97 protein-coding genes and 2 tRNA genes (2 of these 99 only partly in view) are annotated in these 113,268 nt (G+C 68.7%); 56 read left to right on the top strand and 43 right to left on the bottom strand.

The window, feature by feature from the left end; genetic code table 11:
* From putA to MLG_RS13655, 3 genes are all read left to right on the top strand, one after another.
* A protein-coding gene (gene putA / locus MLG_RS13665) for a bifunctional proline dehydrogenase/L-glutamate gamma-semialdehyde dehydrogenase PutA (protein WP_011630435.1) crosses the window boundary here: on the top strand, positions 1 to 3,103 show its 3' portion. Its footprint begins 50 nt before the window's first position; 3,103 of the gene's 3,153 nt are visible here — the last part of the coding sequence; its start codon lies beyond the left edge, outside the window; it ends in the stop codon at positions 3,101 to 3,103.
* Positions 3,104 to 3,239: 136 nt separating this feature from the next.
* Entirely contained in the window at positions 3,240 to 5,075 is a 1,836-nt protein-coding gene (locus MLG_RS13660; RefSeq protein WP_011630434.1) for a Na/Pi cotransporter family protein, read from the top strand.
* A 49-nt stretch (positions 5,076 to 5,124) separates the two neighbouring features.
* Positions 5,125 to 5,391, top strand: coding sequence for a hypothetical protein (locus MLG_RS13655; RefSeq protein ID WP_011630433.1), 267 nt, complete (start codon positions 5,125 to 5,127; stop codon positions 5,389 to 5,391).
* Between the two features lie 51 nt (positions 5,392 to 5,442).
* Here MLG_RS13655 and MLG_RS13650 read toward each other — a convergent pair whose 3' ends face one another.
* From MLG_RS13650 to MLG_RS13620, 7 genes are all read right to left on the bottom strand, one after another.
* Entirely contained in the window at positions 5,443 to 6,363 is a 921-nt protein-coding gene (locus MLG_RS13650) for a branched-chain amino acid transaminase (protein WP_011630432.1), read from the bottom strand.
* An 88-nt stretch (positions 6,364 to 6,451) separates the two neighbouring features.
* Positions 6,452 to 9,343: a bifunctional [glutamate--ammonia ligase]-adenylyl-L-tyrosine phosphorylase/[glutamate--ammonia-ligase] adenylyltransferase gene (glnE, locus tag MLG_RS13645; RefSeq protein ID WP_011630431.1), complete on the bottom strand. Its 2,892-nt coding sequence runs from the start codon at positions 9,341 to 9,343 to the stop codon at positions 6,452 to 6,454.
* A 57-nt stretch (positions 9,344 to 9,400) separates the two neighbouring features.
* A complete protein-coding gene (gene queC, locus MLG_RS13640; RefSeq protein WP_011630430.1) occupies positions 9,401 to 10,117 on the bottom strand; it encodes a 7-cyano-7-deazaguanine synthase QueC in 717 nt (238 codons plus the stop codon).
* A gap of 92 nt (positions 10,118 to 10,209) precedes the next feature.
* Positions 10,210 to 10,285 (bottom strand) — tRNA-Phe (locus tag MLG_RS13635).
* 51 nt (positions 10,286 to 10,336) lie between these two features.
* Complete coding sequence (locus MLG_RS13630; protein ID WP_011630429.1) at positions 10,337 to 10,603, bottom strand: oxidative damage protection protein; 267 nt, start codon at positions 10,601 to 10,603, stop codon at positions 10,337 to 10,339.
* A complete protein-coding gene (gene mutY / locus MLG_RS13625) occupies positions 10,600 to 11,685 on the bottom strand; it encodes an A/G-specific adenine glycosylase (RefSeq protein ID WP_011630428.1) in 1,086 nt (361 codons plus the stop codon). The genes MLG_RS13630 and mutY overlap by 4 nt, the downstream gene beginning before the upstream one ends.
* Positions 11,685 to 13,784 carry an AsmA family protein gene (locus tag MLG_RS13620; RefSeq protein WP_011630427.1) on the bottom strand — a complete coding sequence of 700 codons (2,100 nt, stop codon included), beginning with the start codon at positions 13,782 to 13,784 and terminating at the stop codon, positions 11,685 to 11,687. The genes mutY and MLG_RS13620 overlap by 1 nt, the downstream gene beginning before the upstream one ends.
* Before the next feature lie 197 nt (positions 13,785 to 13,981).
* Between MLG_RS13620 and MLG_RS13615 the strand changes: the two genes are divergently transcribed.
* Both MLG_RS13615 and MLG_RS13610 read left to right on the top strand, forming a co-directional pair.
* Positions 13,982 to 14,476 (top strand): host attachment protein, encoded by a 495-nt coding sequence (locus MLG_RS13615; protein WP_011630426.1) that lies wholly within the window; start codon positions 13,982 to 13,984, stop codon positions 14,474 to 14,476.
* 169 nt (positions 14,477 to 14,645) lie between these two features.
* Positions 14,646 to 15,200, top strand: a complete 555-nt coding sequence (locus tag MLG_RS13610; protein WP_198003232.1) for a class I SAM-dependent methyltransferase — start codon at positions 14,646 to 14,648, stop codon at positions 15,198 to 15,200.
* Here MLG_RS13610 and MLG_RS13605 read toward each other — a convergent pair whose 3' ends face one another.
* From MLG_RS13605 to MLG_RS13580, 6 genes are all read right to left on the bottom strand, one after another.
* On the bottom strand, positions 15,201 to 16,082 hold the full coding sequence (locus MLG_RS13605) for a fructosamine kinase family protein (RefSeq protein WP_011630424.1): 882 nt from the start codon (positions 16,080 to 16,082) through the stop codon (positions 15,201 to 15,203).
* Positions 16,083 to 16,085: 3 nt separating this feature from the next.
* A complete protein-coding gene (locus MLG_RS13600; RefSeq protein WP_011630423.1) occupies positions 16,086 to 17,207 on the bottom strand; it encodes a phytoene/squalene synthase family protein in 1,122 nt (373 codons plus the stop codon).
* 80 nt (positions 17,208 to 17,287) lie between these two features.
* Entirely contained in the window at positions 17,288 to 17,803 is a 516-nt protein-coding gene (moaB, locus tag MLG_RS13595; RefSeq protein ID WP_011630422.1) for a molybdenum cofactor biosynthesis protein B, read from the bottom strand.
* A 99-nt stretch (positions 17,804 to 17,902) separates the two neighbouring features.
* The gene (locus MLG_RS13590; RefSeq protein WP_011630421.1) at positions 17,903 to 20,359 is read right to left on the bottom strand and encodes an RCC1 domain-containing protein; all 2,457 of its coding nucleotides are present in this window, start codon (positions 20,357 to 20,359) and stop codon (positions 17,903 to 17,905) included.
* Positions 20,360 to 20,508: 149 nt separating this feature from the next.
* Positions 20,509 to 22,974, bottom strand: coding sequence for an RCC1 domain-containing protein (locus MLG_RS13585; protein WP_011630420.1), 2,466 nt, complete (start codon positions 22,972 to 22,974; stop codon positions 20,509 to 20,511).
* Between the two features lie 137 nt (positions 22,975 to 23,111).
* Positions 23,112 to 24,275, bottom strand: a complete 1,164-nt coding sequence (locus tag MLG_RS13580) for a helix-turn-helix transcriptional regulator (RefSeq protein WP_011630419.1) — start codon at positions 24,273 to 24,275, stop codon at positions 23,112 to 23,114.
* 98 nt (positions 24,276 to 24,373) lie between these two features.
* On the opposite strand from MLG_RS13580, the gene MLG_RS13575 reads away from it, so the two are divergent.
* The 4 genes from MLG_RS13575 to MLG_RS13560 all read left to right on the top strand — a co-directional run bounded on the left by MLG_RS13575 (position 24,374) and on the right by MLG_RS13560 (position 29,212).
* Positions 24,374 to 24,450: transfer RNA gene (locus MLG_RS13575), tRNA-Arg, on the top strand.
* A 110-nt stretch (positions 24,451 to 24,560) separates the two neighbouring features.
* Entirely contained in the window at positions 24,561 to 25,097 is a 537-nt protein-coding gene (locus MLG_RS13570; protein WP_041718084.1) for a DUF2937 family protein, read from the top strand.
* A gap of 124 nt (positions 25,098 to 25,221) precedes the next feature.
* A complete protein-coding gene (locus MLG_RS13565; RefSeq protein WP_408626106.1) occupies positions 25,222 to 26,112 on the top strand; it encodes a PhnD/SsuA/transferrin family substrate-binding protein in 891 nt (296 codons plus the stop codon).
* Positions 26,102 to 29,212, top strand: coding sequence for a bifunctional diguanylate cyclase/phosphodiesterase (locus tag MLG_RS13560; RefSeq protein ID WP_041718083.1), 3,111 nt, complete (start codon positions 26,102 to 26,104; stop codon positions 29,210 to 29,212). The genes MLG_RS13565 and MLG_RS13560 overlap by 11 nt, the downstream gene beginning before the upstream one ends.
* A 108-nt stretch (positions 29,213 to 29,320) precedes the next feature.
* On the opposite strand, the gene MLG_RS13555 is transcribed toward MLG_RS13560, so the two are convergent.
* Positions 29,321 to 30,916, bottom strand: a complete 1,596-nt coding sequence (locus MLG_RS13555) for an isocitrate lyase (RefSeq protein WP_011630415.1) — start codon at positions 30,914 to 30,916, stop codon at positions 29,321 to 29,323.
* Positions 30,917 to 31,457: 541 nt separating this feature from the next.
* Between MLG_RS13555 and MLG_RS13550 the strand changes: the two genes are divergently transcribed.
* Positions 31,458 to 32,705, top strand: a complete 1,248-nt coding sequence (locus tag MLG_RS13550) for a M28 family peptidase (protein ID WP_011630414.1) — start codon at positions 31,458 to 31,460, stop codon at positions 32,703 to 32,705.
* A 9-nt stretch (positions 32,706 to 32,714) separates the two neighbouring features.
* Here the strand turns inward: MLG_RS13550 and MLG_RS13545 are convergent, their stop codons facing one another.
* The 4 genes from MLG_RS13545 to MLG_RS13530 all read right to left on the bottom strand — a co-directional run bounded on the left by MLG_RS13545 (position 32,715) and on the right by MLG_RS13530 (position 37,575).
* Positions 32,715 to 33,335, bottom strand: coding sequence for an MBL fold metallo-hydrolase (locus tag MLG_RS13545; protein ID WP_011630413.1), 621 nt, complete (start codon positions 33,333 to 33,335; stop codon positions 32,715 to 32,717).
* Between the two features lie 240 nt (positions 33,336 to 33,575).
* Positions 33,576 to 34,973 carry an AmpG family muropeptide MFS transporter gene (locus MLG_RS13540; protein ID WP_011630412.1) on the bottom strand — a complete coding sequence of 466 codons (1,398 nt, stop codon included), beginning with the start codon at positions 34,971 to 34,973 and terminating at the stop codon, positions 33,576 to 33,578.
* Positions 34,974 to 35,371: 398 nt separating this feature from the next.
* The gene (locus MLG_RS13535) at positions 35,372 to 36,379 is read right to left on the bottom strand and encodes an NAD-dependent epimerase (RefSeq protein ID WP_011630411.1); all 1,008 of its coding nucleotides are present in this window, start codon (positions 36,377 to 36,379) and stop codon (positions 35,372 to 35,374) included.
* 212 nt (positions 36,380 to 36,591) lie between these two features.
* Positions 36,592 to 37,575 carry a hypothetical protein gene (locus tag MLG_RS13530; protein ID WP_011630410.1) on the bottom strand — a complete coding sequence of 328 codons (984 nt, stop codon included), beginning with the start codon at positions 37,573 to 37,575 and terminating at the stop codon, positions 36,592 to 36,594.
* A 287-nt stretch (positions 37,576 to 37,862) separates the two neighbouring features.
* Here MLG_RS13530 and MLG_RS13525 point away from each other — a divergent pair, with 287 nt between their 5' ends.
* Positions 37,863 to 38,066 carry a cold-shock protein gene (locus tag MLG_RS13525; protein WP_011630409.1) on the top strand — a complete coding sequence of 68 codons (204 nt, stop codon included), beginning with the start codon at positions 37,863 to 37,865 and terminating at the stop codon, positions 38,064 to 38,066.
* Positions 38,067 to 38,152: 86 nt separating this feature from the next.
* Here MLG_RS13525 and MLG_RS13520 read toward each other — a convergent pair whose 3' ends face one another.
* Positions 38,153 to 40,675, bottom strand: a complete 2,523-nt coding sequence (locus MLG_RS13520; RefSeq protein WP_011630408.1) for an EAL domain-containing protein — start codon at positions 40,673 to 40,675, stop codon at positions 38,153 to 38,155.
* Positions 40,676 to 40,855: 180 nt separating this feature from the next.
* On the opposite strand from MLG_RS13520, the gene MLG_RS13515 reads away from it, so the two are divergent.
* Entirely contained in the window at positions 40,856 to 41,293 is a 438-nt protein-coding gene (locus tag MLG_RS13515; RefSeq protein WP_198003231.1) for a CBS domain-containing protein, read from the top strand.
* A gap of 300 nt (positions 41,294 to 41,593) precedes the next feature.
* On the opposite strand, the gene argH is transcribed toward MLG_RS13515, so the two are convergent.
* Positions 41,594 to 43,000 (bottom strand): argininosuccinate lyase, encoded by a 1,407-nt coding sequence (argH, locus tag MLG_RS13510; RefSeq protein WP_011630406.1) that lies wholly within the window; start codon positions 42,998 to 43,000, stop codon positions 41,594 to 41,596.
* Between the two features lie 139 nt (positions 43,001 to 43,139).
* Here argH and MLG_RS13505 point away from each other — a divergent pair, with 139 nt between their 5' ends.
* The 6 genes from MLG_RS13505 to MLG_RS13480 all read left to right on the top strand — a co-directional run bounded on the left by MLG_RS13505 (position 43,140) and on the right by MLG_RS13480 (position 49,276).
* Positions 43,140 to 44,174, top strand: coding sequence for a sensor histidine kinase (locus MLG_RS13505; RefSeq protein WP_156774686.1), 1,035 nt, complete (start codon positions 43,140 to 43,142; stop codon positions 44,172 to 44,174).
* Between the two features lie 3 nt (positions 44,175 to 44,177).
* Positions 44,178 to 44,909 (top strand): LytR/AlgR family response regulator transcription factor, encoded by a 732-nt coding sequence (locus tag MLG_RS13500; RefSeq protein WP_011630404.1) that lies wholly within the window; start codon positions 44,178 to 44,180, stop codon positions 44,907 to 44,909.
* Between the two features lie 108 nt (positions 44,910 to 45,017).
* Entirely contained in the window at positions 45,018 to 45,944 is a 927-nt protein-coding gene (gene hemC / locus MLG_RS13495; RefSeq protein WP_011630403.1) for a hydroxymethylbilane synthase, read from the top strand.
* 2 nt (positions 45,945 to 45,946) lie between these two features.
* A complete protein-coding gene (locus MLG_RS13490; RefSeq protein ID WP_011630402.1) occupies positions 45,947 to 46,732 on the top strand; it encodes a uroporphyrinogen-III synthase in 786 nt (261 codons plus the stop codon).
* 6 nt (positions 46,733 to 46,738) lie between these two features.
* On the top strand, positions 46,739 to 47,950 hold the full coding sequence (locus MLG_RS13485; protein ID WP_011630401.1) for a uroporphyrinogen-III C-methyltransferase: 1,212 nt from the start codon (positions 46,739 to 46,741) through the stop codon (positions 47,948 to 47,950).
* 18 nt (positions 47,951 to 47,968) lie between these two features.
* Complete coding sequence (locus MLG_RS13480; RefSeq protein ID WP_011630400.1) at positions 47,969 to 49,276, top strand: heme biosynthesis HemY N-terminal domain-containing protein; 1,308 nt, start codon at positions 47,969 to 47,971, stop codon at positions 49,274 to 49,276.
* A 65-nt stretch (positions 49,277 to 49,341) separates the two neighbouring features.
* On the opposite strand, the gene MLG_RS13475 is transcribed toward MLG_RS13480, so the two are convergent.
* A complete protein-coding gene (locus MLG_RS13475) occupies positions 49,342 to 49,953 on the bottom strand; it encodes an ankyrin repeat domain-containing protein (RefSeq protein ID WP_198003230.1) in 612 nt (203 codons plus the stop codon).
* A gap of 162 nt (positions 49,954 to 50,115) precedes the next feature.
* Positions 50,116 to 51,894 (bottom strand): aspartate--tRNA ligase, encoded by a 1,779-nt coding sequence (gene aspS / locus MLG_RS13470; protein WP_011630398.1) that lies wholly within the window; start codon positions 51,892 to 51,894, stop codon positions 50,116 to 50,118.
* Between the two features lie 397 nt (positions 51,895 to 52,291).
* On the opposite strand from aspS, the gene radC reads away from it, so the two are divergent.
* Both radC and MLG_RS13460 read left to right on the top strand, forming a co-directional pair.
* A complete protein-coding gene (radC, locus tag MLG_RS13465) occupies positions 52,292 to 52,966 on the top strand; it encodes a RadC family protein (RefSeq protein WP_011630397.1) in 675 nt (224 codons plus the stop codon).
* Between the two features lie 43 nt (positions 52,967 to 53,009).
* The gene (locus MLG_RS13460; protein ID WP_011630396.1) at positions 53,010 to 53,231 is read left to right on the top strand and encodes a hypothetical protein; all 222 of its coding nucleotides are present in this window, start codon (positions 53,010 to 53,012) and stop codon (positions 53,229 to 53,231) included.
* A 103-nt stretch (positions 53,232 to 53,334) separates the two neighbouring features.
* On the opposite strand, the gene rpoH is transcribed toward MLG_RS13460, so the two are convergent.
* The 4 genes from rpoH to ftsY all read right to left on the bottom strand — a co-directional run bounded on the left by rpoH (position 53,335) and on the right by ftsY (position 57,184).
* A complete protein-coding gene (rpoH, locus tag MLG_RS13455; protein ID WP_011630395.1) occupies positions 53,335 to 54,192 on the bottom strand; it encodes an RNA polymerase sigma factor RpoH in 858 nt (285 codons plus the stop codon).
* Positions 54,193 to 54,396: 204 nt separating this feature from the next.
* Entirely contained in the window at positions 54,397 to 55,344 is a 948-nt protein-coding gene (gene ftsX / locus MLG_RS13450; RefSeq protein WP_011630394.1) for a permease-like cell division protein FtsX, read from the bottom strand.
* Positions 55,344 to 56,018, bottom strand: a complete 675-nt coding sequence (ftsE, locus tag MLG_RS13445; protein WP_011630393.1) for a cell division ATP-binding protein FtsE — start codon at positions 56,016 to 56,018, stop codon at positions 55,344 to 55,346. The genes ftsX and ftsE overlap by 1 nt, the downstream gene beginning before the upstream one ends.
* Positions 56,015 to 57,184 carry a signal recognition particle-docking protein FtsY gene (gene ftsY, locus MLG_RS13440; RefSeq protein WP_011630392.1) on the bottom strand — a complete coding sequence of 390 codons (1,170 nt, stop codon included), beginning with the start codon at positions 57,182 to 57,184 and terminating at the stop codon, positions 56,015 to 56,017. Before ftsY ends, ftsE begins: the two co-directional genes overlap by 4 nt.
* Before the next feature lie 189 nt (positions 57,185 to 57,373).
* Here ftsY and MLG_RS13435 point away from each other — a divergent pair, with 189 nt between their 5' ends.
* From MLG_RS13435 to ggt, 5 genes are read left to right on the top strand one after another with little or no spacing between them, the layout of a single operon-like run.
* Positions 57,374 to 58,756: a M16 family metallopeptidase gene (locus tag MLG_RS13435; RefSeq protein WP_011630391.1), complete on the top strand. Its 1,383-nt coding sequence runs from the start codon at positions 57,374 to 57,376 to the stop codon at positions 58,754 to 58,756.
* Positions 58,753 to 60,198: a M16 family metallopeptidase gene (locus tag MLG_RS13430; protein ID WP_011630390.1), complete on the top strand. Its 1,446-nt coding sequence runs from the start codon at positions 58,753 to 58,755 to the stop codon at positions 60,196 to 60,198. Before MLG_RS13435 ends, MLG_RS13430 begins: the two co-directional genes overlap by 4 nt.
* Positions 60,195 to 60,773 (top strand): 16S rRNA (guanine(966)-N(2))-methyltransferase RsmD, encoded by a 579-nt coding sequence (rsmD, locus tag MLG_RS13425; protein WP_011630389.1) that lies wholly within the window; start codon positions 60,195 to 60,197, stop codon positions 60,771 to 60,773. The genes MLG_RS13430 and rsmD overlap by 4 nt, the downstream gene beginning before the upstream one ends.
* Before the next feature lie 39 nt (positions 60,774 to 60,812).
* Entirely contained in the window at positions 60,813 to 61,337 is a 525-nt protein-coding gene (gene coaD / locus MLG_RS13420; protein WP_011630388.1) for a pantetheine-phosphate adenylyltransferase, read from the top strand.
* Positions 61,338 to 61,339: 2 nt separating this feature from the next.
* The gene (ggt, locus tag MLG_RS13415; protein ID WP_011630387.1) at positions 61,340 to 63,001 is read left to right on the top strand and encodes a gamma-glutamyltransferase; all 1,662 of its coding nucleotides are present in this window, start codon (positions 61,340 to 61,342) and stop codon (positions 62,999 to 63,001) included.
* A gap of 9 nt (positions 63,002 to 63,010) precedes the next feature.
* On the opposite strand, the gene MLG_RS13410 is transcribed toward ggt, so the two are convergent.
* Positions 63,011 to 64,204 (bottom strand): GGDEF domain-containing protein, encoded by a 1,194-nt coding sequence (locus tag MLG_RS13410; RefSeq protein ID WP_011630386.1) that lies wholly within the window; start codon positions 64,202 to 64,204, stop codon positions 63,011 to 63,013.
* 165 nt (positions 64,205 to 64,369) lie between these two features.
* Between MLG_RS13410 and MLG_RS14965 the strand changes: the two genes are divergently transcribed.
* Entirely contained in the window at positions 64,370 to 66,049 is a 1,680-nt protein-coding gene (locus MLG_RS14965) for a GGDEF domain-containing protein (RefSeq protein WP_011630385.1), read from the top strand.
* Here the strand turns inward: MLG_RS14965 and MLG_RS13400 are convergent.
* A complete protein-coding gene (locus tag MLG_RS13400; protein ID WP_011630384.1) occupies positions 65,990 to 67,057 on the bottom strand; it encodes an SO_0444 family Cu/Zn efflux transporter in 1,068 nt (355 codons plus the stop codon). The genes MLG_RS14965 and MLG_RS13400 overlap by 60 nt on opposite strands.
* 170 nt (positions 67,058 to 67,227) lie before the next feature.
* Here MLG_RS13400 and MLG_RS13395 point away from each other — a divergent pair, with 170 nt between their 5' ends.
* Positions 67,228 to 68,889, top strand: coding sequence for an AMP-binding protein (locus tag MLG_RS13395; protein WP_011630383.1), 1,662 nt, complete (start codon positions 67,228 to 67,230; stop codon positions 68,887 to 68,889).
* A gap of 10 nt (positions 68,890 to 68,899) precedes the next feature.
* On the opposite strand, the gene mutM is transcribed toward MLG_RS13395, so the two are convergent.
* Genes mutM through MLG_RS15495 form a run of 5 tightly spaced genes read right to left on the bottom strand, consistent with a single transcriptional unit; the run spans position 68,900 to position 73,318 of the window.
* Complete coding sequence (mutM, locus tag MLG_RS13390; RefSeq protein ID WP_011630382.1) at positions 68,900 to 69,733, bottom strand: bifunctional DNA-formamidopyrimidine glycosylase/DNA-(apurinic or apyrimidinic site) lyase; 834 nt, start codon at positions 69,731 to 69,733, stop codon at positions 68,900 to 68,902.
* A gap of 33 nt (positions 69,734 to 69,766) precedes the next feature.
* Complete coding sequence (locus MLG_RS13385) at positions 69,767 to 70,267, bottom strand: hypothetical protein (RefSeq protein ID WP_011630381.1); 501 nt, start codon at positions 70,265 to 70,267, stop codon at positions 69,767 to 69,769.
* On the bottom strand, positions 70,267 to 71,574 hold the full coding sequence (locus MLG_RS13380; RefSeq protein ID WP_232209262.1) for a Gldg family protein: 1,308 nt from the start codon (positions 71,572 to 71,574) through the stop codon (positions 70,267 to 70,269). Before MLG_RS13380 ends, MLG_RS13385 begins: the two co-directional genes overlap by 1 nt.
* A gap of 17 nt (positions 71,575 to 71,591) precedes the next feature.
* Positions 71,592 to 72,344, bottom strand: a complete 753-nt coding sequence (locus MLG_RS13375) for an ABC transporter permease (protein ID WP_011630379.1) — start codon at positions 72,342 to 72,344, stop codon at positions 71,592 to 71,594.
* Positions 72,341 to 73,318, bottom strand: a complete 978-nt coding sequence (locus tag MLG_RS15495) for an ABC transporter ATP-binding protein (protein ID WP_011630378.1) — start codon at positions 73,316 to 73,318, stop codon at positions 72,341 to 72,343. The genes MLG_RS13375 and MLG_RS15495 overlap by 4 nt, the downstream gene beginning before the upstream one ends.
* A 35-nt stretch (positions 73,319 to 73,353) precedes the next feature.
* Here MLG_RS15495 and MLG_RS13365 point away from each other — a divergent pair, with 35 nt between their 5' ends.
* Complete coding sequence (locus MLG_RS13365) at positions 73,354 to 75,330, top strand: hydantoinase/oxoprolinase family protein (protein ID WP_232209261.1); 1,977 nt, start codon at positions 73,354 to 73,356, stop codon at positions 75,328 to 75,330.
* 94 nt (positions 75,331 to 75,424) lie between these two features.
* Positions 75,425 to 75,880, top strand: a complete 456-nt coding sequence (locus tag MLG_RS13360) for a DUF411 domain-containing protein (RefSeq protein WP_011630376.1) — start codon at positions 75,425 to 75,427, stop codon at positions 75,878 to 75,880.
* Between the two features lie 76 nt (positions 75,881 to 75,956).
* On the opposite strand, the gene rpmG is transcribed toward MLG_RS13360, so the two are convergent.
* Positions 75,957 to 76,112 carry a 50S ribosomal protein L33 gene (rpmG, locus tag MLG_RS13355; protein WP_011630375.1) on the bottom strand — a complete coding sequence of 52 codons (156 nt, stop codon included), beginning with the start codon at positions 76,110 to 76,112 and terminating at the stop codon, positions 75,957 to 75,959.
* 15 nt (positions 76,113 to 76,127) lie between these two features.
* Positions 76,128 to 76,364, bottom strand: coding sequence for a 50S ribosomal protein L28 (gene rpmB / locus MLG_RS13350; protein WP_011630374.1), 237 nt, complete (start codon positions 76,362 to 76,364; stop codon positions 76,128 to 76,130).
* Between the two features lie 302 nt (positions 76,365 to 76,666).
* Here rpmB and MLG_RS13345 point away from each other — a divergent pair, with 302 nt between their 5' ends.
* From MLG_RS13345 to MLG_RS13325, 5 genes are all read left to right on the top strand, one after another.
* Positions 76,667 to 77,329, top strand: coding sequence for a protein-L-isoaspartate O-methyltransferase family protein (locus MLG_RS13345; RefSeq protein ID WP_011630373.1), 663 nt, complete (start codon positions 76,667 to 76,669; stop codon positions 77,327 to 77,329).
* 22 nt (positions 77,330 to 77,351) lie between these two features.
* Positions 77,352 to 78,737, top strand: a complete 1,386-nt coding sequence (locus MLG_RS13340) for a TolC family outer membrane protein (protein WP_011630372.1) — start codon at positions 77,352 to 77,354, stop codon at positions 78,735 to 78,737.
* A 44-nt stretch (positions 78,738 to 78,781) separates the two neighbouring features.
* A complete protein-coding gene (lpxL, locus tag MLG_RS13335) occupies positions 78,782 to 79,705 on the top strand; it encodes an LpxL/LpxP family Kdo(2)-lipid IV(A) lauroyl/palmitoleoyl acyltransferase (RefSeq protein WP_011630371.1) in 924 nt (307 codons plus the stop codon).
* A 282-nt stretch (positions 79,706 to 79,987) separates the two neighbouring features.
* A complete protein-coding gene (locus MLG_RS13330; RefSeq protein ID WP_011630370.1) occupies positions 79,988 to 81,235 on the top strand; it encodes a 3-deoxy-D-manno-octulosonic acid transferase in 1,248 nt (415 codons plus the stop codon).
* 103 nt (positions 81,236 to 81,338) lie between these two features.
* Complete coding sequence (locus MLG_RS13325; protein WP_011630369.1) at positions 81,339 to 82,340, top strand: class 1 fructose-bisphosphatase; 1,002 nt, start codon at positions 81,339 to 81,341, stop codon at positions 82,338 to 82,340.
* A gap of 6 nt (positions 82,341 to 82,346) precedes the next feature.
* On the opposite strand, the gene MLG_RS13320 is transcribed toward MLG_RS13325, so the two are convergent.
* From MLG_RS13320 to MLG_RS13290, 7 genes are all read right to left on the bottom strand, one after another.
* On the bottom strand, positions 82,347 to 82,802 hold the full coding sequence (locus MLG_RS13320; RefSeq protein WP_011630368.1) for a group III truncated hemoglobin: 456 nt from the start codon (positions 82,800 to 82,802) through the stop codon (positions 82,347 to 82,349).
* Positions 82,803 to 82,820: 18 nt separating this feature from the next.
* Entirely contained in the window at positions 82,821 to 83,735 is a 915-nt protein-coding gene (hemF, locus tag MLG_RS13315) for an oxygen-dependent coproporphyrinogen oxidase (protein ID WP_011630367.1), read from the bottom strand.
* 660 nt (positions 83,736 to 84,395) lie between these two features.
* Positions 84,396 to 84,968 carry an L-threonylcarbamoyladenylate synthase gene (locus tag MLG_RS13310; RefSeq protein ID WP_011630366.1) on the bottom strand — a complete coding sequence of 191 codons (573 nt, stop codon included), beginning with the start codon at positions 84,966 to 84,968 and terminating at the stop codon, positions 84,396 to 84,398.
* A 76-nt stretch (positions 84,969 to 85,044) separates the two neighbouring features.
* Entirely contained in the window at positions 85,045 to 87,438 is a 2,394-nt protein-coding gene (locus MLG_RS13305; RefSeq protein ID WP_011630365.1) for a DNA topoisomerase I, read from the bottom strand.
* A 62-nt stretch (positions 87,439 to 87,500) separates the two neighbouring features.
* Entirely contained in the window at positions 87,501 to 87,974 is a 474-nt protein-coding gene (locus tag MLG_RS13300) for a DUF494 domain-containing protein (protein WP_011630364.1), read from the bottom strand.
* Entirely contained in the window at positions 87,974 to 89,113 is a 1,140-nt protein-coding gene (dprA, locus tag MLG_RS13295; protein ID WP_011630363.1) for a DNA-processing protein DprA, read from the bottom strand. The genes MLG_RS13300 and dprA overlap by 1 nt, the downstream gene beginning before the upstream one ends.
* 23 nt (positions 89,114 to 89,136) lie before the next feature.
* Positions 89,137 to 90,153 (bottom strand): LysM peptidoglycan-binding domain-containing protein, encoded by a 1,017-nt coding sequence (locus tag MLG_RS13290; protein WP_011630362.1) that lies wholly within the window; start codon positions 90,151 to 90,153, stop codon positions 89,137 to 89,139.
* Positions 90,154 to 90,320: 167 nt separating this feature from the next.
* On the opposite strand from MLG_RS13290, the gene def reads away from it, so the two are divergent.
* From def to MLG_RS13250, 8 genes are read left to right on the top strand one after another with little or no spacing between them, the layout of a single operon-like run.
* Positions 90,321 to 90,857 (top strand): peptide deformylase, encoded by a 537-nt coding sequence (gene def / locus MLG_RS13285; RefSeq protein WP_011630361.1) that lies wholly within the window; start codon positions 90,321 to 90,323, stop codon positions 90,855 to 90,857.
* Positions 90,854 to 91,798 (top strand): methionyl-tRNA formyltransferase, encoded by a 945-nt coding sequence (gene fmt, locus MLG_RS13280; RefSeq protein ID WP_011630360.1) that lies wholly within the window; start codon positions 90,854 to 90,856, stop codon positions 91,796 to 91,798. Before def ends, fmt begins: the two co-directional genes overlap by 4 nt.
* A gap of 33 nt (positions 91,799 to 91,831) precedes the next feature.
* Positions 91,832 to 93,115, top strand: coding sequence for a 16S rRNA (cytosine(967)-C(5))-methyltransferase RsmB (rsmB, locus tag MLG_RS13275; protein ID WP_049753600.1), 1,284 nt, complete (start codon positions 91,832 to 91,834; stop codon positions 93,113 to 93,115).
* On the top strand, positions 93,112 to 93,702 hold the full coding sequence (locus MLG_RS13270) for a DUF4390 domain-containing protein (protein WP_011630358.1): 591 nt from the start codon (positions 93,112 to 93,114) through the stop codon (positions 93,700 to 93,702). The genes rsmB and MLG_RS13270 overlap by 4 nt, the downstream gene beginning before the upstream one ends.
* Positions 93,684 to 95,873 (top strand): sensor histidine kinase, encoded by a 2,190-nt coding sequence (locus tag MLG_RS13265; protein WP_011630357.1) that lies wholly within the window; start codon positions 93,684 to 93,686, stop codon positions 95,871 to 95,873. Before MLG_RS13270 ends, MLG_RS13265 begins: the two co-directional genes overlap by 19 nt.
* A gap of 6 nt (positions 95,874 to 95,879) precedes the next feature.
* Entirely contained in the window at positions 95,880 to 97,250 is a 1,371-nt protein-coding gene (locus MLG_RS13260; protein ID WP_011630356.1) for a sigma-54-dependent transcriptional regulator, read from the top strand.
* 13 nt (positions 97,251 to 97,263) lie between these two features.
* Entirely contained in the window at positions 97,264 to 98,640 is a 1,377-nt protein-coding gene (gene trkA / locus MLG_RS13255; RefSeq protein WP_011630355.1) for a Trk system potassium transporter TrkA, read from the top strand.
* A gap of 34 nt (positions 98,641 to 98,674) precedes the next feature.
* Positions 98,675 to 98,998: a tetratricopeptide repeat protein gene (locus MLG_RS13250; RefSeq protein WP_011630354.1), complete on the top strand. Its 324-nt coding sequence runs from the start codon at positions 98,675 to 98,677 to the stop codon at positions 98,996 to 98,998.
* A gap of 16 nt (positions 98,999 to 99,014) precedes the next feature.
* On the opposite strand, the gene MLG_RS13245 is transcribed toward MLG_RS13250, so the two are convergent.
* A complete protein-coding gene (locus MLG_RS13245; RefSeq protein ID WP_041718077.1) occupies positions 99,015 to 99,911 on the bottom strand; it encodes a lysophospholipid acyltransferase family protein in 897 nt (298 codons plus the stop codon).
* A 165-nt stretch (positions 99,912 to 100,076) separates the two neighbouring features.
* Here MLG_RS13245 and MLG_RS13240 point away from each other — a divergent pair, with 165 nt between their 5' ends.
* The 14 genes from MLG_RS13240 to MLG_RS13175 form a co-directional block, all read left to right on the top strand.
* Entirely contained in the window at positions 100,077 to 100,634 is a 558-nt protein-coding gene (locus MLG_RS13240; RefSeq protein WP_011630352.1) for a hypothetical protein, read from the top strand.
* Between the two features lie 132 nt (positions 100,635 to 100,766).
* Positions 100,767 to 101,219: a D-aminoacyl-tRNA deacylase gene (gene dtd / locus MLG_RS13235; protein WP_011630351.1), complete on the top strand. Its 453-nt coding sequence runs from the start codon at positions 100,767 to 100,769 to the stop codon at positions 101,217 to 101,219.
* A 126-nt stretch (positions 101,220 to 101,345) separates the two neighbouring features.
* Positions 101,346 to 101,939, top strand: a complete 594-nt coding sequence (gene hisB, locus MLG_RS13230) for an imidazoleglycerol-phosphate dehydratase HisB (RefSeq protein WP_011630350.1) — start codon at positions 101,346 to 101,348, stop codon at positions 101,937 to 101,939.
* Positions 101,939 to 102,583, top strand: a complete 645-nt coding sequence (hisH, locus tag MLG_RS13225; protein ID WP_011630349.1) for an imidazole glycerol phosphate synthase subunit HisH — start codon at positions 101,939 to 101,941, stop codon at positions 102,581 to 102,583. The genes hisB and hisH overlap by 1 nt, the downstream gene beginning before the upstream one ends.
* A gap of 16 nt (positions 102,584 to 102,599) precedes the next feature.
* The gene (hisA, locus tag MLG_RS13220; protein ID WP_041718685.1) at positions 102,600 to 103,346 is read left to right on the top strand and encodes a 1-(5-phosphoribosyl)-5-[(5-phosphoribosylamino)methylideneamino]imidazole-4-carboxamide isomerase; all 747 of its coding nucleotides are present in this window, start codon (positions 102,600 to 102,602) and stop codon (positions 103,344 to 103,346) included.
* Positions 103,343 to 104,140, top strand: a complete 798-nt coding sequence (gene hisF / locus MLG_RS13215) for an imidazole glycerol phosphate synthase subunit HisF (protein ID WP_011630347.1) — start codon at positions 103,343 to 103,345, stop codon at positions 104,138 to 104,140. The genes hisA and hisF overlap by 4 nt, the downstream gene beginning before the upstream one ends.
* Positions 104,137 to 104,466: a phosphoribosyl-ATP diphosphatase gene (locus tag MLG_RS13210; RefSeq protein ID WP_011630346.1), complete on the top strand. Its 330-nt coding sequence runs from the start codon at positions 104,137 to 104,139 to the stop codon at positions 104,464 to 104,466. The genes hisF and MLG_RS13210 overlap by 4 nt, the downstream gene beginning before the upstream one ends.
* Before the next feature lie 33 nt (positions 104,467 to 104,499).
* Positions 104,500 to 104,772, top strand: coding sequence for a Sec-independent protein translocase subunit TatA (gene tatA, locus MLG_RS13205; protein WP_011630345.1), 273 nt, complete (start codon positions 104,500 to 104,502; stop codon positions 104,770 to 104,772).
* Positions 104,773 to 104,801: 29 nt separating this feature from the next.
* Positions 104,802 to 105,341: a Sec-independent protein translocase protein TatB gene (tatB, locus tag MLG_RS14960; protein WP_011630344.1), complete on the top strand. Its 540-nt coding sequence runs from the start codon at positions 104,802 to 104,804 to the stop codon at positions 105,339 to 105,341.
* The gene (gene tatC, locus MLG_RS13195) at positions 105,338 to 106,126 is read left to right on the top strand and encodes a twin-arginine translocase subunit TatC (protein ID WP_011630343.1); all 789 of its coding nucleotides are present in this window, start codon (positions 105,338 to 105,340) and stop codon (positions 106,124 to 106,126) included. The genes tatB and tatC overlap by 4 nt, the downstream gene beginning before the upstream one ends.
* Before the next feature lie 607 nt (positions 106,127 to 106,733).
* Positions 106,734 to 109,559: a 2-oxoglutarate dehydrogenase E1 component gene (locus MLG_RS13190; protein WP_011630342.1), complete on the top strand. Its 2,826-nt coding sequence runs from the start codon at positions 106,734 to 106,736 to the stop codon at positions 109,557 to 109,559.
* Between the two features lie 89 nt (positions 109,560 to 109,648).
* Entirely contained in the window at positions 109,649 to 110,917 is a 1,269-nt protein-coding gene (odhB, locus tag MLG_RS13185) for a 2-oxoglutarate dehydrogenase complex dihydrolipoyllysine-residue succinyltransferase (RefSeq protein ID WP_011630341.1), read from the top strand.
* Positions 110,918 to 110,961: 44 nt separating this feature from the next.
* A complete protein-coding gene (gene lpdA / locus MLG_RS13180; protein WP_011630340.1) occupies positions 110,962 to 112,386 on the top strand; it encodes a dihydrolipoyl dehydrogenase in 1,425 nt (474 codons plus the stop codon).
* Positions 112,387 to 112,683: 297 nt separating this feature from the next.
* Positions 112,684 to 113,268, top strand: the 5' portion of a protein-coding gene (locus MLG_RS13175) for a YhdH/YhfP family quinone oxidoreductase (RefSeq protein WP_011630339.1). Its footprint extends 402 nt past the window's final position; the window shows 585 of its 987 coding nt (coding positions 1-585); it begins with the start codon at positions 112,684 to 112,686; its stop codon lies beyond the right edge, outside the window.

Here is a 113,268-nt window from a genome sequence, read left to right as displayed (position 1 = left end):
GGCCGTCCTCGCCGAGGCCTACCGCGCCGACGAGGCCAAGGTCACATCGGTCATGCTGGAGCGGGCCGCGTTGGGCGAAACCGCCAACCGGCGCATCCAGGCGCACGCCCGATCGCTGGTCATGGGCATGATCAGCGCGCAAAAGGGGGAGTTCGGGGTGGACGCGCTGTTGCACGAGTACGACCTCTCCAGCGAGGAGGGCATCGTGCTCATGTGTCTGGCCGAGGCCCTGCTGCGAGTGCCCGACCGCTACACCGCGGACAAGCTCATCCACGACAAGCTGACCGCCTCGCATTGGGAGACCCACCTGGGGCGGGACCGGCCGCTGTTCGTCAATGCCGCCACCTGGGGCCTGCTGCTCACCGAGCGGATCATCGATACCGATGACCGCGACCGCTGGCTGGGCGGGGTCCTGCACCACATGGTGGCGCGCGCGGGCGAACCGGTCATCCGCACCGCGGTGCGCCGGGCCATGGGCCTGCTGGCCGACACCTTCGTCCTGGGGCGGGATATCGATGAGGCGCTGAAACGGGCCCACCCCAACGAGCGCAAGGGCTACCGCTACTCCTACGACATGTTGGGCGAGGCCGCCCGCACCGACGCCGACGCCCAGGCCTACTTCGAGGCCTACCGCAACGCCATCCACCGGGTCGGCAAGGCAGTGGACCCGCAGGCCCGCATCCGCGACCGGGCCGGGGTCTCGGTGAAGCTCTCCGCCCTGGATCCGCGCTACGAGCCGGGTCAGGAGGCACGGGTGATGGGCACGGTCCTGCCCCGGCTGTTGCAGCTCTGCGAACTGGCCCGCGACTACAACATCGCCCTCTGTGTGGATGCCGAGGAGTCCTGGCGCCTGGACCTGTCGCTGGATGTGATTGAGGCGGTGCTTGCCGAGCCGGGGCTGGCGGACTGGGAGGGCTTCGGCCTGGCGATCCAGGCCTACCAGAAGCGCTGCTATGCCCTGGTAGGCTGGCTCGAGGCGCAGGCGGCCAGGCAAAACCGCGCGCTGATGGTGCGCCTGGTCAAGGGCGCCTATTGGGACACAGAGATCAAGGAGACCCAGGTCCAGGGCCTGAGGGACTACCCGGTCTTCACCCGCAAGGCGGCCACCGACGTCGCCTATCTGGCCTGCGCCCGGCGCCTGCTCAGCGAGTGCCCGCACCTCTACCCGCAATTCGCCACCCACAACGCCCATACCGTCGCGGCAGTCATGGAACTGGCCGGCCGCCAGCCCTACGAGTTTCAGCGGCTGCACGGGATGGGCGAGGCGCTCTACGAGCAGTTGCTGGGACGCGCTGGCGGGCCGGATATCCCCTGCCGCATCTACGCCCCGGTGGGCAGTCACGAGGAACTGCTCGCCTACCTGGTCCGGCGCCTGCTGGAGAACGGCGCCAACTCCTCCTTCGTCAACCGTATCCACGAGGGCGACGTGGAGGCCCTGGTCGCTGACCCGGCGTCCAGCCTGCGCGCCCGCGAGAGTCTGCGCCACCCGCGCATCCCGCTGCCCCGGGACCTCTACGGCGAACAGCGTCTGAACAGCATCGGGTTGGATTTCTCCGACCGCCACGAGATGGTCTGGCTGGCCGAGGCCATGGAGGCCGCCAGCGAACATGCCTGGCGGGCCGCGCCGCTGATCGACGGCCAGGTCAAGGCGGGCGCGGGTGAGGCGGTGCACTGCCCCGCGGACCGTGAGCGCCAGGTGGGCCGAGTGGTCTGGTCCGAGCATGCCGACGTGGAACACGCCCTGGAGGCGGCCGTGGCCGGTCGGGAGACCTGGGCCAATACCCGGGCCGAGACCCGCGCCCGGGCCCTGGAGCAGATCGCCGAACTCTACGAGGCGCATGGCGCCGAACTGATGGCCCTGTGCACCCGGGAGGCGGGCAAGGGGCTGAAGGACGGCATTGCCGAGGTGCGTGAGGCGGCCGACTTCTGCCGTTACTACGCGCACCAGGCCCGTCGCCTGTTCGGGCAGGCCACCGTGCTGCCCGGCCCCACCGGCGAGCGTAACGAACTGCGCCTCCACCCGCGCGGGACCTTCCTCTGCATCAGTCCCTGGAACTTCCCGTTGGCGATCTTCACCGGCCAGGTCACCGCCGCCCTGGCCGCGGGCAACACGGTGGTCGCCAAGCCGGCGGAACAGGCCAGCCTGATCGCCCATCAGGCGGTGGCGTTGATGCATCGGGCCGGTATCCCCGAGACTGCCCTGCACCTGCTGCCCGGCGACGGCGGCGAGATCGGCCCGCACCTGGTCGCGGACCCCCGCATCTCCGGCGTGGCCTTCACCGGGGGCACCGACACCGCACGGCGTATCCAGCAGGGGCTGGCGCAGCGTGAGGGCCCCATTGTGCCGTTGATCGCCGAGACCGGCGGGCTCAACGCCATGGTGGTGGACTCCAGTGCGCTGCCCGAGCAGGTGGTGGTGGACATCATTCGCTCGGCCTTCCACAGCGCCGGCCAGCGGTGTTCGGCCCTGCGCCTGCTCTGCGTGCAGGAGGATATTGCCGATGACCTGCTGGCGATGCTCAAGGGGGCCATGGACGCCCTCACCGTCGGCGATCCCCACTGGCTGGCCACCGACGTGGGACCGGTTATCGACCCGGCCGCCCGGGATGGCCTGCTGGCCCACCATGAGCGGATGGTCAGTGCGGGGCGCCTGCTGCACCAGGCCCCGCTGCGACCGGAGTGTGAGCGGGGCAGCTTCGTTGCCCCTGCCCTCTACCGTCTCGACCGTATCGACCAGTTGGGCCGGGAGCATTTCGGGCCGCTGTTGCATTGGGTGACCTGGCGGGCCGGCGAGCTGGATGCGCTGGTGGACCGGATCAACGGCCTGGGCTACGGCCTGACTCTGGGAGTGCACAGCAGGGTGGACGAGACCGCCGCCGCGGTGGTGAACCGCGCCCGGGTGGGCAATGCCTACGTCAACCGCGACATGGTGGGGGCGGTAGTGGGTAGCCAGCCCTTTGGTGGCGAGGGCCTGTCGGGCACCGGTTTCAAGGCTGGTGGGCCGCACTACCTGCTGCGTTTCGCCGCCGAGCGGGTCGTGACCGTCAACACTGCTGCCGCCGGTGGCAACGCCAGTCTGTTCGCCATGGGCGAGGACGATTGACCCCCCGGGCACTTGACCCTACCTGTGTGACCGGGCGCATGATAGGGGTAACGAATACCTAATCGGGGAGTGGAATGCTGCCGATGCAGGCCCAGTTGGGCAGAGTCGGGCTTCAGCCGGGGGGCATGGCGCGGTTATGAGTCTCCGCGCGGTGGTGCTCGCCATTGTCCTGGGCATCCTGGCCTGGGGCTTCTGGCAGAGTGGAGATTTCACCGAGATCGCCGCCGGCGTGGCCATCTTCCTGTTCGGCATGATGTCGCTGGAGCAGGGTTTCCGCACCTTTACCGGCGGCACCCTGGAGACCCTGCTCGAGGCTTCCACCAATCGGTTGTGGAAGAGCGTGGGCTTCGGCATCGCCAGCACCACGCTGATGCAGTCCAGCACCCTGGTCTCGCTGGTCACCATCTCCTTCGTCAGCGCCCAGATGATCCCGCTGGCCGCGGGCATCGGCGTGGTGCTGGGGACCAACCTGGGGACCACCACGGGTGCCTGGCTGATCGCCGGCCTGGGCCTGCGGGTGAACATCTCCGCCTACGCCATGCCGTTACTGGTCTTCGCCATCGTGCTGATGTTCCAGCGCGGTAAGATGGCCAAGGGGGCGGGCAATATCCTGCTGGGCATCGGCTTTCTCTTCCTGGGTATCCACTACATGAAGGAGGGCTTCGACGCCTTCCAGGAGACCTTCGACCTGGCCGCCTACTCCATGGAGGGGATGGCCGGGCTGCTGGTCTACATCGGCATCGGCATGCTCATCACGGTGATCATGCAGTCCAGCCACGCCACCTTGCTGGTGGTGATCACCGCCCTGGCGGCCGGGCAGGTCACCTACGAGAACGGCCTGGCCCTGGCCATCGGCGCCAACCTGGGGACGGCGGTGACCACGGCCCTGGGTGGCATGACCGCGCACCTGGGCGGCAAGCGGCTGGCGGTGGCGCACGTGGTCTTTAATATCGTGACCGCCGTGGTGGCGGTGGCGTTCATGGACTGGATCCGTTTGGGTGTGGATTTCGGCGGCAACCTGCTGGGCTTTGCCGAGGACGACTTTCTGCTTCGCCTGGCGCTGTTCCATACCCTGTTCAATTTGTTGGGCGTGATGATCTTCGCGCCCTTCACCAAGCAGTTTGCCAGCCTGCTGGAGCACTATGTGACATTCGTCTCCAAGCGCACGGTCAGGCCGCAGTTCCTGCACAAGGACGCGCTGAAGGTGCCGGAGGTCACCGTGGCCGCAGTGCGCAAGGAGGTCTGGCACCTGTACGAGAATGCCTTTTCGCTGATCACCCACGGGCTCAGTCTGCGGCGCACGGTGGTTCGCTCCGAGCAGTCGTTGAGCGACGCTGTGGCCCGTACCCAGCGCATCATGCCGCTGGATATCGATGACGATTACGAGCAGCGGATCAAGAGCCTGCAGAGCGCCATCGTGGAATTCATCAGCGAGAGCGGGACCAGTGGTGATACTCCGGCCGCCGCCACCGAGCAGCTCTACGAACTGCGCCACGCCAGCCAGAATATTGTGCTGGCGGTGAAGGACATGAAGCACTTGCACAAGAACCTGTCGCGGCTTGGCCTGTCCCGTAACCGCGCCATCCGCGAGCGCTACGACGAGATCCGGCTGCTGATTGCAGGGCTGTTGCGCGAGATTGAGCAACTGCGCCAGGAGGAACCCGGAGCCTCCACCGTACTCGCGCTTGATGCCTACAAGGTCAGCGTGGAGCGCTTCTACCGGGGGTTCAGCGCCCGGCTGGAGGAGGCGATCAGGGAGCGGCGCATGCGCGGTGCCGAGGCCACCTCGCTGATGAATGATGCGGGGTACGCCTATGATATTGCCCGTCTGCTTATCGAGGCGGCGCAGATCTTGCTGGTGGCCAAGGAAAAGGAGGTGCGCCTGGCGCAGAGTCAGGTCGCGCTCAGCGATGAAGAGATTCAGGCGGCTGTCGAGGAGGTCTCCTCTGAGAGCAAGGGGCGGACGTTGTGACGGCTGAGCGGGTTGGGGTGGCGGCGATCTTTCGGGTGGGAGCAACCCTATGAAGACCAAGAAGCTATTGTCCAGATTACGGGACTTCCTGAACGCAGAACGGAGTGAGCAGGAAAAGGAGATGGATTCTATCCGTCTGGTCCTGCGCGAACTCAGGGAGAAGCAGCGGAAGTTTCAGGCCAAGCTGGACGAGAACCCCAACCGTGACGACCGTGAGGAGATCGAAGGCAAGCTCCGGGCTATCCGGGCCCAGCGGCAGAAGGGTGTGGAACGGTTGCGGGTGCTCTCCGGCCGACAGGACGGCTTCCAGGATTGAACGGGCAGGGCCTGCCTTGAATGAACGGACAGGCCCCGCCGCCGGCTCCGTTTAGACGAAGGTCAGCCAACCCTCGTGACCGGGGCTGCGCCCCTCCACGGCATCGAAGTAGGCCTGCTGGAGCTTTCCGGTGATGGGGCCGCGGCAGCCCTCGCCGATGGTGCGGTTGTCCAGCTCGCGGATCGGCGTGACCTCCGCAGCCGTGCCGGTGAAGAAGGCCTCGTCCGCCAGATAGGCCTCGTCGCGGGTGATGCGCTTTTCCTTCACCGGGATGCCCATCTCCCCGGCCAGGGTGATCACGGTGTCGCGGGTGATGCCCTCCAGGCAGGAGGTCAGCTCGGGGGTGTAGAGCACGCCGTCGCGCACCATGAAGAAGTTCTCACCCGAGCCCTCGCAGACAAAGCCGTCCACGTCCAGCAGCAGGGCCTCGTCGTAGCCGTCGCGGGTGGCCTCCTGCAGCGCCATCATCGAGTTCATGTAGTTGCCGTTGGCCTTGGCCCGGCACATGGTCACGTTGACGTGGTGGCGGGTGAAGGAGCTGGTCTTGATACGGATGCCCCGTTCCATGTTCTCCGCCCCCAGGTAGGCCCCCCACTCCCAGGCGGCGATCATGGTGTGTACCTTGAGGTTGTCGGCGTGCAGGCCCATGCCCTCGGAGCCGTAGAAGCTCATCGGCCGGATGTAGGCACTCTGCAGGTTGTTTTCGCGCACGCACTGGACGATCGCCTGGTTGATGGTGTCCTGGTCGTAGCCGATGTCCATCTGCAGGATGCGCGCGGAGCCGAAAAAGCGCCGGGTGTGCTCCGGCAGGCGGAAGATGGCGGTGCCGCGCTCGGTGTTGTAAGCGCGGATGCCCTCGAAGACCCCCATGCCGTAATGCAGGGTGTGGGTGAGCACGTGGATGCGCGCATCGCGCCAGGGGACGAGTTGGCCGTCCAGCCAGATGACGCCGTCGCGGTCGTCCATACTCATGCTGCAGTTCCTCCATTGGCGGCCAGACGCCGGGTCAGGGATAGGCCGCGTGGGTTCTGTTGTCCGTTGGCTTGCGGGCAGCGCCGGCTCAGTCGCCCCCCATCAGGCGCTCCCAGATGGCGGTCACGGTCTCCCGGTGCTGCTGGAACTCCTCGGCGGGGACGCTGCCGCCGGCCTCCTGCAGGGTCAGCCGGTGCAGGCGGCCACGGTAGGCGCGATAGGCCTCGGCCAGGCGGTCGGCGTCGCCGTTGGGCAGCCAGCCGCAACGCCCCAGCGCACCCAGCAGCCGGACGTTGTCCGGGTAGCGGATCAGTTCGGGGTGTTCGTGGGCGGCTGCCAGAACCGCATATTGAACCATGAACTCGATGTCGGTGATACCGCCCCGGTCCTGTTTGATGTCGAAAAGCCCCGGGTCGCGACTGGCCTTCTCGTCCCGCATGCGCTCGCGCATGTTGCGGACCTCTTCGCGCAGCGGCTCCGGCGCGCGCGGCTGGCAGAGCAACTCCTCGCGCAGCGTCTCAAAGGCGCGACAGAGTGCCTGGCACCCGGCCACCGCCCGGGCGCGGACCAACGCCTGGTGCTCCCAGGTCCAGGCCTCCTCACGCTGATAGCGGGCGAAGGCCTCCAGACTGGTGGCCAGCAGGCCGGCCTTGCCGCTGGGGCGCAGGCGGGTGTCCACCTCGTAGAGCACGCCGCCGGGTGTCTGGGTATTGAGCACATGGATCAGCCGCTGGGTGAGGCGGGCGAAAAAGACCGGGTTGTCCAGCGGGCGGGGGCCATCGGTCTGTTGCGCCTCACCGCGGGTGTCGTGGATGAAGACCAGGTCCAGGTCGGAGCCGTAGCCCAGTTCGATGCTCCCCAGCTTGCCGTAGGCGATGACGGCAAAGCCGGCCTCCACCGTCTCCCCGTCCATCCGGCAGAGGGGGCGGCCATGGCGGGCCACCAGATGGCGGTAGACCACGCCCACCGCCTCCTCCAGCACCACCTCGGCGATGCCGGTAAGGTAGTCACTGACCACCATGACCGGCACGGCGCCGCTGATGTCGGCCGCGGCCACCCGCAGGGTGTTGGTCTGCTTGAACAGCCGCAAGGCCTCCATCTGCTCTTCCAGGTCGTGCTCTTCGATGGGGCGCAGCCACTCCCGCAGTTCCTCGGCCAGGGCCTCCCGGCCCAGCGGCTTGTAGAGGCTGCGCGGGTCCAGCAGCTCGTCCAGCAGCAGGGGGTGGTGGGCCAGGTAGCGAGCGATCCAGGCGCTGCCGTCGCACAACTGGATAAGCTGTGACAGCGCCATGGGGTGCTCGACCAGGAGCGACAGGTAGGCGGTGCGCCGGGCGATGGTCTCCACCAGGTCGAGACTGCGGATCAGGGCAAGATCGGGCTGATCGGCATTGCAGGCGGCGCCAATCAACAGCGGGATGAGCCGGTCCAGCCGGTGCCGGCCCTGGCGGGACAGGGCGCGGGCCACGCTGCTCTCGCGCAGGGTGCGCAGGCGCCGCTCCACCGCCTGGGCGTCGTCGAAGCCGAGTTCGCCCAACTGCCCGCGGACCGTTTCCGGCTCCAGTTCCCCCAGCCACAGGACGTCCAGCGCACTGGGTTCACTGCCCTCATCGCTCTCCGCCTGTGGGGCGGCGAACACCTGCTCGAAATGGCCGTGCACCTGGTGCTGCACCCGGTCGAGCCGGGACTGGAAGGCGGCCCAGTCGTCGAAGCCCATGGCCAGTGCCAGGCGCTGGCGGTCCAGGGGATTGTCCGGGATCTCGTGGGTCTGGCGGTCGCCGATGGCCTGCAGCCGGTTCTCCGCCTCGCGCAGAAACCGATAGCCCTCGGTCAGCTCGCTGACCACGTAGTCCGGTAGCAGATGAATCTCCCGCAGGTAGTCCAGCACATGCAGGATGCGGCGCTCCTGCAGCCGGCGATCACGTCCGCCGCGGATCAGTTGGAATGCCTGGCCGATAAACTCCACCTCGCGGATACCCCCGGGGCCAAGCTTGAGGTTGTCCTCCATGCCTTTGAGCCGGACCTGGGCCATGACCTTGGCCTTCATGCCCCGCAGTTCCTCCAGGGCGCCGAAGTCGAGGTAGCGCCGGTAGACGAAGGGGCGCAAATCGGCCAGCAGTGCCTCGCCGGCCTGATAGTCGCCGCCCACCACCCGGGCCTTGATCATGGCGTAGCGCTCCCACTCCCGGCCTTGGTGCTGGTAGTAGTGCTCCATGGCGGCGAAGGAGAGCGCCAGCGGGCCGCTGTCGCCGTTGGGGCGCAGGCGCATGTCGACCCGGAAGACCTGGCCGTCGGGGGTGTGTTTGTCCAGTGCGGTGATCAGTTGGCGGCCCAGGCGGATGAAGAACTCCTGGTTGTCGCGGGGCCGGCGCCCGTCCGTCTCGCCGGACTCCGGAAAGCAGAAGATCAGGTCGATGTCGGAGGAGAAATTCAGCTCCTGGCCGCCCAGTTTGCCCATGCCCAGCACCACCATCCGTTGCTGGTTGCCGTCACCGTCGCGGGGGGTGCCCATGCGCTCGCACAGCCAGTGGTAGAGGATGTCCAGCGGCAGGTCGATGCAGGCCTCGGCCAGTTCGGAGAGGTCACGCAGGGTTTCCTCCAGATCGGCCCAGCCCACCAGATCGCGCCAGGCGATACGCAGTATCTCCCGGTTGCGAAACCGGCGCAGGGCCAGGTGCAGGCCCGGTTCGTCGCGGACCTCCGAGAGGGCGGTCGCGAGGTTATCCCGGAGTTCGTCGGCGGCATAGCGGCGGGTGAGGTCACCGCTCTCCGCCAAGTCGCGCAGGCGCTGCGGACAGCGCTGACAACTGCGCGTTATGAACTCGCTGCAGGCCCAGGCGCGGGGCAGGGTCCGAAGGACCTCCGGGTCATCGGGCAGGGCCTCGTCGGCGGGCCAGTCGGCCAGTGCCTCGCGCACGGCCTCGGCCAACGGATCGGGCAGGGCGGTGAGGGCGTCGTCGGGGATGCGGTCTGTGGTTGCCATGCCAGCAGTTTATAGTCCGGCGCGCCCGGAACGCCATGTTCCCTGCCGGACCCGCGTCTAGCAAAGGCCGCGGTGGCGGCGCCAACCCTGGGCGCGCAGCCGGCAGGCCGGGCATTCGCCACAGCCGTAACCCCAATCGTGACGCTGTGTCCGATCGCCCAGGTAGCAGGTGTGGGTGTGCTCGGCAATGAGCTCTACCAGGTCGGCTCCGCCGAGGGTCTCGGCCAGCGCCCAGGTCTGGGCCTTGTCCCGCCACATCAGCGGCGTGTGCAGCACGAAGTGGCTGTCCATGCCCAGGTTCAGGGCCACCTGCAGGGCCTTGATGGTGTCGTCACGGCAGTCCGGATAGCCGGAGTAGTCGGTCTCGCAGACGCCGGTGATTAGGTGCCGGGCCTGCAGCCGCCAGGCCAGCGCCGCCGCGTAGGTGAGGAACAACAGGTTGCGCCCGGGCACGAAGGTGTCCGGCAGGCCGCTGTCGCGGATCTCGATGGCGCGCTCGCGGGTCAGGCTGGTGTCACTGATCTCACCCAGGCTGGTCAGGTCCAGCAGGTGGTCCTCGCCCAGCCGCGCACCCCAGCCGGCGAAGTGCTGGCCGATGGCCTCGCGCACCCGCTGTCGGCACGCCAGCTCCACCCGGTGGCGCTGGCCGTAGTCGAAGGCCACGGTGTGGACCCGGTGGTAACGGGCCAGCGCCCAGGCCAGACAGGTGGTGGAGTCCTGCCCGCCGGAGAAGAGGACGACGGCGGTCTGATTGGTGTCGGCAGTCTCGGACATGGGCAACAGCTTAGGCCAGGGCGCGAGACGGCGCCCGGGGAGGGTGCCTGGGAACGAAAAAGGCCGAGCGCACCGGCTCGGCCTTCCGAAGATGGTGGCCAGGGAGAGAATCGAACTCCCGACACGGGGATTTTCAATCCCCTGCTCTACCGACTGAGCTACCTGGCCAACGGGCGGTGATTAAACCTGATATGGCTCCGGCCGTCAAGGGTCGACGGGTCACTCGGGCTGGTAGTCCGGCGGTGCGGAGGAGCCGTCACCGAAGAAGAAGTTCTCCATCTCCTTCTCCAGGAACTGGCGGGCGCGCGGCTCCACGGGGGTGAGGCGGTACTCGTTGATGAGCATGGTCTGGTGGCGGAGCCACTCCTGCCAGGCCTCCTTGGAGACGTTTTCGTAGATGCGCTTGCCCAGCTCGCCGGGGTAGGGGGGGCGGGGCAGGCCCTCGGCCTCCCTGCCCAGTCGCACGCATTGCACCATCCGCGTCATGGTGTGTACTCCCTGAGTCGTTCCAGTAACCGGGCCACCGGGGCGGCCACCGCCCGGGCGCCGGTGTCATGAATGGATTGCCAAAGTGTATCACTCTCCTTCACCGCTTGGCCCGCCCCGGAAACCCGCAGGTGAATCGGGTGGATGTCCAGTTCAAAGTGGCTGAAGGCGTGGCGCAGGGGCGGCCAGTGGCCGGCCTGGTCGACCTTGAGGCCGAGCGCGGCCGCCGCGCTCTTCGGGTCGGCGTCCACGGCCGCCTCGGGCAAGCTCCAGAGGCCGCCCCAGACGCCGCTCGGGGGGCGGCGCTGCAGCAGCACCCGGTCGCCGTGCTGGAGAATGAGCATGCGGGTCTGGCGCAGCGGGCGCCGGCGCTTGGGTTTCGGGGTGGGCCAGGCCTCCGGCCGGCCGCTGGCGTGGCCGGCGCATCGGGCCTGCAGTGGGCACTCATGGCAGCGGGGGGTGCGCCGGGTGCAGACGGTAGCGCCCAGGTCCATCATGGCCTGGTTGTAGTCGGCGCAGCGGTGGGCCGGGGTGTAGTGCTCGGCGAGCGCCCACAGCCGGCGGGCGACGGCGGTCCGGCCGGGCCAGCCGTCCACCGCATGCCAGCGGGCCAGCACCCGCTTGACGTTGCCATCCAGGATGACCGCCCGGCGCCCCTGGCCGAGGGAGTGGATGGCGCCGGCGGTGGAGCGGCCGATGCCGGGGAGGGCCTCCAGGGCGTCCAGGTCTGCGGGCAGTTCCCCGCCGTATTGATCGCGGATGTGTTGCGCGGCCCGGTGCAGGTTGCGGGCGCGGGCGTAGTAACCCAGCCCGGCCCAGAGCGCCAGCACCTCCTCCTGTGGTGCGTCCGCCAGCGCACGCGGGCTGGGGAATCGGCGCATGAAACGGTGGAAGTAGGGCACCACGGTGGCCACCTGGGTCTGTTGCAGCATCACCTCCGAGACCCACACCCGGTAGGGGGTGGCCGGATGCTGCCAGGGCAGGTCGTGGCGGCCGTGGCGGTCGAACCAGGCCAGGATCGCCGCCCGGGTCCGATTGACCGCCTCCTCCTCAGTGCCCGGTGCGCCGGGGCGGTCCGCCATCAATCGAACAGCCCCCGCAGGCGGTCCTCCACGTCCTCACGCAACCGCTCCCGGCCGCGCTCCACCTCCCGTTCGATACGCTCCAGTTGTTCGCCGCGCAGGGCCTCGGCGATGTCCACGCTGATGCTGGGGTCGTAGAGGTCGCCGCGGAACCGCAGCGGGATGGTGAGCCCGCGCAGTTCCTCGCGCGGCTGGCCGTCCTGGCCCTTGAGCGTGCCCACCACGCTGGTGCGCAGGCGGTAGTCGATGGTCTCGTCCGGCAGGTTGGCCTGGCCGTTGCCGGTGACCCGCAGCAGGGGGGACTGGGCGCTGAGATCGTCGTTGCGGACCACGCCGTTGTTGATGACGAAGCTGCCGGTCAGCTCACTGAAGTCGGTCCGGCGGGGCTCGTCTGTGTCCTCCGGGCTGCGCCCGCGCAGCCGGTCCTGGGCGTCGCGCAGGGTCTTGGCGAGGTTGATGCCGCGGATGGCCCCGTCGGTGACCCGGAAGCGGCCGTTGCCGTTGAGCGTGGCGGTCAGGGCGTCCATGTTGTTACCCCGGGTGGTGACGTCCAGCACCAGGTTGCCACGGCCCAGGAGCAGGCTCTCATCGCCGGTGAGATCGGTGATCAGCGGGTCAAAGTCGATGCCCTCGAGCTGGGCCCGCACGGCGTACTGCGGGATGTCCGGGCGGGCGTCCAACTGCAGCCGGCCCTCATAGCGCCCGTCGTAGAGGGCTGCGCTGGTGGGGTCGAGCCGGATCAGGCCGTTGTCGGTGTGCAGCCGGGCGTGGATGTCGCTCATCCGCAGGCCGGCCACCTTGAGGCGTCCCACGCGGAAATCGCCGGCCAGGTCCAGGCCGCGCAGCAGTTCCAGCGGCAGTTCGATCTCCCCGGCACCGGCCGGGCCCGGTTCGCCCGGGCCGTTGGCGGTCTCCGCCGGTTCCGGGAGGTAGCGATCCAGATCGATCTCGTCCACCGCCAGGTCGAACCGGGCCCCGGGCCCGGCGAAGTCGTGCATGCTGATCTCGCCGTTCAGGGTGGTGTCATCCAGTCGCCAGTCCAGGCCGGTGAGGTGCAGGACCTCGTCCGCCCAGCGCAGGTCGCCCGACAGGCCCACCCGGGTGAGCACATCGGGATCGGCGGTGTCGGGCGCGTCCAGCTCCAGGCGCGCTATCAGCTCGCGCAGGTTGAACGTTGCCACCTGCAGCCGGCCCTCGGCCTCCGGGCCGGTGTCGGTCTGGCGTCCCTGAAGGGCCAGCTCCGCGCGCAGCCCGAGGGTTTCCAGCACCAGGTCGGGCCAGTCCAGGGCCTGCGCGTCCAGGTCGACCCGGGGATTGCCCCGGAGGCTGGCGGCGATGCCGTCCGCGGGCAGGTCGTCGCCGCTGGCGGTGACCTCCAGACGCAGGCCGTCCAGCGCCAGGTGGCTGAGGGTGCCGTCGACGGTAATGGCACTGCTCAGTTCGCCGGCCACCCGGGGCAGGTCATCCCCGGTCAGCACCCAGTCCATTTGCAGTTGCATGGGGTCGTCGATGCGCACGGCGTCCAGATCCAGGTTGAACGGATCCACCTGCAGCCGCAGGGCGCTCTGCCGGTCCTCCCAGCTCAGCCGCGCGTTACGGATGTCCAGGCCGCCGACGTTGGCCAGGGTCTCACCCAGATCGCGGGGCGCCCGTGGTTCGTCGGGCATGGGTGCCGGCTCGGGGTCCGCCTCCTCTGGCAGCAGGTCCTCCCAGTTGCCGCGGCCCTGTTCATCCACCATCAGCCGGACCGTCAGGCCATCGAGCACCACCGTGCGGGTGACCAGCTCCCGGCGCAGCAGCAGTGGCACCAGCTGCACCCCCACATCGACCTGGTCCACCTCGAGAAAGGGGGCGTCATGAAAGCCCTCGGCGTCGGCCAGGGTGGTGCGGCCCAGTTCCAGGGCCAGCCAGGGGAAGATGCTGAGCGAGAGGTCCCCCTCGATGGTGAGGCTGCGGCCGGTCTCCTGCTCCACGGCGGCCTCGATGCGGTCGCGGTAGTCGTTGGGGTCCACCAGCAGCAACACCGCCACTAGGGCAATGACAATCAGGCCGAGCAGACCGCCCAGTCCGATCAGTAACCATTTGATGATGTTGCCCATTTATTGCCCTCCGAGGCCTGATTGTCGCAGCGGCTGACTTCGTGGCCAGCCTCTCTATAATGGTAAGTGCAGACCGTCTTTTCGTCACTCCGTTCCGTCGTGGGCGTGGGGTGCTTTCGTTGTGCCGAACGACACGGCACGCCGGCGCCGGGTGGGAGTGACTTGCGAAGTGTGTCCCAGCCGAGGGAGATTGCCTCATGAGCGAGTACTGCGTTGTGGTTGCCCAGGGCTCACGCGCCCGGTTCTTCACCCTGGAGCCGGCAGAGGTGCCGGAGATGGAGGGGGGGCCGAATCTGGTGGAGCGACAAGCGTTGACCAACACCGAGCATCAGGCCCATGAAGAGGCTGTCTGGAGCGACATCCGCCGCGGCAGAAACCGATCCCCCAGCGGTAACGCCCACGGGTACGACGAGCACCGGAAGAACCACGACGATGAGATGGAGCGTCGCTTTGCGAAGGATATCGCAGACACCCTCAACCAGATGACCGCCAAGAACGGTACCCGGCGCGTGGTATTGTGCGCCGAGAAGCGCATGCTGGGTTTTCTGCGCCCGAGCATGAATGGTCGCCTGCACGGTAACCTGGAGCTGCGCGAGGTCCCGAAGGACCTCACCCGCCTGAACACCACCCAGTTGCACCAGCGGTTGGCCGACGAGGGCCACCTGCCGCGCCGCCGGACGCCCACCCACTAAGGCGTTGGGCGCCGGTGGGCGCCTTGGCCTGATGATGCCCCGAACGGGCCGGCTGCATGCCGGCCCGTCGTCGTTTCAAGACCCGGGAGAGGTGGAAGCCACCATGGGACTTTATCGGGATTGGTGTTGTCCGCGCCTGACAGCGCTCTGCATGCGGAACCCCCAATTTTTGCCCTATCGGCGCCGGGCCCTGGCGGAGGCCCGTGGCCATGTGTTGGAACTGGGCGCGGGTGCTGGCGCCAATCTGCCCTATTACCCCCGTGCCGTCACCCGGGTAACGGCGGTGGAGCCGTCCGCCTGGCTGATCGACCGGGCACGGGCCCGGGCGGCGGAGCTGGGTCTGCCATTGGCCCCCCTTCAGGTGGGGGCGGAGGCGATCCCGCTGCCAGATGCCAGCGTCGACACCGTGGTCAGCACCTGGACGCTGTGCAGCGTGGATGATCTGGCTCGGACGCTGTCCGAGGTGCGGCGGGTGCTGCGCCCCGGCGGTCACTTCCTGTTTGTTGAGCACGGCCTGGGGCCAACGCCGGGGCTGCGCCGTTGGCAGCACCGGCTCAACCCGGTCTGGCGCCGGCTGGCCGGGGGCTGCAACCTCAACCGGGCGGTGGATAGGGCGGTGGAGAGCTCGGGCCTGTGCTTGGAGGGGCTGGAGACCGGTTTTTTCCCCACGGGGCCCCGGCTGCTGACCTACATGTACGAGGGTCGGGCCCGGGCGGCGGACTGATCAACCGTTGCCGGCGGCCAGCAGCCGGTCGATCAGGCGCCGCGCGCTGCCCAGATAGGCCGCCCCGAACAGGTTGAGGTGGTTGAGGATGTGGTAGAGCTGGTAGAGCTCCTGGCGCAGCTCATGGCCCGGCGGCAGCGGCCACTCCGCCTGGTAAGCGTGCCGGAAGGCCGGGCCGAAGCCGCCGAACAGGGCCGCCATGGCCAGATCGCACTCGCGGTCGCCGTAGTGTACCGCCGGGTCCCAGGTGGCGGGCCGGCCGGCGCAGAACCCGGCGTTGCCGCCCCAGAAGTCCCCGTGTAACAGCGAGGGGGCCGGAGCGTGGTCCAGCAGGGATGGCAGCCGCTCGGCCAGCCGGGCGCCGCGCTCCAGCCAGGGGCCGTCGTGGCCGTTGGCCGCGGCCAGTGCCAGTTGCGGGCGCAGCCGCCGGTCACGGAAGAATAGGGCCCAGTCGGCCTCACGGGTGTTGTCCTGCGGGGTGCCGCCTAGGGCGTTGTCCCGGTGCCAGCCGTGCCGGTCCGCCGTCGCGGCATGGGTGGCGGCCAGGGCCCGGCCCATGGCGGCCCAGTCCCCGGCGCGCTCGATCTCCAGGTACTCCATCAGCAGCCAGGCCTGACCGTCGGCCTCGTCCTGGGACAACGGCCGGGGGACGCGCAGGGCGCCGGCGGCGGCCAGCGCCTCCAGCCCCTCGGCCTCGGCGGCGAGCTGCCAGCCCCGACTGGCGGGTTCGCGCTTCAGGAAGGCGGTGCGACCGCCGGCATGGACCCGTGCGGTGTCACTGACGCAGCCGCCGCCCACCCCCTGCAGGCGCAGCTCGGCCGCCGGCACGCCAAGCACCCGGGCGATGGCCTCGCGAATGGGGTCGGGGCGGGCGTCCGTCATGGCTCAGCGACCGGCCGGGCCACCATGGGCGGGGTTGTGGGCGGGGCGGACATCGGCCGGGGGCAGGCGCCGGGTGGCCGCCGCATAGCTGGCCTTCAGCAGCCAGTCGCGACGGACCAGCGCCGGGGTGATGGTCATCAGCCCGCGGACCGTGCGCCGGCTGATCTTGATCTCGGCCGGGTCACGGAACTGCGGGTGGCGGTGGATGTTGCCCAGGGTCAGGGCGGCCATGCCCAGGGCCCAGATGCAGAACCGCCGGATACCCGGCTCGCTGACCGGGATCTGCAGTACGTACTCGAAACCGCGATCCAGGTGCCCGCGAGCGATGGCCACCATGCGGCGCATGCCCTCGTGGAAGTGGGGGTCACCGGCCCAGTCGGCATCGGCGTCCAGCGGGCAACCGGCCCCGGCAAAGATGTCGCGCGGTAGCCAGCAGACCCCCCGTTCGCGGTCGTTCCAGACATCCTTCAGGATGTTGGTCATCTGCAGCGCCTGGCCGAAAGAGAGTGACATGCGCATCAGCTCCTGGCGGTGGCGCCCCATCACGGTGGAATAGCCGCAGAAGAGCACGGTCAGCATCTCGCCGACCACACCGGCCACGTGGTAGCAATAGTCATCGAAGGCGGCCATATCCGCCAGCCCGTCCGGCCGTTTGTTGGCCTGGAAACGGGCCATTCCCTTGGCGAGCACCCGCACGCAGCGGACCACGGAGCGGCGTTGCCAGGCGGGCAAGGCGCGGGTGACCCGCAACACCCGGTGGGTGTTGCGAACCAGTTCCAGCTCCGTGCGCGGGGTGGATTGGCGCGGGAACATCCGCGCGAGCTCGCGGCCGAAGGGCTCCGCCGGCTCCTGGCCGCGCAGGGCAATGTCCAGGCGCTTGAACCACTCCGCCTTGGCCACGCTGTCACCGGGGAGGTGGTCTTCGATGGTATCGGCGATGCGGCAGAGCAGGTAGGCGTTGGTGACCGTCCCGCGCAGGTACTCGGGCAGCTGCGGGATGGTCAGGGCAAAGGTGCGCGAGACCCCCGGCAGGACGGAGTCCTGATAGGCCTTGTCCGCCTGGACCTGATGGGTCCAGCCGCCATCCGGGTGCTGGTTGAGGGGCACGGTATGAGACGAATACATGGTCCGCTACGCAGGGCTTGTGCATGGGCCGCCCAGGGGGCGGTGCGGTGCGCAAGCTTACACCCTGAGGCGCGCGGGTTCTATTCCCGCATGCGTGGCATCAGGGTGACGAAGTTGCAGGGCTTGTGGCGGGCGTCGAGCTGGTCCTTGAGAATGCCGTCCCAGGCCGTGCGGCAGGCCCCGGTGGAGCCGGGGAGCACGAAGATCAGCGTGGCGTTGGCGATACCGCCGAGCGCCCGGGACTGCACCGTGGAGGTGCGGATCTCCTGCAGGGAGAGCCAGCGGAACATCTCGCCGAAGCCCTCCACCTCCAGATCCAGCAGCGGACGGACGGCCTCCGGCGTGATGTCGCGGCCGGTCACCCCGGTGCCGCCGGTGGTGATCACTGCCTGCACCGCCTCGTCGGCGATCCACCGGGACAGCTCGGCGCGGATCCGGTAACGGCAGTCGGGCACCACCAAGCGCTCCGCCAGCCGGTGGCCGCTCGCCTTGATGCGCTCGGCGAGCGTTTGGCCGGAGCGGTCGCTGTCCAGGTCGCGGGTGTCGGACACGGTCAGTACTGCGATATTGAGGGGCTGGAACTCCGCCTGGCTCATTAAGAAGTCTCCCAATCGGCATTTCCGTGGGAATGTAGCCTGGATGGACACCGCAGGTGAAGCGCCAGCCCCCGATAGCTGCGGACATTCGTCATTGGCCTACCACCCCGGCACCTCCTGAGGCTGGTCGAACCACATCGTGCGCTGGCCGAGTTGGCCGCTGGTGTTCAAGCCCCAGGCCCGCAGGGTCCCGTCTGACATGGTGGCCAGGGTGTGGTAACCACCGCCACTCACTGTGGACCAGTCAGTCTCGTTGCCCACCTGCACCGGTGCATCGCGGTTGTCGGTATCGCCCAGGCCAAGCTGGCCGTCATGGTTCCGCCCCCAGGCCCAGAGGGTGTCGTCCTCTTTGAAGGCCAGCGTGTGGAATAAGCCCGTGCTCACCGCCGCCCAGTCGGCATCATTGCCTACCTGAGCAGGCGTGTTGCGGTTGTCGGTGTCACCAAGGCCCAGTTGCCCGTTGTTGTTCTCCCCCCATGCCCAGAGGGTGCCATCGGCCTTGACCGCCAGGGTGCGGTACCCGCTCGCGCTCACTGCGGCCCAGTCGGTATCGCTACCCACCTGCACCGGCGCGTGGCGATCGCTGGTGTGGCCCAGACCCAGCTGACCACGGACATTCCAGCCCCAGGCCCAGAGCGTGCCGTCGGTCTTGACGGCCACCGTGTGGTGTAAGCCCGTGCTCACCGCGAGCCAGTTACTCTCGCCGCCTACCTGCTCTGGCGAGAGGCGATCACTGGTGTCGCCCAGTCCCAGTTGCCCGTAATGGTTCCAGCCCCAGGCCCAGAGGGTGCCATCGGGCTTGACGGCCGAGGTGTGGGACTGCCCCACACTTACTGTGGCCCAGTCAGTGTCGCTACCCACCCGCTCCGGTGTATGGCGGTCATTCGTGTCGCTCAGGCCAAGTTGGCCGGAGCTGTTTCGGCCCCACGCCCAAAGGGTGCCGTCATTCTTGACGGCGAGAGTGTGGTACGAGGCTGCATTCACCGCAGCCCAGTCGGTATGGCTGCCCACCTGCTCCGGGGTTGCGCGGTCGTCGGTATCGCCCAAGCCGAGCTGGCCATAATTGTTTCGGCCCCAGGCCCAGAGGGTCCCGTCGTCCCTGAGCCCCAGGCTGTGGTTGAACGAGCCGCCATTCACCGCGGCCCAGGCGGACCCGGTGACGGTTTGGCTCGGCGTGACGATGTACCGCATGACGCCCAGGCCGAGCTGGCCGTATTCGTTGTCGCCCCAAGCCCGCAGGGTGCCGTCGGGATTGACGGCCACCGTGTGGTTTCGGCCCGCAACGAGCGCGATCCCGCTGGCTATCGGCACCGGTGCATCGCGGCTGACCGTATCCCCTAAACCGAGTTGACCAAGATGATTCAAGCCCCAGACCATGAGGGTGCCGTCCGCTTTGACGGCCAGGGAATGCTCCCCGCCCGCGCTCACCAGGTCCCAGTCGGTATCCGCACCCACCTGCTCCGGTGCATTACGGTCAGCGGTGTCGCCCAAGCCGAGCTGGCCACTATCGTTGTAACCCCATGACCAGAGGCTGCCGTCGGCCTTGACGGCCAGGCTGTGACGTCGGCCGGCGCTTATCGCGGCCCAGTCGGTGTTGCTGCCCACCTGCTCCGGCGCATGGCGTTCGTCGGTATCGCCCAGCCCGAGTTGGCCGTATTCGTTGTCGCCCCAAGCCCACAGGCTGCCATCGGCCTTGACGGCCAGGCTGTGACGTCGGCCGGCGCTTATCTTCTTGGCCCAGTCGGTGTCGGTACCCACCTGCGTCGGCGTATAGTGATGATTGGTATCGCCCAGGCCGAGTTGGCCGGCGTTGTTACGGCCCCAGGCCCATAGCGTGCCATCAGCCTTGACGGCCACGGTATGGCTGCCCCCCGCGCTTAATGCAATCCAGTCGTTATCGACGCCCACTTGCTCCGGCTCGTCCCGGTCACCGCTATCGCCCAGGCCGATCCGGCCCGAACGGCCCCAGGCCCATAGGGTGCCATTGGCCTTGACGGCCACCGTGTGATCCCTGCCCGCGCTCACCGCCGTCCAGTCGCTGTCGGTACCCACCTGCTCCGGCACATCGCGGTCGTCCGTATCGCCCAGACCCAGCCGACCGTAGCCATTCCGGCCCCAGGCCCACAGTGTGCCGTCGGCCTTGACGGCCACCGTGTGGTCGTCACCCGCGGCGAGAACGGGAAAGGCGGTGCACTCGACATCCACGTTCATCACTGCACCATCCACGGTGCCGGTGGCGTTGTGGATGGTGCAGTGGTGTTGCGACGGTTCGGCCGGGAGGGTCACCTCGTAGGCGCTGCCGTGGGGCAGTTTGACAGCAAAGCTGTAGGGATTGTCGTTGGCGGTGTGGTCCAGCGTCAGGTCATTGGCGCCGTTCAGTTGCAGGGTGACGGTGTGGCCCTGCTCAAGTCCGGTCAGGGTGCCGCCGACCGGGTAGGTGTCCTCGGAGGGGGCATCAGTACTGGAGCTTCCGCCCCCGCAGGCGGTGAGCAGGGCCATGAGGAGGAGGATCAGGCCAACGTGCAGGAGGCGGAAGGGCGGGGCAATCAGACGCATGGTGGGCTCCTCAGGGCTTGCATCATTCGGGATCTGCTTTGTGACGCGGAGGGACGGGCGCGCAGGGGGTTTTATCTCACTCGAGGCCTCACCGCTCGGGGGCGGGGTTTGCCCAGCCCGGCCGAGCGGTGAGGACCCTCGTCCTGTGTCTACCACCCCGGCACCTCCTGGGGCTGGTCGAACCGGTAGGTGCGCTGGCCGAGCTGGCCGAAACGGTTCCGGCCCCAGGCCCGGAGGGTGCCGTCGTCTTTGACGGCCAGGGTGTGGTACCTGCCCGCGGCCACTGTGGCCCAGTCACTGTCGCTGCCCACCTGCATTGGTGCGTGGCGGCCGTCGGTATCGCCCAGCCCGAGCTGGCCGTAGAGGTTCAGCCCCCATCCCCAAAGCGTTCCGTCGTTCTTGATGGCCAGGGTGTGTTGCCAGCCCGCCGTCACTGCAGCCCAGTCGCTGTCACCGCCCACCTGCTCCGGGGCGTGGCGCTCGTCGGTGTCGCCCAAACCGAGCTGGCCATCACTGTTCCGGCCCCAGGCCCAGAGCGTGCCGTCGGTCTTGACCGCCAGGGTGTGGCCACTGCCGGTGCTTACTGCGGCCCAGTCAGTGTCGCTGCCCACCTGCTCCGGCACATCGCGGTTGTCGGTATCGCCCAGGCCGAGCTGGCCATCACTGTTCCGGCCCCAGGCCCAGAGCGTGCCGTCGTTCTTGACCGCCAGGGTGTGCCGACTGCCCGCACTCACTGCGGCCCAGTCGTTATCACTAGCCACCTGTACCGGCGCATCCCGGTTGTTGGTATCGCCCAGACCGAGCTGGCCATGGCTGTTCCGGCCCCAGGCCCAGAGCGTGCCGTCGTCCTTGACCGCCAGGGTGTACCCCGTGCCCGCACTCACTGTGGCCCAGTCGCTGTCGCTACCCACCCGCTCCGGGGTTTTGCGGTCGTCCGTATCACCCAGGCCCAGTTGCCCATTGTAGTTCTGTCCCCACCCCCAGAGCGTGCCATCGGCCTTGACGGCCAGGGTGTGTTCCCGGCCCACACTCAATGAGGTCCAGTCGCTGTCACCCCCCACCTGTACCGGTGCATGACGGTCGTCGGTGTCGCCCAGGCCGAGCTGGCCGGAGTGGTTCCGGCCCCAGCCCCAGAGGCTGCCGTCAGCCTTGACCGCCTGGGTCTGGTATTGGCCCGCGCTTGCCGCGGCCCAGTCGGCTTCGGTGACAGTCTGAAGCGGCGAGGTGATGTACACCATGACGCCCAGCCCAAGCTCGCCGAAGTCATTCCGGCCCCAGGCCCGGAGGGTGCCGTCGGCCTTGACGCCCAGGGTGTGGTACATGCCCGCGGTTACTGCGGCCCACTCCATGCCGCCGCCCACCTGCTCCGGTGCATGACGGTCGTCGGTGTCGCCCAGGCCGAGTTCGCCGAAGTCGTTCCAGCCCCAGGACCATAGGCTGCCATCGTTCTTGACGGCCAGGCTGTAGCGCTGGCCCGCGTTCAGTGCGGCCCAGTCGTTGTCGCTGCCCACCTGCACCGGGGCATCGCGGTTGTCGGTATCGCCCAGGCCGAGCTGGCCGAAGCCGTTCCCGCCCCAGGCCCAAAGGGTGCCGTCGTTCTTGACGGCCAGGGTGTGAAGCAAGCCCGCACTCACTGTGGCCCAGTCGCTGTCGTTGCCCACCTGCTCCGGCCTTCGGCGCTCAACGGTATCACCCAGGCCGAGCTGCCCCACGTTGTTCTGACCCCAGGACCAGAGGGTGCCGTCTTCCCTGACAGCCAGGCTGTGTCGGTCGCCCCCGATCACTCCGGCCCAGTCGCTGTGACTGCCCACCTGCTCCGGCGCATTGCGATTGGTGGTCCCCCCCAGACCGAGCTGGCCGAAGTAATTCCTGCCCCAGGCCCAGAGGGTGCCATCGGCCTTGAGGGCCAGGGTGTGGTGCCGCCCCGCGCTGACTGCGACCCAGTCGCTGTCGCTGCCCACCTGCTCCGGCGCGTGGCGGTCGTCGGTATCGCCCAGGCCGAGCTGGCCGAAGTAGTTCTCGCCCCAGGCCCAGAGGGTGCCGTCGTCCTTGACGGCCAGGGTGTAGGCACCCCCTGCGCTCACCGCGGCCCAGTCGGTGTCACTGCCCACCTGCGCCGGTGTATCGCGCTTTTCGGTATCGCCCAGACCGAGCTGCCCCACGTTGTTCTGACCCCAGGCCCAGAGGGTGCCATCAGCCTTCATCGCCAGGGTGTGCACACCACCCGCGGCGAGAACGGGAAAGGCGGTGCACTCGACATCCACGTTCATCACTGCGCCATCCACCGTGCCGGTGGCGTTGTGGATGGTGCAGTGGTGCTGCGGCGGTTCGGCGGGGAGGGTCACCTCGTAGGCGCTGCCGTGGGGCAGTTTGACAGCAAAGCTGTAGGGGTTGTCGTTGGCGGTGTGGTCCAGCGTCAGGTCACTAGCGCCGTTCAGTTGCAGGGTGATGGTGTGGCCCTGCTCAAGCCCGGTGAGGGTGCCGCCGACCGCGTAAGTGTCCTCGGAGGTGTCGTCGGTGCTGGAGCTCCCGCCGCCGCAGGCGGTGAGCAGGGCCATGAGGAGGAGGATCAGGCCAACGCTCAGGAGGCGGAAGGGCGGGGCAATAAGACGCATGGTGAGCTCCTCAGCGTTTGCATCATCCGGGATCGGATTTATCACACTAGGAGCAGTGTAATTTAACCACGAAGAGTCCGATCCCCCTACGCATAGGGGGTTTTGGCGGGAAGCGGGGAGGTAATGGTCGGCGCCGGTCAGCCGGGTGTCGGCGGGGGATGCAGCAGCCTTTCGATCAGTGCCTCCTTCCCTGAGACGCCCAGTTTGCGGTAGATCGTCTGGGTGTATTCCACGACGGTGTGCCGGCTGATGCCCATGCGCTCGGCGATCTCGGCGTAGGAAAGGTCGTCCGCAAGCCACAGGCATAACTCGCCCTGCCGGGCGGAGAGCGGCTGGCCGTAAAGCCTCTCCCACAGGCGCAGGCGCAACGGGATTTCGCGCCGGATGGTGATGCCGACCCGCACGCCGTCGGCGCCGTCCAGCCAGCACGCACGCAGTCTGAAGCGGCCCCAGGCTGACACGACGACCAGTGGGGGGAAGGGCGTTCCCCCCACTTCTGCATCGAGCAGCTTCCGGTGAATGGTGGTCACCGGGGAGGGAAGCTGTTCCGGTAGTCGGGCCTGCGGGAGGCGGGCGCCTTGCATCATCTGGAGCAGCAGACCGCTCGTGGCGCAGCGGCTCAGCAATCGGCCCCATCGATCCAGGATCAGAAGGCCTTCCTCGTTCTCCACCATGCGGGTTGCCCCGTCACCGCCGGCCGGGGCGCCAAGCGTTCCCGTGGCGGGGCAAGGGGGGGTGTGGCCGAGGCCTTGGGTGATATAGGGCCTAATCTCCCGTAACACCTGTGCTTCCTGGTGCGAAAACGGCCCGGTAAGCGCGGAGCGGTGCATGACCAAGACCCCTTCAGGGTGTGTGCCTTCCCGCAGGACCATGACCAACTGATAGCGGCTTCCCAGAGGGTTCAGGATCTCGTTCCAGAATGCCGAACGCCGCCGGACTCGTTGCGGGAGGTCGGGCACCACGCTCAGCTCGGGGCCAAAGCGGGCGGCTGTCGAAAAAGGCGGCAGACCCGGTTGTTCGACGTCGTGAAACTTCGCGAAATAGCGCTCGCGGACGCCCTCCGGGCTTGGGGGATCCTCGTACTCAGCGAGTACAGCACCCTTCTCGTTCGTCCAGAAAAAGAACAGGAAATCCGCCTCCACCATACGCCGGACTGACCGCAGCAGGGAGGGCATGACGATCCGGCTGTCCAGTTGGAGCATGCCGAGCTGGCGGAAATACGTGACGTGCCGTGATGAGTTCATGGTGGATAGCGTACACTTGTGAGCGACTGTCCCTGGCCCCGAGTCGCTGTCAATCATGGCGTGGTTTCTTGAGTCCTTTCAATTGACGAGCGGATACGCATGAACGACCTGGGCATGGACTCGTGGCGCGTTGGCGTTTACAATCTGCCTCTCACGCGCCCGTAGCTCAGCTGGATAGAGCGTCGGCCTCCGGAGCCGAAGGTCAGAGGTTCGAATCCTCTCGGGCGCGCCAGTCTTTTGTCTCCGCAAAGAACCCGGCTTCGGCCGGGTTCTTTGCTTCCGGTCGGTGGTATGCTGGGAGCCGGGGTCGCCGTCGCGACCGGTCAACTCCGATACGCCGCCATGAGCCTGTTCGCCAACTACCTTCGCCTGTTGCTGTTTTTCTCCGCCGCCCTCATCGGGGTGCAGGTCCCCGGCTTCGTGGATCAGTACGGACAGAGCCTGCAGGCCCGCCATGCGGAGTCCGGGCGCAGCCTGGCCGCCTTCCAGCAGGACGCCGAGCGCTATTTCGAGGGCGACATGGCGCGCCTGATCGAACATTACCGGCGCAGTAGCGACCCGGTCTTTCATGATGGCGGCGCCAGCCTCCAGAGCCTTTACGATCGTCACCGGGCGCTGGCCGAGGCGTTGGCCGCCTACCAGTCCAGTCCGCTGCAAGCCTATTGGCAGGCGTTGGTCGCGCCGGTGGCCGATGTGCGCGAACAGACCTGGACGGCCTATGCCTATGTGATCCGGCTCAGTCCTGTTGCCATTGGCTTCGGCGCCGCCCTGGGCGTGCTCGCCGCCCTGTTGGGTGAGTTGACCCTGCGCTCCGCATGCGCCCTGCCGGCGCTTTTCGGCCGTCGCCCGGGCCACCGCCCCGACGGTGCCAACTCGTGATGCCGCTGGGTCAGGCCGCCCCGGTCAATCGCGACCGAGGGTGACGCGGTAAGCCTGTCGCCTGCATGGTCCCCCTGTTAGGCTTGCTCCCATGTTACTAGTTAGGTTTATAAGGCGCGTCGCGGTGGTCGGTTTGGCCTGGCTTATCCTCGCCGGCCCTGCGCAGGCGCAGATGCAGGTGCTGCGCTTCGCTCCGTTACCCATGCAGGATGCCGAGGCGGTGGTGCGCGAGTTCAGGCCCCTGCTCGCGTTCCTGGAGGCGCGGCTGGGGGTGCGATTCGAGATCGACTACAGCACCGATTATGGCGAGATCCTTGAGAAATTCCGGTCCGGTGAGGTGGACCTGGCCTACCTCGGGCCGCTGCCCTATGTGGAGTTGCGGGACCGTGATGACGCGGTTGAGCCGCTAGTGGTGTTCCGCGAACCGGATGGGCAGGCGCACTACACCTGTTCTGTGGTCATGTTTGCCGACGACCGGCAGCCGCTTGGTGCGCTGGCCGGGCAATCAGTGGCGCTCACCCAGCCGCTCTCCACCTGTGGCTATCTGGCCGTAAAGGCGCTGCTGCGCCCGGCCGGCGTCCGCCTGGAGCACACCCGTTATGATTACCTGGGGCGCCACGATGAGGTGGCGCTGGCGGTGGTTCGGGGCGATTACCAGGCCGGCGGGATGAAGACCCACATCGCCCGGCGCTACGAACACCTGGGCTTGGTGCGGGTGGCCGAGACCGGGCCACTGCCCGGTTTTGCATTGGTGGCCAACGCCAGGACGGTGACGCCGGAACTGCAAGCCGGGTTGCGAGGGGCACTGATGTCAGTGCACCCCGGTGAGCGGCCCGAGGACGCCGAGCTGGTGACGGAATGGGGTGAGCCGCTGCGCCACGGGGTGGAGACCGTGAGTGATGAGGATTACGAGCCGGTGCGCCGCCTGCGGGACGAGGTGCCGATCCCGGGGCAGGGGCGTGAGGACTGGGGCCTTGGCGGTGTGGGGGGTAACCGAAGCCAGCATGAGGATTAACCGGCGTCTGGTCTGGGGCGGCTCTGTCATGGTCTGGGGGCTGGTCCTGCTGGCCCTTTACGGTAACTGGCAGGATAAGGTCGAGTTGCACCACGAGCGCCAGCAGGGCGCGCTCGAGATTGCCTACCAGTCCACGGTGAACACCTTTCAGTTGGCAGCGCAGGCCTATCTCGACGAGGCGGTGGCGCGCCCCGAAGTGCTGGACCTGATGCGTGTCGGACAAGAGACCTCCGACGCCCAGGCGCAGGCCGTGGTTCGGGGACGTCTCTACCGGGCGCTCTGGCCCACGTATCAGCGGCTGCATGACGGGGAACTGCGCGAGCTGCACCTGCACACCGCGGACGGCAGGAGCTTTCTGCGGTTCTTCGCACCGGAGTATTACGGTGACGATCTGCTGACCACCCGGCCATTGGTGCGCCAGGTCCACCAGACCCGTCGGCCTGCATCGGGCTTCGAGACCGGCCGCTCGCTCTCCGGCTTCCGGTATGTCTACCCGCTGTTCGACGGCGATGAGTTTCTCGGCAGCGTGGAGTTCAGTATCCCCTTCCGCTACGTGCGGGAGATGATGGATCGGTTGGATCAGGGGCATGAGTTTCAACTCATGCTGCGCCGCGAGAGGGTCGAGGAGAGGGTTCCGCCGGGGTTCCTGGCACTCTACGAGCCCGCTCCTCTGCATCCGGGGTTCGTGGTGGAGGACGCCGGGTTGCGGCTACCCGATTCGCCACCGCCACCGTCCGCAGAGGTGCTCGCCATCAGCGACAAGCTGGGCGGCATGCGGGGCGTAAGGGCCACCATTGATGCCGGCGCAGCGGACGTTGTCCCGTTGGATTTTGCCGGACAGACCTGGGCCGCTGTCCTGCTGCCCATCCACGACCCCGCCGGCGAGCTGGTGGCCTACGTGGTGTCATTTGCGCCGGATCCTTTTTCCCGGATGTTTCGGTGGGATTTCATACGGGCCGCGCTGGTGGCAACGCTGTTGCTGGGCGCGGTGCTGATGCTGTTGCTGCGGGTGTTGCACTCGCGCGAGGTGCTGCGTGGCGAGCGGGCGTACCAGCAGGCGATCACCGACACGATGGCCGATGGTCTGTACGCCCAGGACAAGAAGGGCCGGCTCACCTTTATCAATCCCGTCGGCAGGGACCTGCTGGGTTACCGCGAGGAGGACGTCCTTGGGCGGCGCGCTCACGCCCTGTTTCACCAACACGACGACGATGGCCTGGCGGGGTCGGGGCAGTGTCCGCTCGAACGGCGCGTGGCGGCCGGCCGCTATTTTGAAGGTGAGGAGACGTTCCGCCGGCGGGACGGCAGCGAGATCCCGGTGGAAGTCTCCAGCCGCCCGCTCTACCAGGGGGGGCATTGGGCTGGATCGGTCACCCTGTTTCGCGACATCACCGAGCGCAGGCGGGCGAGGGCACGGTTGAAGCTGGCAGCCAGCGTGTTCACCAGTGCTAACGAGGGGATCCTCATTACTGATCCCCAGGCCCGCATCCTGATGGTGAACCAGGCTTTCACCCGCATCACCGGCTACCACCAGGATGAGGTCGAGGGCCGCGACCCCAAGCTGCTGGCATCGGGGCGGCACGGGCCGGAGTTTTTCCAGGAGCTTTGGCGCGTCCTGGATGAGCACGATCATTGGCAGGGCGAGCTCTGGAACCGGCGCAAGAGCGGAGAGCTCTATCTCCAGTTGATCACCATCAGCGCCGTGCGCGATGAGTCCGGTCGCCTGATCAATTACGTGGGGCTGTTGTCGGACATCACCGATATGAAGGCCTACCAGCGGAAGCTGGAGTTTCTGACCCATTACGACCCGCTCACCGAGCTGCCCAACCGCGTGCTGTTGCTTGACCGTCTGCGCAAGGCCATGCAGCTGGCTCAGCGGGAGCAGCGTCGGGTCTGTGTCGCCTACGTGGACCTGGATGATTTCAAGACCATCAATGACGTGCATGGCCACCGGGTGGGGGATCAGGTGTTGCTGGAGCTTGCGAGCCGTCTCAGTGCGGCGCGTCGGGAAGGGGACACCGCCTCGCGCCTGAGCGGGGATGAGTTTGCGATGGTCTTCGTCAATCTGGGCAGTGTCGCCGAATGCCACCGGATGGCGGCCCGAGTGCTGGACGCAGTCGCCCGCCCGATAACGATTGAGGGCGTTGCGCTGCAGACCTCCGCCAGCATAGGTGTGGCGCATTATCCCCAGGACGAGGAGGTGGATGCCGAGCAACTGCTGCGCCAGGCGGATCAGGCCATGTATCAGGCCAAGTTGCAGGGCAAGAATCGCCACCATGTCTTCGATGTTGCCGGCGACCGCCAATTGCGCGATCAGCACGAGAGCCTTACGCGCCTGGAGCTTGCCCTGGCGAGGGGTGAGTTCGTGCTTCACTACCAGCCCAAGGTGAACCTGCGGACCCGGGAGGTGGTGGGCGCGGAGGCGCTGATCCGCTGGCAGCATCCGGAGCGCGGGCTGCTGCCCCCGGCTGCCTTCCTGGACGACCTGAACGGACAACCCCTGGAGGTGGCGGTCAGTCGATGGGTTATGGCCCGGGCCTTGGAGCAGGTCGAGACCTGGAGCGAGCAGGGGGTCCACCTGCCGGTCAGCGTCAATGTGCCGGCCCTGCATTTGCAGCAGGCCGATTTCGTGGATCAGATCCGTGAGTTGTTGGCGCGCCACCCCGGCCTGCCGCGGAACAGCCTGGAGTTGGAGATCCTTGAGTCCAGCGCACTGGCCAGCCTGGACCATGTCTCCCGGGTCATTCAGGGGTGCGCAGCGCTGGGTGTGGATTTCTCATTGGATGACTTCGGCACTGGCTACGCCTCGCTTTCGTATCTCAAGCGGATCCCGGTGCGCATCGTGAAGATCGATCGCAGTTTTGTGCGGGATATGCTCGAGGATGCCGACGACCTGGCCCTGCTTGAGGGCATCGTGCGCCTGACCCAGGTCTTTGACCTTCAGCTCATCGCCGAGGGCGTGGAGACACCGGAGCAGGGTGAGCGGTTGTTGGAGTTGGGCTGCGAGCAGGCCCAGGGATACGGGATCGGGCGCCCGATGCCAGCAGGGTCACTGCTGGAGTGGCTTTCGGCCTGGCAACGGCAGGGGGGCACGGCCTGAGTGGTGCGGCCGGGACCCGTGAGGCACAAAAAAAGCGGGACCGCGCTGGGCGGCCCCGCTGCTCTGCTCGGTGGCGGCATCGGCCACCACCGGCCATGAAGCGCAGTCTTAGAACTGGTTCATGGTGTTGCCCTTCCCGCCGGCCTTGAGCGCGGCCTCACCGGAGAAGTAGGCCTTGTGGTCGTCCCCGATGTTGGAGCCGGCCATGTCCTGGTGCTTCACGGTGGGCACGCCCTGGCGGATCTCCTGACGCTGCACGCCATCCACGTAGGCCAGCATGCCCAGGTCACCGAAGTAGCCCTTGGCCAGGTTGTCGGTGGACAGGGCGGCCGTGTGGTAGGTCGGCAGGGTGATCAGGTGGTGGAAGATACCCGCCTCTGCGGAGGCCTTGCGCTGGAACTCCTGCACCCAGCGGTCGGCTTCCGCCGCCAGCTCGCTGTCGTCGTACTCGGCGCTCATCAGGTTGTCGCGGTCGTACTGGGAGACGTCCTTGCCCTCTTCCTTCCAGGCATCGAACACCTGCTGGCGGAAGTTCAGCGTCCAGTTGAAGGACGGGCTGTTGTTGTAGACCAGCTTGGCGTTCGGCACTTCCTCGCGGATGGCGTTGACCATCTCGGCGATCTGGCCGACGTGGGGCTTCTCGGTCTCGATCCACAGCAGGTCGGCGCCGTTCTTCAGGCTGGTGATGCAGTCCAGCACCACGCGGTCAAAGCCGGTGCCCTTGCGGAACTCGTAGAGGCCGCTGGCGAGGCGCTTGGGCTTGAGCAGCTTGCCTTCGGACTTGACCACCACATCGCCATTGTTGATGTCCTCGGCGCTGTCGATGTAATCGCCGTCCAGGAAGCTGTTGTACTTGTCGCCCAGGTCGCCCGGCTCATCGGTGACGGCGATCTGCTTGGTCAGGCCGGCGCCGAGGGAGTCGGTGCGGGCAACGATCACGCCGTCGTTCACGCCCAGCTCCAGGAACGCATAGCGCACGGCGCGGACCTTGGCCAGGAAGTCGGCGTGGGGCACGGTGACCTTGCCGTCCTGGTGGCCGCACTGCTTCTCGTCGGCGACCTGGTTCTCGATCTGGATGCAGCAGGCACCCGCCTCGATCATCTTCTTGGCCAGCAGGTAGGTGGCCTCTTCGTTACCGAAGCCGGCGTCGATGTCGGCGATGATCGGCACGATGTGGGTCTCGAAGTTCTCGATCTTGTCGAGAATCTCGTTGGCCTTGGCCTCATCGCCGGCCTCGCGGGCCGCATCCAGCTCACGGAAGAGGTGGTTCATCTCACGGGCGTCGGCCTGGCGGAGGAAGGTGTAGAGTTCCTCGATCAGCGCCGGCACGGCGGTCTTCTCGTGCATGGACTGGTCCGGCAGCGGGCCGAACTCGGAGCGCAGCGCCGCAACCATCCAGCCGGAGAGGTAGAGGTAGCGCTTGTTGGTGGTGCCGAAGTGACGCTTGATGGCGATCATCTTCTGCTGGCCGACGAAGCCGTGCCAGCACCCCAAGGACTGGGTGTACTGGGCCGGATCGGCATCGTACTCGGCCATGTCCTGGCGCATGATCTTGGCGGTGTACTTGGCGATGTCCAGACCGGTCTTGAACCGGTTCTGGGCGCGCATGCGGGCCACGTATTCGGGGTTGATCGCGTCCCAGGTGCCTTCATGCGCCTGGCGCAGGCCGGCAACTTCCTCGATGTCGTTCCTGTACTGTGACATGCTCTGAACCTTTCAGTTGGCAGTGGTGGTGACTGTCGTTCGCTGAGGTGCGCAGGGCCGGTCCCGCTGACGGGCGGCAGCGCGCCGTGTAAAAGGTCCCGTCGGCCCGGCGGTCGCAGCACTCGGTTCGGTGTGCGACGTGCGGTTGGCCTCTCCGGCGCTCTTTAGGCCGGTGAAGTGCCATGACGGGGAAGAGCCTGATATCGCCGCGAGGTTGTGCAGCACTGCTCAGAGGCGGGCCTGTTGGGCAGGACACACCGCTCAAGGTGCGCCAAAGCCGCTTTACAGCCGGCGCATACCCCGTGGCCGTCCTTCATCGTTTTACCGATGCCTGGCCAATTCGGGCCTGCCAGGGCCGGGGTCGCCAGCGGCAGGGCAGGTCCGAAGTCCGTCGGGCGATGATATTACCACCGTCACCTTTTGCAGCGCAACAATCTCACCCGGCCTGTGTATAAGAGGCGAACGCAGTCGGGCCGGAGCGCGTGGCCAACATTATAGTAACTATAGTAGAAGGTCAGAGCGACCGGAGGAAGCCTCAGCCATGCCCAACCACGCCATTCCGCCACCCTGGGTCCGGCCCATGCCCGAGGCGCAGTTTCAGCTCATGCGCCGGATCCTTGCAGCGCCCAGCCCCGTGGGACTGGAGGCGGCCATGACGGAGGGCGTGCTCTGCCCCCATTTCCGCTCCTTTGCCCCAGAGAGCTGGCAACTGCAGCGGTTCCAGGGACACGCCGGTATCGTGCTGGACACCCATCCCGGTGACGACGAGCGCTTCCGGCTCATGATTGTCGGTCACGCCGACAAGATCCGCCTGCAGGTCCGGAGTATCGGCGACGACGGCAAGGTCTGGATCAACAGCGACGGCTTTCTGCCCGCCACCCTGATCGGCCACGAGGTGCGCCTGTTCACCGAGAACCCCGGCCGTCCGGGCCACTACCGGGTGATCGACGGGGGCACGGTGGAGGCCCTCGGCGCCATCCACTTCGCCGAGCCGGAGCTGCGCAGTGGCGAAAAGGGGGTGAAGAAAGAACAGCTCTACCTGGAGCTGCAGGTGCACGGCGATGACCGCAAGGCCCAGGTGGAGCACCTGGGGGTCCGGCCCGGCGATACCCTGCTGCTCAACCGGCCCATCCGGCGCGGCTTCAGCCCGAATACCTTTTACGGCGCCTACCTGGACAACGGCCTGGGCAGCTTCGTCACGGCCGAGGCCGCCCGGCTGCTGGTGGAGGCCGGCGCCCCGGCGAGCATCCGTGTGTTGTTCGCCATTGCCGGGTATGAGGAGATCGGCTGCTTCGGCAGCCGGGTGCTGGCGGCCCACTACCGGCCGGATGCCCTGATCGCGGTGGACGTGGAGCATGATTATCGGGCCGCCCCGCAGGTGAGTGACCGGCGGCTGCCGCCCTTGGAGATGGGCAAGGGCTTTAGCCTGTCGGTGGGCTCCATCGTCAGTGAGCAGTTGAACCAAGTGATCGAGGAGGGGGCTCGGAGCCGTGGGATCCCCAGCCAGCGTGACGTGGTGGGTCCGGATACCGGCACGGACGGCATGGCCGGGGTGCTGGCCAATGTTGACTGCGCCGCTGCCTCAGTGGGCATCCCCATCCGCAACATGCACACCATCTCCGAGACCGGCCACACCTCGGATGTGCTCGCGGCCCTGCACGGTGTGGTGGAGGCGGCCCTGGCGCTGGACGCCGCCGGCACGGACCCGGAGGCGCTGCGTCGGCGCTTTCGCGAACACCATCCGCGGCTGGACCAGGCCGCCCCCCTGCGCCACCCGGGCCCCGCCTGAGGGCAGGGTTCACTCCCAGCGGGCCCCCTGCAGCACGTCCAGCGGGATGCGCAGGTAGCGGCGACCGTTGTCCTCGGGTTCGGGCAGTCGCCCGCCGCGTATGTTTACCTGCAAGGCGTGCAGGATCAGTTTGGGCATGGGCAGGGTGGCGTCGCGCTCATCCCGAAGGCGGGAGAAGCGGGCCTTGTCCGGTGCCCGGACCAAGTGGATGTTGCTGCGCTTCTGCTCCGCCACGGTGCTCTCCCAGGCCGGCTCGCGGCCCCCCGGCATGTAGTCGTGTCCGGTGAACAGCCGGGTGTCATCGGGTAGGGCGAGGATGGCCTGGATGCTCTGCCAGAGTTGGCCGGAGTCGCCGCCGGGGAAATCGGCACGGGCGGTGCCGAAGTCCGGTTGGAAGAGTGTGTCGTGTACGAAGGCCGCGTCGCCGATCACATAGGTCACCGAGGCGAGGGTGTGGCCGGGCGAGAACATCACCCGGGCCTGCAGCTCGCCCACCGGGAAGGTCTCACCGTCTGCGAACAGCCGGTCCCACTGGGAGCCGTCGGTGGCCAGATCCTTCAGGTTGTAATAGTCGCGCCACAAGGCCTGGACCTCGGTGACGTGGTCGCCGATGGCGGTGGGCGCCCCCAACTGCGCCCTCAGGTAGCCGGCTGCCGGGGTCGACCGCGATGTATTGCACGCTGAAGGTGCGCGGATCGAAAAACGCCACTACCTCCGGCGCGCCCTTCGAGATCCCGAAGTCTCTCATGCAGGCCTCCTGGTCTTTCACAGTCAATATATTCAATAAATATTATTCTAGCGCCTTGCGGCCCGCACCTGGGGTACAGGTTCCCTATCGCGGTCATTGATGCGCCCTGTTGCGGCGTGCGTTCAGGCCGGGTCCGGCCGCTCTACGCCGTTCTTGCCCGGCTGCCGGATGCGGTCGGGATGGGCCAGGCGGAGCAGTAGTGCGGCCAGGAGGATCGCGGGCAGGCCCATGCCCGCGGAGATCACGAAGAAGCTGATCCAGCCCACCTGCTCCGCCACCAGTCCGGTGAACCCGCCCATGAACTGCCCGGGAAGGGTCATCAGCGAACTGAACAGGGCGTACTGGGTGGCGGTGTAGGCGGTGTTGGTGAGACTGGAGAGATAGGCGATGAACACGGAGATGGCCAGGCCGCCGGTGACGTTGTCCGCCACGATGGCCGCCACCAGGCCGTACAGCTCCGGGCCCAGGGTGGCCAGCCAGGAGAAGGTGAGGTTGGTCAACGGCGCCATGATCGCGGTAAAGATCAGCATTGGCGCAATGCCGTAGCGGTTGACCAGTACGCCGCCCAGCGCCGCCCCGAACAGCGTCATGGCCAGTCCGAAGGCCGCGGCCACGTTTGCGATCTGCTCCTTGGTGAAGCCCAGGTCCAGGTAGAAGGGGTTAGCCATCACCCCCATGAAGATATCGCTGATGCGAAACGTGGCGATGAACAGCAGGATGATCACCGCCGTACCCAGGCCGAAGCGTTTGAAAAAGTCCGCAAAGGGGCAAAGCACCGCGCCGATCAACCAGGCCGTGACGTTGCGGCGCAGGCCGGTATGCGCGGTGCGCTCTAGGTATTCGGTGACCCGCTGCTCCATCTGCCGGGTATCCTGGCTGATGGCCACCTCCGGCTCGCGGATGATCAGGGTGGTGCAGAGCCCCACGCCCATCAGCAGCGCCATGGCGCCATAGGCCACCGCCCAGTCGCCCCACGCTGCCAGGTGGAGGGCCCCGGCGCCGGCGGTGAGCAACGCGACCCGGTAACCGAACACGTAGGTGGCGGCCATGGCGCCCTGCCGGTGGCGGGCCACCGCCTCCACCCGGTAGGCGTCGATGGCCACATCCTGGGTGGCCGAGCCGAAGGCGGCGCCCACGGCGAAGACCGCCACCCAGCCTAGATGGGCCACCGGGTCGGTGAGCGCCATGCCGGCCAGGGAGGCGGCGATCACCGCCTGCGCAAGCAGCATCCAGGCCCGCCGCCGACCGAACCAGCGGGTCAGCAGGGGCAGTTGCAGGCGATCGACAAAGGGGGCCCAAAGCACCTTGATGCTGTGGGCCATGCCCACCCAGCTCAGGAACCCGATGGCCGCCAACTGCACCCCCAGGTCCTGCAGCCAGGCGGTGAAGGTGCCCCCGACCAGCAGCAGCGGCAGACCGGCTGAAAAGCCGAGGAAGGCCATGCCAATGACCCGAGGGTGCAGATAGACGCGCAGGCCGGTCAACTCAGTGTTCGGGCGCTCTGCAGGGCTTGCCGACAACGCGTGACTCCTGCGTGGTTGAAATCGGGAAGTGCGGGCGCACCAACTCTGTCATTGCGAGCGCAGCGAAGCAATCCATACCCCGTCGGCGGCATCAGGCGTATGGATTGCTTCGTCGCTTTGCTCCTCTTGAAGAACTGGACTTTGCCGGAAGCGGAAGGTCGCCCCCACCGTCACTGCGAGCGCGGCCCCACGCCCACCGTCACTGCGAACGCGGCCCCACCCCCACCGTCACTGCGAACGCGGCCCCACCCCCACCGTCACTGCGAGGAGGCGAAGCCGACGTGGCAGTCTACCGCTCTGGATCGCCACGGGCCTTCGGCCCTCGCGATGACGGGGGAAAGCCTTCGGCCCTCGTGCGTGATGACCAAGGAGGCAGCCCTGACAGGAGGCGAGCGCTAGACGTGGTGGTATTCCCGGTACCAGTCGACGAAGCGGCGGATGCCCTCCTCCACCGACACCTTGGGTGAATACCCGGTATCCTGGGCCAGCGCCGAGACATCGGCGTGGGTCTCTGGCACATCACCCGGTTGCAGCGGCAGGAAGTTTTTCTCCGCCTTGCGTCCCAGGGCCTCCTCCAGCACCTCGACGTAGTGCATCAGGCGGACCGGACGGTTGGCGCCGATGTTGTAGATCCGCCAGGGGGCATTGGATGTGGCCGTGTCCGGCCGCTTCGGGTCCCACTCCGGATTGCGGCGGGCCACCCGGTCAGAGGCGCGGATGACGCCGTCGACAATGTCATCCACATAGGTGAAATCCCGGCCGTGATCGCCGTTGTTGTAGATGTCGATGGGCTCACCGGCGAGGATCTTGCGGGTGAACAGGAACAGCGCCATGTCGGGGCGGCCCCAGGGGCCGTAGACGGTGAAGAAGCGCAACCCGGTGCAAGGCAGCCCGTAAAGGTGGGCGTAGCTGTGGGCCATGTGTTCCGTGGCCTTCTTCGTCGCCGCATAGATGGCCAGCGGGTGGTCGGTATGCCGGTGCTCGGTGAAGGGCATGTCCTCGTGGGCCCCGTAGACCGAACTGGTGGAGGCGTAGGTGAGGTGCTCCACGTCGTTGTAGCGGCAACCCTCAAGCACGTTCAGCGTGCCGCTCACGTTGCTGTCTACATAGCTGTAGGGGTCGGTGAGCGAGTGGCGCACGCCCGCCTGGGCGGCCAGGTGGATCACCCGTTGGAAGCGTTCCGCGCGGAACAGTTCGGCCATTCCGGCCCGGTCGGCCAGATCCAGCTTGACGAAGCGGAAGCCCGGCTGCCCCTCGAGCCGGGCCAGGCGTGCCCGTTTGAGCCGTGGGTCGTAATAGTCATTGAGGTTGTCCAGGCCGACGACCTCGTCGCCGCGAGCCAGCAGCGCCTGGGCGGTGTGGTAGCCGATGAAGCCGGCCGCGCCGGTAATCAGGTGTTTCATAGGGTATCCCGTGCCTTGATGCCGTCGTGCCTCTGATCCGTCGGGATTATACACGACGCGCCCACATGGCCCGTTCGAGGCGGGGGCTCAGATTGCCCTCTGGTATCACGACGTTGTTGAGCCGCAGGCGCAACAGGAGGCAAGTGCAGGATCAGATGATTATGAGGAAGATTAGGGGGGATGGTTGTGAACACTCAGACCCCGGGGAGGCTTTAGAGGATCCGCAGGTTGCGCAGGCGATCCGCCTGGGAGGTCTCCTTCTTGCCCTCCTCCGATGTCCCCTTTTTGCCGTGTAGGGCCAGGGATTCGAGCAACCGCGGGCGTTCCTCTTCGAACAGCTGCACACCCAGTTGCTCCAGCACGGCGGCGTCGTCGTCACTCAGCAGGGTGTCCCGGTTCCACAACGGGACGTTGCCACGGCGCAGCAATTGAGGCACGAAATCGGTGGTGACCACCACGTGGGGCCGCAGGGGTTTGAAGATCACATCGGCCTGAGCGGTTAGCTGCACCAGCCTGTCGCGATAGAGAGAGGGTTGGGGGTCCAGCGGGTCCAGGTGGCGGTTGTAGCCCATCAGGATGGTCAGGCTGGGCTTGCCCTCCGCCCGATCCAGGTAACGGCCCAGGGCATGGGCGTCCAGGTCGCAGGGCAGGCCGTCGTTGTCGAACAGCCGCAGCGGCACCTTGCTCACCTCAGCGCTCTGCACCAGCCGGTCGGTGAAGGCCTGCAGCGTCCGGCGCGACTCGCTGGCGGGCATTCCGAGTGGTACCCGTGCGCCCACGATCAGGCGGCCCTTCGGCGGAGGCGTGAAGGAGTTCTCGCCCCGGTAGTGGTCGTCGACTACCCGCTCCAGGCTGCGCAGCAGGCGACCGTAGAACTCCAGCTCCATATTGTCGCCTACCGGTGGGGCGTCGGCGAATCGGCCTTCGTGGGCATGGATCTTTCGGCCGGCCTCGATCAGCTGGTGCTGGCGCTCGGGTGGCAGGGGCTCGTGGCACAGTTTGTGGGCGAGCCGGTAAATGGCATCGCGCTCGAACGGCGCCGGCAACCGGGACCAGTAGCTGTAGGTGCCGTCACGCAGGGCGTACTGGGATTCCGCCCACAGCGCGAGGACCAGCGCGCGGCCACCGAACGCTGCCTGATCGTTTCGTCCGGGCAGAACCTGGGCCGGTTCCGCGCCGGGGGGGTTGGGCGACATGGCGCACTGCCTCCTGCTGACCTGTTGGGCCCCAGCGGGGTTGGCGCCGCAACAGGGGCTATCCGGTTCCGGGGATAGCTGAAAACCCATTGTCATTTATGGTAAATGCCTATTGTACTCCGGAGCAAAAAAAATGTTTGCGTTTCCCGGCGCAGCGGGTATAGTCGGACCTGCAGTTGATGTTCTGTAGCGCGTTCGGCAGTACCCCACCGTGGTCGTCACTCCCGTTTGTCCTTCAGCAACACCTGCAACACCGCAAGATACGATCAAACGAGGAAAGACTATCCATGATCACCGGTACTGTTAAGTGGTTCGACGACGCTAAGGGCTTCGGCTTCATCACCCCCACCGACGGCGGCAAGGACGTGTTCGTCCACCACTCCGCCATCAACGGCTCCGGCTTCAAGAGCCTGGCCGAGGGGCAGCAGGTCCAGTTCGAGACCCAAAACACCCCGAAGGGCCTGGCCGCGGCCAACGTCTCCGCGCTGTAAGGCGTGCTGACTGACCCGGCTGCGCGCCGGGTCTGCCCTGAGAAAGCCCCGCCCTGTGCGGGGCTTTCTTGCGTTTGGGCAGCGGATCAATCCCCGTCCCGGCCGCTTGTCATCGCTCGCAGGTAGGCCTCGCTGAAGGCATCGGCTGGGACCGGGCGGCCGGTCTTGAACCCTTGAACCAATGCCACCTGGTAGCGGTCCAGGGCGCGGAGCTGGGCCTCGGTCTCCACACCCTCGGCCACCACCTGCAATTCCAGTTCGCGTGCCAGCCCGGTGACCGCCGCCACGATGGCACAGCCTCCCTTCCGGCACGTGCCCAGGTCGCTAACGAAGCTACGGTCGATCTTCAGGGTGGTCACCGGCAACCGCTGCAGGTAGGTCAGCGAGGAATAGCCGGTACCAAAGTCGTCGATGGCCACGCTGCAGCCCATCCCCCGTAATGCCGCCAGGGTGTCGAGCCCACGCTCGATATCGTGCATTAGCGTGCTCTCGGTCAGCTCAAAACCCATCAGCCCCGGGTTTAAATCGCAACGCTGCAGCATCTTCCGGATGAAGCCGGGCAGTTCGTCCTGCCAGAACTGCTTGGCAGAGAGGTTGATGGCCACGGGCACCGGCCGTAGGCCGGCCGCCTGCCAGCGCTTGAGCTGGGTGCAGACCATGCGCATCACCGCCTGGCCCAACGGGATGATCAGTCCGGAGCGCTCGGCCAGGGGGATGAACTCGCCCGGTGCGACCGCGCCCCGGGTCGGGTGGTGCCAGCGCAGCAGCGCCTCGGCGGAATGCAGGGCGCCAGTCCGCCAGTCGAAAATCGGTTGATAATGGATCGAAAGGCCCTCGCCGGTCTCGGCGGTGTCGCGTAACGCCGTCTCCAGCGCCAACTGGTTCTTGGCGCGGGTGTCCATCTCCGGCGCATAGAGCCGGTAGGTGTTGCGACCCTCTGTCTTGGAGCGGTACATGGCCCCGTCGGCGTTACGGATCAGCGCATCCGGGCTCTCCCCGTCGTCCGGATAGAGGCTTAACCCAATGCTGCAACCCACCCGGAAGTCGTGGTCGCCGATGGTGTAGGGCTGACTGATTGCCTCAATCAGGCGTTGGGTGACGCGGATGGCCTCATCCACTTCCTGCAGGTCCGGCAGCAGGGCAAGGAATTCGTCTCCACCCAGGCGGGCGAGGGTGTCGTCCTCGCGCAGGTGCTCGCGCAGCCGCTCCGAGACCCTCAGCAGCAGCTCGTCGCCAACGGCGTGGCCCAGGGTGTCATTCACCTGTTTGAAGTGGTCCAGATCGATGAACATTACCGCCAGGCGCTGTCGGTGGCGGTGGGCATGCTTGATCGCCAGTGACAGCCGGTCGTCCAGAAGCCGGCGGTTGGGCAGCCGGGTGAGGGGGTCGTAGTAGGCCAGTTGGCGGATCTGCCGCTCGTTCTCCCGGATGTGGGTGATGTCGGTGAACAGCCCGGCGTAATGGGTGGTGTCACCATCGTCATTGGTGATAGCGGTGATGGTGAGCAGTTCCAGGTAGAGGGCCCCGGATTTGCGCCGGTTCCAGATCTCGCCGCGCCAGTAGCCCTGCTCCTGCAGGGCCTGCCACATCTCCCGGTAGAACGAAGGCGGGTGTCGGCCGGAGGAGAGCACTGCCGGTGTGCGGCCGGCCACCTCTTCCAGGCTGTAACCGGTCAGGTGGGTGAAGGCCGGGTTCACGAACTCGATCCGGGCGTGGGCGTCGGTGATGACGATCCCCTCCAGTGAGGAGTCGATGACCCGCTCGGCCAGTTGCAGGTGCTTGCGCGACTGGGCCAATGCTTTGTCGCGCTGCTCCAGTGCGCGACGCAGATCCTTCAGATAGCTCTGCTCGGCACCGGCCAGCAGGTCCTGGAAGCCGAGCAGACCCACCACCTGGCCCCGGTCGTCGAGAACGGCGAGGTGCCGGACCTGGTGGTCCATCAGCATGTCACGGGCGCGGATGAGCATATCGTTCGCCGCCACGGTGAGCAGTGGCCGGCTGGCCAGATGACCGATGGGCGTGTCCCCGGGGTAGCGGGCGATGCAGCGGACCAGGTCCCGCTCGGTGACAATGCCCAGGTCGTCGGTGTCAGCAAAGCGGATCACGGCCGCATCCCGCTCTGATTCGCGCATGCGCCGCGCCGCCTGCGACAATCGTGTGTCGGCGGCCAACACCAGAGGCGCAGTGCGCATCGCGGCGCCCACCTCGCGCAGTCTCAGGTAGGGTTCCATGCCCTGGTTCAGGGCCACATCCGTTTGCGAGACAAGCCCGAGGGGCTGGCCGCCCCGGTCGATCACCAGGAAGTGGCGGCACCGTTCGGCGCGAAAGCGCATCGCCACCTCCCCAAGCTCCGTCTCCCCGGGGATACAGGCAACCGGGCTGCTCATGGCCTCGCGGATGGGTCTGCGAATGGCGGAGGGGTCGGAGAAATCCACCGCCAGGGCGTCCCGTTCGGTCCAGATGCCCACCGCGCGGTCCGCCTCCATCACCAGAATGGAGCTGCACTGACGCTCGGCCATGCGTTCCGCGGCCTGGCAGAGCGGGGTCTCGGGGCCACAGTGGAGTATGCTCGACTGGACGATGCGCTCTACGGGTAGCTGGTGGCTCATTCGGTTAGAGATTGGCCTGCGGGTGTCGGGTGGGGGGAGGTTAAGTTAATTCTAAAGTTATATCTTAACGCAGGACGACTCCTACTGTCGTCAGGGTTGTGGCGGGGTGCATGCAAAGTGCCAGCCTTTGCGGCACCATGGAGTCCGCACCATAAGCCTAGTCATAAGGAGCAAATGAATATGAAGGTGACCAAGGTCATGACCCGTAAGTTGATCACGGGCCAGCCGCAGGAGGGGCTGCGGGAGGCGTTCTTCCGGATGAAGCAGAACCGGATACGCCACCTGCCGGTGGTGGACGACGAGATGAACCTGTTGGGCCTGGTCACCGATCGCAATCTGCGCCGCCCGGACTGGGTGGACGAGGCGCCGGATATTGCCCACGTCTACTATCTGGACGACCACATGACCCTGGGCGATGTCATGACCACGGACGTGATCGCCGTGCACACCTACGACCACGTGGACAAGGCCGCCCGGATCATGCACGAGAACCGCTTCGGTGCGGTGCCGGTGCTGAACAAAGAGGAGCGGCTGGACGGCATGCTCTCCGCGGTGGACCTGCTGGTGGTGCTGGAGGAGTTGCTCAACGAGCAGCGCCGGTTGAAAAAGAACAAGTGAGCCGAGCCGGAGAGGGGAAGGCCGATACCGCTAGGTGGTTGTTTGCAACGGTGGTGAGTGGGCGGGTTGGCGGGTTCCGGGCGGGGGTGTTGCCGCTGGGGCTCCAAATGCGCACCCCTTCGGGGTCCCCTGCGCTACTCGCAAAAGAGCGGCGGCGCGAACTCGCTTCGCTCGGACAGGCGCGCCTTGTTTCCGCTCTTTTGCTGCGTTGCTCGGTGCGCATAAGTCGCCCCAGCGGCAACACCCCCGCCCGGAACCCGCCAACCCGCCCACTCAGCAGACCAGCAGTGCTGGGGCCGCTCACTTGCCCATCAGCAACCGCAGCCGGTCCCGCGCCTCGGCCACCCGGGCCCGGACCTGTGCCGGGGCGGTGCCGCCCAGGTGGTTGCGGGCGGCCACTGAGCCCTCCAGGGTGAGCACCTCGAAGACATCCTCGCTGATGGTGCCCGAGAACTGTTGCAGTTCATCCAGTTCCAGCTCGCTCAGATCGCGCCCCTCGTCACTGGCGTAGCGCACCGCCCGGCCGACGATCTCGTGGGCGTCCCGGAACGGCACGCCCTTGCGCACCAGGTAGTCGGCCAGGTCGGTGGCGGTGGCAAAGCCCGCCCGGGCGGCCCGGTAACAGGCCTCGCGCTGGACCTCCATGGCCGGCAGCATGTCGGCGAAGGCGGTCAACGCGTCGCGGAGGGTATCCGCGGTGTCGAACAGCGGCTCCTTGTCCTCCTGGTTGTCGCGGTTGTAGGCCAGTGGCTGGCCCTTCATCAACACCAGCAGGGCATTGAGATTACCGTGCACCCGCGCGGTCTTGCCCCGCACCAGCTCCGCCACGTCCGGGTTCTTCTTCTGCGGCATGATGGACGAGCCGGTGCAGAACCGGTCCGGCAGGTCAATGAAGCCGAAGTGGGGCGAGGCCCACAGGATCACCTCTTCGGCCATGCGCGAGAGGTGGGTCATCACCAGCGCCGCGGCGGCGTTGAATTCAATGGCGAAGTCGCGGTCGCTCACCGAGTCCAGGGAGTTGCGGGTAGGGCGGTCGAAGCCCAGCTCGCTGCAGGTCTGCTCGCGGTCGATGGGGAAGCTGGTGCCCGCCAGCGCCGCGCAGCCCAGCGGCATCTGGTTGAGCCGCTTGCGACAGTCCTCCAGCCGGCCCTGGTCCCGGACCAGCATCTCGTACCAGGCCAGCAGGTGGTGGCCGAAGGTGACCGGCTGCGCCACCTGCATGTGGGTGAAACCGGGCATGATGGTGTCCGCCTCCAGCTCCGCCAGCTCCACCAGGCCGGCCTGCAGTCGCAGCAGCTCGTCCAGGATGCCGTCGATGGCCTCGCGCAGCCACAGCCGGATATCGGTGGCCACCTGGTCGTTGCGCGAACGCCCGGTGTGCAGCTTTTTGCCCGCTTCGCCGATCAGGTCCGTCAGCCGCTTCTCGATATTCATGTGCACGTCTTCCAGCTTGGGGGACCACTGAAACTGGCCGTGCTCGATCTCCTCGCGGATCCGGGTCAGCCCGTCGACGATGCGGTCGCGTTCCTCGGCGGTGAGTACGCCCACCTCGGCCAGCATACGGGCATGGGCCATGGAGCCGGCGATGTCCTGGCGGTAGAGCCTGCGGTCGAAGTGCTCGGAGGCGCTGAACTGCTCGACGAAGGCATCGGTGGCCTCGGTGAAACGGCCTGTCCAGAGTTGCTCGCTGGTGTTCTTATCGGTCATGGCGCTGCCTGTGTCTCGGCGTGAGTTGAGACCGGCCAGTATACCAGCGTCACCGGCGGGCGCGGTCGGGGGCCGGAATTGGCGGCCGGGCCCGGTACCCGCTAAGGTGGGGCCTGTTGACAGTCCAGGGGGGATGGCGGTGTTCGAACGAGGGGGTTCGTCCGTCAGGCGATCGGCGATTCTGCCCGACTTCTGCCACCTGCAGACGGTGTTGGCCGTGGTGCTGGCCGGCCAGCTATTGGCCTTTGTGCTCTTTCTGGCGCGGCCCGCGACGCAGTGGGACTGGGCGACCCTGGGGCTGATCTCGCTCTATGTCCAATGGGTGGTGCTGCTGAGCACGGCGCTGCTCTGCCTGTCCCGCCGGCCACTGTCCCGGGTCAGTCCCGAGGCGGCGGGGCTGCTGGCCTGGCTGGGTATCATCGCGGTGGCTGCGGTGACCGCCGAGCTGGCCTGGCGCAGTACCGGGGGGGTGTTGGGCGCGGAGCGCTGGGCATTGGTTCTGCGGTCGGTGGCCATCAGCGGCATTATTGCGGCCCTGGTGCTCCGCTACCTCTATCTGCAGGGGGAGTGGCGCCGGGGGCTGCAGGCCGAGGCCCGGGCCTCCATGCAGGCCCTGCAGTCGCGCATCCGCCCCCACTTCCTGTTCAACACCCTTAACACCATCGCCGCGATGCTCCGCCAGGCCCCGGAGCGCGCCGAGCAGGCGCTGCTGGATCTTGCCGATCTGTTTCGTGCCGGCCTGCGCGAGGTCGGCGGTTGGTCCACGCTGGACGAGGAGCGGGCCCTGACCGAGCGCTACTTGCGTCTGGAACAGCTCCGGCTGCAGGAGCGGCTGCGGTTGGACTGCGACTGGGACGGGTTGCCGGGCCAGGCCCGGGTGCCCTCGCTGATCTTGCAGCCACTGGCGGAGAACGCCGTGGTGCATGGCATCGAGCAACTGCCCGCAGGCGGTGAGCTGCGGCTGAGGGGGCGACGGGAGGGCGATACCCTGGTGCTGGAGCTGGAAAACCCCGTCCCGGCCGGTGGCTCCCTTCGCGGCGGCCACGGCCTCGGGCTGGAGAGCGTGCGGCGCCGGATGCGCTACGCCTTCGGTGCCGCGGCCGATCTGGAGGTGACAGAGCGTGCCGGCCGTTTCCACGTAGTGCTCCGTTGGCCCTGGCAGGAGGCAGGATAGGGCATGCGCGTATTGGTGGTGGACGACGAACCCTGGGCCCGTCGCCGGCTGGCGGAGATGGTGGACGCCGAGCAAGGCCACCGGGTGGTGGCCGAGGCGGGGACCGGCGAACAGGCCCTGGCCGCGACCCGCGAGCACCAGCCGGACCTAATACTGCTGGATATTCAGATGCCCGGCATGGATGGCCTGGAGGTGGCGCGACGCATCGCCCGGCGGGAACGGCCCCCGGGGGTTATCTTCATCACCGCCCACCCGGAGCACGCCCTGGCGGCCTTCGAGGCGAAGGCCAGCGACTACCTGCTCAAGCCGGTGCGTCCGGACCGGCTGCGCGCCGCGCTGGCCCGTGCCGGGCAGGTCAATCGCGCCCAGCTCCAGGGCCTGCGCCGGCCCCACGCCGATCCCGGGATGCTGCGTTGCCGCACCACCCGTGGGGAGCGTCTGGTGCCACTGGACCGCATCCACAGCCTGCGCGCGGAGGACAAATACGTGGTGGTCGGGCACGACGACGGCGAGCTGCTGCTGGAGGATTCCCTCAAGGCGCTGGAGCAGCGCTTCGCCGATCGCTTCCTGCGGGTCCACCGCTCGGCCCTGGTGGCCCTGGATCGGCTCCAGGCCCTGGAGCGGGATGCCCTGGGTCGCCACCAGGTGGTCCTGCAGGGCGGGCTGCGGCTCCCGGTCAGTCGCCGGCACCTGCCGGCGGTACGCGATGCCCTGCGGCGGCTGGCGCAGGGCTGAGCCAGGGCCTGGGCCCTTCGGTCACTGCTCTTTCCGTGGCATGCTAAGCGCCGGCGCGGCCCCCCGGGCCGCTGAGTATTCGCACAGGACTCACAGGGAACACCCGCTATGCCTCAGGACAAGCTGCGCATCGCCACCCGTCGCTCCCCGCTCGCCATGTGGCAGGCCGAACACGTGGCCGCGGAACTCAGGCGCCACCACCCCGGGCTTGAGGTGGAGCTGGTGCCCATGGTCACCCGGGGGGACCGAATTCTGGACCAGGCCCTCTCACGTATCGGCGGCAAGGGGCTGTTCATCAAGGAGCTGGAGCAGGGGATGGAGGAAGGCCGTGCCGACCTCGCGGTGCACAGCATGAAGGATGTCCCCTGGCGCATGCCCGACGGTTTTGCGCTGCCGGTAATCCTGGAGCGCCACGAACCCACCGATGCCTTTGTCTCCAACCACTACCGGCGCCTGGACGACCTGCCCGAGGGCGGGCACCTGGGCACTGCCAGCCTGCGGCGCCAGTGCCAGGCCAAGGCGCGCCGGCCGGATCTGCGGGTCTCCACCCTGCGCGGCAACGTCAACACCCGGCTGGCGAAACTGGATGCCGGCGAGTTCGACGCCATCATCCTTGCCGCTTCGGGGCTCAGCCGGCTTGGCTTCGATGAGCGTATCGCCCGCCGCCTGCCCCCGGAGGAGAGCCTGCCCGCGGTAGGACAGGGCGCGCTGGGCATCGAATGCCTGGCCGAAGACCGGCGGGTGCAGGAGCTGGTGGCCCCCCTGGACCACGGACCCACTCACACCCTGCTTAAGGCGGAACGGGCCATGAACGCCCGCCTTCAGGGCAGCTGCCAAGTGCCCATCGCCGGCTACGCTTGTTACCAGGGAGAGGAGATCTGGCTGCGCGGCCTGGTGGGCAGTCCGGACGGCCAGGAGATCGTGCGTGGTGAGGTCCGCGGGCCCATCGCGCAGGCCGCCGAGCTGGGCGATCGACTGGGCGGCGAACTGCTTGAGCGCGGGGCCGCGCGCATCCTCGCGGACCTGGCCGACTGACCATGGCGCTGCCGGCCGGTTACGGTGTGCTGGTGACCCGCCCGGCCCACCAGGCGGCGGGCCTGTGCCGGACCCTGGAAGCGGCCGGTGCGCGGGTCTGGGCGCTGCCCACCCTGGAGATCGTGCCGCAGCCGGAATCGGCACTGCCCGCGGCCGCCGTGGCGGCCCTTGGAGAGGCCGATTGGCTCATCTTCGTCAGCCCCAACGCCGTGCACCACGGCCTGGCCTGCATGGCCCGGCACGGCGTCCGGCCGCGCCCGGATGCCCGGATCGCGGCCGTGGGCAAGGGCACTGAGCGGGCCCTGCACCGGGTCGGGCTGTCCGTCACCGCCGTACCGCAGGCCGGTTTCACCAGCGAAGACCTGGCGCGGGAGCCGGCCTTTGGTGACATGCGCGGGCAACGTGTCATGATAGTTCGTGGCGACAGCGGTCGCGCCTGGCTCGCCGAGCACCTGCGCGGGCAGGGTGCCGAGGTGGCGTTCCTGGCCGTCTACCGGGCGGTCCGGCCCCAGGTGGACGCGCAACCGGTGGTTGAGGCGTTGCAAGCCGGGCGTTTGCACAGTGTCATAATCACCAGTGTGCGGGGTTTGGATAATCTATGGTTTATGCTGGGGGATAGCGGGAGAGTATTAGTTCAACGACGGGCGCTGGTGACAGTCAGCCCGCGTATCGCCCGCTACGCGGAGCAGGCGGGCCACACCGGCCCCGTAGTGGTGGCCCGCTCCCCGGCCGATGAGGACCTGTTACAGGCGGTCCATCAGGCATCAGAACATCACAACACGAGATGATCGGTCATGCAGGAAAATAAACCCGAGCGGGAAGAGGAGAAGCCCCGGTCTGAGAAGACCGGCGGCGAGGACCCCCAGGGCCAGGAGCTGACGGCCTCTGCGGCCGCGCCCGAGCCGGGCAAGGGGGGCGGCGGTACGCCGCCGGCCGGCGGGGACGGCGACGGTACCGACAAGGATCGCCAGGGCGGGCCCTGGAAACAGGTCGTGGCGTTGCTGGTCGTGGTCCTGGTGCTGGGTGCCGCGGCCACCTGGTGGCTGACCGGCGAGATGCGCGAGTTGCGCGCCGAGCAGGCGCGTATGGTCAGTGCCGACCGGCTGGATGAACGCAGCGACGCCCTCGAGCGGCAACTGGCACGGCTCGAGGATCGCGTCACCGATACCGGCGAGCGCGCCGCCTCCGCCCGTGAGCGGGCCGACGAGGCCGGCGATGCCCTGGGGACCCTGCGCGAACAGCTGGACGAGTTGCGCGCCCGCCAGGGCGGTTTCGAGGAGGGCCTGGAGCGACTGGGTGCGCGCGCCGAGGCCAACCGGGAGAACTGGATCCGTTCCGAGGCGGCCTACCTGGCCACCGTGGCCGTCCACCGGATGCGCTTCCACCGCGACCCCAAGACCGCACTTGGCGCCCTGCAGGCAGCAGACAAGCTGATGGCCGACATCGGTGCCAGCGAGAGCGTGCCGGCTCGCGTTGCCCTCAACGAGGCGGTCACCCAGGTGCTGGAGTGGGCCCCGCCCGAGGTGGGCCGGCTGGCCGCCACCCTGGCCGACCTGGAAGGCCGGGTGGATGGGCTGCCCATGCCGGCGGAGCGGGCCACCGGCGGCATCGATCTGCCGCGCATGGCCGCGGACGAGGGCGACCCGGTCTGGCTGGCGCGGCTGAAGGACGCCACCGGCCGGGTCCAGGCTGGATTGGGTGAGCTGGTGGTGGTGCAGCGCGAGGAGGCCGCGCCGCCCCTGGTGGCACCGGATCAGCGCTACTTCCTGCGCGAGAACCTCAAGCTGCGCCTGGAGGCGGCCCGACTGGCCGCACTGCAGGGCGATCAGGACCTGTGGGAGGACAGCCTGCAGCGGGCCCACGACTGGGTCCTGGCCCACTTCGATACCAGCGATCTGGATGTGGAGGCGGTGGCGGACACGCTGGCGCGCCTGCGCCGTCAGGACATCGACCCGGAGCTGCCGGATATCGCCACCACCCTGGAACCGGTCAAGCCGTTCCTGTAAGGCCTGGAGGAGAGCGACATGAAAGCCTTGTTGATCGCCTTGGTCGTGCTCCTGGCCGCGGTGGCCGCCGCCGCCTGGCTGCAGCCCCACACCGGTTATTTGGTGCTGTCGGTGGCGGGCTGGCGCATTGAGACCAGTCTTATCTTCGCAGTGCTGGCCGTGGCTGTGGTGCTGGTGGTCCTGCAGGTGCTCTGGGTGCTCCTGGACCGCACCGTGGGCCTGCCCAAGGTGTTGAGCCATTGGAGCACCCGGCGGCGCAAGGAGAAGGCCCGCGGGGAGATGGCCAAGGGGCTGCTGGCGCTCGCCGAGGGCCGCTACCGGCGCGGGGAGGATCTGCTGCTCAAGCACGTCGAGCGTAGCGACTACCCGCTCATCAACTACCTCGGGGCCGCCCTGTGCGCCCAGCGCCGCCATGCCACCGAGACCCGGGACAGCTACCTGGCCTTGGCCGAGCAGACGGCCCGGGGCTCGGGGTCAGCAGTGAATCTGCTGCAGGCCCAGCTCTACATGGAGTCCGGCCAGTGGGAACAGGCCCTGGCCAGCCTCACCTCGGCCTACGAGCGCAACCCCAACCACCACCGCACCCTGGAGATGATGCGCGATTGCTGTGTGGCGCTGGAGGACTGGGAGCGGCTCGGGCGGCTGCTCAAACCGCTGCGCAAACAGGGCATCATCGGCTCCGAGGAGGCGGAGGAGTACGCCCGCTATGTGGCGCGTGACAAGATCCGGCGCGCGGCCCGGATCGGGCTGGGTGACCTGGAGTCGGCTTGGTCGCGCTTGCCGCGGGCCCAGCGCAACGACGACGACCTGGTGCTGACCCACGCCGAGGCCCTGCTGGAGCTGGACGAGATCGATCGCGCCGCCGTGGTCCTGAAGGGGCGCATCGACGAGACCTGGGACGAACGTCTGATCATGCGTTTCGGTGCGCTCGAGCAGATCGACCCCGAGTGGCAACTGCAGCAACTCAAGCGCTGGCTGCGCCAGCAGCCGGACAACGCCGCGTTGCTTTACGTCGCCGGCCGGGTGGCGCTCCGCTTGCACGACTGGGATCTGGCCCGGGAGTACCTGGAGCAGGCACTCGCCCGCCGGGCCCGCCCGGAGGTGTACATGGCCCTGGGTGCCCTGCTGGAGTTTCAGGAGCGACCGGACGACGCCCGTGAACTCTATCGCAAGGCGCTGGGCATGGTCAGTGAGAGCACGAGCAGCGACGACCTTCCGGAGCTGCCGGTGCCGAGCACCCTGGAGGGGGAGGTGCGCCCCGAGGACGAGATCGCCGTGCGTCAGACCGGGGAGGAGGATCCGGTGGCGCTGCGCTCCAGCACCTGACGGCCCGGCGGGGTGGCCGTCACGCCGCTCGGCGATCACGGCCGCCCGCCGCGGCTGCGAAGCGCTTACTCGGTTTCGCCGTCGCCGGCGGCGCGCGCCAGCCGTTCGGCCAACCCCCGGTGGCCGTGGTGATCGGCCCACTCCGCCGGTGTCCGCGGTGTTTGCCCCCGGTGATCCGGGTCCGCGCCGGCCGCCAGCAACCTCTCCGCAATGGCCTCATGCCCGGTCTGGGCCGCATGGATCAGGGCGGTGCCTCCGGTGGAGGTCTCGATCGCCGCCGGGTCGGCGCCGGCCGCCAGTAGTTGCTCCACCACCGCCAGGTGCCCCCGGCGCACGGCCACCATCAGCGGGGTGAAGCCTGCCTCATCGGCGGCATTGATCCCGGCCCCCGCCTCCAGCAGCTGCCCCACCACAGCGGTGTTGCCCGACTGCGCACCCCGCATCAGCGGCGTGTAGCCGCAGGGCTCCCGCGCCCGCGGGTCGGCGCCCCGGCGCAGCTGCCGGGCCACCGCCTCCGCGTCCCCCGCCATGGCCGCGACCATCAGGGCGGTACGGCCGTGCTCATCGCGGGCGTCCACCCCCTCCGGGAGCAGTCGCGGGACGGCGACAATCAGGACCAGGACCAGGGCCAGAACGAGGAAGGGGTGATTGGCAAGCAGGCGGGCGGCAGGGTTCATGGCGGCCCCCAGGTGGCTGCGGGAGGGGGCAGCATAAATATGCATTGTAGCGAATGCAAAGACCTGTGCGGATCCGCCGCGCCCCTGCCAGCCGCCCGGCATGCAAAGGCCCGGCGCCGCGCGGGCAACCGGGCCGTCGGAAAGGCCGCTTGGCGGGGTGGCTCAGGCCTGCGGCTTGGTGATCCGCAGCGCCAGTTCCTGCAGTTGGGCGATGTCCACCTCGGCCGGTGCGTCGGTGAGCAGGCAGGCGGCGGTCTGGGTCTTGGGGAAGGCCATGACCTCGCGGATGGAGCTGGCGCCGGTCATCAGCATCACCAGGCGGTCCAGGCCGAAGGCGATGCCGCCGTGGGGCGGTGCGCCGTACTCCAGCGCGTCCAGCAGGAAGCCGAACTTGGCCCGCGCCTCGTCCTCGTCGATGCCGAGCAGACGGAAGACCGCCTGCTGCATGTCCTGACGATGGATACGCACCGAGCCCCCGCCCAGTTCGGTGCCGTTGAGCACCATGTCGTAGGCCCGGCTGACCAACTGCTCCGGGTCCTTGTCGGCGAGCTCGGCCGGGTCGTCGACGTTGGGGGCGGTGAAGGGGTGGTGCAGGGCGTACAGCCGGCCATCCTTCTCGTCGTACTCGAACATGGGGAAGTCCACCACCCACAGCGGGCGCCACTCGTCCTCCACCATCGCCAGGTCGTGGCCCAGCTTGACCCGCAGGGCGCCGAGGGCGTCATTCACCACCTTGGCCTTGTCGGCGCCGAAGAAGATCAGGTCGCCCGCCCGGGCCTCGGTGCGGCGCAGGATGCCGTCCACCGCCTCGTCGGTGAGGAATTTGAGGATCGGCGACTGCAGCCCCTCGCGGCCCTGGGCCGGGTCGTTGACCTTGATGTAGGCCAGGCCCTTGGCGCCGTAGCGGCCGACGAATTGGGTATAGTCATCGATCTGCTTGCGGGTGAGGCCGGCGCCCCCGGGGACGTGCAGGGCGGCGACGCGACCACGCGGATCGGCTGCCGGACCGGCGAAGACCTTGAACTCGACCCCGCCCATCAGGTCGGCCACCTCCACCAGCTCCAGCGGGATACGCAGGTCCGGCTTGTCGGAGCCGAAGCGGGCCATGGCCTCGGCGTAGCCCATGCGCGGGAAGGGGTCGGGCAGGTCCACCTGCAGGACGTCGGCAAACAGCCGCCGCATCATGCGCTCGGTCAGGTGCATGATGCCCTCTTCGTCCATGAAGCTGGTCTCGATGTCGAGCTGGGTGAACTCCGGCTGGCGGTCGGCGCGCAGGTCCTCGTCCCGGAAGCAGCGCACGATCTGGTAGTAGCGGTCCATGCCCGCCATCATCAGCAGTTGCTTGAACAGCTGCGGCGACTGGGGCAGGGCGAAGAAGCTGCCCGGGTGGGTGCGGCTGGGCACCAGGTAGTCGCGGGCGCCCTCGGGGGTGGCGCGGGTGAGCATGGGGGTTTCGATGTCCAGGAAGCCGTGCTCGTCCAGGAAGCGGCGCAGGTTGCTGGTGATTCGGGCCCGGGCGCGCAGCCGCTGTAGCATCTCGGGCCGGCGCAGGTCCACGTAGCGGTAGCGCAGGCGCACGTCCTCGCCGGCCTGCTCGTGCTCATCCAGCTGGAAGGGCGGGGTCTTGGCCGGGTTGAGCAGGTCCAGCTCCAGGCCCAGCACCTCCACCTGACCGGTGGGCAGATCTGGGTTCTCAGTGCCCGCCGGGCGCCGCCGTACCCGGCCCCGGACCTTCAGCACGAACTCGCTGCGTACCCGCTCGGCCAGGGCAAAGGTCTCGGGGCGGTCCGGGTCAAACACCACCTGCACCAGGCCCTCGCGGTCGCGCAGGTCGATGAAGATGACGCCGCCGTGGTCGCGCCGCCGGTGGGCCCAGCCGCAAAGGGTGACTTCCTGATCGAGATCGGTCTCGCTGACGTGTCCGCAGTAGTGGGTACGCATGATTGGGTGTTGGAACCGTTGTGCTGTGGTGTACGGGTGGGCGGCCGCGGGCGCTGGGGCCGGGCCGGCTCAGACGCGCAATGGTAAGATGCCCCCTCGCCCGGCGCAAGGAGACGCTGGGTTTAGGGTGCCTGTGGCGGTGGGGTCCTGGCGGGGCCGTGCCTGGGGTGGACCCTCCGATGGCGCACCCCTTCGGGGTGCCCTGCGCTACTCGGGAAAAATCGGCGCGCGTGAACTCGCTTCGCTCGAACAGGCACGCGCTTTTCCCGATTTTTCCCTGCGTTGCTCGGTGCGCCAAAGTCGGGTCCACCCCAGGCACGGCCCCGCCAGGACCCCACCGCCACAGGCCGCCGGGCGCGCACGGCGGCCGGGTCAGAAACCAAGGAGAGGTAACGGAATGGCGATCACGGATTGGCCGGCCGGCGAGCGGCCGCGGGAGAAGCTGCTGGAGCGGGGCGCGGGGGCGCTGTCGGATGCCGAGCTACTGGCGATCTTTCTACGCACCGGGCGGCAGGGGCTGTCGGCGGTGGATCTGGCGCGCGAGTTGCTGGAGGCCTTCGGCGGGCTGCGGCCGCTGCTGGAGGCGGACCTGGACAGGTTCTGCGACCACCTGGGGCTGGGGCCGGCGAAATTCACCCAGCTACAGGCCGTGCTGGAGATGGCCCGCCGCCACCTGCACGCGGGGCTGGAGCGGGGCGAGGCCCTGACCAGCCCCGAGCAGGTGGCGCGCTATCTCACCGCCCGGCTGCGCCACCAGTCGCGGGAGATATTCGCCTGCCTGTTCCTGGACAACCGCCACCGGGTGGTGCGCTACGAGGAGCTGTTCCAGGGCACCATCGACGCCGCCAGCGTCTACCCGCGCGAGGTGGTGCAGCGGGCGCTGGCGCACAACGCCGCGGCGGTGATCCTGGCCCACAACCACCCGTCCGGGGTGGCGGAGCCCAGTGTTGCTGACCAGGCGCTGACCCGTCGGTTGCAGGAGGCGCTGGGGCTGGTGGACATCCGGGTATTGGACCATTTCGTGGTGGGTGACGGCCGGCCGGTTTCCTTCGCCGAGCGCGGCCTAATGTGAGCAACAACCGACAGGCCGGGCTGCGGGCCCGCCGGGGGTGGGTATGAGGACGATGACCGACGCCGAGGGGCGGGAGTGGGACATCACCGTGGGGCGCCAGTCCTACGGGCTGGCACTGGCGCTCTTTCTGCCCCGCGACGGAGGGCAGGCCCTGCAGGCGGCGCTGCCGGTGGACAACTGGGTGGAGGCCGAGCGGTACCTGGCCGGCCTGGATGAGGCCGGGCTCGGCGCCTTGCTGGAGGCGGCGGAGCCCCACGGGCTCTGAGCGGAACGCTGGCCCCGGGGCGCCGCCCGGCAGAAACCCGGCCCTGCCCGGGGGCGGGCGTCCGGCCGGGCGGCGTGTGACTGCGGGGATGTTCGGGATGGGGTCAGGCCAGGGCGGTCTTGAGCCGGCCCATGGCGTTTTTCTCCAACTGCCGGATACGCTCTGCCGAGACCTGGTAGTGCTCGGCCAGCTCCTTCAGCGTCGCCTTGCGCTCCGACAGCCAGCGCCGGGCCAGGATGTCCTGGCTCCGCTCGTCCAGTCCTGCCAGGGCCTGGTGCAGGTTCTGATCGCGGTGCTGCTCCCAGTCCGCCTCCTCGACGGCGGTGGCCGGGTCGTAGCGCTTGTCCTCCAGGTAGGCGACCGGGGCATGAATGCCCTCGTCGTCCTGGCCCGGGGTCGGGTCGAAGGTGGTGTCGTTGCCGGTCATGCGCGCTTCCATCTCGCGCACCGTCTCGGGTTTGACCCCCAGGTCCCTGGCCATGGCGTCCACCTCCTCGCTGGTGAGCCAACCCAGGTGCTTGCGGCCGCTGCGCAGGTTGAAGAATAGCTTGCGCTGGGCCTTGGTGGTGGCCACCTTGACGATGCGCCAGTTGCGCAGCACGTACTCGTGGATCTCGGCGCGGATCCAGTGCACCGCGAAGGAGACCAGGCGCACCCCCTGGGCGGGATCGAAGCGCTTGACGGCCTTCATCAGCCCCACGTTGCCCTCCTGGATGATGTCGCCCAGCGGCAGGCCATAGCCGCGGTAGCTGCGCGCGATGTGGACCACGAAGCGCAGGTGGGACAGGACCAGTGCGCGGGCCGCGTCCAGGTCGCCCTGCAGGCGGTAGCGCTCGGCGAGCTCGTGCTCCTCCTCGGCGCTGAGCACGGGGATCTGGTTGACCGCATGGATATACGCCTCCTCGCTCCCGACGGGAGTGGGGAGGTTGCCGTGTTTCAGCGGTACCAGTGCAGTGGTCATGCTGTTCGTCCTCTCCATCAGTGATGGCATTTTTCTTGCTAAGCCTTATTTTAGGAGATCACTGACATGAGGGAAAGTTCAGTGATGGCCGAGCCGTTGCGCCGTGTGGGCGGGGCGGGCAGGCTGCCCCATGAATAATCCATTCCGGCTGGGATCGCAAGGCCTGGATTGCCGGGCTTGGGCGGGCCGGGGTGTGGTGGGCGCCTACCGGGGTTCGATGGCGGACAGGTGGCGGCCGACCGCCAGCCAGGCCCCGAGCCAGCCCAGCAGCATGCCGGTGCCCAGGATCTGGAGGGCGCCGGTGAAGCCCGGGCCGCTTAGCCGGAAGCCACTGCTGTAGAGACTGGCCAGCCCGGAGACGGTATCGCCGAGCCACAGCCGGGCGATCTCCAGCAGCAGCCAGGCCAGCACCCCGCCCAACAGACCGTACCACAGGCCTTCGTAGAGAAAGGGGCGGCGGACAAAGCCATTGGTGGCGCCGATGAGTTTGGTGATCACGATCTCCTCGCGCCGGTTGCTGATGGCCAGGCGGATGGTGTTGCCCACCACCAGCAGCACCGCCGCCCCCAGCAGCAACCCCACCACCCAGACGGCGCGCTCCACCAGCTCGACAATGGCGTGCAGCCGTTGCAGCCACTCCTGGTCCAGTTGCACCTGCTCCACGCCGCTACGCTCCGCGAGCTCATCCGCCAGTGCCGCCACCGCGGCGGCGGGCAGATCGCGCCGCGGGGCGAGCACCAGGGTGGCCGGCAGCGGGTTGTCGTCCAGCAGGTCCAGGGCGTCGTCCATACCGGAGAGCTGGCGGAACGCCTCCAGCGCCTCGTCCGGGGTGTAGGTCTGCACGCCGGATAAGCGGTCATCGGCGCTCAGCTCATCGGCCAGTTCCCCCAGCCGGGCTTCATCGGCATTCAACGCCAGGTAGACGGAGATGCGGGTGCCGCCGTCCCAGTCGGTGGTGAGGGTCTGCAGGTTTTGCAGCGCCAGCAGAAAGCCGGCGGGCAGGGCCAGGGCGATGCCCAGCACCGCCGCCGTCATGCCGCTTTGCAGCGGCCGGCTCCAGAGACGCCCCAGGGCGCTGACCAGGGCCTGGGCGTGCTGGGCGAAATAGACGCGCAGGCGCTCGCGCCAGGCGCGGGGACCGCGGCGGGGCATCAGGCGGCGGCTCCCTGCCAGTCGTCGATCAGGCGGCCGTGCTCCAGGGTGATGACCCGCTGGCGCAGCCGGGCGATCAGGTCCAGGTCGTGACTGGCGATGACCACGGTGATGCCCACCCGGCGGAACTCCAGAAAGAGCTGCATGATCTCCTCGGACAGCGCCGGGTCCAGGTTGCCGGTGGGCTCGTCGGCCAGCAGCACCGGCGGGCGCGAGACCACGGCGCGGGCGATGCCTACCCGCTGTTGCTCGCCGCCGGAGAGGGTGATCGGGTAGGCCTTCTCCTTGCTAAGCAGGCCGACCTTGCCCAGGGCCGCGCGCACCCGCCGGCCCACCTCCCGGTGGGGGGTGCCGCGGATGATCAGCGGCAGGGCGACGTTTTCATAGACCGTACGGTCGAACAGGAGCCGGTGGTCCTGGAAGATCATGCCGATACGGCGGCGCAGCTGGGGGATCTGTCCCTTGCGCAGGCGCGAGAGGTTGATGCCGCCCACCACCACCTGGCCCTGACTGGGGCGTTCCAGCAGCGGGATCAGGCGCAGCAGGGTGCTCTTGCCGGCGCCGGAGTGGCCGGTGACGAACACCATCTCGCCCTGGCCGATCTCCAGTTGCAGGTTGCGCAGGGCCTCGAACCCCCCGCGATAGCGCTTGCTGACGCCCTCGAAGCGGATCATCCGGTGGCCTGGCCCTGGTCGTCACGTTGTAACAGGGCCTCGACGAAGTCCGCGGCCACGAAGGGACGCAGGTCCTCCGCCGACTCGCCGACGCCGATGAAGCGGATGGGGAGCCTGAGCTGCTCGGCGATGGCGAAGATCACCCCGCCGCGGGCGGTGCCGTCCAGCTTGGTGATCACTACCCCGTCCAGGCCGATGGCCTGGTGGAACTCCCGCGCCTGGGCCAGCGCGTTCTGGCCGTTGCCGGCGTCCAGCACCAGCAGGGTCTCATGGGGGGCGGTAGGGTCCTGCTTGCCGAGCACGCGCTTGATCTTGCGCAGCTCCTCCATCAGGTTGCTCTGAGTATGCAGCCGGCCGGCGGTGTCGGCGATGAGCACATCAGAGCCGCGCGCCTTAGCCGCCTGCCAGCCGTCGAAGACCACCGAGGCCGCGTCGGCGCCGGTGTGCTGGGCGATCACCGGGGTGTTGTTGCGCTCGCCCCAGGCCTGGAGCTGCTCCACCGCCGCCGCCCGGAAGGTGTCGCCGGCGGCCAGCATCACGCGCTTGCCCTGGTCGCCGAAGCGGCGGGCCAGTTTGCCGATGGTGGTGGTCTTGCCGGCGCCGTTGATGCCCACCATCAGGATGACAAAGGGTTTCGGCTCGTTGGGCAGCTCCAGCGGCGCCTCGCAGGGGCTGAGGATGGCCGTCATGTCCTCCTTGAGCGCCTGGAACAGGGCGTCGGTGTCCTTGAGTTCGGCGCGGCGCAGCCGGGCGGTGAGCCCGTCGATGATGCGCTGAGTGGCCTCGACCCCGACATCTGCCAGCAGCAGTTGGGTCTCGAGCTCCTCCAGCAGGTCGTCGTCGATGGTCTTGCTGCCCAGGAACAGGCTGGCAATGCCCTCGGTGAGCCCGCTTCGGGTGCGCGACAGCCCGGCGCGCAGGCGGGCGAACAGGCCCTGTTTGCGCGGTTCATCCGGTACCTCGGCCGGCTCAGCGCTGACAGGGGCTGCTTCCGCCTCGGTTTCCGTCGCCGCCTCGGTTTCCGTCTCCGGCTCGGGCTCTGCCTCCGGCTCGGGTTCCGCCTCGGGCCCGGGGGTCGTCTCCGCCTTGGCGGCCTCCTCGGCGGCGCGGCGGGCTTCCTCTTCGGCCTGTCGGCGCTGCTTTTTCTTACGTCCGAAACCCCACATGGTTTCGATGGTCCTCAATAGTTGGGAGCATGAAGGTTGGCTATGGCCGAAGCAGCGCACGGTCGCCCCCACAGGGTGTGGTGTGGGCGGGTCGTCCGGCCCGGCGTGGCTGTCCGGTATCCTATCATTCCCCCGTGGCGGTGTGAGACTGTCGCGGTGCATGGCGGTAACACGGGGAGGAACTGCCTGATGAGAGCCCGAATTCTGATGGCCACCGGCCTGGCCCTCGGCCTGGCCTGGCTGGTCCCGCCGGCGGTGGCCGGCACGCCCGCGGTCCACGAGTACACGCTGGACAACGGCATGACGGTGGTGGTGCGCGAGGACCACCGGGCGCCGGTGGTGGTGAGCATGGTCTGGTTTGCCGTCGGCTCCAGCTACGAACAGCGGCCGCTGACCGGCATCTCCCACGTGGTCGAGCACATGATGTTCAAAGGCACGGAGACCCGCCCGACCGGCGAGTTTTCCCGTCTTATCGCCGAGCGTGGGGGGCGCCAGAACGCCTTCACCGGCCGGGATTTTACCGGCTACCACCAGCAGCTGGCGGTGGAGCACCTGCCTTTGGCCTTCGAGTTGGAGGCCGACCGCATGCAGAACCTGGTCTTCGATCAGGGTGAGTACGAGCGTGAGATGGAGGTGGTGCGCGAAGAGCGCCGTCAACGGGTGGAGGACAACCCCACCGCCAAGTTCATGGAGCGCTTCCGGGCCGTGGCCTGGAGCGCCAGTCCCTACGGCCAGCCGGTGATCGGCTGGATGGAGGACCTGGACCGGTTGCGCCTGTCCGAGGTGGAGGACTGGTACCGGCGCTGGCACGGCCCGGAGAGCGCCACCCTGGTGGTCGTCGGCGCCGTGGACCCGGATGCGGTTTTTGCCCTGGCCGAGGAGCATTTTGGTCCAGTCCCGGCCCGCGAGCGGCCCGAACCCATCCCCGGCGGCGATATCCCCGACCCGGGTGAGCGCGCCGTGACCGTGCGTATCCCGGCGGAACTCCCCTACCTGGCCATGGGCTGGCGGGTGCCCACCCTGGGCAGTATCGACCGGGAAGACGAGGAGGCCCTGCGTGAGGTCTACGCCCTGGCGCTGCTTCGCGCCGTGCTCTCCGGCGGCCAGGCGGCCATCCTGCCCGAGCGCCTGGAGCGGCAGCAGGGCGTGGCCGTGGGCGCCGGGGCCAGCTATTCCGCCACCGCGCGCCTCCAGGATCTGTTCCTGCTTGCCGGCCGCCCCGCACCCGGCGCCGGACTGGACGAGCTGGAGGCCGCCCTGCGCGAGGAAGTGCAGCGGTTGCAGGAGGAGCCGCTGGACGAGGAGCGGTTGGTCCGCGCCCGCCGCCAGTACGTGGCGGATGAACTCTTCAGTCAGGACTCCATGCGGGCGCAGGCGATGCGTCTGGGGGCGCTGGAGAGCACCGGGATCGGCTGGGAGGCCGGTGAGCGCTTCCTGGAGGGGGTGCAGACCGTGACCGCTGAGGACATCCAGCGCGTCGCCCGGCGCTACCTGGTGGATGATCAGCTCACGGTGGGTCGCCTGGTGCCCGCCGACCGCGAGGCGTCCACTGACGCCGGGGAGGAGCAATGAGCCTGTACCGATCACTAAGACACCTGCTGAGCGTTGCCCTGGCCGTGCTGCTGGTGGTCGCCCTGCCGGCATCGGCCGATGAGGGGGAGTTCGCAATCCCCGAGATCGAGCACTGGGAGACCGAGGTCGGGGTTCCGGTCTACTTCGTGCGCAGCGCCGCGCTGCCCATCATCGATGTGGCGGTCACCTTCGACGCCGGCAGCGCCCGGGAGTGTGACCAGGCGGGGCTGGCACGGGTCACCGCCAACCTGCTCGATCAGGGGGCGGCCGGCCTGGATGCCGGTGAGATTGCCCGGCGGCTGGAAGACCAGGGGGCGCGTCTGTCGGTGAACGCGGGTCGGGAGCAGGCAGTGGTCAGCCTGCGCAGCCTGGCGGAAGAGGAGGCGCTGGAGGCGGCCCTGGCCGTGCTGGACGACGTACTGGCCGCGCCCGACTTTCCCGAAGACGCCCTGGCGCGGGAGCGCCAGCGCCGTCTGGTCGCCCTGCGCGGCGAGCGTCAGTCCGCCAGCGCGATGGCGTGGCGGACGCTGTTCGAGACCCTCTACCCGGGCCACCCCTACGCCCGCGCACCCTCCGGTACCGAGGAGGGTATCCGGGCCATTGCCCGCGCCGACGTGCAGGCCTTCCACGCCGATCATTACACCACCGGCAATGCCCAGATCGCCCTGGTGGGCGATCTCACCCGAGAGCAGGCCGAGGCCTTGGCCGAGCGCCTGTCCCGTGCCCTGCCGGTGGGTGATCCCGCACCGCCCCTCCCCGCCGTGCCGCGGGTACCGGCACGCACGGTGGAGGTGGCGTTCCCCGGGACCCAAACCCGCATCCTGATGGGGCACCCGGCCATCGCCCGGGGTGATGAGGACCTGCTGGCGCTCTCGGTGGCCGATCACATCCTCGGCGGTTCCGGGCTGGTCTCCCGCATCTTCCAGGCCATGCGTGAGGAGCGCGGGCTCTCTTACAGCAGCCACAGCGGCCTGGCGCCGATGCGTAAGGCCGGCCCGGTGGTACTCGGCAGCCAGGTGCGGGCCGATCGGACCGGGGAGGCGTTGGAGGTGCTCGACGAGGAGCTGCGTGCCTATCTGGCGGACGGGCCCGACGACGAGGAGATGGACCGGGCCCTGCGCTACCTGGCGGGCAGCTTCCCGCTGGAGCTGGAGAGCAACCGCCAGCTGCTCTCCGCCATCGCCGATATCGGCTTCTATGGCCTGCCTCTGGATCAGCTCGAGAGCTACCTTTTGCGCCTGGAGGCCCTGGACCGCGAGCGCGTCCACCGGGTCCTCCGTGAGCGGATCGACCCGGACCGCATGGTGACCGTGCTGGTGGGGCCGCCGGAGGAGGAGGTGGATGACGAGGCGCTGGAGGAGCCGCCACCCGGTGAGCCTGGCGCCCCCTATGAGCGTGACCACGTCGGTCCGGGCGGCGGTGCCGGGGAGGCGGCCCCTTGAGCGGGCACCTTCGGATCATCGGCGGCGCCTGGCGGGGGCGCCGGCTGGCGGTGCCCCGCGGCCCGGATCTGCGACCCACCGGCGATCGTATCCGCGAGACGCTGTTCAACTGGGTGCAGGCGCGGATCCCCGGTGCCCGTTGTCTCGACCTCTTTGCCGGTAGCGGTGTCCTGGGCCTGGAGGCCCTTTCCCGGGGGGCGGCCGAGGTGGTCTTCGTGGAACGCAATGCGCGGGTAGCGGCGGCGTTGCGCGCGCAGTTGCAGGTCCTGGACGCGGCGGAGCGTGGCCGCGTGGTCCCGACCGATGCATTGCGTTTTCTCGCCGGACCGGTACAAAGTATGGATATCGTCTTTCTGGATCCGCCCTTTCGCGCCAGCCTGGGGGAGGCCGCCATGCAGCTTATCGCCGAGCGGCAATGGCTGGTGCCGGGCGGGCGGCTCTATCTGGAGAGCGATGCCCACCAGCCTCCGCCGGCGCTGCCGGCGGGCTGGTCGGTCCAGCGCGAGAAGCGGGCCGGCGGGGTGCGTTACGCCCTGATCAGCCCGGAAGAGCCTGGACGCCAAAAATCAGAATAAACCAGGGGTTTATAACGCCCGCAACGAAGAGGAGGGACGATGGCCATAGTCGCCGTCTACCCGGGTACTTTCGACCCTCTGACCAACGGCCATGCCGATCTGGTGCAGCGCAGCTGCCGGCTGTTCGATCGGCTCATCGTTGCCGTGGCCGCCTATCCCAGCCCGAGCAAACGCCCGGCCTTCACCCTGGACGAGCGCCTGGCGCTGGCGAGGGAAGTGCTCAAGGACATGCCGGGGGTCGAGGTGGAGGCCTTCGACACCTTGTTGGTGGACTTCGTGCGTGCGCGAGGGGCCACGGTGATCCTGCGTGGACTGCGGGCGGTCTCCGATTTCGAGCACGAGTTCCAGTTGGCCAGCATGAACCGGCAGCTCATCGAGGAGGTGGAGACCGTCTTCCTGACCCCCGCCGAGCAGCACGCCTACATCTCGTCCTCGCTGGTGCGGGAGGTCGCGGCCCTGGGTGGGGATGTCACCCGTTTCGTGCCGCCCGTTGTCGCCCGGGCCCTGGCCCGACGCTACAGCGGGCCGAACCGTGACGGCGATGGCGATGGCCAGGGCGGTTGAGCATGCGCCGGGTGGCCCTGGTTGTCGGCCTGCTCCTTTGCTGGGCCGGCGAGGCACTGGCGACGCCGCCGCCGGCCGTTGCCTCGGCCCATCCGCGTGCCAGTGCGGCCGCCATGGAGGTGATGGCCCAGGGGGGTAACGCCTTCGACGCGGCCGTGACCCTGACCGCCACCCTGGCGGTGGTGGAGCCCTATGGCTCCGGGATCGGTGGCGGTGGCTTCTGGTTACTGCACCGGGCCGCGGACGGCCATGAGGTGATGCTTGACGGGCGCGAGACCGCACCCGGTGCGGCCTACCCGGACATGTATCTGGATGACAGCGGGGAACTGGACCGCGAGCGTTCCCTGCAGGGCGGGTTGGCGGCCGCCATCCCCGGCACCCCGGCAGCGATGGTCCACCTGGCCCGGGAGTACGGGGCGCTGCCGCTCGCGGAGAGCCTGGCACCTGCCATCCGGCTGGCCCGTCAGGGCTTTCAGGTGGACAGCCAGTATCGGCGCATGGCCCTGTTCCGGGTGCGGGCGCTGAATGCCGACCCGGAGGCCCGGCGGATCTTCCTTCGTGACCGCATACCGCCGCCCCAGGGCAGCCTGCTGCGTCAGCCGGATCTGGCCGATTCTCTTGAGCGCATCGCCGAGCACGGTTTGGCCGGCTTCTACGAGGGGCCGGTGGCCGAGGCCCTGGTGGCCGGGGTGCGGGCCACCGGCGGGATCTGGACCCTGGATGACCTGGCCGGGTACCGCGTGGTGGAACGCGAGCCGGTGCGCGGGCGGATGGGGGATCTGCGGATCACTGCCGCGGCACCGCCGTCGGCCGGGGGGGTGGGGCTGGTCGGGTTCCTGCAGATGCTGGCCGACGACGACTGGCAAGCCCTGTCCAGGGCGGATCGGGTCCACCTGACCAGCGAGGCCATGCGGCGGGTCTATCGTGACCGGGCGGCCTGGCTGGGCGACCCGGATTTCACCGAGATCCCCATGGATCGCCTGCTCAGCGCGGAGTATGCCCGCGCGCTGCGAGCGGAGATCGACATGGCGCAGGCCACCCCCAGCACCGAGCTGCCGGTGCCGGTGGCCGGCGGTGAGGGGCGGCAGACCACGCATTTCTCCGTGGTGGATGGCCAGGGCAATCGGGTGGCGGCCACCCTCTCCATCAACTACCCCTTCGGCGCCACCACCGTGCCGCCCGGGACCGGGGTACTGCTGAACAACGAGATGGATGACTTCGCCACGGCGCTGGGGGAGGGAAACGTCTACGGCCTGCTGGGCACCGAGCCCAACCGCATCGAGCCGGGCAAGCGCCCGCTCTCCAGCATGACGCCCGCCTTTCTGGAGGATGAGTGCCGCACGCTCATCTACGGCACGCCCGGCGGCAGCCGGATCGTCACCATGGTGATGCTGGGTGCCCTGGGGTTTCTCGAGGCCACCCCCCTGGACGAGCTGGTTGCCGCCCCCCGATACCACCACCAGTACCTGCCGGACGAGATCCAGCACGAGCCGGGGGCCTTCTCCCGGTCCACCCGGGCGGACCTTCAGGGCCGAGGCCATCGCCTGCGCAACGTCAACCGCCGCTACGGCGACATGCAGGCGCTGCTCTGGGACCACTGCGAGGGCCGTCTGCACGCGGCCTCGGACCCGCGCGGGATCGGTGCCGCCCGGGTGGCGGAGTGATTCCGGCCCTCAGGGTGTGGGCTCCAGGCCGGCCACGATGCGGTCGCCGCCGGCCCGCTTGGCCGCGTACATGTGCCGATCCGCCGTCTCCACCAGGCTGTCGACGTCGCTGACCCCGGGGGTCAGGGTGTCGGCCAGTCCGAAGCTGGCGGTGAGTGGCCTGCCGTCGGGGCGCAGGCCCAGCCCGTTGGACTGCAGACGGGCCAGGGCCCGACAGGCATCGCTCCGCGTGGCGCCCGGCAGCAGCAGGACGAACTCCTCTCCGCCCCAGCGGATCAACGTGTCGGTATCCCGAAGCTGCTCGCGGATGGCGTTTGCGGCCTGGTAGAGCACCACATCGCCGATATCGTGGCCGAAGCGGTCGTTGATCGACTTGAACCGGTCCAGGTCCATGAACACAACGGTGACCGGCTCACCGGTCCGCCGCGCCATGCTGAAGTGCAGCCGCACCAGCTCCTCGCCGCTGGCGCGGTTGAGACAGCCGGTGAGGGCGTCATGGGAGGAGCGGCGCACCAGCTCGGCCATGAAGTGCAGCTGGCTCATACCGGCCAGCGCCGCCACCACCGCGATCAGCACCAGCAGCCAGGTGGCACCCAGCTGGTTGCTCCACCCCATCAGGTCCTGGCCCAGCAGACCGGTGAGTGCCTGGGCGGCGACCACGGGGAGGGCGAAGACCGCCGCCTCCAGCGCCGTCAGCGGGAAGACCGCCAGCCCCGAGAGCATCACGAAGGGGAGGTAGGCATAGCCGGCCGCCATCGCCGCGGACACCCCCTCCATGTCCGTGCCCGCCAGCAGTGAGTGGCTGTAGAGGAAAAACAGCGTGGGGATCAGGAACATCAACCCCAATGCGACCCAGGCATGCCAGACCCGATCCGAGTCCGCATACATCAACGCCAGGCTGAAGAAGGCAGTGCTGGTGAGCAGCCGGGCGATGCCCAGCGGCAGGGCGATCTCCGGGGGGAAGACGGCGAGGTCCACGGCGATCCAGAGCGGGGTGAGGATGGCGAAGACAAAGGCAACGATCCGGACCCGGGAGATCAACAGGCGGGCCCGCTGTCGGCGCAGGATCAGGCCGTGATGCCGGGGTGAGAGTATGCCCTCCGGGTCGCCGCCGCTGAGCTCGAGCATGATCTGCCGGGACCGCGCGAGCACGCGGTCACGCAGGCGGATCAGCTGTCGTGTGGTGCTCGGGCATGGCTTCATCAGATCGGGCGGCGGCCTGTTCGGGTCGGCGGCGGGCTGGTGAACCCGCCACCACTTCATTATGGTGACTGTGCCGCGAGTATACCGCTCGTGCGTTAAAACTGCGATCCGTGAAGGGTATTTCGGGGCCGCGTCGGTTCGGGCCCCGCCTGAGAGGAGTCGAGTATGCCGGTGGACGGGAGCCAGGACTGGCGCCAACGCTATCTGGAGTGTATCGCCGAGATGGACCGGCGCGAGTCCGCCTGGGTCCGGCTGGAGGAGCGCCTGCGCCTTGCCCTGAGGGAGGTGGCGTTGTGTGGTGTCGGTCGCGATCCGCAGCTGGACCGGGCCCTGGACCGGTTGCGCGCGGCGATGCGCAGCCCCCACGGCCGCGCCGAACTGACCGAACAGAGCGCTGTGATCCGTCAGCGTGCCCAGGGACTGGAGCGCGACGGCCGGCTGCAGCCGCTGCGCGGCCACCTGCTGCGCCTGCTTGACCGGGTGCAGGGACGCGCCGGCGTGCGCCGGGCCCGGCAGCTTCGGGCGCGCCTGGAGACGGTGACGGAGCTGGAGGCCCTCGAGCTGGCCCCGGAGGTGGTCGAGCTCTGTATCCCCGCGCCGCAAGCGATCCAGCCGGCAGCCCCGCTGCCGCGGGAGGGGGTGTTCCGCCGTTTGCTCGGTGGCGCCGGGCGGGGTGCTCCGTCGGCCGGCCCCGGTGACCCGGCGCCCACCGCCGGCCCGACCAAGCCAGCCAGCGTTCGCCGGCTGCGGCGCAGCCTGGCGGGGCTATTGCGGTCCGTGCTGGGGCCGGGAGACGACGAGGACGACGGTCTTGGCCAGCGGGTCGATGCCCTGAACGCCGAGGGGCTGGACGGCCTTGCGGATATCCTCGACAGCCTGGCGGGACTCGCCGCCGAGGTGCGCGCTCGCCTGGAGGCGGAGCGGGATGGCCTGAAGCGCTTTATGGCCGCGTTGGAGACCCGGTTGGGCGAGATGGAGGAGCTGATGGCCAGCGCTGAGCGGGTCGAGCGGGATCACAGCCGGGCGCAGGTGGACGAGCGGCGGTGGATGCACGACGAGCTGGCCGGGTTGGATGCGGATCTGGCCCGGTACGGCGATCTCCAGGCCCTCAAGGCCGCCGTCAGCCGGCATGTGGACAAGCTGGGTGAACAGCTGGCCGCCCGGCGCCGCGCCGAGGCGCAGCGTGCGGCGGCCCTGGAGGCGCAACTGCGCAGCCTGCGCGAGCGCATGAAGATCATGGAGGGCGAGGCGCGGCAATTGCGCGAGCGCCTGGCCGACGCCCGCGCCTCCTCCCGTGAGGACCGCCTGACGGGCGTGCCCAACCGACGGGCCTGGGAGGAGCGGCTGGACTACGAATTCGCCCGCTGGCAGCGCCACCGGCGCCCGCTCGCCCTGGTGTTTTTCGACGTGGACCATTTCAAGCTGATCAACGACCGGCTCGGCCATGCCGCCGGCGACCAGGCGCTGGCCCAGATCGCAGGGCGGATTCACAGGCGGCTGCGGCGGTCCGATTTCCTGGCCCGCTACGGCGGCGAGGAGTTCGTCGCCCTGCTGCCGGAGACCACCTCGGAGGAGGCCGCACAGGTTGCCGATGCGGTATTGCAGGGACTGCGGGAGGACGGCTTCGAGTACGACGGGGTCGACTATTCCGTGACCGCCTCGGCGGGTGTCGCCGGTTTCACCGCCGATGACGGTCCGGCGGCAGTGCTCAAACGCGCCGACCAGGCCCTGTACCTTGCCAAGAGCGGGGGGCGCGACCGGGTCTGCGTTGCCCCCCCGGAAGGGTCAATCGAGGGCGAGGCCGGGCAGCCGCCGGCGCAGGGGGCGGATGCCCAGGGTCACTAGCACGATCAGCGCCAGCCATTTCAGCCCGTCGGGCATCCATTCCACGGCCGCGGTGGACTGCGCGGCCACGTCCACCTCCAGCGCCGCCACCACGCCATCCACCAGCAGCCCGGCCGATACGGCGCAGAGCAGGATGCTGGCCAGGTAGATCGAGACCACGGTCATGCCCATCTCCCGGCGCAGCACGGCCAGGGTGGCGAGGCTGGTGATCGGGCCGGCGAGCAACAGCACCAAGGCGGTGCCGGGCGAGACCCCGGCCAGGATCAGTCCGGCGGCCACAGGGGTCACTGCGGTGGCGCACAGGTACAGCGGGATACCGGCCGCTGCCAGCGCCAGCATGGCAGGCAGACCGCTGCCCCATTCAGCCAGGGCACCGGCAGGGATCCAGGTGATCAACATGCCGGCCAGCAGCAGCCCGCCCAGCAGCCAGAGGCCGATATCATCCAGCAGGTCGGTTACCGCATAGCGCAGCCCCCTGGCCAGGCGCCCGCCGAAGGAGGGCGTTCCCGCCGCCGCCTCAGCTCCGGCCCCGCCGGCGCAACTCTCGCCGCAGCAGCTACCGCATTCCGCCGCGTCCTTCACGGCCTGTCCGCCCTGCCGCGGCAGGGGCAAGCGACCCACGGCCAGGCCGGTGGCGATGGCGGTGCTCACCGCCCCGAGGGGGCGGACCACGGCCATAAAGGGGCCCAGCAGCGCCCAGGTGAGGATCACGGAGTCCACCCCCACGCCGGGGGTGCCGATCAGGAAGGCCGTGGAGGCCCCGCGGGAGGCCCCGCCGCGGTGCAGGGCCACCGCCGTCGGGATCGCGCCGCAGGAGCACAGCGGTAGTGGGGCCCCCACCAGCGCCGCCCGGGTGATGGGGGCGATGCCGCTGCCGCCCAGCCAGGTCTGGAGTTGGTCCTCCGGTATCAGGGCGCGCACCGCGCCGGCCACCAGCAGCCCCAGCAGCAGCCAGGGGGCGGCGGCCAGCGTGATGGCGAGGGTGTTCTGCAACAGGGTGTCGATCATGGCGGCTCCGGGGCCCGGGGCGGTGACGCAACACGTGCGCCGTACCGTATATATTACCGGAGTGGCCGTGGCGAGAGCCATCGTCGGGTACGGGGCGGCTGTGACCTGGCCGGCTTGCTGGTAGGCTTGGATGATGCATCGACGCTGGATGGTAAGGAGCGTGCGCACAGGTGGCTACTGAGGATGGATTCTCCTGGGCCGAGATCAGGCGACACTGGCTGAAGGGGCTGCCGGACGGTCGGCTGAACATGGCCTACGAGGCTTTGGACCGGCACGTGGAGGCGGGCGGTGGCGATCACGAGGCGCTGGTCTGGCGGGGGCTGGATAACGAGCGCCGGGCCTCCAGCTACGCGGAACTGCTGGAGGCCTCGGCCCGCTTTGCCGGCGCCCTCCGGGCCCGGGGTGTGGGCCTGGGTGAGCGGGTCTGTACCCTGGCACCCAGGCGGCCCGAGCCTTTTATCGCCGGCCTTGGCGCCCTGCGCCAGGGCGCCGTCTTTGCGCCCTTGTTCCCCGTCTACGGCCCTCAGCCGGTGCGCCAGCGGCTGACAGTGAGCGAGGCCCGGGTGCTGGTGACGACCGAACAGCTCTACCGGGAGACCATTTGGCCCATCCGGGCCCAGCTCCCGGCGCTGCAGGATGTGATCCTGCTCGACGGCGAGGCCCCTGACGCAGAGCGCTGGGACTGGTTCATTGGCCAGGCCGAGCCGGTGCCACCAGTCTCCACGGGGCCGGAGTACCCCGCCCTGCTGCACTTCACCAGTGGCACGCTGGGCCCGCCCAAATGCGTGCTGCACGCCCACCGGGCCGCCGCCGCCCATGTCGCCTCCGGGCGGCTGGTGCTGGAGCTGTCGCCGGGCAGTCGCCACTGGTGTACGGCGGACCTCGGCTGGGTCACCGGGGTCTCCTACGCCATGCTGGTGCCGCTGCTCTGCGGTGCCACCACCCTGATCGACGAACCCCCCTTCGAGGCGCAGCGCTGGTACGGGTTGCTGGAGCAGGAGCGCATCCAGTCCTGGGTGACCTCCCCGACCGCCCTGCGACTGCTCCGTCGGGCCGGCACCGAGATCGCCGACGGGGTGGATCTCTCCGCCCTGCAGCGGTTGTTCAGCACCGGTGAACCGCTGGACGCCCCGCTCACCCATTGGTCGCAGGCGACCTTCGGTACCCCCGCGCGCAATGGCTGGTGGCAGTCGGAGACCGGGGTGATCATGATCGCCCAGTACGGGGATGAGCCGGTGGCCCCGGGACGCATGGGGCGGGCGGTGCCCGGTATCGAGGTGGCTCTGGTCCGCCATGGCGACGATGGCGTGACCCGGGTGCCGCGTGGGGAGGTGGGGGAGATTGCCGTGCGCAGCGGCTGGCCGTCGCAGTTTCTGGCCTATCTGGGCGACACCGAGCGGTACCGGCAGGCCTTCTTGGACGGCTGGTACCTGTCCGGTGACTTGGCGAAGCGGCTGCCGGACGGTGAGCTGCAGTTCCTCGGCCGCTCCGACGACGTGATCAAGACGCGCGGCTACATGGTGGGTCCGGCCGAGGTGGAGGCGGTGCTCAACCGGCACCCGGCGGTGGCGGAAAGCGCCGTGGCCGGGGTGCCCCATCGCCTGACCCATACCGTCGTGGCGGCCTGGGTGGTGCCGAACGCCCGGCCGGAGGACCCGGAACGGCTGCGCCGCGAATTGCTCGTCTACGCCCGCCGCGCCCTGGGGCCGGCGGTGACGCCGCGCCGCATCACCCTGGTGGACGAGTTGCCCCGCACCCCCGGCGGCAAGGTGCTGCGCCGGGCGTTGGCCGAGGGCGGTGACGCCCCCGGTGCCGGCGAGGACGAAAGCTGACTGCGGGCGGTCAGCGCTGGCAGCCCGGGCAATACCAGGTGGAGCGCTGTGCGATGCGTCGCTGACGGATGGACCGGCCGCAGCGGGGGCAGGGCGCGCCCGCCCGGCCATAGACGTTGAGGGTCTGGGCGAAGTAGCCGGGGCGGCCGTCGCTGGCGGTGAAGTCCCGCAGGGTCGTGCCACCGGCGGCTATGGCCTCGGCCAGCACCTCGCGCACGGCGCCGGCCAGGCGCCGGTAACGAGCGAGGCCCACCCGCCCGGCCGGGCGTCCCGGGTGGATGCCGGCCCGGAACAGCGACTCGCTGGCGTAGATGTTCCCCACCCCCACCACGATCCCGCTGTCCATGATGAAGGCCTTGACGCTGGTTCGCCGGCCGCGGCTCAGGCGGTGGAGCCTATCGCCGTCGAAGGCGGTGTCGAAGGGCTCCGGACCCAGCCGGTGGAGCAGCCAGTGCGCCTCCGGTTCACCGGTGCACCAGTGGAGGCTGCCGAACCGGCGCGGATCGGTATAGCGCAGGCAGCTGCCGTCGGCCAGGCGCAGGTCCACATGGTCGTGGCGCCCGGGGGGGACGGCGCACGCGCCGGCCTGCTGGCCGGGGATCACCCGCAGGCTGCCGGACATCCCCAGATGCAGGATCAGCGTCCCCGCCGGGGTACGGAAGAGCAGGTATTTGGCCCGCCGGTCCACGGCCCGGATCGTCTGGCCGGTGATGGCATCGGGCAGGCCCGCCGGTACCGGCCAGCGCAGCCGGGCCTGGCGCACGGTCATTCCGGTTACACGCCGGCCCTCCAGCAGCGGGGCGAGGCCGCGCCGGGTGGTCTCCACTTCGGGCAGCTCAGGCATGGAGCGCGCCGGGCCGCCGGCCGGGTTCGGGGATCATCGGGGAGGCTCCTCCGCGGTGAGCTGTTGCCAAGGGCCGCGGACCAGGGGCGCGTAGTGGTCGGGCAGGAGCGCAATTTCGCCCCGGTGGAGCACATAGCGCTGCTCCCCCAGCGGGTGGCGGTCGCCGAAGTGCCAGCGTTGGCCGTTGATCTCCAGCACCGCCGATGGCGGCTCCAGGCCGTAGGTCGCCGGGTCGCTGTCGGCGGCGGCGAAGCGTGTCTCCGGTTGGGGCTCGTCGAGGATGCGCAACAGCGCCCGGACGTGGGTGCCGCTGGCCGGCCGTTCCTCCGGCTGCGTGACCCACCAGTCGCCGTTGCGCCGCTCCAGGCTGACCGGCGGCCGGTCCGGGCGCTGCAGCCGGATGCTCACCGCGTCTGCGGGGCTCAGCCGGCTCATGCGCGCCTGTTCCGGTGTCCCCGCCAGCTGCCAGGCGCCCGCGGCCAGGGTGCAGGCCAGGATGAGCGCGATCAGGGTCAGGATCAGTCGCCGGGCCATCAGCGCTGCCCCCGCCACCACATCAAACCACCCACCAGGGCGAGCAGGGCCGGCAGGCCGATCAGGAAGCCGAAGCCGAACAGCGTCACCGCCACCGGGCCCATGTCCAGGCGCTGATCCAGCCCCGGCGCGGTGAAGTCGGTCTCCGGTTCCCCCGGGTCGGTCAGCCAGTCCGCAAGGGCCAGGCCCAGGCTGCGGTTGGCGGCGTTACCCAGGAACCGGTTGCTGAGGAAATCGCCGCCGCCGATGATGGCGACCCGCTGCTCTCCCCCATGGGGGCGTGGGCGCTCCAGGGTGGCGCCGAGCAGGAAGGGGGGTTCGGCCGCGGCGTCGAGTTCATGGTGCTCGGCGCCCCGGAGCAACGGCCGCACCCGCCAGCGGTCATCGGCGGCGGGGGCGATCGCCAGCGCGGCGGTGTAGGGCAGCAGTACCGGCCCGGAGATCGCCTCCATCACCGGATGCGCCGGGTGTTCATCCACCAAGCTGAGCCCGGGGTCGCCCGTGCCCAGCAATTCCTGGGTGCGCGGGTCACGCACCGGGTGGCCGAGGACGGTGACGCCCAGGTCCGCGGCCAGCCCCGGCAGGCGGTGCAAGTCCTCCGGCTCGAGCAGCCAGAGCAGGTTGCCCCCGCCGGCCACATGGCGCCGGAGCAGCCGGCGCTCGCCCTCGAGAAGGTCCACCTGGGGACCGGCCAGCACCAGCAGGTCGGTGTTCTCCGGGATCAGCGGCTGGCGCAGGAGGGACAACCCCTGCAGGTGGTGCCCCTCCTGCGCCAGCGCCTCCCCCAGCCGACCCAGGTCGTGGTTGGCCTGCCCTTGCAGGTCGCGCTGGCCATGGTCGGTCAACCAGGCCACCCGCCGCTCCCGCTCCCTGAGCAGGCGCTCCAGGGCCCGGCTGACATGGGCCTCCGTGGGGGCGGCGGCCCGCTCCCGGCGCTCGCCCAGCTCGACCAGCAGCTCACCCTCGTGATCGACACCAGCGCGGCGCACCCGGTCCGGCTCCCGGCGCGGATCGACCGTCTCCAGCACCAGGTCCGGCCGGTGGCCGCGGTAGCGCCGGGCCAGGCGCTCCACCTGGTCCGCCAACTCACCCCCGGGGGTGACGAAGGCGGTGAGCCGGGGCGGTGTCTCCAGGCCCTCCAGCAACCGAACACTCTGCTCGCTGAGCCCGGCCCGGTGTTGCCCGCTCCAGTCCCAGGTAAGCACGAAGCGTTGGCTCATCCAACCCAGCGCCGCCAGCGCCACCAGGGTGGCGGCGGTGAACAGCACGGCGTTGAGTCGCAGCAGCCAGCGTGTGCGGGGGTTCATGCGCATGGTCGGTGGCCTCAGGAGAGTCGCAGCGCATCCACGCGCCGGGTCGCGAAGAGGAGAGAGCCGACCAGTAACAGGCCGAAATAGGCCAGTGCATCCGTGCCCACACGCCCGGTCACCAGCGGCTCGTAGTGGGTCACCAGACCGATCCCGGTGAGCACGGCGTCGCCGGCCTCCAGCCCGGTGCCCTGGCCCACCAGCATCAGCAACAGGGCGAAGCCAAAGGTGTTGGCGGCGGCCAGACCCGGCTGGGCGGTCAGGGTGGAGAGAAAGACCCCCACCGCCAGCAGTGCCGCACCCATCAGCCACAGGCCCAGCACCGCGGCCGCCAGTACCCCGGGATCGACGTCGGTGAACAGCCGCAGCGACACTGGCATCACCGACCACAGGGCGATGATCAGGGTCAGTGGCAGCAGCCGCCCCAAATACTTACCCAGCACGATAGCGCCGCTGTTGATCGGGGCGCTGAGCAGCAGCGGCAGGCTGCCGCTGCGCCGCTCGTCGGCCAGGGCGCCCATGGCGAGCACCGAGACCACCAGTATCAGCAGCACCAGGAGTACGAAACTGCCGAAGTAGGGCTGGACCACCAGGTCGGTCACCCCCAGTGCGCTGTCGGTCCGGGTGAGCAGCCCCTGGTAGTGATCGCGGAAGCGGTCCACCAGGCTCAGGAACCACCAGCCCAAGATCAACTGGGCGATGGCCGCGGTCCCCCAGAATAGGGGGCTGCCCAGCAGGGCGCGAAGCTCCCGTTGCATCAGCGCGATCATGCCTCCCCCCCGGGACCTTGCGTCGCCCGCAGAAAGACCTGCTCCAGCGAATCGCCGGCGGGCTGCCAAGCCTCCAGTCCCCAACCCGCGGCGGCCACCGCGCTGATCACGCGGTCCGGATCGGCATCCGGTGTCAGCCGCAACTGCCAGTGCTCCGGGGCCACAGCCCGGGCGGCGGCCACGCCGGGCAGCCCTTCCAGGGCACCGGCGTGCGGATCCCGTCGGAAGCGGGCGTTGAAGCGCCGGGCGTGGGGCTCACCGCGGGCCGGTCCCTGATGGCAGATGCGCCCCCGTTGTAGGATGATCACCCGGTCGGCCAGGGCCTGGATCTCCGGGAGCAGGTGGCTGGAGAGGAGAATCCCGTGGGCCCGGGCCAAGCGGCGGATGAGTTGACGGATCCCCTGAAGCTGCCGCGGATCCAGGCCCACGGTGGGCTCGTCGAGGATGATCAGCGGTGGGCGGTGGACCACCGCCTGCGCGATCCCCACCCGCTGCCGGTAGCCCTGGGAGAGCTGATCCAGGCGTCGGTCGGCCATCGCCTCCAGGCCGCACTCCGTCAGCGCCCGGCCCACCGCGGTGCGTCCACCGTCGGCACCGCGCAGTCGGGCACAGAAGCGCAGGTAGTCGTGCACCCGCATGTCCGGGTAGAGCGGTGGGCGTTCCGGCAGATAGCCGAGCTGGCGGCGGTAGCGCTGACCGGCATCGATCAGGTCGTGCCCGGCCAGCCGGGCGCGCCCGGAGGAAGGCGGGAGCACGCCGGCCAGGAGCTTGAGGGCAGTGCTCTTGCCAGCGCCGTTTGGGCCGAGCAGGCCCACCACCTCGCCGCGGTGCAGCGTCAGGCTGAACCCGCTCAAGGCGGTGTGGCTGGCATAATGGCGGCTGAGGTGCTCGGCCTGCAGCAGGGCGCCGGGCGCGGTATCCTCACTCGCCGGGCCGGCGGGCTGACGCGCCGTTGTAGGGGGGCTGTCGGGCACGAGTCGATCCTTTCCGCCAGTGAACGCGGGCAAGCATGACCAAAGAGGGTGCACAGGTGCAACTACTGGGTGTCGATACCGGAGGGACATTCACCGACTTCGTTTGTTCCGACGGCGAGCGGCTGCGGATCCACAAGGTGTTGTCCACCCCCGAGCGCCCGGAGGCGGCGATCCTGCAGGGGGTGCGGGAACTGGGCCTGGCGGATGAGCCGTTGCGGCTTATGCACGGGTCCACGGTGGCCACCAACGCCGTCCTGGAGGGGCAGGGTGCGCGGGTGATGTACGTGACCGGCCGCGGACTGGGGGATGTGCTCACCCTGGGGCGCCAACACCGCGAGCGACTCTACGCCCTGGAGCTGGCCCCCGCCGAACCGCCGGTGCCGCCGGAGCTGTGCTGGGAGACCGGCGGCCGGCTGGGCCCGGACGGCGCACTGGTGGATCCGCTCAGCGACGAGGACCTGGCCGCCTTTGATCAGGCCCTTGCCGAACGGCGCCCCGAAGCGGTGGCCATCAACCTGCCCTTCTCCTTCGTCGATGGCGGTCCGGAAGACACCCTGGCCGCGCGGGTGCCGGAGGGGGTCTTCGTCGCCCGCTCGCACAAAGTGCTGGCGGAATACGGGGAGTACGAACGCGGCATCGCCACCTGGCTGAATGCCCGCGTGGGGCCGGTCATGTCCGGTTACCTGAACCGGCTCACCCAGGCCCTGCCCAAGGCGTCGGTCTCGGTGATGCAGAGCTCTGGCGAGCGGGTGGCCGCCGACCAGGCGGCGCGCATGGCGGTCAACCTGTTGCTCTCCGGCCCGGCCGGTGGGCTGATGGCGGGGCGCTATCTGGGTGAGCTGGCCGGTGAGCCCCGGCTGCTCAGCTTCGACATGGGTGGCACCTCCACCGACGTGGCGGTGATCGACGGCGAGCCGGCCCTGACCTCCGAGGGCCACATCGGCGGCTGGCCGGTGGCCGTGCCCATGGTGGATATGCACACGATCGGGGCCGGCGGCGGCTCGCTGGCCTCGGTGGACGCCGGGGGCTTGCTGCAGGTGGGGCCACGCTCCGCAGGTGCCGACCCGGGGCCGGCCTGTTACGGGCGTGGCGGGGCCGGGGCTACCGTGACCGACGCCCACCTGGTGTTGGGTCGGCTGCGCCCCGACGCCTTCCTGGGCGGTGATATGACCTTGGAGCCGGCCGCGGCCCGGCAGGCCCTGACCCGCCTGGGTGAGGGGCTGGCCCTGTCCCCGGAGCAGGCCGCCGAGGGGGTGCTGCGCCTGGCCAACGAGCATATGGCACGGGCCCTGCGGGTGATCTCCGTGGAACGGGGGCTGGATCCGCGGGACTTCACCCTGCTCTCCTTCGGTGGCGCCGGCGGGCTGCATGTCTGCGCCCTGGCCGAGGCCCTGGATATGTCCCGCGCCCTGGTCCCGGTGCACGCCGGGGTGCTCTCCGCCCTGGGCATGCTGGCGGCGCCCCGCGGTCGGCAGCTCTCGCGTACCCTGACCGGGCCACTGAGCGCGCTGGGTGCGGAGCGGGTGGAGCAGGTGCTGGCCGCGCTGGCCGACTCCGGGCGCCGGGCCTTGAGCGCCGAGGGGGTGGCCGTGGCCGAGCAGCGGACCCATCCCTCGCTGGATCTGCGCTACCAGGGGCAGGCCTACACCCTGAACGTGGCCTGGTCGGGGGTGGCGGCCACCCTGGAGGCCTTCCATCGGCTGCACGAGCAGCGCTACGGCCATCGGTTGGAGGAGCCGGTCGAGCTGGTCAACGTCCGCCAGTCGGTGACGGGCCCCCGGCCGGTGCCGCCGCTACCGCGGTTGCTGCCGGGTGAGGGCGGTCCGGTGGCCCTGGGCCGGGTGCACGGGGTGGCCGGAGAGGTGCCGGTCTACGATCGGGCACGGCTGGGGGCGGGGCAGGTGCTGCGTGGCCCGGCGCTGGTCACCGAGCAGGTCGCCACCACCTGGCTGGCGCCGGGCTGGACGGCGCGGGTGGATGAGTACGGCAACCTGCTGATGGAGCGGGCATAAAGAAGGTTTAGTTATAGCGCCCAAACCAGTCGTTGCTTGCCGGCGCTGAGGGGTGTTTTAAGATGCCTCCAGACCACTGCTTCCGGAGGTTCCCATGGTCATGCCCCTTCGCCACGCCCTGCCCGCGGCTGTCCTGGCCCTGGCGCTGCTGCCCGCGCTCGTCCTGGCGGCACCGCCGCCCCAGGCCACCGTCTACAAATCGCCCTATTGCGGCTGCTGCACCGACTGGGAGGACCACCTGCGCGAACACGGCTTTGAGGTCACGTCGGTGGAACGGCGGGATATGAACCCGGTGAAGCAACGCTTTGGCATCACCCGGGAGCTGGCCTCCTGCCATACCGCAGAGATCGACGGTTACGTCATTGAAGGCCACGTGCCGGCGGAAGACATCCTGAGGTTGCTCGAGGAGCGGCCGGAGCGCGTGCGCGGTCTGACCGTGCCTGGCATGCCGGCGGGCTCCCCCGGTATGGAGGTCGGCCACAAGGACCCCTACCAGGTGTTGACCTTCGATGCGCAGGGCCGGGTCGAGGTCTACGCCCGCTACGAGTAGGGTGCGTGCCCGGCAACAAAAAACCCCGCCCGGCGCTATCGCCAGGCGGGGTTTTTTTGTTCGTCAGGCAGAGGTCTTACTTGATCTTGGCCTCGCGGTAGAGCACGTGCTTGCGCACCACCGGGTCGTACTTGCGGAACTCCAGCTTGTGGGGGGTGTTCCGCTTGTTCTTGTCGGTGGTGTAGTAGTGGCCGGTGCCGGCGGTGGAGACGAGCTTGATCTTGTCGCGCATGATTAACCTCCGCGCTTAAACTTTCTCGCCGCGGGCGCGCAGGTCGCTGAGGACCTGGTCGATACCCTTGCGGTCGATGATGCGCATGCCCTTGGAAGAGACGCGCAGGCGCACAAAGCGCTGCTCGCTCTCGACCCAGAAGCGATGATGGTGCAGGTTCGGAAGGAACCGGCGCTTGGTCTTGTTGTTCGCGTGCGAGACGTTATTTCCGGTGGTGGGCCGCTTGCCCGTCACCTGGCAAACCTTGGACATGAGGGCTGACTCCTGAATCCGCAGATGTTCGTGCCGGGAACCGGTTGCCGCGCTGGCGGATCCGGGCCCCTTAGGGAAGCGTTTCCCTACCTGTGTACAGTCCGGTGGATAGCCGGCCCGTCGGTCCCGGGCCGCAAAGGCCGATGTTTATACCAGTCGGGGCGTTTCGGTGCAAGTCCGCCGGGCCTTTGCGCTTGCCTGGCGGGCCCAAACTGCATAGCATGCGCGGACTGGACTCCCTGTATACAATGCAACCGGAGGCCGGCTTCGCCGGCCTATGACAAGAGGATGGGATCAGGGCGATGACGGAACTGGATCTGGACAAGGCGCGCTTCAATATGGTCGAGCAGCAGGTGCGCCCCTGGGACGTGCTGGCCAGCGACGTGCTCGAGGTGATGAGCAGCGTGCCGCGCCACGCCTTCGTGCCCGAGGACTATCAGCGGCTGGCCTATTCCGATATGCAGCTGCCGCTGCCCTGTGGCGAATACATGAACGAGCCCAAGGTCGAGGGCCGTATCCTGCAGGCCCTGGCCCCGGAGCCCGGGGAGCGGGCGCTGGAGATCGGCACCGGCAGCGGTTTCCTGGCCGCCTGCCTGGCGCGGATGGCCGCCTCTGTGGTCTCGGTGGAAATCCACGACGAGCTGGTGCAGCGGGCCCGGACCATCCACCAGGCGCGGGGCATCGACAACGTCACCGTGCAGCAGGGCGATGCCGCCGCCGGTTTCGATGACGGCCGTCGCTATGACTGTATCGCGGTCACCGGCTCGCTGCCCGAGTTTCACGAGGGCTTTCACCGCAGCCTGACCATCGGCGGCCGATTGTTCCTGATCGTCGGCCAGAAGCCCGCCATGGAGGCGCTGCTGATCACCCGGGTGGCCGAGGACCAGTGGGCCTCCGTGAGCCTGTTCGAGACGGTGCAGCCGCCGCTGCACAATGCCCCGGTCAGCCGCCGGTTCGCCCTGTAGGCCCGGGGTGTTCGCGTCCGTTATGCCTCTGCCCCGGCGAGTCGGCCGTCCGGCGCTGGCGTTGCTGCTGCTCGTGGCCCTGCTGGTGGCGCCGCCGCTCACGGCGGCCGACGATCTGCTGCGCGTCTATCACGAAGCGCGCGAGAGCGACCCCCAGCTACGCCAGGCCCGCTCGGAGCTCGAGACCGTGCGCGAGCGGGTGCCCCAGGCCCGTGCCGGACTCCTGCCCGAATTGAGCGCCTTCGGTTCCGCCGACCGCGAGCGCAACGAACCGCGCGGCAGCGGTGCCGGTGAGCTGGGCACCGACTATTACACCACCAGCGCCATCGGGCTGGACCTCACCCAACCGGTCTTCCGCTACGGCCTCTTCCTGCGCCTGCGCGAGGCGGACCTGCAGGTGGCCCAAGCCCAGGCCCGGCTCAACAGTGCCGAGCAGGACCTGATGGTTCGGGTCACTGAGCGCTATTTTGAGGTGCTGGCGGCCCTGGATGGCGTGGCCTTTGCCCGCGCCGAGTTGCGCGCCATCGAGCGCCAGTTGGACCAGGCGGAACAGCGCTTCGAGGTGGGGATGGCGCCGGTCACCGATGTGGAAGAGGCCCGCGCCCGGCGGGATCTCTCCCACGCCAACCTGTTGCAGGCCGAAACGGATCTGGACAGCGCCCGGGAGGGCCTGCGCGAGCTGACCGGACGCAGCCACCGTGAGCTCGCCCTGCTGGACGAGGCGCTCCCGCTGGAGTCCCCGGAGCCGGAAGACAGCGAGGCCTGGGCGCGGCAGGCGGAGCGCCAGAACTGGGACCTGCTGGCCTTCCGTCACGGTTCCGAGGCGGCGATGGAGAACATCGGTGTCCAGCGTGCCGAGCACCTGCCCACGGTCGACCTGGTCGGCAATGTGCAGCGGGTGGATCAGGGCAGCCGTACCACCGCGACCGGCGTGCCCCGGGGTCCGGAGGAGTTCGACCAGGCGAGCATCGGGCTGCGGCTGAACCTGCCCCTCTACCGGGGTGGCGCCACCCGCTCCCGGGTGCGCGAGGCGCAGTCCCAGTACACCACGGCATTAGAGGAGCTCGAGGAGACCCGCCGTGCCGTGGTCCGCGGCGCCACCGACGCCTACCGCGGTGTGCGCAGTGCCATCGCCCGGACGGCGGCCTTCGAGCAGGCCATCACCTCCACCCAGCGGGCGCTGGAGGCGGTGGAGGCCGGCTTCGAGGTGGGGACGCGGACGGTGGTGGAGCTGTTGGATGCCCAGCAGGACCGGTTGGGCGCCGAGCAGGACTTCCGCCAGGCGAATTACGATTACCTGCTGCAGACCGTGCGTCTGAAGCGTTTCGCCGGCACCCTCTCCGATGCCGATCTGGCGACCATCAACACCTGGTTGGACACCAACGCCGAGGTTGTCCCCGATATCTGAGTTACGGGGGCCGTGCAGGCCCCCCGGCCACCGCTGGATGCACCGTGTCTCAGACCCCGCCACCGTTGCTGCAACGCCGTTTCCTGGCCCCCCGCTACTGGCCACACTGGGTCGCGCTGGGCTTTATGCGCGCGCTGGTCTTCCTGCCCTGGGGCCTGGCCCTGGCGCTCGGCGCGCTGCTGGGCGGCGCCGGTTATTTCCTGGCGCCGGGCCGGCGGCGGATCGTGCGCAAGAACCTCGCCCTGTGTTTCCCGGATTGGTCCGCGAATGAGCGGGAGCGCCTGGCGCGGCGCCACTTCCGGGCCCTGGGTATGGGGGTGGTGGAGATCGCCATGGGCTGGTGGGCCCCGGATTGGCGGGTGCACCGGCGCGCCCGTGTGGAGGGGTTGGAGCACCTGGAGCGGGCCCTGTCGGCCGGGCGCGGGGCGATCCTGCTGAGCGGCCACTTCACCACTCTGGAGCTGGGCTGCCGGCTGCTCATCCCTTACCAGCGGTTCCATCCCCTGTACCGGCCGGAGAAGGACCCCTTCGTCGCCACCCTGATCGAGCGCTCGCGCCTGCGCCACGTGAAGAAGCTCATCCGCAGCAAGGATCTGCGCAGCATGGTGCGCAGCCTGCGCGACAACGTCCCGGTGTGGTACGCCCCCGACGAGAACATGCGCAGGGGCAAGGGGGTGTTTGCGCCCTTCTTCGGAGTCCAGGCCAGTACCACCCCGGCCACCTCCCGCCTGGCCCGAATGAGCGGGGCCCCGGTGCTGGGCTTCTTCCAGTTGCGGGAGCCGGGGGGGCGCTACCGGGTGATCATCACCCCGCCGCTGGAGGGCTTCCCCGGTGAGGACCTGGAGGCCGACACGGCGCGGGTCAACGCCCTGATCGAGGCGCAGGTGCGCCGGGCCCCGGAGCAGTACTTCTGGGGGCGCAAGCGCTTCCGGACCCGCCCGGAGGGGGCGCCGCCGCTCTATGATTAGGCGGGGCGGGTCGTTGATCATGGCAGCGGTGGCGGGTCGGCAGACGGGCGGGGGGTGATAGTGCGATCGTGCGACTTTTGCGCACCGAGCAACGCAGCAAAAGAGCGGAAAAAAGGCGCGCCTGTCCGAGCGAAGCGAGTTCGCGCCGCCGCTCTTTTGCGAGTAGCGCAGTGGGACCCCGAAGGGGTGCGCAATCCGGAGCACGATCGCACTATCACCCCCCGCCCGTCTGCCGACCCGCCACCACCGGCCGGCCATGACCGTTTGCGGTAGGATCGGCCTATGATCCGCGAGATCCTCTACCGTCCCTTGAGCGCCATGCTCTGGCCGCTGCTGCGCTGGCATGCCGCCCGTGAGGGCCGCCGGGCGGGGGAGGCCGGGTACGCCGCCCAGCGCCGCGGCCGCTACCCGGCGGGGGTGAGGCCCGGCGGGCTTTGGATCCACGCCGCCTCGGTGGGCGAGGTGCGCACCGTGCGGCCCCTGCTGGAGGCGATTCGGGCGGCGGACCCGGCACTGGCCATCACCCTGACCACCAGCACTCCCACCGGCGGCCAGACCGCCCGCCGTATCCCCGGGCTACAGCAGCTCTTCCTGCCGATGGACCGGCCCCGCCCGGTGGCCCGCTTTCTCGATGCCGTGCGGCCGGCCGCCGGCCTCGTGGTGGAGACCGAGCTCTGGCCGGAGCTGTTCGCGGCCTGCCGCCGCCGCGGTGTGCCGCTGGCCATCGTCAACGGTCGGCTCAGCCACCGGACCCTGCGCGCGCCCCGGCCCGTCCGCGCCCTCTACCGGGAGGCATTGGCCGGCGTCACCGTGGTGCTGGCCCGCTCCGAGGCGGACGCCGCCGCCTACCGGGAACTGGGCGCGCCGGCGGACCGCATCCAGGTGGTGGGGAACCTCAAGTTCGCCGCCGGTGGCGGGGAGGGCGGCGCGCCCTGCGCCATCGATCTGGGCCGCCCTTACGTACTGGCCGCCTCCACCCACGACGATGAGGAGTGCCGGCTGGCCACTGCCTGGCGCGAGGCCGGCGACAGGCTCCCGCTGCTGGTCATCGCCCCGCGCCACCCGCAGCGGGGCGAGGCGCTGGTCCGTTCACTGCAGCAGGCCGGTGTCCGCTTCGCCGTGCGTAGCCGGGGCGAGCAGCCCGATCCGGCGGACCCGGTCTACCTGGCCGACACCTTCGGCGAGCTGGAGGGCTTCATGGCGGGGGCCGAGCTCGTCTTCATGGGGGGCAGCCTGATCCCGCATGGCGGCCAGAATCTGCTGGAGCCGGCCCGCCTAGGCCGGGCGCTGCTCAGCGGGCCTTACCTGCACAACTTCGCCGACGAGGCGGCCCTGCTGGAGCGCTGCGGGGCGCTGAAACGGGTAGCGGACCCCAGGGCAGTAGCCGCCACCGCCGCCGCCTGGCTGGCAGACCCCGGGGCCCTGGCGGAACGGGGCGCCCTAGGCCGTTCTGCGGTGCTGGAGCGGGCGGATATGGCCGAGCGTTATCGGGAATCCCTGGCGCAATGGCGGGTGCCTTGTTTAAAGTAAGGGCCACGAGGGCTGACCACTGCCCGCTCCCGGTGACGACAAACACCACAACACCGGCCGCCGGGTTCGGGCCGACAGCAAAAAGATTTTCAGGAGATTCATAATGGATCAGTCACGTATGACCCTGGGCCGGTTTCTGGCCCAACAGTGTCCCCAGGACGAAAAGGGCAAGGCCCTCGCCCTTCTGCTGCGCCAGGTCGGGGACAGTTGCCGGCGGATCGCCGACGCCGTCGCCGGCGGGGCGCTGCGCGAGATGACTGGCGCCGCCGACAACGTCAACGTCCAGGGGGAGGAGCAGAAGAAGCTGGACGTCTTCGCCAACGACGTCCTGATCGAGGGCTGCAACTGGGGCGGCACCGTCGCGGGTATGGCCTCCGAGGAGGAGGATGACATCTACACCCTGCCCGAGGGTGAGCCGCGCGGCCCCTGGCTGCTCTTGTTCGACCCGCTGGACGGCTCCTCCAACATCGACGTCAACGTCTCGGTGGGCACCATCTTCTCGGTGCTGCCGGCCCCGGACACCGGTCGCGACCCGGTGAACGAGGACCTGCTGCAGCCCGGGCATCGGCAGGTGGCCGCCGGCTACGCGGTCTACGGGCCCAGCACGGTGCTGGTGCTCACCCTGGGCGACGGCGTCTACGCCTTCACTCTGGATCGCGGCCAGGGTGAGTGGTTCCTGACCAGTTCCAAGATGAAGGTGCCGGAGCAGACGGCGGAGTTTGCCATCAACTGCTCCTACCAGCGCATCTGGCCGGCTCCGATCAAACGCTATATCGAGGAGTGCCTGGACGGCGAGGAGGGCCCGCGGGGCAAGCGGTTCAACATGCGCTGGATCGCCTCCATGGTGGCGGACCTGCACCGGATCTTCACCCGCGGCGGGGTGTTCCTCTACCCGGCGGACGAAAAGCGGCCCAACGGTCGCCTGCGGGTGCTCTACGAGATCAACCCCATGTCCATGCTGATGGAGCAGGCGGGTGGCGAGGCCTTTACCGGCAAGGAGCGGGCCCTCGACCTGCAGCCGGAGGCGCTGCACCAGCGCTCCGGCCTGATGCTGGGCTCCCGCGAGGAGGTGGAGGTGCTGCGCCGTTACTACGCGGAGCAGTAACCCGGTTCAGTCGCGGCGCACGGCCGGCCTCTGATGCAAATGGGGGTCATCCGTGCGCCGGGCGCGCTGCCGGTAGAATTCGCTCAGCTCGCGGATGCTGCGGCCCATGTGGCGGGCGCGCTGCAGCCAGTCGGCGCGGGCCTGCTCGTCGTCGATGTGCTGCGTTAGAGTCTCCTCAAACAGCCCCAACCAGGCGTCCACCTGCCGACCGGTCACCCCCAGGGCCACGTGTTTCGGCCCCACGTGGAAGCGATCGGGACGGTAGCGCCGGCCCCCCAGGCTCAGCCACCAGAAGTGGGTGATGCGCGCGATGTGCTCGTCCCAATCGTCCACCTGGGCGAAGGCCTCGGCCAGGTCCGGATGGGTCCGGGCCCGGGCGTAGAAGGCCCGTACCACGCTCTCGATGGTCTCCAGCGACAGCGTGGGCTGGCCGTCCGGGCGTTTCCAGGTTGGCGTCGTCATCAGTGGGCCTCGCTGCCGTCAGTCTCCGTCCAGCCAGTTGCGTGCGCCCAGGAAGCGGTCATAGAGCTGCGCCTCCGGGCTGCCGGGCTCCGGGTGCCAATTGTACTCCCAGCGGGCCATGGGTGGCATCGACATGAGAATCGACTCGGTGCGCCCGCCGGATTGCAGGCCGAACCGGGTGCCGCGGTCGTAGAGTAGGTTGAACTCGGCGTAGCGGCCCCGGCGGTAGAGCTGAAAGGCGCGTTCGCGCTCGCCCCAGGGCTGGTGGCGGCGGCGCTCGGCGATGGGGCGGTAGGCGGGCAGGAAGTGGTCGCCGACGCTGCGCATGAAGGCGAAGCTGCGCTCAAAGCCCCAGTCGTCCAGGTCATCGAAGAACAGCCCGCCAATGCCCCGGGTCTCGCCGCGGTGGGGCAGGTAGAAGTACTCGTCGCACCACTGTTTGTAGCGGGGGTAGACCTCGGCACCGAAGGGCTCGCAGGCGGCGCGGGCGGTGCGGTGCCAGTGGACGGCGTCCTCCTGGTAGCCGTAATAGGGCGTGAGGTCGAAGCCGCCCCCGAACCACCAGACCGGTTCGCTGCCGGCCTTGTCCGCCACAAAGTAGCGGACGTTGGCGTGGGTGGTGGGGACGTGGGGGTTCTCCGGATGCAGGACCAGGGAGACCCCCATGGCCTGGAAGCCGCGGCCCGCCAGTTCTGGGCGCCGGGCCGTGGCGCTGTCGGGCAGGCGCTTGCCGAAGACGTGGGAGAAGTTGACCCCGGCCTGCTCGAAGAGGTTTCCGTGCTTGAGCACCCGGCTGCGACCCCCGCCCCCTTCCTCCCGCTCCCAGGTCTCCTCCTCGAAGCCGGGGCCCCCGTCCAGCTCTGCCAGCTCGTGGCAGATGCGGTCCTGGAGCTCCTTGAGGTAGTCGAGGACGGCTGGGGTGTCTACGCTCATCGTTCTGGGGCTCCGGGGCTGTTGGGCAACGGGCGACCTTCGGGATGGCCGCTGGCTGGTGTCCAGGGCTCGGGCGTGGCGGGGGCGTAACCACGCGCAGGGGGACGCTGCGAGTACGTCCCTGTAAGCTCGTCGCCGGCCGTCCCTGGCCGGCGACGCCCCCTGCGCCTGGTTACGCCCCCGCCACGCCCGAGCGCAACAGGCCGATAGCTTACGGGCTTCGATCGGGGGTGCCAATGCACCCCGCCACCCCGCCCCGTCAACGCGAGGGCCGAAGGCTTTTCTTCCGTCATCGCGAGCCCCCCTCCCCGCTGCGCGGGCGCGAATCAGCGAGGAACGGGGCACCCCTGTCATCGCCAGGGCCGAAGGCTTTCCCCCCGTCATCGCGAGGGCCGAAGGCCCGTGGCGATCCAGGGCGGTAGACTGCCACGTCGGCTTCGCCTCCTCGCAGTGACGGTGGGGGTGAGTCCGGGCTCGCAGTGACGGTGGGGCAGCACCACTCCCGTCATCGCAAGGAGCGCAGGCCGGCCGTCCGCTACCGCTGGAGGACGGCATGACCACCCCCGTCATCGCGAGGAGCGAAGCGACGCGGCGATCCACAGGCCCTTCCACAGGCCCTGGGCTGCCACGTCGGCTTCGCCGCCTCAGTCGCCCGGTGCATCAGGCGCGGATGACCGCACCGCTCTCGGCGTCGCGGATGGCGGTGGGACGGGCGCTGCGGTCCACCGGGCCGGGGAGGATGTCGGCCAGCTCGGCGGCCTCGGCGCCCAGGCGGGTTCGCACCTGGGTGGCGCTGCGGGCCGGGGGCTGGCCATCGCGGTTGGCACTGGTGGAGACGATGGCGCCACCGAAGGCCTCACACAGGGCGGCGGCCACGGGATGCGCGGTGACCCGCACGGCGACCTTGGCCCGACCACCGGTGATCCAGGCCGGGGTGTGGGGCGCGGCGGGCAAAAGCCAGGTGTTGGGGCCGGGCCAGCTCGCCAGTACGGCCTGGGGGAGGGGGGCGTCGCCCAGCCAGGGCGACAGTTGGCTCACCCGGCTGGCGATCAGGATGAGCCCCTTGCCCGGGTCGCGGCGCTTGAGGGTGAGCAGCGTGGCCACCGCGGCCGGGTCGCCCGGGTCGCAGCCCAGGCCGTAAACCGCCTCGGTGGGGTAGGCCACCACGCCGCCCGCCTGCAGGCGGGCGGCGCACTGGCGGATGCGAAAGCGCGGGGTCGTTTCAGTCGGCATCGGTGTCGCGTTCTCAAGCGGCCCCGCTGGCCCGGCGCGCCCCGGGGGTAGGGGCCGCGTCGGCCAGCAGGGGCGGTCAGGCCTTGGTGCTGCGTTTACGGCCGGTGCCACCGGTGCGCCGGCGGCCCTTGCGCTCGGGCGCTTTGGCGATCAGTTCCTCGCACTCCTCCAGGCCCAGCGATTCGGGTTCGCGGTCCTTGGGGATGCGAGCGTTCTTCTTGCCATTGGTGATATAGGGCCCGTAGCGCCCCTTGAGGATGCGGATGTCGCTGCCTTCAAAGTCGCGGATCGTGCGCTCGCGTTCGATGCGCTTCTTCTCCTCAACCAGCTCCAGGCAGCGCTCACGGCTGATGGTGTAGGGGTCGTCGTCCTTGATGGAGACAAACTTATTGCCGAAGCGCACGTAGGGCCCGAAGCGGCCGATGTTCACCTGCATGGGCTCGCCCTCGGGGGTCTCGCCCATGTCGCGGGGCAGCTTGAACAGCTCCAGGGCCTCCTCGAGGGTGATCTTGTCCATACTCTGGCCCGGGCGCAGACCGGCGAAACGGGGCTTTTCCTCATCGTCCTTGGTGCCCAGTTGCACAAAGGGCCCGAAACGACCCACCCGGACACTGACCGGCTTGCCGGTCTTGGGGTCGGTGCCCAAGTCGCGGCTCTGCATCACCTCCTCGCGGGAGATGGTCGCCTTCTCATCCACCTTGTCCTTGAAGGGCTGCCAGAACTCCTCCAGCAGCGGCACCCAATCGCGCTCGCCACGGGAGACGGCGTCCAGATCGTCCTCCAGCCGGGCGGTGAAATCGTAATCCACGTAGCGGTCGAAGTGATCGGTCAGGAAGCGATTGACCACCCGGCCGATGTCGGTGGGCCGGAAGCGCTTGCCGTCCAGCTCCACGTACTTGCGCTGCTGCAGGGTGGAGATGATCGCCGCATAGGTGGAGGGGCGCCCGATGCCGTACTCTTCCAGTGCGCGGACCAGGCTGGCCTCGGTGTAACGGGGCGGCGGCTCGGTGAAGTGCTGTTCGGGCTTGATGCGCTCCAGGGCCACCTTATCGCCCTCCTTGAGCGGGGGCAGAATGCGCTCGCTGCTGCCCACGTCGGGCTTGCGGTCGTCGGTGCCTTCCAGGTAGACCGCCATGAAGCCGGGCTCCGCAATGGTGGACCCGGTGGCACGGAAGCTGTTGCCTTCGCCGCAGGCCAGGTCCACCGCAACGGTGTTGATCAGCGCCGGGATCATCTGGCAGGCCACCGCGCGCTTCCAGATCAGCTCGTAGAGCCGGAATTGGTCGTCGCTGAGCTTGCCGCGCACCTCCTCCGGCAGGCGGAAGGCGCCGGTGGGCCGGATGGCCTCGTGGGCCTCCTGGGCATTCTTGGACTTGGTGCGGTAGACCTGGGGCGCCTTGGGCAGCCGGTCCTCGCCGTAGCGTTTGGCGATGGTGTCGCGCAGGTCCGCCACCGCCTCCTGGGAGAGGTTGACCGAGTCGGTCCGCATGTAGGTGATCAGACCGGTCACCCCACCGCCGATGTCGATGCCCTCATAGAGCTGCTGGGCCACGCGCATGGTGCGGTTGGCGGTGAAACCGAGCTTGCGTGCGGCCTCCTGTTGCAGGGTGGAGGTGGTGAAGGGCGCGGCCGGGTTGCGCCGGCGCTGCTTCTTCTCCACCTGGGTGACCTGGACCGTGCCGGGGCTCTGGACCGGGCTCTCCCCCTCGCCGGCGTCGATATGGCTCTTGCTCAACGCCATGCCAGCCGCCCGGGCAAGCTGGTGCTCCACCTCGCGCGCCCGTTCACCGTTGTCGATATCAAACTGCTTGACCCGCTGGCCGTCCAGGGTGTGCAGGCGCCCGGGGAACGCCTCACCGTTCCTGGCCAGGTCGGCCTCCACAGTCCAGTACTCGCGGGAGATGAATTTCTCGATCTCCTCCTCGCGCTCCACGATCATGCGCAGCGCGGGGCTCTGCACCCGGCCGGCGGACAGCCCGGTGGCGATCTTCTTCCAGAGCAGCGGCGAGAGGTTGAAGCCCACCAGGTAGTCCAGCGCGCGGCGCGCCTGCTGGGCGTTGATCAGCGGGGTGGACAGCTCCCGCGGGTGCTCCATGGCCTCGCGGATGGCGCGCGGGGTGATCTCGTGGAACACCACCCGGTAGACCGGTTTGTCCTTCAGGGCCCCCTTCTCTTTGAGCAGCTCGTAGAGGTGCCAGGAGATGGCCTCACCCTCGCGGTCGGGGTCCGTGGCCAGATAGAGGGCGTCGGCCTGCTTCATCGCCTTGGCGATGGTGTCCACGTGCTTGGCGTTTTTGTCGATGGTGGTGTACTTCATGGCAAAGCCATGCTCCGGGTCCACCGCCCCCTCCTTGGGCACCAGATCGCGCACATGGCCGTAGGAGGCCAGCACCTTGTAGTCCTTGCCCAGGTACTTGTTGATGGTCTTGGCCTTGGCGGGGGACTCGACGATGACCAGGTTCTTGCTCATGCAGCACCAACAGCCGGCGGGGCCGGCTTTCAGAATGAATGGGGGAGGCGACGAGCGGAGATTTAATGCACGAGATGCACTGGGTTGTCAAACAGGAGGTCTTCCATCCAGTTGAAGGCCTCCTCCTGGCCCGGCTGGTTGAACAGCACCATCAGGACCACCCATTTGACCGTGTCCAGATCCACGTCGTCGTCTTCCAGCGCCATGAGCCGGTCGATCACCAGCTCACGCCCGGCGCGGTCGAGAATACCGGCCTGTTCCAGGAACAGGATGAAGCCTCGGCTTTCCACATCCAGGCGCACGGTCTCGCGCTCATGGTAAACGCGGATGGCCCGGTCGCCGGTCACCGTTGCCGGCATATTGCGGCTGTCCGCCAGACCGTCCAGCCAGTCGAACGCCTTGCGGATCTCCAGCGGTGTGAAGCCGGCTTCGAAGAGTTCGGATTCGAGGGAATCGCGGTCGGGGCTGGGCTCGTCGTCGTTGGCGAGGTAGTTCTCGAACAGGTAGATCAGTACTTCGAAAATGCTTTGCTTCATCACACGTCCTCTGGCCCCGTGCGCTGGTAGCGGCCGCCAGGCAAGGCCTGAACCCGCCCCTGCAGCTCCAGTAGCAGCAGCATGGAGGAAACGGCATCGGCCGTCAATCCGCACCGGCCGACCAGGGTGTCCAGGGCCACAGGGTCGTGACCCATGGCCTCAAGCAGGGCGGCGTATTCCGGATCGGGCCCCGCATCGGAGCCGCCATTGTCGGCCGTCACCCCGGCTGTCCTGTCGGGGATGGCCAGCGGCAGGGCCTGCTGAACATCCAGTTCCTCCAGGATGTCGGCCACCGACTCCACCAGCCGGGCGCCGTCGCGGATCAGCCGATGGCAGCCGCGGGCCAGCGGGCTGTGGATGGAGCCCGGGATGGCAAAGACATCGCGCCCCTGGTCCAGCGCCTGGTAGGCGGTGATCAGTGAGCCGCTGTTGAGGCTGGCCTCGACCACCAGGGTGCCCAGCGAGAGGCCGCTGATCACCCGGTTGCGACGGGGGAAGTGGCTGCGGCGCACGCCCACCCCCGGTGGCAGCTCGGTGACCAGCGCCCCCTCGGCGGCGACCCGGTGGGCGAGCGCGCGGTTGCGCGCCGGGTAGATCCGGTCGGGCCCGGTGCCCATCACCGCGACGGTGACACCACCGGCCTCCAACGCGCCCTGGTGTGCGGCAGTGTCGATGCCCTGGGCCAGGCCGCTGGTGACGCCAAGACCGCGCCCGGCCAGGGTCTGGGCGAAATCCCGGGCCAATTCCTGGCCGTTGTGGGTGGGGTTGCGGCTGCCTACGATGGCGAGCTGAGGCCAGCTCAAGAGCTCCGGGTCGCCCTTGACGAAGAGCAGCGGCGGGGCGTCGGCCAGCTCCGCCAGACGCGTTGGGTAGGCGGGGTCCACGCCCGGGCTGAGCACGTGGTGGCGGGGGTCTGCCTCCAGCCAGCGCAGGTCCGGGTCGGCGCTCTCCGGGGTGGCGGCGTGGATCGCCTCCACCACCGCCGCCGGCAGCCCGCAGCGGTGCAGTTCGGCCGGCGGGGCCGCCAGGACGTGTCGGGGGCTGCCGAAATGGTCGATCAGCCGCCACCAGCCGCGTGCGCCCAGTCCGGGGACGCGCCAGAGCGCCAGCCGGGCCCGCAGTTCGGGATCTTGCACCACAGCGTGGGCGCGCGTGCCCGTACTCAGGGCCGGCGCACCTTGTCCAGGACCTGCATGGGGCGGCGCGCCTCCATGACCAGGCCCAGTGACAGCCGGTCCATGCTCCGGAAGATCACCAGGTCGCCGGCGTCCTCCTCGGGCAGTTCCACCACCTCGCGGGTGACCGGATCCCGGGCGGTTTCGGTGGCGCTGAAGACCCTCAGCACGTGGCCGGGTTCCAGGCCGTCCTCGGCGCCGCGGTTGACCACCACGACGCTGAACTGGCCCACCTGGCGCACACCGTCCAGCACGTGCACGATACGTCCCGCAAAATCCGGGTCGTCCGGCACACCCAGCGTGAGCTGCGCCCGGCGCAGTTCGGTGATGCCCTCCACCAGCCGGTCCCCGGCGCGGATCTCGCGGCTGCTGCGGGTGACCTGGAGGGTCGCCGGGTCGCCGTTGCTCAGCAATTCGGCGTCACCCAGGTCGATGGCCTCGTAGCCCAACGTCTCCCCGGTGTCCGGGTCGGTAATCGGATCGCCACGGCGAACCAGGTTGAAGGCGTCGGCGGCGTCCTCGGTCAGGCCGCGGGCATAGATGTGATCACCGGCCGCGCTCAGCACCCGGCCCTCGCGACCGGTGAGGACGTAGGGGGCGGCGTCCAGCGTGGCCTCGTCAAGGATGTGGCTGCGGGCGAGGAAGGGGCGGATGGCGGACATCGGGATGGTGGGGATCGCCTCCTCCAGCGCGGTCTCCCGGACCCGCGGCGAGAGTCGGACCACCCGGTCCTCGACCTGGATGCGCGGCTCTCCGTCCACCCAGCTCAGGCGCAGGATATCGCCCGGAAAGATGAGGTGGGGATTCTCTATCTCCGGATTGGCCTGCCAGATCGCCGGCCAGTTCCACGGGTCCCGGAGGAAGCGGGCGGAGATGTCCCAGAGGGTGTCGCCACGCTGAACTTCATACCGTTCCGGGTGGTCTGATCGTATCAGGTCGCCGGCGAGCACCGAGACACTGAACAGCATTAGGGCGAGCAGCCCGAGCAGCTTTCCTGTTCGCATGGACGTTCCCTGCGGTACGCAAGAGGCTGCCGGCCCGCCTCAGCGCGTCTATGTTAAGGTTACCCCCCGGCGAACGCGCGACCCACCATCCGTGGCGTCGCCGGGCCGGCACGCATTCATTCACCGGGTTAAGGCTAGCAGCAACCCCTGTCGAGCGGCAACGAGCCATGGCCATTCTGGATATATTGGTTTACCCCGATCCCCGTCTGCGCGAGGTGGCCGCCCCCGTGGCGCAGGTGGATGATGACATCCGGCGGCTGGCGGACGACATGTTGGAGACCATGTATGACGCCCAGGGCATCGGCCTGGCGGCCACCCAGGTGGGCGTCAACCAGCGGGTGGTCGTGATGGACCTGGCCGAGGAGGGCGCACGCCAACCGCTGGTCCTGATCAATCCGGAGATTCTGGACCGGGAGGGCGCCGCCACGGGGCAAGAGGGCTGTCTGTCCATCCCCGGGTTCTATGAGGACGTGGAACGCGCCGAGCGGATCCGCTTCCGCGCCCTGGACCGCGAGGGGCGCCCCTGGGAGCAGGAGGCCGAGGGCCTGATGGCGGTGTGCGTGCAGCACGAGATCGACCACTTGGACGGCAAACTGTTCGTGGACTACCTCTCTGAGCTGAAGCGAAAGCGCATTCGGCGCAAACTGGAGAAGCTGGTGCGCCAGGGGCGGGTGAACGTGGGCGGGCAGACGGGGCGGGCATGAGCGGCGCCCCTCGCCTGGTCTTCGCCGGCACCCCCGATTTTGCCGTCCCCTCCCTGCAGGCCCTGCTCGAGGCCGGACACCGGCCGGTGGCGGTCTACACCCAGCCGGACCGGCGCGCCGGGCGCGGCCGCCGGCCCCGGCCCTCGCCGGTGAAACAGCAGGCCGAGGCCCAGGGCCTGCCGGTCCGGCAACCGGAGAGCTTGCGCGACCCGCGGGCGCAGGCCGAGTTGGCGGAGTTGGCGCCGGACCTGATGGTGGTGATCGCCTACGGCCTCATCCTGCCCCAGGCGGTGCTGCAGATCCCTGCCCTCGGTTGTGTCAATCTGCACGCCTCACTGCTGCCCCGTTGGCGCGGTGCGGCCCCCATTCAACGGGCTATCCTGGCTGGCGACGACGAGACTGGCGTCTGCCTGATGCGCATGGAGGCGGGGCTCGACACCGGGCCGGTGCTGGCCCGGGCCCGCTGCCCCATCGGCCCGCGGGAGACCGGCGGCAGTCTGCACGACCGGCTGGCGGCCCTGGCGGGCACACTGTTGCACGACCGGCTGGACGACCTCCTGGCCGACCGCCTTCCTGCGCAGCCCCAGCCGGAAGCGGGCGTCTGCTATGCCGATAAGCTTCGCAAGGACGAGGCCTGGCTGGACTGGCGCCGGGATGCCCGGCAGCTGGACCGCCAGGTCCGCGCCTTCAACCCCTGGCCAGTGGCGCAGACCCTTTGCCAGGGCCAGGTGCTGCGGGTCTGGGAGGCGGAGCCGGTGGCCGCTCCGGCCGGCGATGCCGCGCCGGGCACCGTGGTTCGCGCCGATGGCGACGGCATCGTGGTGGTCGCCGGCGAAGGGGCATTGCGGTTGCAGACGCTGCAAGCCGCCGGCGGCCGCCCCCTCGGGGTGCGTGAATTCCTCAACGGCCGGGCCCTGCAGGCCGGCGAACGACTGGGCTGAGCGGTGGCGCGGCGGGCGCGTGGGCAGCCACCGGTGCGTCAGCGCGCGGTGCAGTGCCTCGGCCAGGTGCTGGATCAGCATCAGTCCCTGGACCAGGCCCTGCCCAGGGCCCAGCAGGGCCTGCCCCCCCGCGACGCCGCGCTGCTGGCGGAGCTCTGCTATGGGGTCCTGCGCTGGCACGACCGATTGCGGGCGCTGGCCCACCGGCTGCTGGACAAGCCCCTGCGCGGCAAGGATGCGGATCTGCAACGGCTGCTGCTCTGCGGCCTGTACCAATTGCTCGAGACCCGTATCCCGCCCCACGCCGCCGTGGCCGAGACCGTGGCGGTGGCGCCCCGGCTGGGCAAGGGGTGGGCCCGGGGGCTGATCAACGCGGTGCTTCGTCGGGCCCAGCGGGAGGCGGATCGCCTGCTTCCGGCGCTGGATGCCGACCCCGCCACCCGCTATGCGCTGCCCGCTTGGTTGCTGGATACCCTGCGCCGGGACTGGCCCGATCGCTGGCAGGCCCTCGCCGCGGCGAACCAGCAGCGCCCGCCCATGACCCTGCGGGTCGACCTCACGCGCTGGAGCCGGGAGGAGGCCCTGCAGGCCCTGGACGACGCGGGCTGCCCGGCACAGCCCAGCCCCTGGACCCCGACTGCGGTCACCCTGGCGCGCCCGGCCGCGGTGGATGAGCTGCCCGGTTTTGCGGACGGGCGGCTGTCCGTGCAGGACGAGGCGGCGCAGTGGGCTGCGCCCTTGCTGGCCTGCCGCCCCGGTGAGCGGGTGCTGGACGCCTGCGCCGCCCCGGGCGGCAAGACGGGCCACCTGCTGGAGCACTGCCCGGGGATCGAGCTCACCGCCCTGGACATCAGCGAGGGCCGTCTCGGGCAGGTGCGCGCCAATCTGCAGCGATTGCGGCGGGAGGCCCGCTGCCTTGCTGGCGACGCGGCCCGGCCGGAGACCTGGTGGGACGGACGCCCCTATCAGCGAATCCTGCTGGATGCCCCCTGTTCGGGCACCGGGGTCATCCGCCGCCACCCGGACATCCGCCATCTGCGGCGCCCCGATGACATCGCCCGCTTGGCCGACGGGCAGGGGCGGTTGCTGGAGGCGTTGTGGGGACTGCTGGCCCCCGGGGGGCGGCTCGTTTACGCTACTTGTTCAGTGCTGAAGGCCGAGAACAGCCGGGTAGTGGCGCATTTCCTCCGGGCGCACCCGGAGGCACAGTGGTTGCCCGCCGGCTGGCCACCCGGCTTCCCGGCGGACGACGGGCAAATCCTCGCGGGCAACGGGGGAATGGACGGATTCTACTACGCGTGTCTCCACAGGCCATGACAACCGCACGGCCCCGCGCGATGCCGCCGCTCCTTTGCGTGTGGCTGTGGGCGGTGCTGTGCCTGCTGGGGACGGCGCCCGTGGTGGCGGACGAGGCCCCGGGGTTCGAGGTGGAGTCGGCCGGGCTGGATCTGGACGAGGGCAGTTACTGGCTCAGCGCCGCACTCCGGTTGCGGTTCTCGGAGGAGACCGAGGCGGCCCTGGACAACGGCGTGCCCCTGACCCTGGAGCTGCGACTGGAGATCGTGCAGCCCCGTTGGTGGTGGTGGGATGCCGAGGTGGTCAACTTCAGCAACCGTTACCGTATCCGCTATCACGCCCTCAGCCGCCGTTTCGTGTTGACCGATCTCAACAGTGGCGAGAGCCGCTCTTTCGCCCGTCTTGACAGCCTGTTGCGGGCCCTCAGCGAGGTCGAGGGGCTGCTGGTGGCGCGGGAGGAGGACCTGAGCGCCGGTGAGCGTTACCAGGTGCGACTGCGTGTGCGCTTGGACACTGAGGCACTGCCACAGCCGTTGCAGGCGGTGGCCTATATGTCACCCCAGTGGCGGTTGCAGAGCGACTGGTACACATGGCACGTCGAGCCCTGAACGGCCTGAGAGGCGAGGGCTGGCTGCGGCTGGTCCTCTGCGTCGTGCTGCTGGCCTCCCTGTACCTGCTCTCGGTGGCCACCGAGAACACGGAGCGCTTCGGCCGGCTCTACGTCTGGCTGATTGCCGTCAACAGCATCGGCCTGGTGTTGCTGCTCAGCGTGATCGCCGCCAATCTCTGGCGCCTCTACCGCCAGCGGCGCCGGGGGCAGGTGGGCAGCCGCTTGACGGTGCGCCTGGTGGCCGTGTTTGTGTTGCTGGCGGTGGTTCCGGTGTCGGTGGTCTATTACTTCTCCATGCAGTTTCTGCGGGCCGGCATCGACAGTTGGTTCGACGTCCGGGTGGAACACGCCCTGGAGGACGCCCTGACCCTCTCCCAGGCCTCGTTGGATCTGCGCACCCGCGATCTGCTGCGCCGGGTGGAGGCGGCCGGGCGGGAGCTCACCGACACCCCCGAGTCACTGGCCGCCCTCACCCTGAATGACCTCCGGCAACAGTTACGCGCCACCGAGGTCACCCTGCTGCGGTCCAGTGGCCAGATTATCGCGACCAGCAGTGCAGAACCTTCCGCCACCCTGCCGCACCGCCCGGAGGAGGAGATCCTCCTGCAGCTGCGCCAGGGGCTGCCCTATGTGGCCCTGGATCCGATGGACGACGGTGAGCTGCAGGCCCGGGTGGTGGTGCCCACCCGCGGGCCAGCCGGCCCCGGCGACACCCGCTTTCTCGAGGCCTATTTCCCCATCCCCTCGCGCCTGGGGGCGCTGGCCGAGGAGGTGCAGACGGCCTACGGTGAGTACCGTGAGATCGCCTTCCTGCGCCAGCCGCTCAAAGACAGCTTCATCCTCACCCTCTCGCTGGTGCTGTTGCTCAGCCTGCTGTTCGCTGTCTGGACCGCCTTCTTCCTCGCCCGTCGCATGGTGGCACCCATCCGCAATCTAGCGGAGGGCACGCGGGCGGTGGCCGCCGGTGATTACGGCACCCAGCTGCGTGCGGGTAGCCGGGACGAGCTGGGCTTCCTGGTCGAGTCGTTCAACGATATGAGCCGCCGGATCGCCCGCACCCGGGACAGCGCCCGGCGCAGCCAGGCGCAGGTGGAGCGGCAGCGGGCCTACCTGGAGACCGTGCTGGGCCGGCTGTCGTCGGGGGTGCTGGCGCTGGATGCCCAGGGCCGGTTCCGTACCAGCAACCGGGCGCTGGAGGAGATCCTGGGGGTCCGGCTCACCCGCTATACCGGGGGCAACCTCCAGCAGCTGGCGACCGCCGCACCGCGGCTGGCGGGGCTCGCCGAGGTGGTGGTGCGTCACCTGGACAGTGGCGATACCGAGTGGCGCGAACAGGTCACCCTGCCGGCGGAGGAGGGCGAACGGGTGCTGATGCTGAGCGGGGCCACTCTGCCGGGGCATCGCCAGAGCGGCGGCCACGTGATCGTGATCGACGACATCACCACGCTCATCCAGGCCCAGCGCGACGCCGCCTGGGGGGAGGTGGCGCGGCGCCTGGCCCACGAGATCAAGAACCCGCTTACCCCCATTCAGTTGTCCGCCGAACGCCTGCGCCATAAGCTCTCCGGACGCCTGGAGGGGCGCGACGCCGAGTTGCTGGAGCGTTCCACCGGTACCATCGTGCGCCAGGTCAGCGCCATGAAGGAGATGGTCAACGCCTTTTCGGAGTACGCCCGGCCACCGCGGCTGCGCCTGGAGCGGGTGGATCTCAACACCCTGGTGGCGGAGGTGGCCGAGCTCTACCGCGGGGAGTCGGGGCTGGTGCTGGAAATGGCGCCGGCTGAGGGGTTGCCTGCGATCCGCGCCGATGCCGGCCGGCTGCGGCAGCTGCTGCACAATCTTATCAAGAACGCCCAGGAGGCGGCCGAGGGCGAGACCCGCGTGCGCCTGGAGACCGATTGGGAGGATGTGCCCGGTGGCCGCAAGGTCCGGCTGCGGGTCTGCGACAACGGGCCGGGTTTCAATGCCGAGATGCTGGCCAGTCTGTTCGAGCCCTATGTCACCACCAAGGCCCGGGGGACCGGCCTGGGGCTGCCCATCGTCAAGAAGATCGTCGAGGAGCATGGCGGCAGCATCAGTGCCCGTAACAGCGACGGCGGGGGGGCCTGCATCAGCATGCGCTTCCCTCTGCCTCAGGAACAGGGCGCGCTGAGTGCGCCCGGGGAGTAACGCCGAATGAGTAGCGCACAGATTCTGGTTGTCGACGACGAGCAGGAGATCCGTGACCTGGTGGAGGAGATCCTCAAGGATGAGGGTTACCGCGTGCGTACCGCCCATGACGGCGCCTCCGCCCGCGAGGCCATGCGGGATCCGGTGCCGGACCTGGTGTTGCTCGATATCTGGATGCCCGACGTGGACGGCGTCACCCTGCTCAAGGAGTGGACCGAGGGGGGTGGGCCGGCGTGCCCGGTGGTGATGATGTCCGGCCACGGGACCGTGGAGACGGCGGTGGAGGCGACCCGGCTCGGTGCCTGGGATTTTATCGAGAAACCGCTCTCCATGCCCAAGCTGCTGCTGACCGTGGAGCGGGCCCTGGAGGCGGCCCGCCCGCGCCCGCCGCAGCCCGGGGTGGGCGCCGAGCCGGCCCCGGAGCCGGTGGGGAAAAGCCAGGCGATGCGCCGGTTGCGCGAGGATGCGCGGCGGATCGCGGTGCACGACACCCGAGTGCTGCTGCGCGGTGAGGCGGGCTCGGGCAAGCGCTGCATCGCCCGCTATATCCATGAGCACAGCCCGCGCCGGGCCGGCCCCTTTATCGAAGTGAGCGCGGGTGGGCTGGGTGAGGGGCTGGGGGTGGCCGACCTGTGTGGCCTGGAGCGTGAGGGCGAGACCGTCCCCGGTGCCCTGGAGCTGGCGCAGGGGGGGACCCTGTATCTGGCTGACGTCTGTGAGATGGAGCCAGCCCTTCAGGGGCACCTGCTCGGCGTGCTCAAGGCCGGTCGGTTCCAACGTCAGGGGGGTGCCAGGGTGGTGGACCTGGATGTGCGCCTGATCGCAGGCACCCGGGTGGAGCTGGCGGACGCCGTGCGCGCCGGTCGGTTCCGGGAGGATTTCTACTACTATCTGGACGTGGTGCCGCTGGTGGTGCCGGCGCTCCGGGAGCATGTGGAGGACGTCCCCGAGCTGCTCCAGTACTACGTCAATCGGCTGGTGGAGCGCGACGGCCTGCAGTACCGTGAGTTCACGCTGGCGGCGCAGAACCGCCTGCGCAATCATAGCTGGCCGGGTAATGTGCGGGAGCTGGAGAATCTGGTGCAACGCCTGTTGATCATGGGCGAGGGCGAGAAGATCGACGTTGACGAGGTCGAGGCGGCGCTGGAGGAGGCGGCGCGCGAGGGCACCGGCGCCGGCCGGGGGCTGTCCGCCGATCTCCACCTGGAGTTGCCCCTGCGCGAGGCCCGGGAGGCGTTCGAGCGGCGCTACCTGCAGGAGCAGCTCCGTCGTGCCCAGGGCAGCGTGGGCCAGCTGGCCCGGTTGACCGGCATGGAACGCACCCACCTCTACCGCAAACTCAAGGCACTGGGTATCGATCCCAGGGAGAGCGCATGAGCAGGGAGCGGGTATGAAGATCATCATCCTCGGCGCCGGTCAGGTGGGCAGCACCGTGGCCGAGAACCTCTCCAGCGAGGCCAACGACATCACCGTGGTCGATACCCGCGTGGGGGTGCTGCAGGATCTGCAGGACCGTCTCGATATCCGTACGGTCCACGGCAGTGGCACCTACCCCGAGGTGCTGGAACGGGCCGGTGCCCCGGACGCGGACATGATCCTGGCGGTGACCAACTCGGATGAGGCCAACATGACCGCCTGTCAGGTGGCCTACACCCTGTTCCATACCCCCACCAAGATCGCCCGCGTCCGGGCGGTGGAGTATTTGACCTATCCACAGCTGTTCAGCCCCGACGCGCTGCCCATCGATGTCATCATCAGCCCCGAACAGCTGGTCACCGACTACGTGCAGCGGCTGGTTGAGCACCCCGGGGCGCTACAGGTGCTGGATTTCGCCCAGGGCCGGGTACGACTGGTCTGCGTGCGGGCCTATTACGGCGGGCCGCTGGTGGGACATGAGCTCTCGACCCTGCGCGAGCACATGCCGGGCACGCCCACCCGGGTGGCCGCCATCTTCCGCCGGGGCAAGCCCATCCTGCCTGAGGGTGACACGGTGATCGAGGCCGGTGACGAGGTCTTTTTCATTGCCGCGAAGAAGGATATCCGTGCGGTCATGAGTGAGCTGCGCCGGCTGGAAAAGCCGGTGAAGCGGCTCACCATCGCCGGCGGTGGCAACATCGGCAAGCGCTTGGCCCAGGCCCTGGAGCGTCGCTACCAGGTCAAGCTCATCGAGCACTCACCGGAGCGAGCCCGGGAGATCTCCGAGGAGCTCAAGCGCGCCATCGTGCTGCTGGGCGACGCCGCCGATGAGGAGCTGCTGCTGGAGGAGAACATCGAGAACACCGATGTCTTCTGCGCGGTGACCAACGACGATGAGGCCAACATCCTGTCCGCCATGCTGGCCAAGCGCCTGGGCGCCCGCCAGGTGATGGCGCTGATCAACCGGGCCGCCTACGTGGAGCTGATCCAGTCCAGCGAGGATATCGACATCGCCGTGTCGCCGCAGCAGGCCACCATCGGCAGCCTGCTGGCGCACATCCGCCGGGGTGATATGGCCAATGTGCACTCCCTGCGGCGCGGTGCGGCCGAGGCCATGGAGGCGGTGGCCCACGGCACCCCGGCCAGTTCGCGGGTCATCGGCCGGGCCATCGACGAGATCCGCCTGCCGCCGGGCACCACCATCGGCGCGGTGGTCCGGGGCGATGAGGTGCTGATGGCGCACCACGACCTGGTCATCGAGCCCGAGGATCACGTCATACTCTTCTTGGTGGACAAGAAGCGTGTGCCGGAGGTGGAGCGCCTGTTCTCGGTCGGTGTGACCTTCCTCTGAGTTCGCCCGTACCAAGCAGACCCTGGGAGACGCGATGAGCATGCTGGATAACCTGGAGAAGATGCTGGCCACCGGCCGCGACAGCCCCATGCTGCGCCTGAGCCTGGGGTCGGGGTATCTCAAGCAGCGCGAGCCGGGGCGCGCCATTGCCCACCTGGAGGCAGCGCTGGAGCAGGACGAGCACTACTCGGCGGCCTGGAAGGTGTACGCCGCCGCACTGGCCGAGGACGGGCGCCTGGATGAGGCGATCACCGCTTACCGGCGTGGCATCGACGTGGCGGAGGGTCAGGGCGACAAGCAGGCGGTCAAGGAGATGCGCGTCTTCCTCGGGCGGCTGGAGCGGCAACGCGGCGCCTAGCCGGCGACCGGGTATCTCAGCGCCGGCGCCTGGGGTAGGCGCGCGCCCAGCCGGGCGGTGCGTGGGCGAAGCGCTTGTAGGCCCAGAGGTACTGCTCGGGCACCTCGCGCACGCAGGCCTCGACCCCCTCGTTCAGGGCCGCCAGCGCCTCCGCCGCATCGCTGGCGTGAATGGCCGCCGGCGCGGGCCGGAAGCGGATCACCCAACGCCCGCCGCGTGCCAGCCTGCGGGCATAGCCGAACACAACCGGGGCCCGCTGCCGGGCCGCCAGCTTCACCGGCAGGTCCATGGTCAGTGCCGGGCGGCCGAAGAAGGGGGCGAAGCGGCCCTCCTCCTCGGGCGGTTCCTGGTCCGGCAGGATGCCCACCACGTCGCCGGCGCGCAGCGCCTTGTACAGTGCGCGCAGGCCGGCGGTGTTGGCGGGCAGGGCCCGGCCGCCCCCGCGGTTGCGGGCGGCCACCATGATCGGCTCCAGGGCCGGCTGTCGCGGGGGCCGGTAAAGGAAGTGCAACGGGTAGTGGCGCGCCACCCAGAGATTGAGCAACTCCCATGACCCCAGGTGCGGGGCCGCGATGATCACCCCGCGGCCGCGGCGGTAGGCGGCGTCCAGCACCTCGGCCCCCTCTACCCGTTCGACCCGGCTTAGGAGCTCGGCCACCGGGCGGCGGAACAGTGCCGGCACCTCCAGCACCTGGCGGCCGAACTCCCGCTGGGCGGCGTGGGTCAGGGTGGCGCGTTCGGCCTCGGGCAGGTCCGGAAAGCAGATCGCGAGGTTGCGCCGGAGCACATCGCCGGAGCGACTGCCCGGGCGGGTCAGCCACGGGCCCAGGGCCGCACCCAGGCGGTGCATGACCGCAAGCGGGAGCAGCGACAGGGCGGTGAGCAGCAGGTGCAGCAGGGTTGATCGGTTCATGGCATTCACGGCGTCGGGCGACGGTGGCATAGCTAACCCGGACTGCAGCGTGCTTGCAAGTCTGGCGGAATGGCCTTCAGGCGTTAGACTTTCCCGGGAGGACGTGCGGTACTTGGGCGAGCACGCGCCGATTCAGCCCGACGGCAACTGAAGGAGTCACCGATAATGAGCTGGAATAAGCAGATGGAAGACATGGTCCAGAACTGGACCAGCATGCAGCAGCAGATGTGGGACAGCTGGCTGCAGGCCATGAAGGGGATGGGTGCACCCGGTGGTTCCGCGGAGGGTATGGAAACCGTGCAGCGGGAATACCAGCGGAATCTGGAGGCCTGGGAGCAGGCGGTCCGCGATGCCCTGGAGGCGCAGAGCCAGTGGAGCCGGCACTGGGCCGAGGCGCTGGAGAAGGACGGTCAGACCCCGGAGGCGGTCTCCCAGTGGGTGCAGCAGGTGCAGGAGATGATGAAGGCCTGGACCGAGGCCCAGGGCCAGCTCTGGAATGCCTGGTTTGAAAGTGCCCGTAGTGTCGACCCCTCGAACATGGGCGGCAACTGGGATGAGGAAGGCCGGCGGGTGTTGCAGGCCTGGCAGGAGGCCACCCAACGGGCCCAGGACGCCCTGACCGAGCTGTCCAAGACCGCCACCCAGATGGGTGCCGAAACCGGTGTCGAGAGTAGCAAAGCGACTAAGGCGCCGCCCAAGGGCGGCAGCCGCAGCAAGCGCTGACCGGCGTGTGTCCCGGAGGGGCGGTTAGATGGCCCCCCGGGGCAGTCCGGCTGAGTTGACGGGCCGTCTCCCAGTGGAGACGGCCCGTTGCGTAGGGGGACCGTCGAGCGATTCAGGAGACAGACGTCAGTCATGATCGGACTCATTCAGCGGGTCAGGGAGGCCCGGGTTGAGGTGGATGGCGTGGTGGTCGGGCGCACCGGGCGCGGACTACTGGCGCTGATCGGGGTGCAGCGTGATGATGATGAGCCGCAGGCCCGTCGCCTGCTGGAGCGCATCCTGGGTTACCGGGTGTTTCCGGATGAGGCGGGTCGGATGAACCGCTCGGTCCGCGACATCGGGGGCGGCCTGTTGTTGGTGCCGCAGTTCACCCTGGCCGCGGACACCCGCAAGGGCATGCGGGCCAGCTTTGCCCCGGCGGCGTCACCGGAGCGGGGCGAGGCGCTGTTCCATCGGCTGCTGGGGCTGGCGCGGGAGAGCGGGGTGCCGGTGGAGGCGGGCCGGTTTGCTGCCGACATGCAGGTGCACCTGATTAACGACGGCCCGGTGACCTTCTGGCTGGAGGCCCGGCCGTCAGCGGCCTGAGCCGGATCCGCCATCACCGTCGTGGCTGGCGGAAGGCGGGCCGCAGCCGCCGGTTGTGGTATGCTCGGCGGTCGCAATCGTGAAAACGCCCTCTGGCATGACCCTTTCACAGGTGAGCACCCCATCATGATGAATCGCAGCGCCGAGGTGCAGCGCGACACCCTGGAAACGCGGGTGAAGGTGCGGCTGGACCTGGACGGCACCGGCGAATCCCGTATTCGCATCGGCGTGCCCTTTATGGAGCACATGCTCGACCAAGTGGCCCGCCACGGCCTGATCGACCTGGATATCGAGGCCGACGGCGACACCCATATCGACGACCACCACACGGTGGAGGACGTCGGCATTACCTTGGGCCAGGCCTTGGCCCAGGCCCTCGGTGACAAGAAGGGCATTCGCCGGTATGGCCACGCCTATGTGCCGCTGGACGAGGCCCTCTCGCGGGTGGTAGTGGACTTCTCCGGCCGCCCCGGGCTGCAGTTCCACGTGGATTTCGTACGCGCCCGCATCGGCCAGTTCGACGTGGACCTGTTCCAGGAATTCTTCCAGGGTCTGGTCAATCACGCCGCGTTGACCCTGCACGTGGACAACCTGCGGGGCATCAACGCCCACCATCAGGCAGAGACGGTGTTCAAGGCGCTGGGCCGGGCGCTGCGAATGGCCGCCGAAGCCGACCCGCGCCAGGCCGACCGCATTCCCTCTACAAAGGGGGCGCTGTAATGGGCCTGGTGGCAGTGGTGGACTACGGCATGGGCAACCTGCGTTCGGTCTCGCGCGCCCTGGAGTCTGCCGGCGGCAGCGGCCGGGTGCGCATCACCTCCGACGCTGACGAGGTGCGCCGGGCGGAACGGGTGGTCTTCCCGGGGGTGGGGGCCATCCGTGACTGTATGAGCGAGCTGCAGCGCCTCGAGTTGGTGGAGGTGCTGCGCGAGTCGGCCCGGAGCAAACCCTTCCTGGGGGTCTGCCTGGGCATGCAGGCGCTGCTGAGCCGCAGCGAGGAGAACGCAGGCACCGAGGCGCTGGATATCCTGCCCGGTGAGGTGCGCCGTTTCCCCGCCGATCGGCAGGACCCGGAGGGCCGCCGGCTGAAGGTGCCGCACATGGGGTGGAATCAGGTGCACCAGGTGCAGGACCATCCACTGTGGGCGGACATCCCCGACCGCAGCTGGTTTTACTTCGTGCACAGCTATTACGTGGCGCCGGAGCGGGATAAGTGGGTGGCCGGGCAAACCGAGTACGGGTTGACATTTGCCAGCGCCCTCGCCCGCGGCAATGTCTTCGCCACCCAGTTCCACCCGGAGAAGAGCCAGCGCCCGGGCCTGATACTGCTGGGCAACTTCCTGCGCTGGGACGGCAGTGAGTAAACGGATGAGTGATGCCATGCAGCTGATACCCGCCATCGATCTCAAGGACGGCCGCTGCGTCCGCCTGCGCCAGGGGCGCATGGACGATGAGACGGTCTTCTCCGACGACCCCGTTGCCATGGCCGGTCGCTGGGTGGCCGCCGGTACCCGGCGCCTGCACCTGGTGGATCTCAACGGTGCGGTCGCCGGCAAGCCGGTCAATGCCGAGATCATCCACCGCATCGCCACCCGCTATCCTGACCTGCGCATCCAGGTGGGCGGCGGCATCCGTGACCTGGACACCATCCGCGGCTACCGCGAGGCCGGGGTGGATGATCTGATCATCGGCACCCAGGCGGTGCGCCGGCCGGAGTTCGTCACCGAGGCCTGTCAGGCCTTCCCCGGGCATATCATCGTCGGCCTGGACGCCCGTGACGGCCGGGTGGCCACCGACGGCTGGGAGCAGGTCTCCGAGGTGCGAGCGGTGGACCTGGCCCGCCGGTTCGAGGCCGCCGGGGTCAATGCCATTGTCTTCACCGACATCGGCCGTGACGGCATGATGAAAGGGGTGAATATCGAGGCCACCCGTGAGCTGGCCCGCGCCATCACCATCCCGGTGATCGCCTCCGGAGGCGTGTCCAGCCTGGAGGATGTGCGCGCGCTGTGTGCCGCCGCCGGTGACGGCATCAGCGGGGCCATTGTCGGCCGGGCGCTCTACGAGGGCAGCCTGGATCTGGCCGAGGCCCAGGGGTTGGCCGACGAGCTCTGCGGGGTGAAGCCGTGACCGTCGCCAAGCGCATTATCCCCTGTCTGGACGTGGACGGCGGCCGGGTGGTCAAGGGCGTCAAGTTCGTGGACATCCGCGATGCCGGCGACCCGGTGGAGATCGCCCGGCGGTACGACGCCATGGGCGCCGACGAGATCACCTTCCTGGACATTACCGCTAGCCACGAGCGGCGCGATACCATGGTGCAGGTGGTGGAGAAGGTGGCCAGCCAGGTCTTCATCCCGCTCACGGTGGGTGGTGGGATCCGCGAGGTGGCGGACATCCGCCGCATGCTCAATGCCGGTGCCGACAAGGTCGGCATCAACACCGCCGCGGTGGCCCGGCCCGAGTTCGTGGCCGAGGCCGCCGAGCGCTTCGGTTCCCAGTGCATCGTGGTGGCGGTGGACGCCAAGCAGGTCAGCCGGGCGGACGAGCCGGCGCGCTGGGAGGTGTTCACCCACGGTGGTCGCAAGGCGACCGGTCTGGATGCGGTCGAGTGGGCGGGCCGCATGGCCGAACTGGGTGCGGGCGAGATCCTGCTCACCAGCATGGACCGGGATGGCACCCAGGCCGGGTTCGACCTGGCGCTGACCCGGGCGGTGAGCGACGCTGTGCCGGTGCCGGTGATCGCCTCCGGCGGTGTCGGCACCCTGTCGGACCTGGCCGACGGCGTCCTGGAGGGGGGGGCCGACGCGGTACTGGCCGCCAGCATCTTCCATTTCGGGCGCTACACCGTGGCCGAGGCCAAGCGGCTGATGGCCGAGCGCGGCATCACGGTGCGCATCACCGGCGACGAGCGGACCGACGTATGAGTGAACAACGCGATATCCTCAAGGCCCTGGCCGAGGTGCTGGAAGAGCGCCGGCAGGCGGACCCGGCCACCTCCTATGTGGCGAAGCTGCACCACAAGGGGCTGGACGCCATCCTCAAGAAGGTCGGCGAGGAGGCCACCGAGGCGGTGGTGGCGGCCAAGGGGGGGGATCGTTCACAGGTCATTTATGAAACCGCCGATCTGTGGTTCCATAGCCTAATCATGTTGTCGGCCTGTGATGCCGGGCCGGACGACGTGCTGGCGGAACTTGAGCGTCGATTCGGGTTGTCCGGCATCGACGAAAAAGCGGCCCGTAACGGGCAGTAGTAGAGCGGGCCCCGGGCCCCGGAGGAGTTTATTATGGGTATCAGCCCCTGGACCTTGCTGATTGTTTTGCTGATCGTGCTGCTGGTGTTCGGCACCAAGAAGCTGCGCAACATGGGCACCGACATGGGCGGTGCCATCAAGGGCTTCAAGGACGCCATGAAGGAGGGCGAGGAAGGCGCCAAGGAGGGGGAGAAGTCCGAACCCTCCAAGCTGGAGCAGCCGCCGGAGGAGGAAAAGGAATCCGGCGAGGGCCACACCATCGAGGGTGAGCGTAGCGAGCAGCCCCGCGATCGTCACTCCTCCTGAACCGACGCCGCTGAGCGAGGACGCCGCCCATGTTTGACCTTGGTTTCTGGGAGGTCCTCATCATCATGCTCATCGGCCTGCTGATCCTCGGACCGGAGCGGATGGCGCGGGCCGTGCGCATGGCCGGGCTCTACATGGGCAAGGCCCGCGCGGCCTTCAACGCGGCGAAGTCGGAGGTGGAGCGCGAATTGCAGGTCGAGGAGATGCGCAAGGCCACCGAGTCGGTGCGCAAGGATGTGGACAAGGTGCGCAAGGACGTGGAGAAGAACGCCCGACGCTTCGAGGCGGAGGCCGATGGCGTCGGCAAGACCTTCCGCGACGTCGGCCGGCAGGCGGATGATGCGGCGAAGGGAGCAGCCTCCGGGGCCGGGGGCGATGACGCCCGCTCAGCGGGCGCCGGCGACCCGTCCGGCCTGACCGACCAGCGGGGCAGCGACCAGCCGCCGGCCGGCGGCGGGCGGACGGCTGCGGGTGAGCGCGGTGAGCCAGCCGAGGCCGCGCCGGCGCAGCAGAGCGAGGACACGGCCCGCAAAGGGCAGGGCGGTGGTGGTGAGGAGAAGCGTCAGTGAGTGACCGTTCCCCGGACCGGGATCGCGACGACCAGCAACGGGATTCCAACCAGGAGGCCTTGGAGGACCAGCCGCTGCTGAGCCACCTGCTGGAGTTGCGCAGCCGACTGTTCCGCGCGGTGGTGGTGATCCTGGTCGCCTTTCTGGCGCTCTATCCCTTTGCCGACGAGATCTACCAGTTTGTCTCCGGACCGCTGCGGGCGGTGCTGCCGGAGGGCACCTCGATGATCGCCATCAAGGTGGCCTCGCCCTTCCTGATCCCGATGAAGCTGGCCCTGGTGGCGGCCATCTTCCTCACCATCCCCTATACCCTCTACCAGGCCTGGGCCTTTGTGGCCCCCGGCCTCTACCGGCATGAGCGCCGCCTGGTGGGGCCGCTGGTGGTGGCCAGCACCTTCCTGTTCTACGGGGGTGCGGCGTTTGCCTACTTTGTGGTGTTTCCGCTGGCCTTTTCCTTCTTCGCGGCCACAACCCCCGAAGGGGTGTCGATGATGACGGATATCAGCGAATATCTGTCCTTCGTGCTTACCCTCTTTTTTGCCTTTGGTGTGGCGTTCCAGGTGCCGGTGGCCACCATCCTGATGGTGCGCACCGGGGCCACCACGCGGGAGGCGCTGGCAGCCAAGCGGCCCTATGTTATCGTCGGGGCCTTCGTCCTGGGCATGCTGTTGACCCCGCCGGACGTGATCTCGCAAGTGCTGCTGGCGGTCCCCGTCTACCTGCTTTACGAGTTGGGGATCCTCCTGGCGCGGCGGACTGCAACCCCCGAGGAGCGGGTGGACTAGCGGTCTGGCGGTTGCTGCACTGCGGCAGCACCTTGCGCGAACGGGCCCTTACGGGTTATTTTATAGCGCATAACAACAGCGTTCTGGCAGCCGCCGGCAGTCGTTGCCGATGCGGCCTACAATTAATTTAAATGTTGTCCGGCAGCGCTCATCCTGGCGGTTTTCCGCCAAGGCCGGCGTGGCCGGAACACATCATTGCCAGAACATAATCCGGATGGGTAAACGAGGAGAAGAACGTGGCGCCCGCGACAGACCGGCGCCCACGTCTGGAGGCATCCGCACCCGAGATGCAGCAAGAGACCGCCACACCGACGCCGTTTCCCCCTCCCCACGGGGCTACCCCCCAGGGTCTTTGTCCCCTGCTGGCCTGGGTCATCGCCCGTTCCCTGCCCTGCGATGTGCCGCGGGAGAGGGCGTGATCATGGAGGCGGGGGTGGTCGCGTCGCCAATGTGCCTGTCTCGCCGTGCCCCTGTCCGGTTCCCTTCGGTTCTTGATTTTCTCTCAGGTTCGCCGACCCTTGCGGTACGTCCCGGCTACGGGCGCGCGCGAGGGGAGCGTGCGACCTGTCCACCCGCAATCGCCCGAATCAGGCAGGTGAGCTAACCGATGAACGGTCTTTTCCAGAGGCTACAGCAGACGTCCTATCTCAATGGGGTCAACAGCACCTTCATTGAGGACATGTACGAGGAGTACCTGCGCGATCCCAACGGCATCGATCCCGAGTGGCGCGGTTATTTTCGCGCGCTGGCCGATGGTGGCGCCCAGGATGTCCCCCACAGTCCGATCCGCGAGGAGTTCGCGCGCCTGGCGCGCACACCCGGCACCACCCGGGTGGCGACCCCGGCGCTCACGCCGGATGCCGCCGAGAAGCAGGGGGCCGTGCTGCGGCTGATCAATGCCTATCGTTTCCGCGGTCACCAGCTCGCCGACGTGGACCCGCTCAACCTGCGCCCGAAACCCGACGTCCCCGATCTGGATCCGGCCCACCATGGGCTGACCGAGGCGGACATGGACGAGGAGTTCAACACCGGCTCCCTGTTCGCCCAGGATCGCATGCCGCTGCGCCGGATCATCGAACTGCTGCAGCAGGTGTACGCCGGCCCCATCGGCTCGGAGTACATGCACATCACCGATACCGATCAGAAGCGCTGGATCCAGGAGCGGTTGGAGGCCAATCGGGCGCAGGCCGACCTGCCGGCCGAGCGCCGCAAGGGCATCCTGGAACGGCTTACCGCTGCGGAGGGGATCGAGAAATACCTCCACTCCAAGTATGTGGGCCAGAAGCGCTTCTCGCTGGAGGGCGGTGAGTCGCTCATCCCGATGCTGGACGACCTGATCCAGGACGCCGGCAGGCAGGGGGTTCGCGAGGTGGTTCTGGGCATGGCCCACCGCGGCCGCCTGAACGTGCTGATCAATATCATGGGCAAATCGCCCAAGGACCTGTTCGCCGAGTTCGAAGGCAAGAAGCCGTCGGAGATCAATGGCTCCGGCGATGTGAAATACCACATGGGCTTTTCCAGCGACATCCAGACCCCGGGCGGGGCACTGCATGTGGCCATGGCCTTCAACCCCTCTCACCTGGAGATCGTCAACCCCGTGGTGGAGGGCTCGGCCCGGGCGCGGATGCATCGCCGTCGCGATCACGTGGGGGCCGAAGTCCTGCCGGTGCTGATCCACGGCGATGCCGCCTTCGCCGGGCAGGGTGTGGTCATGGAGACCTTCCAGCTCTCCCAGGCGCGCGGTTTCTACACCGGCGGCACCGTGCACATTGTCATCAACAACCAGATCGGCTTCACCACCTCCAACCCGCTGGACACCCGCTCCACGGTCTACTGCACCGAGGTGGCGAAGATGATCCAGGCGCCGATCTTCCATGTGAACGGCGACGACCCGGACGCGGTGGCCTTCGTCACCCAGCTGGCCCTGGACTACCGCCAAGCCTTCAATCGCGACGTGGTCATCGACATGGTCTGTTTCCGGCGGCACGGCCACAATGAGGCGGATGAGCCCTCAGCCACCCAGCCGGTGATGTACCAGAAGATCAAGCAGCACCCGACCACCCGGCAGCTCTATGCCGAGCGCCTGGAGGGCGAGGGGGTGCTTTCCGCCGATGAGGCCAAGGACTACACCCAGGCCTACCGCGACAAGCTGGACGCCGGAGAGGTGGTGGCGCGCGGCCTTCTCAGCGGGGTGCGCAACGACTATGCCGTGGACTGGAGCCCCTACATCGGCACCCAGTGGCACGAGGCGGTGGACACCTCGCTACCGCTGGACGACTTGCGGGAGCTTCAGGGGCTGCTGGAGAAGCTCCCCGAGGGCTTCCAGCTCAACAACCGTGTCGGCGCCATCATGGAGAATCGGCGCAAGATGGCTGCCGGGGCGCTGCCCCTGGACTGGGGCTTTGCGGAGACCATGGCCTATGCCAGCCTGCTGCGTGACGGCCACAAGGTCCGGCTGGTGGGGCAGGACTCCGGTCGGGGGACCTTCTTCCACCGTCACGCCGTGTTGCACAACGCCAAGGATGGGTCCAGCTTCATCCCGCTGAAGGACGTGACCACCGACCCGAACGATTTTGTGGTCATCGACTCGCTGCTCTCCGAAGAGGCGGTGATGGGCTTCGAGTACGGCTACGCCACCGCCGATCCCAACACCATGGTGATCTGGGAGGGGCAGTTTGGTGACTTCGCCAACGGTGCACAGGTGGTGATCGACCAGTTCATCAGCTCCGGTGAGTCCAAGTGGGGGCGCCTGTGCGGGCTCACCCTCTACCTGCCGCACGGCTACGAGGGCCAGGGGCCCGAGCACTCCTCGGCGCGCCTGGAGCGTTACCTGCAGCTGTGTGCCGAGCACAACATGCAGGTGGTGGTGCCCTCTACCCCGGCGCAGTTCTTCCACATGATCCGGCGCCAGATGATACGCCCCTACCGCAAGCCGCTGGTGGTCATGACGCCGAAGAGTCTGCTGCGCCACAAGCTCTCCACCTCCTCGCTGGAGGACCTCTCCGAGGGGCAATTCCAGCCGGTGATCGATGATCCGGACGGCGTCACGGCCAGCAAGGTAAAACGGGTCGTCCTCTGTAGCGGGAAGGTCTTCTATGACCTGCTGGACGCCCGCCGCAAGGCCGAGCGCGACGATGTCGCCATCGTGCGCGTGGAGCAGCTCTACCCCTTCCCGGAGGATGCCCTGGCCGGCCTGCTGCGTGACCGCTACGGCAAGGCCAAGGAGGTGGTCTGGTGTCAGGAGGAGCCCAAGAACCAGGGTGCGTGGTATTCCAGCAACCACCACTTCCGCGCCTGCATGAAGGGCACCCAGTCCCTGGGCTACGCGGGCCGCACGGCCTCCGCCTCGCCGGCGGTGGGTTCGGCGAAGGTCCACCACGAGCAGCAGCGCGGGCTCGTGGATCAGGCGCTCAACCAGCCCCTGAGTCCGTAATCCGACCGTTTACCGGGCGGCCTCGTTGGTCGCCCGACCTGTTTCACCCGAACAAGCAGACACTAAAAAAAGTCTGAAGCGAGGAGTCGATGAGCATCGAAGTCAAAGTGCCGCCGTTGCCGGAGTCCGTTTCTGAAGCCACTGTGGTCGCCTGGCACAAGCAGCCGGGCGACGCTGTGTCCCGGGACGAGAACCTGGTGGACCTGGAGACCGACAAGGTCGTGCTCGAGGTGCCCGCCCCGGCCGATGGCGTGATGGGGGAGCGGTTCAAGAACGAAGGGGACACCGTCACCGCCGACGAGGTGCTGGGCAAGCTGGAGGAAGGGGCGGCCCCCGCCAAGGCTGAGTCCAAGCCGGCTGAAGCGGCCCCGGCGCCCAAGCAGGAGGCTGCCTCCGCCCCCGCGCCGAAGCCCGCCGAGGCGCCGGCGGCTGCCAGCGCCCCGGCCGAGGACCTGGCTGACCTGCCGCCGGCTGCCCGGCGCCTGGTCGAGGAGAACAACCTGGACCCGAAGCAGATCCCCGGCACCGGTCGGGCGGGCCGCATCACCAAGGAGGACGTGGTCCGCTTCATGAAGGGCGAGACCCAGCCGGTCCAGCAGCCCGCTGCGGGGCAGCCGGCTGCCGCGGCCGCCCCGCAGGTCTCCGCCGATGCCGCCGACCGGCCGGAGAAGCGGGTGCCCATGACCCGGCTGCGCCAGCGGATCGCCGAGCGCCTGGTCGAGGCCCAGCAGACCGCCGCCATGCTCACCACCTTTAATGAGGTGAACATGCAGCCGGTGATGAACACCCGGGGGCAGTATAAGGACAAGTTTGAGAAGACCCACGGCATCAAGCTGGGCTTCATGTCCTTCTTTGTGAAGGCCGCGGTCGAGGCCCTCCAGCGCTTCCCCGCCGTCAATGCCTCCATTGACGGCAAGGACATCATGTACCACGGCTATTACGATGTGGGCATCGCCGTCTCCTCGCCCCGTGGCCTGGTGGTGCCGGTGCTGCGTGACGCCGACCAGATGAGCTTTGCCGAGATCGAGGCCAAGATCGCCGAATTTGGCCAGAAGGCGCGCGAGGGCAAGCTCTCCATGGAGGAGTTGACCGGTGGCACCTTCACCATCACCAACGGCGGCATCTTCGGCTCGCTGCTCTCCACCCCCATTCTCAATCCGCCGCAGAGCGGCATCCTGGGTATGCACAAGATCCAGGAGCGGCCCATGGCCGAGAATGGGCAGGTGGTGATCCGGCCGATGATGTACCTCGCCCACTCCTACGATCACCGGATCATCGACGGCCGCGAGGCGGTGCAGTTCCTGGTGACCATCAAGGAGTGCCTGGAGGATCCGACCCGGCTGTTGCTGGAAGTCTGAGCCCTGCGGTTTGAACGCCTTTAGCCATCAATGGAGAGGACAACATGGCGAATAGTTACGACGTGATCGTCATCGGTGCCGGTCCCGCCGGCTACGTGGCGGCCATCCGCTGCGCTCAGCTCGGGATGACCACCGCTGTGATCGACGAATTCCGCTACAAGGACGGCAAGCCGCAGCCGGGGGGGACCTGCCTGAACGTGGGTTGTATCCCGTCCAAGGCCCTGCTCGATTCCTCCGAGCACTATCATAAGGCGAAGGACGGTGGATTGTCGGTCCATGGCATCACCGCCAAGGACGTCAGCATCGACGTCAAGAAGATGATCGCCCGCAAGGACAAGGTGGTGAAGGACCTGACCGGCGGTATCCATCAGCTGCTCAAGGCCAACAAGATCGACTTCAAGACCGGCCACGGCAAGTTGATCTCCAACAGCACCGTGGAGTTCACCCCCCACGAGGGCAAGGCCGAGGAGCTGAAGGGCGAGTACATCATCCTGGCCACCGGCTCCAAGCCTATCGACATCGGCGCCGCCCCGGCGGACGAAAAGGACATCCTCACCTCCAACGGAGCGCTGGACATGGAGGCCGTGCCCAAACGCCTGGGCGTGATCGGCGCCGGCGTCATCGGCCTGGAGATGGGCTCGGTCTGGAACCGTCTGGGCTCCAAGGTGGTGCTGCTGGAGGCGCAGGACGAGTTCCTGGCGCCGGTGGATCGCCAGGTTGCGCGCATGGCCCACAAGGCCTTCACCGACCAGGGCCTGGACATCCGCCTGGGTTGCCGCGTCACCGACACCAAGGTGGGCAAGCAGGTCTCTGTCCACTACGAGGACAAGGACGGCAAGCACACCCTGCAGGTGGACAAGCTGATTGTCTCGGTGGGCCGCCGGCCCAACACCGACGGGTTGGCGGCCGACGACGTCGACCTGCTGCTGGACGAGCGCGGCTTTGTGCACGTGGACGACGAGTGCCGGACCAATCTGCCCAACGTCTATGCCGTGGGTGACGTGGTGCGTGGCCCGATGTTGGCCCACAAGGGCTCCGAAGAGGGGGTGATGGTGGCCGAGTTGATCGCCGGCCACCCCGGGCATCTCAACTACGACACCATCCCCTGGGTCATCTACACCCATCCGGAGATCGCCTGGGTGGGCAAGACCGAGGCCCAGCTCAAGAGCGAGGGGGTGCCCTACAAGTCGGGCACCTTCAACTTCGCCGCCAACGGCCGTGCCCGTGCCATGGAGGAGTCCACCGGCATGGTCAAGATCATCTCCCATGCCGAGACCGATCGCATCCTCGGGGTGCACATGGTCGGGGCGGCCACCTCGGAGCTGATCGCCGAGGCGGTGGTGGCCATGGAGTTTGCCGGCTCTGCTGAGGACCTGGCGCGCATCTGCCATGCCCACCCGACGCTGTCGGAGTCGGTGCACGAAGCGGCGCTGGCGGTGTCGAAACAGGCCATTCACAAGGCCAACTGAGCCGCGGGCGGGCGCCTGCGGTGATCGGTCACCGCAGGGGTTGCCCCGGTGGTGTTGAAAGCCCCGGGCCGGGTTACGGCACCGGGGCTTTTTTCTGTGCGCTGGAAAGGGTGAAAAGAAAGGATTTCCAATCCAGCCGTTGTGCCAGTATTAAGCCCATCAATGCCGTTGTTGCCAAGGCTGCTCGCGGTCCTGTTATTCCCCTGAATTCAGTCTCTATCCTCATGATTTAACAGCGATTTGGGAAACGGCATTCGCGCAGGGTAGACTTGTAGCCCATTCAGCGGGAGGTGTCCCATGTCCACATTCCGAGCCTGGCGTGTTCACGAGAATGACGGGCGCATTGAAGGCGGCATTGAATCGCTGCCACTGCCCGCGCCTGAGGAGGGAGAGGTGGTGATCCGCGCCGAGTGGTCGGGCATCAACTACAAGGATGCCCTGGGTGCCACCGGCCGCGGCAAGATCCTCCGTCGTCTCCCGCTCACCGCCGGCATCGACGTGGCCGGTACCGTGGAAGAGAGCCGGCATCCCGATTGGCAGCCGGGCCAGCGGGTGCTGGTCAATGGCTGCGGCCTGGGCGAGAACCACGACGGCGGCTTCGCCGAATACGTCTGCGTGCCCGGGCACTGGGTGGTGGCCCTGCCGGAGGGGCTGAGCACCCGCGAGGCGATGATTCTGGGCACCGCCGGCTTCACTGCCGCCCTGGCCCTGACCCGCATGGAGACGCTGGGCCAGACGCCGGAGCAGGGCCCGGTAGTGGTCACCGGCGCCAGCGGCGGGGTGGGCAATTTCGCCGTCCAGTGCTTGAATCGCGCCGGTTACACCGTGCATGCCGTGAGCGGAAAGCCCGAGGCGGCCGAGTGGTTGCAGGGGCTGGGGGCC

It is taken from the genome of Alkalilimnicola ehrlichii MLHE-1, assembly GCF_000014785.1.
In the GTDB taxonomy this organism is placed as follows: Bacteria; Pseudomonadota; Gammaproteobacteria; order Nitrococcales; family Halorhodospiraceae; genus Alkalilimnicola; species Alkalilimnicola ehrlichii.
This window is presented reverse-complemented; position numbering and strand designations above follow the sequence as displayed.

What these genes read in the sequence shown, in the direction of transcription:
- lpdA (WP_011630340.1), top strand. Translation starts at nt 110,962, where the DNA reads ATGGCGAATAGTTACGACGTGATCGTCATCGGTGCCGGTCCCGCCGGC.
- MLG_RS13380 (WP_232209262.1), bottom strand. Translation starts at nt 71,574, where the DNA reads ATGAACCCCCGCACACGCTGGCTGCTGCGACTCAACGCCGTGCTGTTC.
- MLG_RS13240 (WP_011630352.1), top strand. Translation starts at nt 100,077, where the DNA reads ATGAGCTGGAATAAGCAGATGGAAGACATGGTCCAGAACTGGACCAGC.
- MLG_RS13305 (WP_011630365.1), bottom strand. Translation starts at nt 87,438, where the DNA reads ATGAGCAAGAACCTGGTCATCGTCGAGTCCCCCGCCAAGGCCAAGACC.
- MLG_RS13250 (WP_011630354.1), top strand. Translation starts at nt 98,675, where the DNA reads ATGAGCATGCTGGATAACCTGGAGAAGATGCTGGCCACCGGCCGCGAC.
- MLG_RS14965 (WP_011630385.1), top strand. Translation starts at nt 64,370, where the DNA reads ATGCCGGTGGACGGGAGCCAGGACTGGCGCCAACGCTATCTGGAGTGT.
- MLG_RS13650 (WP_011630432.1), bottom strand. Translation starts at nt 6,363, where the DNA reads ATGAGTATGGACGACCGCGACGGCGTCATCTGGCTGGACGGCCAACTC.
- MLG_RS13580 (WP_011630419.1), bottom strand. Translation starts at nt 24,275, where the DNA reads ATGATTGACAGCGACTCGGGGCCAGGGACAGTCGCTCACAAGTGTACG.
- MLG_RS13375 (WP_011630379.1), bottom strand. Translation starts at nt 72,344, where the DNA reads ATGATCGCGCTGATGCAACGGGAGCTTCGCGCCCTGCTGGGCAGCCCC.
- trkA (WP_011630355.1), top strand. Translation starts at nt 97,264, where the DNA reads ATGAAGATCATCATCCTCGGCGCCGGTCAGGTGGGCAGCACCGTGGCC.
- ftsX (WP_011630394.1), bottom strand. Translation starts at nt 55,344, where the DNA reads ATGCCCCGCCGCGGTCCCCGCGCCTGGCGCGAGCGCCTGCGCGTCTAT.
- MLG_RS13480 (WP_011630400.1), top strand. Translation starts at nt 47,969, where the DNA reads ATGAAAGCCTTGTTGATCGCCTTGGTCGTGCTCCTGGCCGCGGTGGCC.
- MLG_RS13260 (WP_011630356.1), top strand. Translation starts at nt 95,880, where the DNA reads ATGAGTAGCGCACAGATTCTGGTTGTCGACGACGAGCAGGAGATCCGT.
- MLG_RS13615 (WP_011630426.1), top strand. Translation starts at nt 13,982, where the DNA reads ATGAGCGAGTACTGCGTTGTGGTTGCCCAGGGCTCACGCGCCCGGTTC.
- hemC (WP_011630403.1), top strand. Translation starts at nt 45,018, where the DNA reads ATGCCTCAGGACAAGCTGCGCATCGCCACCCGTCGCTCCCCGCTCGCC.
- ftsE (WP_011630393.1), bottom strand. Translation starts at nt 56,018, where the DNA reads ATGATCCGCTTCGAGGGCGTCAGCAAGCGCTATCGCGGGGGGTTCGAG.
- MLG_RS13535 (WP_011630411.1), bottom strand. Translation starts at nt 36,379, where the DNA reads ATGAAACACCTGATTACCGGCGCGGCCGGCTTCATCGGCTACCACACC.
- MLG_RS13525 (WP_011630409.1), top strand. Translation starts at nt 37,863, where the DNA reads ATGATCACCGGTACTGTTAAGTGGTTCGACGACGCTAAGGGCTTCGGC.
- moaB (WP_011630422.1), bottom strand. Translation starts at nt 17,803, where the DNA reads ATGAGCCAGGCGGAGTTCCAGCCCCTCAATATCGCAGTACTGACCGTG.
- ggt (WP_011630387.1), top strand. Translation starts at nt 61,340, where the DNA reads ATGCGCCGGGTGGCCCTGGTTGTCGGCCTGCTCCTTTGCTGGGCCGGC.
- MLG_RS13365 (WP_232209261.1), top strand. Translation starts at nt 73,354, where the DNA reads ATGACCAAAGAGGGTGCACAGGTGCAACTACTGGGTGTCGATACCGGA.
- MLG_RS13325 (WP_011630369.1), top strand. Translation starts at nt 81,339, where the DNA reads ATGGATCAGTCACGTATGACCCTGGGCCGGTTTCTGGCCCAACAGTGT.
- MLG_RS13345 (WP_011630373.1), top strand. Translation starts at nt 76,667, where the DNA reads ATGACGGAACTGGATCTGGACAAGGCGCGCTTCAATATGGTCGAGCAG.
- argH (WP_011630406.1), bottom strand. Translation starts at nt 43,000, where the DNA reads ATGACCGATAAGAACACCAGCGAGCAACTCTGGACAGGCCGTTTCACC.
- ftsY (WP_011630392.1), bottom strand. Translation starts at nt 57,184, where the DNA reads ATGTGGGGTTTCGGACGTAAGAAAAAGCAGCGCCGACAGGCCGAAGAG.
- MLG_RS13330 (WP_011630370.1), top strand. Translation starts at nt 79,988, where the DNA reads ATGATCCGCGAGATCCTCTACCGTCCCTTGAGCGCCATGCTCTGGCCG.
- def (WP_011630361.1), top strand. Translation starts at nt 90,321, where the DNA reads ATGGCCATTCTGGATATATTGGTTTACCCCGATCCCCGTCTGCGCGAG.
- tatB (WP_011630344.1), top strand. Translation starts at nt 104,802, where the DNA reads ATGTTTGACCTTGGTTTCTGGGAGGTCCTCATCATCATGCTCATCGGC.
- MLG_RS13400 (WP_011630384.1), bottom strand. Translation starts at nt 67,057, where the DNA reads ATGATCGACACCCTGTTGCAGAACACCCTCGCCATCACGCTGGCCGCC.
- MLG_RS13385 (WP_011630381.1), bottom strand. Translation starts at nt 70,267, where the DNA reads ATGGCCCGGCGACTGATCCTGACCCTGATCGCGCTCATCCTGGCCTGC.
- MLG_RS13300 (WP_011630364.1), bottom strand. Translation starts at nt 87,974, where the DNA reads ATGAAGCAAAGCATTTTCGAAGTACTGATCTACCTGTTCGAGAACTAC.
- MLG_RS13570 (WP_041718084.1), top strand. Translation starts at nt 24,561, where the DNA reads ATGAGCCTGTTCGCCAACTACCTTCGCCTGTTGCTGTTTTTCTCCGCC.
- MLG_RS13485 (WP_011630401.1), top strand. Translation starts at nt 46,739, where the DNA reads ATGCAGGAAAATAAACCCGAGCGGGAAGAGGAGAAGCCCCGGTCTGAG.
- MLG_RS13310 (WP_011630366.1), bottom strand. Translation starts at nt 84,968, where the DNA reads ATGCCGACTGAAACGACCCCGCGCTTTCGCATCCGCCAGTGCGCCGCC.
- MLG_RS13500 (WP_011630404.1), top strand. Translation starts at nt 44,178, where the DNA reads ATGCGCGTATTGGTGGTGGACGACGAACCCTGGGCCCGTCGCCGGCTG.
- radC (WP_011630397.1), top strand. Translation starts at nt 52,292, where the DNA reads ATGGCGATCACGGATTGGCCGGCCGGCGAGCGGCCGCGGGAGAAGCTG.
- MLG_RS13320 (WP_011630368.1), bottom strand. Translation starts at nt 82,802, where the DNA reads ATGACGACGCCAACCTGGAAACGCCCGGACGGCCAGCCCACGCTGTCG.
- rpoH (WP_011630395.1), bottom strand. Translation starts at nt 54,192, where the DNA reads ATGACCACTGCACTGGTACCGCTGAAACACGGCAACCTCCCCACTCCC.
- MLG_RS13430 (WP_011630390.1), top strand. Translation starts at nt 58,753, where the DNA reads ATGAGCCTGTACCGATCACTAAGACACCTGCTGAGCGTTGCCCTGGCC.
- MLG_RS13585 (WP_011630420.1), bottom strand. Translation starts at nt 22,974, where the DNA reads ATGCGTCTTATTGCCCCGCCCTTCCGCCTCCTGAGCGTTGGCCTGATC.
- odhB (WP_011630341.1), top strand. Translation starts at nt 109,649, where the DNA reads ATGAGCATCGAAGTCAAAGTGCCGCCGTTGCCGGAGTCCGTTTCTGAA.
- MLG_RS13520 (WP_011630408.1), bottom strand. Translation starts at nt 40,675, where the DNA reads ATGAGCCACCAGCTACCCGTAGAGCGCATCGTCCAGTCGAGCATACTC.
- MLG_RS13660 (WP_011630434.1), top strand. Translation starts at nt 3,240, where the DNA reads ATGAGTCTCCGCGCGGTGGTGCTCGCCATTGTCCTGGGCATCCTGGCC.
- hisA (WP_041718685.1), top strand. Translation starts at nt 102,600, where the DNA reads ATGCAGCTGATACCCGCCATCGATCTCAAGGACGGCCGCTGCGTCCGC.
- MLG_RS13530 (WP_011630410.1), bottom strand. Translation starts at nt 37,575, where the DNA reads ATGTCGCCCAACCCCCCCGGCGCGGAACCGGCCCAGGTTCTGCCCGGA.
- MLG_RS13600 (WP_011630423.1), bottom strand. Translation starts at nt 17,207, where the DNA reads ATGTATTCGTCTCATACCGTGCCCCTCAACCAGCACCCGGATGGCGGC.
- rpmG (WP_011630375.1), bottom strand. Translation starts at nt 76,112, where the DNA reads ATGCGCGACAAGATCAAGCTCGTCTCCACCGCCGGCACCGGCCACTAC.
- MLG_RS13270 (WP_011630358.1), top strand. Translation starts at nt 93,112, where the DNA reads ATGACAACCGCACGGCCCCGCGCGATGCCGCCGCTCCTTTGCGTGTGG.
- glnE (WP_011630431.1), bottom strand. Translation starts at nt 9,343, where the DNA reads ATGGCAACCACAGACCGCATCCCCGACGACGCCCTCACCGCCCTGCCC.
- MLG_RS13590 (WP_011630421.1), bottom strand. Translation starts at nt 20,359, where the DNA reads ATGCGTCTGATTGCCCCGCCCTTCCGCCTCCTGCACGTTGGCCTGATC.
- MLG_RS13435 (WP_011630391.1), top strand. Translation starts at nt 57,374, where the DNA reads ATGAGAGCCCGAATTCTGATGGCCACCGGCCTGGCCCTCGGCCTGGCC.
- hisH (WP_011630349.1), top strand. Translation starts at nt 101,939, where the DNA reads ATGGGCCTGGTGGCAGTGGTGGACTACGGCATGGGCAACCTGCGTTCG.
- MLG_RS13410 (WP_011630386.1), bottom strand. Translation starts at nt 64,204, where the DNA reads ATGAAGCCATGCCCGAGCACCACACGACAGCTGATCCGCCTGCGTGAC.
- dtd (WP_011630351.1), top strand. Translation starts at nt 100,767, where the DNA reads ATGATCGGACTCATTCAGCGGGTCAGGGAGGCCCGGGTTGAGGTGGAT.
- MLG_RS13515 (WP_198003231.1), top strand. Translation starts at nt 40,856, where the DNA reads ATGAAGGTGACCAAGGTCATGACCCGTAAGTTGATCACGGGCCAGCCG.
- MLG_RS13245 (WP_041718077.1), bottom strand. Translation starts at nt 99,911, where the DNA reads ATGAACCGATCAACCCTGCTGCACCTGCTGCTCACCGCCCTGTCGCTG.
- coaD (WP_011630388.1), top strand. Translation starts at nt 60,813, where the DNA reads ATGGCCATAGTCGCCGTCTACCCGGGTACTTTCGACCCTCTGACCAAC.
- MLG_RS13620 (WP_011630427.1), bottom strand. Translation starts at nt 13,784, where the DNA reads ATGGGCAACATCATCAAATGGTTACTGATCGGACTGGGCGGTCTGCTC.
- MLG_RS13360 (WP_011630376.1), top strand. Translation starts at nt 75,425, where the DNA reads ATGGTCATGCCCCTTCGCCACGCCCTGCCCGCGGCTGTCCTGGCCCTG.
- mutY (WP_011630428.1), bottom strand. Translation starts at nt 11,685, where the DNA reads ATGGCGGACCGCCCCGGCGCACCGGGCACTGAGGAGGAGGCGGTCAAT.
- fmt (WP_011630360.1), top strand. Translation starts at nt 90,854, where the DNA reads ATGAGCGGCGCCCCTCGCCTGGTCTTCGCCGGCACCCCCGATTTTGCC.
- MLG_RS13290 (WP_011630362.1), bottom strand. Translation starts at nt 90,153, where the DNA reads ATGCGAACAGGAAAGCTGCTCGGGCTGCTCGCCCTAATGCTGTTCAGT.
- MLG_RS13490 (WP_011630402.1), top strand. Translation starts at nt 45,947, where the DNA reads ATGGCGCTGCCGGCCGGTTACGGTGTGCTGGTGACCCGCCCGGCCCAC.
- MLG_RS13655 (WP_011630433.1), top strand. Translation starts at nt 5,125, where the DNA reads ATGAAGACCAAGAAGCTATTGTCCAGATTACGGGACTTCCTGAACGCA.
- MLG_RS13605 (WP_011630424.1), bottom strand. Translation starts at nt 16,082, where the DNA reads ATGACGGACGCCCGCCCCGACCCCATTCGCGAGGCCATCGCCCGGGTG.
- tatA (WP_011630345.1), top strand. Translation starts at nt 104,500, where the DNA reads ATGGGTATCAGCCCCTGGACCTTGCTGATTGTTTTGCTGATCGTGCTG.
- MLG_RS13190 (WP_011630342.1), top strand. Translation starts at nt 106,734, where the DNA reads ATGAACGGTCTTTTCCAGAGGCTACAGCAGACGTCCTATCTCAATGGG.
- queC (WP_011630430.1), bottom strand. Translation starts at nt 10,117, where the DNA reads ATGTCCGAGACTGCCGACACCAATCAGACCGCCGTCGTCCTCTTCTCC.
- hisB (WP_011630350.1), top strand. Translation starts at nt 101,346, where the DNA reads ATGATGAATCGCAGCGCCGAGGTGCAGCGCGACACCCTGGAAACGCGG.
- MLG_RS13265 (WP_011630357.1), top strand. Translation starts at nt 93,684, where the DNA reads ATGGCACGTCGAGCCCTGAACGGCCTGAGAGGCGAGGGCTGGCTGCGG.
- MLG_RS13550 (WP_011630414.1), top strand. Translation starts at nt 31,458, where the DNA reads ATGCCCAACCACGCCATTCCGCCACCCTGGGTCCGGCCCATGCCCGAG.
- mutM (WP_011630382.1), bottom strand. Translation starts at nt 69,733, where the DNA reads ATGCCTGAGCTGCCCGAAGTGGAGACCACCCGGCGCGGCCTCGCCCCG.
- MLG_RS13475 (WP_198003230.1), bottom strand. Translation starts at nt 49,953, where the DNA reads ATGAACCCTGCCGCCCGCCTGCTTGCCAATCACCCCTTCCTCGTTCTG.
- MLG_RS13460 (WP_011630396.1), top strand. Translation starts at nt 53,010, where the DNA reads ATGAGGACGATGACCGACGCCGAGGGGCGGGAGTGGGACATCACCGTG.
- MLG_RS13555 (WP_011630415.1), bottom strand. Translation starts at nt 30,916, where the DNA reads ATGTCACAGTACAGGAACGACATCGAGGAAGTTGCCGGCCTGCGCCAG.
- rpmB (WP_011630374.1), bottom strand. Translation starts at nt 76,364, where the DNA reads ATGTCCAAGGTTTGCCAGGTGACGGGCAAGCGGCCCACCACCGGAAAT.
- MLG_RS13560 (WP_041718083.1), top strand. Translation starts at nt 26,102, where the DNA reads ATGAGGATTAACCGGCGTCTGGTCTGGGGCGGCTCTGTCATGGTCTGG.
- aspS (WP_011630398.1), bottom strand. Translation starts at nt 51,894, where the DNA reads ATGCGTACCCACTACTGCGGACACGTCAGCGAGACCGATCTCGATCAG.
- hemF (WP_011630367.1), bottom strand. Translation starts at nt 83,735, where the DNA reads ATGAGCGTAGACACCCCAGCCGTCCTCGACTACCTCAAGGAGCTCCAG.
- MLG_RS13630 (WP_011630429.1), bottom strand. Translation starts at nt 10,603, where the DNA reads ATGACGCGGATGGTGCAATGCGTGCGACTGGGCAGGGAGGCCGAGGGC.
- MLG_RS13340 (WP_011630372.1), top strand. Translation starts at nt 77,352, where the DNA reads ATGCCTCTGCCCCGGCGAGTCGGCCGTCCGGCGCTGGCGTTGCTGCTG.
- MLG_RS13210 (WP_011630346.1), top strand. Translation starts at nt 104,137, where the DNA reads ATGAGTGAACAACGCGATATCCTCAAGGCCCTGGCCGAGGTGCTGGAA.